Origin of the sequence: Pseudomonas sp. QC2, from assembly GCF_002859085.1 — a bacterium.
Lineage (GTDB): Bacteria > Pseudomonadota > Gammaproteobacteria > Pseudomonadales > Pseudomonadaceae > Aquipseudomonas > Aquipseudomonas petroselini.
The window spans coordinates 168,747-284,089 of record NZ_PKKS01000018.1; the positions used below are offsets into that span (position 1 = coordinate 168,747).

A 115,343-nucleotide genomic window follows, 5' to 3' on the forward strand; every position below is an offset into this window, starting at 1 on the left:
CTTCCCGCGACCGTCTGCAACCGTCCCTGCTGGACCGGCTGACCGACGACGACCCAACCAATCCCAAGGAAAGCGCCGATAAACGCGTGCTGTCCCTGACCCAATTGAAAGCCTCGGTGCTGCGTGACCTGGCGTGGCTGCTCAACACCACGTCGTTGCTCGATGCCGATGCCACGCTGCACACCCCGGCCGGTACGTCGGTGGTCAATTACGGCCTGCCGGCGCTGGCGGGCAACAGTGTTTCCAGTGTCGACATCAAGGCCCTGGAAGCCCTGATCTACCAGGCCATCGCCACCTTTGAACCGCGCATCCTGCGCCATACCCTGCGGGTCAAAGCCCGTGTCGGCCATGGCGAGATGAATCACAACGCCCTGAGCTTCGAGATCGAAGGCGACCTGTGGGCGCAGCCGGTGCCGTTGCGCCTATTGCTGCAAACCGACCTCGACCTGGAATCCGGCCATGTGCGTGTGGTGAATGCCGACCAGCGGAGGCGCCCATGAACCCGCGCCTGCTGGAGCTGTACAACCAGGAACTGCACCACGTGCGCGAAAGCGCCGCCGAGTTCGCCAAGGAATACCCGAAGATCGCCAGTCGGCTGACCCTGTCCGGTATGGACTGCGCCGACCCGTACGTCGAACGCCTGCTTGAAGGGTTTGCCTACCTCACGGCCCGCGTGCAGCTCAAGCTCGATGCCGAGTACCCGACCTTCACCCATAACCTGCTGGAAATCGCCTACCCGCACTACCTGGCGCCGACGCCGTCGATGACCGTGGTGCAATTGCAGACCGACCCGGATGAAGGCTCCCTGGCCAGCGGTTTCCCGCTGCCCCGCGACACGGTATTGCGTGCCGCCCTCGGCCGTGAAACCCAGACCTGCTGCGAGTACCGCACCGCGCACCCGGTGACGTTGTGGCCGTTGCAGGTCAGCAGCGCCGAGTATTTCGGCAACCCCGCCGCCGTGCTGGGCCGCCTGGCCGCCAGTGAACCGAAAGCCAAGGCCGGCCTGCGCCTGACCCTGCGCACCGGCGCCGAATTGCCTTTCAACAGCCTCGACCTGGATAACTTGCCGCTGTACCTCAGCGGTGCCGACGAGCAACCGTTCCGCCTTTACGAGCAGTTGTTGGGCAACGCCTGCGCGGTGTTTGCGCGCAAGCCCGGCGGTGACTGGGTAGAACGCCTGCCGCAGGACGCATTGCGCTCCCGTGGTTTTGACGATGCCGACGCCGCCATGCCGGTTGTCGCGCGGGCCTTCCAGGGCTATCGCCTGTTGCAGGAATACTTCGCCCTGCCCCACCGCTACCTGTTCGTCGAGTTCGCCGAGCTGAGCCGTGCGGTCAAGCGTTGCGACGGTCAGGAGTTGGAACTGATCGTGTTGTTCGACCGCCACGAACCGAGCTTGGAAGGCAGCGTCGGCGCTGCGCAGTTCCTGCCGTTCTGCACGCCGGCGATCAACCTGTTTCCCAAGCGCGTAGACCGTATTCACCTGTCCGACCGGGTCAGCGAGCACCATGTGATCGCCGACCGCACGCGGCCGATGGATTTCGAGATTCATTCGTTGAGCGGCATCACGGGCCATGGCACCGGGCCGGAACAACCCTTTTTACCGTTTTATGCGGTGCGCGACCCGTCGCGCTATGGCCGCGACCAGGCCTATTACACCGTGCGTCGCGAGCCGCGCGTGCTATCCAGCGACCAGCGCCGCAACGGCCCGCGCTCCACGTACGTGGGCAGTGAAACCTTTGTCAGCCTGGTGGACAGCGGGCAAGCGCCCTACCGCCACGACCTGCGCCAGCTCGGCGTGACCGCGCTGTGCACCAACCGCGACCTGCCCTTGTTCATGAGCGTGGGCAACGGCAAGACCGACTTCACCCTGGCCGACAGCGCGCCGGTATTGGCCGTGCGCTGCGTCGCCGGCCCGAGTCGCCCGCGCCCCAGCCATGCCCATGACGCCAAGGCGTGGCGCTTGATCAGCCAACTGTCGCTCAACTACCTGTCGTTGAGCGAACAGGGCCAGGGCGCCGGCGCCTTGCGTGAATTGCTGCGCCTGTACGGCGACAGCAACGACGCTGCGCTGCAATTGCAGATCGAAGGCTTGCGCGAGGTCAGCAGCAAAGCGGTGACCCGCCGCCTGCCGATGCCCGGCCCGATCGTGTTTGGGCGCGGCCTGGAGATCACACTGGAATTCGATGAAAACGCGTTTCGCGGCACCGGCGTATTCCTGCTCGGTGCGGTGCTGGAACGCTTCCTGGCACGCTACGTGTCGATCAACAGTTTTACCGAGACGGTGATCCGTACCACCGAACGCGGCGAGATCATGCGATGGAAGGCCAAGCCCGGACGTCGTCCGACCCTGTGAGTACCCTGGATGCGATGCATCAGGCGCCCTGGGAATACGATTTCTTCCAGGCGTTGCGGCGTATCGAGTGCGAATCGCCGGAACTGCCGCGCCTGGGCCATTCCCTGCGCCTGGCGGATGACCCGCTGCGCCTGGGTCAGCAGGCGGATTGCACCTTTGCCCCGGCCACGTTGGCGTCGGTCGACCCCGGTGGCGACGGCAAGCCGGCGCGGCTGGAGCAGTTCTTCTTCGGCCTTGGCGGCCCCAACGGCCCGCTGCCGCTGCATATCACCGAATATGTACGCGAGCGCCAGCGCAACAATGCCGACAGCACCAGCAAACACTTCCTGGATGTGTTCCACCATCGCCTGCTGAGCCTGTTTTACCGAGCCTGGGCCGAGGCGCGGCCGACGGTCAGCCATGACCGCCCGGACGATGACTATTGGTCTGCGCGCCTCGCCGCACTGAGTGGTCGCGGCATGCCGAGCCTGCTGAATCAGGGGCTCATCCCGGATACCGCGAAGCTGCATTACAGCGGCCACCTCTCGGCGCAAACCCGCTACCCGGACGGCTTGAAAGCCATTCTCGGCGAGTACTTCGGCCTGCCGGTGGCGATCGAAGAGTACGTCGGCCAATGGCTCGAGCTGCCCGAACGCAGCCGCGTGGGCGTGAGCGCCAACCGCCTCGGCGTGGACTTTTGCCTGGGCAGCTTCGTGTGGGATCGCCAGCACAAATTCCGTATCCGCCTGGGCCCCCTCACGCTGGATGACTACATGGGCATGCTGCCCGGCCACCAACCGTTCAACGAGCTGGTGGCGTGGGTAGCCGAGTACCTGGGCCATGAACTGGACTGGGACTTGAACCTGGTTCTGCAACAAGCCGAAGTGCCAGCGCTGCAACTCAACGGCCAGTTCCGCCTGGGCTTCAACACCTGGCTCGGTAAACCCGAGCATGACGCCAACGACCTAATCCTGGCCCGGCACTACGCCGACCACGCCACCACCTCAAGGAATCCAGAGCATGGGTGAAATCAGTCGCGCCGCACTGTTCGGCAAACTCAACAGCGTGGCCTACAAGGCCATCGAAGCCGCCACGGTGTTCTGCAAACTGCGGGGCAACCCGTATGTGGAGCTTGCCCACTGGTTTCACCAGTTGCTGCAACTGCAGGACTCGGACCTGCACCGCATCATCCGTCAGTTCAACGTCGAGCCGGCGCGCCTGGCCCGCGACCTGACCGAAGCCCTGGACCGCCTGCCACGCGGCTCGACCTCGATCACCGACCTGTCGTCCCATGTGGAAGAAGCGGTGGAGCGCGGCTGGGTCTACGGCAGCCTGATGTTCGGCGAAAGCCAGGTACGCACCGGTTATCTGGTGCTCGGCATTCTCAAGACCCCGAGCCTGCGCCATGCGCTGCTGGGCTTGTCTTCCGAGTTCGACAAGATCAAGGCCGAGGCCCTGAGCGAGCGCTTTGATGAATACGTGGGCGACTCGCCGGAAAACGCGCTGAGCGCCAGCGACGGTTTCAACGCCGGCGCCGTGCCGGGCGAAGCCAGCGGTGCCATGGCGCCCAGTGCGATGGGCAAACAGGAAGCGCTCAAGCGCTTTACCGTTGACCTGACCGAACAGGCCCGCAGCGGCAAGCTCGACCCGATCGTGGGTCGTGATGAGGAGATCCGCCAACTGGTCGACATCCTCATGCGCCGCCGCCAGAACAACCCGATCCTCACCGGTGAAGCCGGGGTGGGCAAGACCGCCGTGGTCGAAGGTTTCGCCCTGCGTATCGTCGCCGGTGACGTGCCACCCGCGCTCAAAGATGTGGAACTGCGCAGCCTCGACGTGGGCCTGCTGCAAGCCGGCGCCAGCATGAAAGGCGAATTCGAACAGCGCCTGCGCCAGGTCATCGAAGACGTCCAGGCCTCGCCCAAGCCGATCATCCTGTTTATCGACGAAGCCCACACCCTGGTGGGTGCCGGTGGCGCCGCCGGCACCGGTGACGCAGCCAACCTGCTCAAGCCTGCATTGGCGCGTGGCACCCTGCGTACTGTGGCCGCCACCACCTGGGCCGAGTACAAGAAGCACATCGAGAAAGACCCGGCCCTGACGCGCCGTTTCCAGGTGGTGCAAGTCGCCGAACCGTCGGAAGACAAAGCGCTGCTGATGATGCGTGGCGTGGCGTCGACCATGGAAAAACACCACCAGGTGCAGATCCTCGACGAAGCCCTGGAAGCCTCGGTGAAGCTGTCCCACCGCTACATCCCGGCGCGCCAGTTGCCGGACAAATCCGTGAGCTTGCTGGACACCGCCTGCGCCCGCGTCGCCATCAGCCTGCACGCGGTGCCGGCCGAAGTGGACGATAGCCGCCGCCGCATCGAAGCCCTGGAAACCGAGCTGCAGATCATCGCTCGCGAGCATGCCATTGGTATCGCGATTGGCGCGCGTCAAACCAATAGCGAAGCACTGTTGAGCGCTGAACGTGAGCGCCTGGCGACGCTGGAAAGCCGCTGGGCCGAAGAGAAAGCGCTGGTGGACGAACTGCTCGCTACCCGCGCGACCTTGCGCGAAAAAGCCGGCGCCGTAGACAGTGGCGACGACGCTTTGCGCGAGCAACTGGTCGACCTGCAACAACGCCTCAGCGCGCTGCAAGGTGAAACCCCGCTGATCCTGCCGACGGTGGACTACCAGGCCGTGGCCTCGGTGGTCGCCGACTGGACCGGCATCCCGGTGGGCCGCATGGCGCGCAATGAGCTGGAGACGGTGCTCAACCTCGACCAGCACCTGAAGAAACGCATCATCGGCCAGGACCATGCCCTGCAGATGATCGCCAAGCGCATCCAGACGTCCCGCGCCGGTCTCGACAACCCGAGCAAGCCGATTGGCGTGTTCATGCTGGCCGGTACCTCGGGCGTGGGCAAGACCGAAACCGCCCTGGCCCTGGCCGAAGCCATGTACGGCGGCGAGCAGAACGTCATCACCATCAACATGAGCGAATTCCAGGAAGCCCACACAGTGTCGACCCTCAAGGGCGCGCCTCCGGGCTATATCGGCTACGGCGAAGGCGGCGTGCTGACCGAAGCCGTGCGGCGCAAACCCTACAGCGTGGTACTGCTGGACGAGGTGGAGAAGGCCCACCCGGACGTGCATGAAATCTTCTTCCAGGTGTTCGACAAGGGCGTGATGGAGGACGGCGAAGGCCGGGTGATCGACTTCAAGAACACCCTGATCCTGCTGACCACCAACGCCGGTACCGAGCTGATTTCCCAGGTGTGCAAAGACCCGGCGAACATCCCTGAGCCGGAAGAAATCGCCAAGGCCCTGCGCCAGCCGCTGCTGGAGATCTTTCCGCCGGCACTGCTCGGCCGCCTAGTGACCATTCCGTACTACCCGCTGAGCGATGAGATGCTCAAGGCGATCACCCGCCTGCAACTGGGCCGCATCAAGAAGCGCGTGGAGACGACCCACAAGGTTGCCTTCGACTACGACGACGCGGTGGTCGACCTGATCGTCTCGCGTTGCACCGAAACCGAAAGCGGCGGGCGCATGATCGACACCATTCTTACCAACAGCCTGCTGCCGGACATGAGCCGTGAGTTCCTCACGCGCATGCTCGAAGGCAAGGCGATGGCGGGTGTACGCATCAGCAGCCGGGATAATGAATTGCACTACGACTTCAGCGACGCAGATTGACCTGACGGAACACAATCAAAATGTGGGAGGGGGCTTGCCGCCGATAGCAGTGTGTCAGTTGATGCATTCGGTGACTGGTTCACCGCCATCGGGGGCAAGCCCCCTCCCACACTTGAACCGGTTCCTTCAGTTACTTAGTCATTTACGGGACAACCGATGCTTTTTAACCAAGCCTCACGCCTGGCCAAGATCACCAGCCCCCTGGGGCCGGATGTGCTGCTGCTCAATGAAATGGGCGGCGGCGAAGAGCTGGGGCGGCTGTTCAACTATGAGCTGCAACTGACGTCCCTGGACGCCAACATCGACCTCAACCAGTTGCTCGGCAAACCCATGAGCGTGGGCCTGCAACTGGCGGACGGCGGTGAGCGGCACTTCCACGGTATCGTCGCGCGCTGCAGCCAGAACATCGACCAGGGCCAGTTCGCCAGTTACCAGGTGACGTTGCGCCCGTGGCTGTGGCTGCTCAGCCGTACCTCGGACTGCCGGATTTTCCAGAACCTGAGCATCCCGCAGATCATCAAGCAGGTGTTCCGCGACCTGGGGTTTTCCGACTTCGAAGACGCCCTGAGCCGGCCGTACCGCGAGTGGGAATACTGCGTGCAGTACCGCGAGACCAGTTTCGACTTCGTCAGCCGCTTGATGGAACAGGAAGGCATCTACTACTTCTTCCGCCATGAACAGGACCGCCATGTGCTGGTGCTGGCTGACGCCTACGGTGCCCACACCACCGTGCCGGGCTACGCATCAATCCCGTATTACCCCAAGGACGAGCAGCAGCGCGAACGCGACCACATGCACAACTGGCACCTGGCGCAAGAGGTGCAGCCCGGCTCGCTGGAGCTCAACGACTACGACTTCCAGCGCCCCAGCGCGAGCATCGACGTGCGCTCGGCCATGCCGCGCCCGCACACCGCCGGCGACTACCCGCTGTACGACTACCCCGGCACCTACGTGCAAAGCGCCGACGGCGAACACTACGCCCGCACCCGCATCGAAGCCCTGCAGACCCTGCATGAACAGATCGAGTTCAGCGGTAACGCGCGTGGCCTGGGTTCGGGGCATTTGTTCAGCCTCACCGGCTTCAGCCGCCAGGACCAGAACCGCGAATACCTGATCGTCGGCATTCGCTATTACATCGTCCAGGAAAGCCTGGAAAGCGGCGGAGGTTCGGGCGGCGCGCAGTTCGAAAGCAGCCTGACCTGCATCGACGCCCAGCAGAGCTTCCGCCCGTTGGCCAGCACCCACCGCCCTATCGTCAAAGGCCCGCAGACCGCGCTGGTGGTCGGGCCCAAGGGCGAGGAAATCTGGACCGACCAGTATGGCCGCGTGAAGGTGCACTTCTACTGGGACCGCCACGACCAATCCAACGAAAACAGCTCGTGCTGGATTCGTGTGTCGCAATCCTGGGCCGGTAAGAACTGGGGCTCGATGCAGATTCCCCGGATCGGCCAGGAAGTGATTGTGAGCTTCCTTGAAGGTGACCCCGACCGGCCGATCATCACCGGGCGGGTCTACAACGCCGAGCAGACCGTGCCTTACGACCTGCCGGAAAACGCGACCCAGAGCGGTATGAAAAGCCGCTCCAGCAAAGGCGGCACGCCGGCGAACTTCAATGAAATCCGCATGGAGGACAAGAAGGGGCTGGAGCAGTTGTATATCCATGCTGAGCGCAATCAGGACATTGTCGTCGAAGTCGACGAAAGCCATTCCGTGGGGCATGACCGGAATAAGAGCATTGGGCATGACGAGGTAGTAACGGTCGGCAACGACCGCGTGCGTGCGGTCAAGCATGACGACATGCTCATGGTGGGGTTCAGCAAGACCGATGCCATCAGTAAGAGCTACCTGATTGAAGTGGGTGAAAACCTGCGTCTGGTCTGTGGCAAGAGCGTGCTGGAGCTCAACGCCAGCGGGCAGATCAACCTCACCGGCGTGCAGATTAACGTGTACTCCGAAGGCAGCTCCGAGATCAACACCGGGGGCAACTTGCACCTGAACATTGGCGGCAAGGGCGGCACTACGCCCATGGGCCAAGGGGTCAAAGGCGAAATCGACGCTGCCGTCAATTCCATGTTTCCCAAGCCGCCTTCCGGCCAATAACGAGATCCGAGTTTCATGACCTATCGACTCAATGAACTGCAATTCACACTGCCCAGCGAAGAGGTGCAGGATGCGTCCATCAATATCCTGAAGTTCGCCGCGCTAGGCACATCGTTGATCGTCAGCCGTAGCCTGCTCGGCGATGATGAAACACTGCAAAGCAACTTCGAAGGCCAACTGGCCAAACTCGAGAAACAGGTGCAAGACTTGCGCTACCAACCGGCGCAGGTAGTTCGCGTGGGCGCGGCGCAGGATGTCGACGCCATCGAAGTACATAACCAGTTCAGCAAGGGCGCCGAGCGTATCTATCAATACCAGTTGGCGCTGGTTGTACCGGGCACCCAGCAGATGCTTGCCCTGAGCTATGTCAAAGCCCAGCCTCTGGGCGACGCTGAAAATGTCCACTGGGCAACGATCAAAAACACCCTGCTGCTGAATCCGAAGCCTTGAAGCCCTTCCACCATGTCTGACGCACTTTGGGCGGCACGCCTCGGCGACGGCCTGCTACACACCTCGGTTATGGCCGACATCCTGGGCGGCGTGCTGGAAATCGCAGCCAATATCGCTATTACAGCGGTAGCCACTGCTGCGATCGTGGCCGCGGCCGGTATTACCGTCGTTACCGGCGGCCTGGGCTGTTTTGTGCTCGGCGCGGTGGTGGGAATCATCGTCGGTATCGGCATGAGCAAGACGGGGGCGGACAAGGGACTGACAAAGGTTTGCGACTGGATAGGCAACGCGTTATTTCCGCCGGTGGTGATGGCGACGATCGCCACCGGCTCACACAACACTTTCACCAACGGCACACCCTCTGCACGTGCCGCAGGTGCTATCGGTCCGGTCAGCTCGCAACTCGCCGAAGGTGGCAGTCCCGAAGAAGCCAGCTACCTGGACATGGCCAAGGGTTTTTTCTCGCAGATGTGGCGCCCCACAGTAGCGGTTCCTGCGCCAGGCGCAGTACCCAAGCCGCTGGATATCGTGATCTGCACCAAGCATCCGCCGATGCCGCCGCAGTTTATTGCCGAAGGCTCCAGCAAGGTCACTATCAACGGTCAGCCAGCCGCCCGTAGCGGTGACCGCAGCACCTGCGACGCCTCGATTGTCGAGTCGGGGATGATCTCCAGCAACGTGCGCATTGGCGGTAGTCCGGTGGTGGTCCGCGAGATTCGCAGCGGCAAGACGCCGGGTGTCGGGCTGGCGGTAACCGCGCTGTTGATGCTGCGCGGCGGTGGTTCGAAGTTCTTCAGCAAGCTGCCGTGCATGGTGGTGGGCGGACTGGTGTCGTGGGGCACCAGCCAGGTTACCAACGCCATTTCCTCTGCCGTGGTCGGCTCGCCCAACCCGGTGCATAGCTCGACGGGCGCGAAAATACTTGATGGCGAGGACGACCTGGACTTCGCCTTGCCCGGCCTTCTCCCTATCGAATGGCAGCGCTACTACAGCAGCCGAGACGAACGTCGAAATGGCCTGTTCGGCGCCAGCTGGAGCGTGATCTACGAAGTGTTTGTCGAGATTGGCGCACACCCCGAAGGTGGCGAGCGACTGGTCTATACCGATGAGCAAGCGCGCCAGATCGACATGGGCGTGATCCCGCTGGGTGGAGCTGTATTCAGCGCCGGTGAAGGCTTGAGCGTGCGGCGCAATACCAATGGCCAACTACTGATCGAAAGCGTTGATGGACTCTATCGACTGTTCGAGCCAACGCCGGACACCCCTTCGCAACTGCGCCTCAGCCAGTTAGGGGATCGCAATGACAACCGCATTTTTCTCGACTATGACGCCCAGGGTCGGCTGAGCCAATTACGAGATACTTTCGACCATGTGCGCGTCGAGTTGGGTTATAGCCAACAATGGCCGGCGCGGGTAGAGCGAGTCGATCGCGTGTACCCCGATCACAGTCGAGAAACGCTCGTCAGCTATGCCTACGACACTCGCGGCGACCTGGCCGAAGTTCGCGACGCCGCCGCAAACGTGCAACGTCGCTTCGCCTATAACGCTGGCCAGCGCATGGTCGAGCACCAACTGCCCACCGGTCTACGTTGCTACTACCACTGGGAATGCGTGGAAGATAGCGAGTGGCGTGTGGTGCGGCACTGGACCGATGAAGGTGACGAGTACCGGTTCGACTATGACCTGTCGGCCGGTGTGACCCAGATTACGGACGGCTTGCAACGCGTCAGCACGCGCCGCTGGAACCCGCAGTACCAGATCACCGAGTACACCGACAATCTGAGGAAGACTTGGCAATTCGAGTGGAACGACGAACGTCAGTTGCTCGGTGCAATTGATCCTCAAGGCGGTAAATGGCAGTTCGGCTACGATGAATCCGGCAACCTGTGCAGCACTCAAGATCCGTTGGGGCGTATCGAGTCCACATTGTGGCTGGAGCATTGGTCGCTTCCATTAGTGGAGACCGATGCGGCAGGCCAAGCGTGGCAATATCAGTACGACCAACGAGGTAATTGCGTCAGTGAAATCGACCCCTTGGGGCATGTCACACGGTATCGCTACGATACGTTTGGTCAGGTGGTGGAGATCATCGATGCCACGGGCAAAAGCAAAACCCTGCGTTGGAATGAAACCGGACAGTTAATTCAGCATGTCGATTGTTCGGGGTACCCCACAGCGTTTGAGTACGACCGCCAGGGCCACTTGCAGGTAGTCATCGACGCCTTGGGCGAACGGCAGCGTTATCAACACGACCGCCAAGGCCGCTTGCTGCAAACCGAAATGCCGGACGGTCGCACCGAGCAGTACCTGCGCGACACCAGCGGTCTGTTGATCGGCTATACCGACGCTGCGGGTCACACCACTCGCTACCAATACGGCCGTCGCGGGCAAGTGCGCCAACGAATAGATGCCCACGGCAGGCAAATTGAGTTCCGCTACGACGCCTATGGTCGGTTACAAACCCTGACCAATGAAAACGCGGAAAGCTACCGCTTTGCCTGGGACGAGGGAGACCGCCTCACGGAACAGCAAGACTTGGACGGCAGTGCTCGACGTTATGACTATGATGCGTTGGATAATCTGGCTACCTTAGAGTACGTTCCCTCGAATGAAGGACTGGCAGTGCCGTCCCCTATCGTGCATCGCCTGGAACGCGATGCGGTTGGTCGCTTGCTGGTGAAAGTTACCGATGATGGCCGTACCGAATACGCCTACGATCCGGTGGACCAGCTCACCGCCGTCACTTTCACAGGCAATGATGAAACCACCCAGGCTTTGGCCTTTGCCTACGATCCGCTTGGTCAACTGATTACCGAACAAAGCGCCGCCGGCAGCCTGAACCATCACTACGATGAACTCGGCAACCTGATCCAGACCCAACTGCCCGATGGCCGCTGGCTCAATCGCCTGTACTACGGCAGCGGTCACCTCCACCAGATCAACCTCGACGGCCGTGTCATCAGCGACTTCGAGCGCGACCGCCTGCACCGCGAAGTGCTGCGTACCCAAGGCCAGATCACCACGCGCAGCGAATACGATCGCAGCGGCCGCCTGCGCTCACGGATACGCCGCCCCAATGGCCAGCCCACGCAACTGCCGGCCGCCCAGCAAAAACACTTCGACTACGACCCGGCCGATAACCTGATCGGTCGCCTGGAACGCGACCGCGACAAGCATCGGGACCAGCGTCAACTGCTGCACTACGACGCGACCGGTCGCATCATCGCCAGCCAGGACAACGCTCAAGGCCAGCAGGAAACCTTCGCCTACGACGCCGCCGCCAACTTGCTGGACGGGCCGCCGGCCGGTGCAGGGCTAGTGGTGCATAACAAACTGCTGACCTATCAGGACAAGCGCTACCGCTACGACGGTTTCGGTCGGATGATCGAAAAGCGCAGCGCTCTACGCGGCGCACAGCACTTTGCCTACGACGCAGAGCATCGCCTGATCGAGGTCCGCAGCCAGAAAGACGGGCGAGAAACGGTCGTGAAGATGACCTACGATCCGCTCGGCCGACGTATCGTCAAAACCGAACACGACAGCCACGGGTATCCCTTGGGCGAAACCCGCTTCGGCTGGGAAGGCTTGCGCCTGCTGCAGGAACACCGACACAGCCAGACCAGCCTCTATATCTACGAAGAGGACAGCTATATACCACTGGCCCGGGTGGATGGAACGGGTGCACACCAGAGCGTGCGTTACTACCACAACGACCTGAACGGGCTACCGGAGCAACTGACCGAGGCCGACGGCCACACCGTGTGGCGGGCGCAGTATCAGGTGTGGGGGAACACGGCTGAAGAGGTGCGCGAAGCGTACTTTATCGAAGAGCAGAATTTACGCTTCCAGGGGCAGTATCTGGATCGAGAGACAGGGCTGCACTACAACACGTTTCGGTTTTATGATCCGGATGTGGGGCGGTTTACGACGCCAGATCCGATTGGGTTGGCGGGTGGCGGCAATCTTTACCAATACGCTCCTAACCCGGTGGGTTGGATAGACCCCTGGGGCTGGGCCTGTTCCTCAGCACAACGGCGGCAGAATAAAGCCAATGGTAAAGCCGCTGAAAACCTGGTGCATCAGAAGTTATTAAATAACCCCAAAGTGACGGTGCTCGGTACACAGGTTTACGTCAAAACTCCAGGTGCAGGGAGAGGACGCTACGTAGACATTCTGATAAAAAATAACAAAACAGGGAAAGTCGTCGCAATTGAGGTCAAGTCAGGTGGTGCTATACGGTCTAAAGCCCAGCTTGCAAAAGACAAAATCATCGCCGATGGGAAAGGCATATTTGGTAGTTCTGGAAAAAGTACAAAAGGCGTAACCGTTAGCGAAGCCAGAGTCCCACTATGGAGGTTGCCGTAATGACTGAGACTGTAAAAGATATATTGAATTTACTAACTTCCTTCCTAGCAGAACCCTTTGCGAAACATGGGTACACGCTAAAAAAAGACAGATTTTTTGAGACGAATGGCGAGCGTGGCCGGACTCGTCGCTACACGATAAATCTATCTAAGAATAAGGGATGGTTTTCTCTTCACTTGACACTCCAGATCGTCGACCCAGCGTTGATGACGTGCGTAAATGAGGTGCTTAACAAAGCACTCCGAGACGAACGGTTTGAATATCCGGAAAACTGGTCTCCGTCTGTCATCGAGAAGACCATTAAAATCCGCACGTCTAACTCTATTGTCGCCGAACTGACGGACTGGCGGATACTGAAAAACACCGACGAAACACTTGAAAACTTTAATGAACGCTTTTCAATATGGTTGTGTTCATTTGACAGCCTGGATGAAAAACCTGACTGGAAAGAGCAGTTGCTGGCCAGCATTGAATTGGCCCAGCGTTGGTTTGACGCAGCAGATTCGACAGACTGGATTCGCGCCAACACTGATTATCCATCTCTTTATTTGCTGTATAGCGAAGGTCAAAATCAGCAACTTGAAGACAAATACAAAGCTACGCTGAAATCCTCTGAAGACCCGCATGAGGTGGAACTTTTTTACCTGCATCTATCTTGATAGAAAGGGAGGAAGCTGGAGATTCGCCTCATGTCCCAAGCCATACACAACTCATTGGTCAAAACCGGCATCATCACGCAACAACAAGCCAGGACGGCGAGGCGTTCTGCCGCGTCATTCGCCAAACGAAAAGGTTGTTTCTAAAGGATCACGGGCTATGGGTATCAATCAAATTATTCTCTCAGAGCAAGACCATAACCTTGGACAAATAGGCGGAGGTGCGTGGCTTACAGGCCTTGATCTGTGGCCTAAAGACCCGCAAACCGGTCAGCTTATGCTGCCGGTGATTACGATGACCTCAACGTTCTTGGGCGTTCCATTCATACCCTCCGGGATGGCGCTTACGGTGTTCGTCTCCGTTGAGCCAACTGACAAAACGTACACACGGTCATCTATACGCAAGTTGACTGTCCATCAACAAAGCGAGATGGAGAAACTTCAACTTGGCCATAGCAAAGTTCTGCTTCACGCACTGGCGACTTCCGAACTCACACCCGCTACGTTGGTTGATCCGATTCCACGAACGTACATTGCCCAGCAGCCATTGACTTCCAAACAAATGGAGGAGGAACTGGAAGACTTGGACTGTGGCGCGGGTATCAGCAAGGCTCTCGGGCGCCCCGCGTGGTTGCAAGACCCTTTGTATGAAAGCCCTCGCTACTATTTTTTGGCTCAGCTAATCGACGCTGACATCGCTAAAATAAGTCCTAACCACGAAGGGATATTCGGTGGTGGTATCGGCTATATATTTGCCGATAATCGAGCGAAAAAGATGAAAGAGGGAGATGTGGGTGGCTATTTCCTCGTTCAATTTACTTGAGTACACAGCACATGAAACCATCAACAGCCCTCGGATGCTTCCTGTAGTCGTGTTCACTACGCTAGCAAAAAACGAGCACCGATCAAGGCTCGTTTACCGAAAGGCAAGATCATATTGTGCTCAATCCCAATCTTCAGTTAACGGGGCTGGCCCTAGCTTACGCCTGCGCCTAGCGTCCATCAGCTGGAACGTGATGCGGTTGGCCGGCTCGTCGCCAAGACCACCGACGATGGCCGCACCGACTACCACTACGACGCGGCGGACCAGCTCACGGCTGTCACCTTCACCGATTCGCAGGGCAATGCCCAAGCCCTGGGCTTTGCCTACGACGCCCTCGGCCAACTGCTTTGCGAGTAGAGTTCGGCGGGCAACCTGCAACACCACTACGACGAACTCGGCAACCTGATAGGCAAACTCGACCAACAACCCGCTGCGCAACACCGCCAGTTGCTGCACTACGACGCCACCGGCCGCATCATCGCCAGCCAGGACAGCCTGCACGGCCAGCAGGAAACCTTCGCCTACGACGCCGCCGCCAACTTGCTGGACGGGCCGCCAGCCAGTGCAGGGCTGGTCGTGCATAACAAAGGGTGTTGAGGAATCGATAAGCCCATTACGCCACTCAAATAAGTTCGAAGAACTTGTTGAACGTTTTCGATCGCAATGCCCTACCGCGTTCCTCGATACACTTTCATGCACCCTGCTGGACTCTATTTATCAAACTACTGTGTCCGGCGCAGACAACTTTCCAGTACAGGCCATGACCGACAATATATTGTTATTGGCCTGGTGCAAGAAGCGTGAAATGGCCCACGAACGCACCGAGTATTACAAGTCCATCCTTCAAGGATGGCCGGAAGGTGTGACGCAACGTGTAGGCGGATCAGCGGGCTGGGAGCGTGAAGTTAAAACGCTGATGGACCCGGAGCATCTTGAGAGCTCCGTTGCACAAGAATTAAAGAAGTTCAAGCTGAGCCAATTGCCGGATCACTCGCTGGTGTGTGATTAACCGGCAAGGCCCTCACAAAAAATGGGCACCCGACCCAGTCGGCGTGCCCATTTTTCCTACCTCCCCGCCCCCTTCGAGACGGTAACGCCATTACGCGTTGACAGTGTCTTTCAGCGATTTGCCTGGCTTGAACGCAACAGTGTTGCTGGCCTTGATTTTCACCGGCTCGCCGGTTTGCGGGTTTTTGCCGGTGCGGGCGCCGCGGTGGCGTTGCAGGAAGGTGCCGAAGCCGACCAGGGTGACGCTGTCCTTGCGGTGCAGGGCGCCGGTGATTTCTTCGAGAACGGCGTTGAGGACGCGGTTGGCCTGTTCTTTGGTGAGATCCGCTTTTTCAGCGATGGCGGCTGCGAGTTCTGGTTTACGCATAAGTGAAGCCTCTTTGACGGTTTTTTGTTGTTATGTCCGTGCTGCTCTCTTCTGGAGCAGCGCCCAAAGCGCCGCAGGCTCTACTCTGCGGCAGACGGGAGTGAGGATGGCATGCCCTCGCACGCTCCGCCAGTCTCGCGGCGACCTTTCTAAGGGGAAAAACGTGCTTATTCCGACAGAACGACCGGTATTTACGCCAGCAATGGCGGAAGTTCTTTATTGAGGGCCAGTTTTTCCATCACCGCAGTGCCGGTCAGTGCATACCCCAGCAGGCGGCCACTGGCGTCGCGGCACAAGGCCTTGATGTCGGCGCCCTCGCCTTCCACGCTCCACACGCCTTCGGTGCCGCGTGGCGGTGGCGAGACCACCAACGGGCAGACCGGCGTCTTGACGGTCACCGGCATCGGCCCGTAGCTGACCGCCGTGGCGTTGCCGGCCAGGGTCTGGGCCAGGGCGCGGGCGCAGCTCATCAGTGGCATCACGTACAGCAGGTTCAAGCCGTCGACCTCGGCGCAGTCGCCCAGGGCGTAGATGTTGGCGTGGGAGGTCTTGAGGTGGCGGTCCACCATGATCCCCCGGTTGGTCTGCAGGCCTGCAGCAGCGGCCAGGTCGACACGTGGGCGCAGGCCGATGGCGGAGACCACCAGGTCGCAGGCGATCACTTCACCGTCCGACAGATGCGCTTCCAGGCCATCATCGGTGCGCTGTAGCCGATTGAGCACCGGGCCCAGGTGGAAGCGCGCGCCGAGGCCTTCCAGACCGGCCTGTACTGCGGCGGCGGCCGCCGGGTGCAGCAGGGTCGGCATGACCTGCTCGCACGGTGCCACCAGATCGATTTCATAACCGCCAAGAATCAAGTCGTTGGCGAACTCGCAGCCGATCAGGCCGGCACCGAGCAGCAGCACGCGGCGCTTACCGGCAGCGGCGGCACGAAAGCGGGCGTAGTCTTCGAGGTCGTTGATCGGGAAAATCAGTTCAGCCGCATCGCCTTCAACCGGTACCCGCACGGTTTCTGCGCCCCAGGCCAGGATCAGGTCACGGTAAACCACCGCCTCCTCGCCGATCCACAGGCGCTTATGGCCGGGGTCGATGCCGCTGACGCGGGTGTGAGTACGCACTTCGGCCTTGAGTTGCTCGGCCATGGTGCCGGGTTCAGCCATGCTCAGGCCATCGGCTTCCTTGTTCTTGCCAAAGCCGGTGGAGAGCATGGGCTTGGAGTAGGAGCGCCCGTCATCCGCGGTGATCAGCAGCAATGGGGTCTCGCTGTCGAGCTTGCGAAACTCCCGGGCCACGTTGTAACCGGCCAATCCTGTGCCGATGATCACGACAGGTGCGTTCATTCCTTTCTCCTTGTAGTACTTATCTGAAAACCAAAATTAGCCGATTTCGATCATTTCGAAATCCATTTTGCCCACGCCGCAGTCCGGGCACAGCCAGTCTTCCGGGACGTCCTCCCAACGAGTACCAGGCAGAATTCCGTCATCCGGCCAGCCGTCTTTTTCGTCATAGATCAGGCCACAGACTACACATTGCCACTTCTTCATTACTTGCTTCCTCAGGGTCCAGGCATCTTGGCCGACGGTCGATAGACCCGCGTTGCCGTGCGGCTCAGGGCGTTTTGTACTGATCAGGGCCGGCAGATGCAAGCACGATCGACGCAAGCAGCCGGTTCAGTCCGGCAAACACCCAGGACGCCATGGTAAGCTCGCCGCCTCTTTTGCTGCCAATACTGACTCACCGTGCCGCACTCAATCGTCCCTCCCGATGCTTGCCAATGGCTGATCCAGAGCCTTCTGACCCCTGCGCCCGCGCCTTTGACCCTCAATTGGCTGTTCAACGAAGACTCGCTGACGCGGCGGCTGACGTGGCTGTCCAACGACGGTTTCAGCGTGACGCCACTGTTCGAAGGCTGGCAGCCGCTGCGCGATGACGAATGTGCTGCCCTGGCGCTGGCGCCGTCCAGCATCGGTTGGGTGCGCGAGGTGTATTTGCGCGGCAATGGCCAACCGTGGGTGTTCGCGCGCAGTGTCGCGGCGCGCAGCGCCTTGCAGGGCGACGGCTTGCATATGGATGAACTGGGCAGCCGCTCGCTGGGCGAGTTGCTGTTCTGCGACCAGGCCTTCACGCGCCAGGCCATCGAGGTGTGCCATTACCCACGGCACTGGTTGCCCACGGCCGATCAGGTCGACGGGCTGTGGGGGCGCCGCTCACGCTTCGATCGCGGGCCGCTGAGCGTGCTGGTCGCGGAGATCTTTTTGCCCAGCTTCTGGCACGCACTGCACGCCCATCCGGAGAACTGCTGATGTACCAACGTCTGCTCAAATCCCTTAACCACCTGAACCCCAGGGCCTGGGATTTCGTTCAGTTGACCCGCATGGACAAGCCCATCGGCATCTACCTGCTGCTGTGGCCGACGCTGTGGGCGCTGTGGATCGCGGGCAAGGGGTCGCCCTCTTTAATCAATATCGTGATTTTTGTGCTGGGCGTGGTGCTGACCCGGGCCGGCGGCTGCGTGATCAATGACTGGGCCGACCGTAAGGTCGACGGCCACGTAAAACGCACCGAACAGCGCCCGCTTGTGAGCGGCAAGATCAGTTCGAAAGAGGCGCTGGTGTTTTTCGCAGTGCTGATGGGCATCAGCTTCCTGCTGGTATTGTTGACCAACGCCACGACTATCCTGCTGTCCCTCGGTGGTCTGGCCCTGGCGGCAAGCTACCCGTTCATGAAGCGCTACACCTATTACCCGCAGGTGGTGTTAGGGGCGGCATTCTCGTGGGGCATGCCCATGGCGTTCACCGCCGAGACCGGTGATTTGCCCGCGACCGCATGGCTGCTATACATCGCCAACCTGCTGTGGACAGTGGGCTACGACACCTATTACGCCATGACCGACCGCGATGACGACTTGAAGATCGGCGTGAAGTCCACGGCCATTCTGTTTGGCGATGCCGATCGCGTGATCATTCTTACCCTGCAAGGCCTGTCGCTGGTGTGCCTGCTATTGGCGGGGGCGCGATTTGAGCTGGGCGGGTGGTTCCACCTGGGGTTGCTGGCGGCGGCGGGCTGTTTTGCCTGGGAATTCTGGTACACCCGGGACAAGGATCGGATGAAGTGCTTCAAGGCGTTTTTGCACAACCACTGGGCCGGGTTGGCGATATTTGTCGGGATTGTGGCGGATTACGCATTTCGCTAGGTGCCGTTATTTGGGGTGACTGGGCTGACGCCATCGGGGGCAAGCCCCCTCCCACATTTGGAATGCATTCAAATGTGGGCGCGGGCTTGCTCGCCAAGATCTCAGCGGCGCCGCAGGCTCAAGGCTTGATCACATGCCAAACGCCACCCTTGCCATCACCGGTCTTGTCACCGGCCTTTTTATCATCCTTGTAGGTGTAGACCGGCTTGCCGCCATAGGCCCACTGGCTGGTCTGGTCGTCGCGGGTGATAACCGTCCATTTGCCCATCGACTTGTCGGTGGACTCCGCCTTCAACGGCGGCCAGTTGGTCGCGCACTGGTCCTTGCACACTGACTTGCCGTCGGCATCCTTATCGAAGGTATAAAGGGTCATGCCCTTGTGGTCGACCAGCATCCCGTCTTGAGTCATCGCCGGCTCTGCCGCGAACGCCAGGGTCGGCAGCGTCAACGCCGCCGTTACCAGCAGGGCTTTCCAGGAAATTGTGCTGTACGTCATCGGAACCTTCCTTTTGTGGTTGTCAGGATTCGGACCCAAAGCGTAGCCCAGAGAGGCGCAAATTGCCCGAGCGACTAAATTACTGTCACACGACTGCAATAATTCCGTTATCTAATGCGGCGCAAGACAGTTAAATGACAAGAGGATTTTTGAGCATGGTTGGCAGGAGCATTCTGATTGTTGACGACGAAGCGCCCATCCGCGAGATGATCGCCGTTGCGTTGGAAATGGCCGGCTATGACTGCCTGGAGGCGGAGAACTCCCAGCAGGCCCATGCCATTATCGTCGACCGCAAGCCGGACCTGATCCTGCTGGACTGGATGCTGCCCGGCACCTCCGGCATCGAGCTGGCCCGCCGTCTCAAGCGGGACGAGCTGACCGGGGACATCCCGATCATCATGCTCACCGCCAAGGGCGAAGAGGACAACAAGATCCAGGGCCTGGAAGTCGGCGCGGATGACTACATCACCAAGCCGTTTTCCCCACGGGAGCTGGTTGCGCGTCTGAAGGCCGTACTGCGCCGTGCCGGGCCGACCGATGGCGAAGCCCCCATCGAAGTCGGCGGCCTGCTGCTGGACCCGATCAGCCACCGCGTGACCATCGACGGCAAGCCGGCCGAGATGGGCCCGACCGAATACCGCCTGCTGCAATTCTTCATGACCCACCAGGAGCGCGCCTATACCCGCGGCCAATTGCTGGACCAGGTGTGGGGCGGCAACGTGTATGTGGAAGAACGTACTGTCGACGTGCATATCCGCCGTCTGCGCAAAGCCTTGGGCGATGCCTACGAGAATCTGGTACAAACCGTGCGCGGCACTGGCTACCGCTTCTCCACCAAAGGCTGAGAGCCTGACTTAAACGCTGACAAGGACGCATGTTCAAGTGAATCAAAACTGGCATGGCACCCTGATCCGCCACATGCTTTTGCTGATCACCGGCTGCTTGTTGGTCGGCTTGGTCAGTGGTTACTACGGCTGGAGCCTGGCCGTCGGTATCGCCGTGTACCTGGGCTGGACCCTCAAGCAATTGCTGCGCCTGCATGAATGGCTGCGCCAGCACAAACCCGACGAAGCACCTCCCGACGGCTACGGCCTGTGGGGCGAGGTGTTCGACAGCATCTACCACCTGCAACGCCGCGACCAACGGGTGCGCGGGCGCCTGCAAGCGGTGATCGACCGGGTGCAGGAGTCGACCGCCGCGCTCAAGGACGCGGTGATCATGCTCGACAGCGACGGCAACCTGGAATGGTGGAACCGCGCCGCCGAGACCCTGCTGGGCCTCAAGACGCCCCAGGACAGCGGCCAGCCGGTGACCAACCTGGTGCGCCACCCACGCTTCAAGGAGTACTTCGAACAGGAGAACTACGAAGAGGCCCTGGAAATCCCCTCGCCCACCAATGACCGCGTACGCATCCAGCTGTACCTGACGCGCTACGGAAACAATGAACACCTGATGCTGGTACGCGACGTCACCCGCATTCACCAGCTGGAACAGATGCGCAAGGACTTCGTCGCCAACGTTTCCCACGAGCTGCGTACGCCATTGACGGTGATCTGCGGTTACCTGGAGACGCTGCTGGACAACGTCGACGAGATCAACCCGCGCTGGAGCCGCGCCCTGCAGCAAATGCAGCAGCAAGGCTCACGCATGCAGACACTGCTCAACGACCTGCTGTTGCTGGCCAAGCTGGAGGCCACCGACTACCCGTCGGATAACCACCCGGTGGCGGTGCAGAGCCTGTTGCAGACCATCAAGAACGACGCCCAGGCCCTCTCCGGCCAACGTGGGCAGCAGATCACCCTGGAAGCCGACCCGACCGTCCTGCTCAAAGGCAGCGAAGGTGAGTTGCGCAGCGCGTTTTCCAACCTGGTGTTCAACGCGGTCAAGTACACCCAGGACAAGGGCAATATCCGCATCCGCTGGTGGGCCGATGAACAGGGCGCACACTTGAGCGTGCAAGACTCCGGCATCGGCATCGACGCCAAGCACCTGCCGCGCCTGACCGAGCGGTTCTATCGCGTCGACTCCAGCCGCAATTCCAACACCGGCGGCACCGGGCTTGGCCTGGCGATCGTCAAGCATGTGCTGCTGCGCCACCGTGCACGCTTGGAAATCAGCAGTGTGCTGGGGCATGGCAGTACGTTCACCTGCCATTTTCCTCCGGGGCAGATGACGCGTTCGCGGGTGATCGGAAATGATGAATAACCCGACGTCGATACAAATCTAATGTGGGAGGGGGCCTGCCCCCTCCCACATTGGATTTGTATGGTTTTGAAGTAGGCATTCCAGGCCCCACCCGGCAGTGGGCACTAGGCAAGCGCCCCGTCAGCCGCTACATTGGCCGACTGCGCCTGTCTTTCAGGCCCTTTCGTCACCTCTTATTGAACACACGGAACCTGCAAAACCCCATCATGGACCCTTCCCCTGGCATCACCCTCGCTACACTCTTCGCCGACTTCGGCATGATTCTTTTTGCACTGGTCCTGGTACTGCTCAACGGTTTCTTCGTTGCGGCGGAATTTGCCATGGTCAAACTGCGTTCCACGCGGGTCGAGGCCATCGCCCATACCAACGGCTGGCGCGGGCAGATCCTGCGCACCGTGCACAGCCAGCTCGACGCTTACCTGTCGGCCTGCCAGCTGGGTATCACCCTCGCCTCCCTGGGCCTGGGCTGGGTCGGTGAGCCGGCGTTTGCGCACATCCTCGAGCCGCTGCTGGGCGCCGCGGGTGTCGAGTCGCCGGAAGTGATCAAGGGCGTGTCGTTCTTCGCCGCGTTCTTCGTGATTTCCTACCTGCACATCGTGGTCGGTGAACTGGCGCCCAAGTCCTGGGCCATTCGCAAGCCCGAACTGCTGTCGCTGTGGACGGCGGTGCCGCTGTACCTGTTCTACTGGGCCATGTACCCGGCGATCTACCTGCTCAACGCCAGCGCCAACGCCATCCTGCGCATCGCCGGCCAAGGCGAGCCTGGCCCGCACCACGAACACCATTACAGCCGCGAAGAACTCAAGCTGATCCTGCACTCCAGCCGGGGCCAGGACCCGAGCGACCAAGGCATGCGCGTACTCGCCTCCGCCGTGGAGATGGGCGAGCTGGAAGTGGTGGACTGGGCCAACTCCCGGGAAGACCTGGTCACCCTGGACTTCAACGCCCCGCTCAAGGAAATCCTCGCGCTGTTCCGTCGCCATAAATTCAGCCGTTACCCGGTGTATGACGCAGTACGCAACGAGTTCGTGGGCCTTTTGCACATCAAGGACCTGCTGCTGGAACTGGCGGCCCTGGACCATATTCCCGAGTCGTTCAACTTGGCCGAGCTGACTCGCCCGCTTGAGCGTGTGTCGCGGCACATGCCGTTGTCGCAATTGCTGGAGCAGTTCCGCAAAGGCGGCGCGCATTTCGCCCTGGTGGAAGAAGCCGACGGCAAGATCATCGGCTACCTCACCATGGAAGACGTGTTGGAAGTCCTGGTGGGCGATATCCAGGACGAACACCGCAAGGCCGAGCGCGGCATCCTGGCCTACCAGCCGGGCAAGCTGCTGGTGCGGGGCGACACCCCGCTGTTCAAGGTCGAACGCCTGCTGGGAGTGGACTTGGACCACATCGAGGCCGAAACCCTGGCCGGCCTGATCTACGACACCCTCAAGCGCGTGCCGGAAGAGGAAGAGGTGCTGGAGGTTGAAGGTTTGCGGATCATCATCAAAAAGATGAAAGGGCCGAAGATCGTATTGGCCAAGGTCCTGCTGCTGGATTGACCGTCAATTGCCCAATGCAAAATTGGGCAATGCACCGACGGGTTGGTTGAACTCGTACGGGATCGACACCAATCCCGCCTCAGTGGCGCGCTGCACCACAAAATGCAGATGCGGCCCGCTGCTGTTGCCGGTATTGCCCGACAACGCCAGCGGGCTTCCTACCGCAACACGCTGCCCAACCCTGACACTGACCGAGCCTTGCTTGAGGTGCAGGTACACGCCCTCGGTACCGTCATCGTGACGTACCCGCACAAAATTCCCTGACGCATCGTTGCCCCGCCCGGCTTGCTCGTTTTCGGTTTTCACCACCATGCCGCTGCGTGCGGCGATGATCGGCGTGCCTTCGGGCATGGCGATGTCCATGGCGTAGCGGCTTTTGGCGTCGGTATGGCTGAAGGTGCCGTTGGGGCCCTGTGTCATGCGGAACGGGCCGCCGCGCCAGGGCAAGGGGTAGCGGTAGGCCTGGGGTACGTAACGGGATTTCGGCCTATCGAGTATCGGCCGTTCGACCTTGCGCTCCTGGATCACGAACGCCTGGGCGCCAGGGGTTTGCCGGTCGCTGAAAAACACCACGCCATTGGCATCGGTGGATTTGTAGAGGGTCATGGCCTGGGTCGAAGTGGCGACCGTTGCCAGCCCGCAACACAGCAATAAGCGCATGAGCATGGCGTAAACCTGCCGATATGACTGGACGGAAGATTAGCAAGCGATCGTTACAGTCTGTAGTGAGCGGGCTTGCCCCGCGCGGGGCAAGCCCGCTCACTACAAATCAGGCACCCGGCACAAAATGCTTCTGCGCCGTACCCCGCGCGATCAGGCGGGAGATGTAATCGAGCTTCTGCGCATCCTGGTCGATAAACCGGAAGGTCAGTTGCAGCCAATCGCTGTCAGGCTTGGGTTCGAAGGCAACGATGGCGTGCAGGTAGCCGTTGAGACGGGCCACTTCGGCGTTATCGCCTTGTTCCAGGTCGAGCACGGCGCTTTCCAGTACCTGAGGCAGGACTTCGCCGCGACGCACCACCAGCAGCGCTTCCTTGATGCTCAGCGCCTTGATCACGCATTGCTGGGTACCGCTGGACAGGCGCAATTGGCCTTGGCCACGCCCTCCTGCCGGCGCCGCCGTCGTCGCCGCTTGCACCGGCGGGCTGTTGAGCAAGCCTTTGTTGAGCGCAGGCGCGGCTGCCGCAACCGGTGCTGCACGTGCCACTTCGGGCTTGCCGCCGGTCAGGGCGCTGAGGGAATCGTTACCAAAGGCCGAATTCATTTTGGTCGGTGCGCTGGCGACCAGGGCGTCGAGGCGGCCGATCTTGTGCAGGGCCTGCTTGACCTTGTTCAGCAACTGCTCGTTGGTGAACGGTTTACTGACGTAGCCGGAAACCCCGGCCTGGATGGCCTGGACCACGTTTTCCTTGTCGCCACGGCTGGTCACCATCACGAACGGCATGGCTTTGAGGTGAGGTTGCTCGCGGCACCAGGTCAACAGCTCAAGCCCGGACATCTCCGGCATTTCCCAGTCGCACAGCACCAGGTCGAAGGTCTCGCGCATCAGGATGGCCTGGGCCTTTTTGCCGTTCACCGCGTCTTCAAGCTTGATCCCTGGGAAGTAGTTGCGCAGGCACTTCTTCACCAGGTCGCGGATAAACGAGGCGTCATCCACCACCAATACACTGACTTTACTCATCGACCCTTCATCCTATAAAAACTTCGGCACGCAAAACGCCTGACTGATGGCATTTTGCCAAAAACTCTGCAGTCACGTTCGGACTTTCTTTTACCCGACCTGAAAAAGTCAGGCGCCACAAACGAAAACGCCCGGCCAGAGGCCGGGCGTTAATTTCTCGGGCAACTTACTTATCGTCAGATTCGCCCGGAACATTAGGGATTTGATCAACCGAACCTTCAACTTCAGCCTTCATGCGCTTGAGGCCCATGTGCCGTACGTCGGTGCCGCGCACCAGGTAGATCACCAGTTCCGAGATATTACGCGCGTGGTCGCCGATCCGCTCCAGGGAGCGCAGCACCCAGATGATGCTCAAGACCCGCGAGATAGAGCGCGGGTCTTCCATCATGTAGGTTGCCAGCTCACGCAGGGCGGTCTTGTATTCGCGGTCGATGACCTTGTCGTACTGGGCCACCGACAACGCCAGTTCGGCGTCAAAACGCGCGAATGCATCGAGGGCATCGCGCACCATGTTGCGCACCTGATCGCCGATATGGCGCACTTCCACGTAACCGCGCGGCGCTTCGCCTTCTTCGCACAGCTGAATGGCACGGCGGGCGATCTTGGTGGCTTCGTCGCCGATGCGCTCCAGGTCAATCACCGACTTGGAGATGCTGATGATCAACCGCAGGTCGGACGCCGCCGGCTGGCGACGCGCAAGAATGCGCAGGCATTCTTCGTCGATGTTGCGTTCCATCTGGTTGATCTGGTCGTCGATCTCACGCACTTGCTGGGCCAGGCCCGAGTCGGCCTCGATCAGCGCAGTCACAGCGTCGTTGACTTGCTTCTCCACCAGCCCGCCCATCGCCAGGAGGTGGCTGCGCACTTCCTCGAGCTCGGCGTTGAACTGCGCGGAGATGTGGTGGGTAAGGCCTTCTTTGCTAATCATGTTGGCGTCCTTGGAGCGTCCGGTAAGGTGCGGAGAACCGCAGCGTCAGTGCAATCAGAACCACAGCTTCCTAGCCGTAGCGACCGGTGATGTAGTCTTCGGTCTGCTTCTTCGCCGGATTGGTGAACAGGGTATCGGTGTCGCCGAATTCCACCAGCTTGCCCATGTACATGAACGCGGTGTAGTCGGAAACCCGCGCCGCCTGTTGCATGTTGTGGGTCACGATGACGATGGTGAACTTGGACTTGAGCTCGTAGATCAGCTCTTCGACTTTCAGCGTCGAGATCGGATCGAGGGCCGAGCAGGGCTCGTCGAGCAACAGCACTTCCGGTTCCACCGCGATGGTACGGGCGATCACCAGACGCTGCTGCTGGCCGCCGGACAGGCCGAGCGCCGATTCGTGCAGGCGGTCCTTGACCTCGTCCCACAGGGCCGCGCCCTTGAGGGCCCACTCCACCGCTTCGTCGAGGATGCGTTTTTTGTTGATGCCCTGGATACGCAGGCCATAGACCACGTTTTCGTAGATGGTCTTGGGGAACGGGTTGGGCTTCTGGAACACCATGCCCACCCGGCGACGCAGCTCAGCCACGTCTTCGCCCTTGCGGTAGATGTTGGTGCCGTAGAGGTTGATGGCACCGTCGACGCGGCAACCGTCCACCAGGTCGTTCATGCGGTTGAAGGTGCGCAACAGCGTGGACTTGCCGCAGCCCGACGGGCCGATAAAGGCGGTCACGCGCTGCTTGGGGATGTTCATGCTGACGTCGAACAGCGCCTGCTTTTCACCGTAGTACAGGCTCAGGCCCGGCACTTCGATGGCCACGGTTTCCTGGGCCAGGCTCAGGCTCTGCTTGTCGCGACCCAGGGCAGACATGTTGATGCCGTGGGAATGGGTGTCATGTTGCATGGGAGGCTCCCTGTGCTACCAATTTTGTGTGTGGGAGGGGGCAAGCCCCCTCCCACATTGAAAAGCTTTAGCTGTCTAGCGCTTTGTATTTTTCGCGCAGGTGGTTACGGATCCACACCGCCGACAAGTTGAGCGTGGCGATCACCAGCACCAGCAGCAAGGCAGTGGCGTACACCAGCGGCCGTGCGGCTTCGACGTTGGGGCTCTGGAAGCCGACGTCATAAATATGGAAGCCCAGGTGCATGATCTTCTGGTCCAGGTGCAGGTACGGGTAGTTACCGTCCAGCGGCAGCGACGGCGCCAGTTTCACCACGCCCACCAACATCAGCGGCGCCACTTCACCGGCGGCGCGGGCCACGGCGAGGATCATGCCGGTCATCATCGCCGGGCTGGCCATCGGCAGCACGATCTTCCACAGCGTTTCGGCCTTGGTCGCGCCGAGTGCCAAGGAACCTTCACGCACGGTGCGGGGAATCCGCGCCAGGCCTTCTTCGGTGGCCACGATCACCACCGGCACCGCCAGCAGCGCCAGGGTCAGCGAGGCCCACAGCAGGCCCGGGGTACCGAAGGTCGGGGCCGGCAGGGCCTCGGCGAAGAACAGGCGGTCAACCGAGCCACCCAATACATACACGAAGAAACCCAGGCCGAACACGCCGTAGACGATGGCCGGTACGCCGGCCAGGTTGTTCACGGCGATACGGATGATGCGTGTCAGGGTGTTCTGCTTGGCGTATTCACGCAGGTAAACCGCTGCCAGCACGCCGAACGGGGTCACGATCATCGCCATGATCAGGGTCATCATCACGGTGCCAAAGATGGCCGGGAAGATTCCGCCTTCAGTGTTGGCTTCGCGTGGGTCGTCGCTGAGGAATTCCCAGACCTTGCTGACGTAGAAACCAATCTTGGTCATCGTGCTCATGGCGTTAGGCTGGTAGGCGTGCACCACTTTGCCGATGCCGATTTCAATTTCCTTGCCGTTGCCATCGCGAGCGGTCAAAGCGTCACGGTTGAACTGGGCGTGCAGGTCGGCCAGGCGCGCTTCGATGTCCTGGTAACGGGCATTCAATTCGGCGCGGTCAGCGTCCATGTCGGCCTGGGCGGCGGCGTCGAGCTTGCCTTCCAGTTCCAGTTTGCGGCCATGCAGGCGGATACGCTCCAGGCCGGCGTTGATCGCGCCGATGTCGGATTTTTCCAGGGTCTTGAGCTGGGCGGCCAGCTTGTTCACACGGTCGACACGGGCCTGCAGCTCCGGCCACGCGGCCTCACCTTCAGCGATCACCTTGCCGTCCTGCTTCACGTTGACCAGGGTGCCGTAGAAATTGCCCCACTCACGCCGCTCGATGGTCATCAGGTTCGCAGGCGTGGTCTGGTCCTTGAGCCACTCGCCGACGATCCAGGTGAAGTCGTTGCCGTTCAGGTCGCGGTTACCGACCTTGATCAGCTCGCGCGTCATGAACTCCGGGCCTTGGTCCGGCACCGGCAGGCCAGCGCTTTTCAGGCGCTCGCGCGGCACTTCTTCTTTCTGCACCACTTCGCCGATGACGATATGGTTTTCCTGGCCCGGTACGTTGTAGTTGGCCTGGATCAGGTCGGCCGGCCAGAAGTGGCCCAGGCCACGTACCGCAATCACGGCCAGCAAACCAATGGTCATGATGACCGCGATGGACACCGCGCCACCGCTGATCCAGACGCCGGGGGCGCCGCTCTTGAACCATCCATTCAGGGAGTTCTGTTTCACAGACTTCTACCTTTCTTAAAGCGACGAGTATTTCTTGCGCAGACGCTGACGGATCAGCTCGGCGAGGGTGTTCATGATGAAGGTGAACAGCAGCAGCACCAGCGCCGAAAGGAACAGCACACGATAGTGGCTGCCACCGACTTCCGATTCCGGCATTTCCACCGCGACGTTCGCCGCCAGCGTGCGCAGGCCCTCGAACAGGTTCATCTCCATCACCGGGGTGTTACCGGTGGCCATCAACACGATCATGGTCTCGCCGACGGCGCGGCCCATGCCGATCATCAGCGCCGAGAAAATCCCCGGGCTGGCGGTGAGGATGACCACGCGGGTCATGGTCTGCCACGGCGTGGCGCCGAGGGCCAGGGAGCCCAGGGTCAGGCCACGCGGCACGCTGAACACGGCGTCTTCGGCGATGGAGTAGATGTTCGGGATCACCGCAAAACCCATGGCCAAACCGACCACCAGAGCATTGCGCTGGTCGTAGGTGATGCCGAGGTCGTGGGAGATCCACATGCGCATGTCGCCGCCGAAGAACCAGGTTTCCAGGTACGGGCTCATGTACAGCGAGAGCCAACCCACGAACAGGATCACCGGGATCAGGATCGCGCTTTCCCAGCCATCCGGCACCCGCAAGCGGATCGACTCAGGCAAACGGCTGAACACAAAGCCGGCCACCAGGATGCCAATCGGCAACAGCATCAGCAGGCTGAAAATGCCCGGTAGATGCCCCTCGACATACGGCGCCAGGAACAGCCCGGCGAAGAAGCCGAGGATGACCGTCGGCATCGCTTCCATCAATTCGATCACCGGCTTGACCTTGCGGCGCAGGCTCGGGGCCATGAAGTAGGCGGTGTAGATCGCGGCGGCAACGGCCAGTGGCGCAGCCAGCAGCATGGCGTAGAACGCGGCCTTCAGGGTGCCGAAGGTCAGCGGGGCCAGGCTCATCTTGGGTTCGAAGTCGGTGTTGGCGGCGGTCGATTGCCAGACGTACTTGGGCTCGTCGTAGTTTTCGTACCAGACCTTGCTCCACAGCGCGCTCCAGGACACTTCCGGGTGCGGGTTGTCGAGCAGCAACGGTTGCAGCTTGCCGCCGGCTTCCACAATCACACGGTTGGCCCGCGGCGACATGCCGTACACGCCCTGGCCGTCGACCACCGGGTCCACGAGCAGGGTGCGGTGGGCGGTGCTGTGGAACACGCCGAACTTGCCGGAAGCGTCGAGGGCGGTGAAGCCTTTGCGGCGCTCTTCGGCGGAGATTTCAATGATGGGCGTAGTGCCCATCTGGAAAGTACGGATCTGTTTGAAGCGCTGCTCGCCATCCGGATCACGGGCCATGAACCACTGGGCCAGGCCGCCTTTGGAGTTACCAATGATCAACGAGATACCGCCCACCAATTGCGTACTGGCGGTGACTTCGGCGTTACCGTCTTCCAGCAGTTTGTAGCGACCGTTGAGGCTCTTGTCGCGCAGGCTGAACACATCGGCGAGGGCGCGGCCGTTGATCACATACAGCCATTGCTGGCGCGGGTCGATAAAGATCGCCTTCACCGGCTCGGTCATTTGCGGCAGTTCGACACGCTTCTGCTCGCTGGTGACTTCGCCGGTCATCATGTTTTCTTCGCGGCTCAGGGTCAGCACGTTCAGGTACGAACCGGCCGAGCCTGCAATCACCAGCGAGGTGTCAGTGGCGTTGAGGGCGACGTGCTCCAGCGGGCGGCCAGCGTCATCCAGCACGATCGGTGTTTCACCGTAGGGGTATTCGATCGCCGGAGAGATGGTTTTCTTGCCGTCCGGGTAGGACACCTTATAGGTATGGCGGAACACTAGGGACTGGCCGTTGGACAAGCCGAGGATCACCAGCGGGCTGCCCGGCTGGTCTTCACCTATGGAGACGACAGTCACGCCAGCCGGGAGCGGCAGGTCGACACGCTTGAGTTCGGCACCGGTCGTCACATCAAAGAACAACGCCTGGCCCTTGTCGGAAACCCGCATGGCGACTTGGTTCTGTTCTTCAAGCGAGATCAATAGCGGCTTGCCGGCGTCCTGCATCCAGGCGGGCGTCAGCGCATCTTCCTTGGTCAGCGAGGCGCCTTGGAACAACGGCGCGACGACATAGGCCAGGAAGAAGAAAATCAGAGTGATGGCGCCGAGGACGGCGAGGCCGCCGACCAGCACATACCAACGGGTGAGGCGATCCTTGAGCGCGCGAATGCGGCGCTTGCGTTGCAGCTCAGGCGTATTGAAGTCAATGCGCTTGGGGGGAGAAGTCGTCGTCATGGTGGAATTGGCCAGATCATTCATGCGCACACCCTAGCGATCCTGTATGACAGAAAGATGACAGTGCAGTGACGCAACAAATCCGCCGCGAAGCAGGGCTGGCAGCGGACTAGAAAATTCGGGTGCGGAGCCGGCAGGCCGGCTCCGCAAAGGCAATCAGTTGCCTTCTTTCAGGCCCAGGTCAGCCAGCGCCTTGGCGGCGACTTTGGCTGGCAGTGGGATGTAGCCGTCTTTCACCACAACTTCTTGGCCCTGCTTCGACAGCACAAGCTTCACGAACTCAGCTTCCAGTGGGGCCAGCGGCTTGTTCGGGGCTTTGTTGACGTACACGTAGAGGAAACGCGACAGCGGGTATTTGCCGTTCAGGGCGTTTTCTTCGGTGTCTTCGATGAAGTCAGTGCTGCCTTTTTTGGCAAGGGCCACGGTCTTCACGCTGGCGGTCTTGTAGCCGATGCCCGAGTAACCGATGCCGTTCAGCGAGGAGCTGATCGACTGCACGACCGAAGCCGAGCCTGGTTGTTCGTTCACGTTTGGCTTGTAGTCGCCTTTGCACAGGGCTTCTTCTTTGAAGTAGCCGTAGGTGCCGGATACCGAGTTACGACCGAACAACTGCACCGGCTTGTTGGCCAGGTCGCCGGTCACACCCAGGTCGCCCCAGGTTTTCACGTCGGCTTTAGCGCCGCACAGACGAGTCGAAGAGAAGATCGCGTCGACTTGTTCCATGGTCAGGTGCTGGATCGGGTTGTCCTTGTGCACGAATACCGCCAGAGCATCCACGGCGACCGGGATAGCGGTTGGCTTGTAGCCGTACTTCTGCTCGAAGGCCGCCAGTTCGGTGTCCTTCATCTTGCGGCTCATCGGGCCCAGGTTGGAGGTGCCTTCAGTCAGCGCAGGTGGCGCGGTAGCGGAGCCGGCAGCTTGAATCTGAATGTTGACGTTCGGGTATTCCTTTTTGTAACCCTCGGCCCACAGGGTCATCAGGTTAGCCAAGGTATCGGAACCGACGCTGGACAAGTTGCCCGACACACCAGTGGTCTTAACGTAAGCCGGGATTGCCGGATCAACACCAGCGGCCACCGCGTTGGCGGTCGCAACGCCAGCAGCGACAAAAGTCATTGCCGCCATCAAACGTTTCAGTTTCATGCCTTGCTCCTAGCAGATAGGGATAGTTGGATCGGGGCCAAGTATCGGGAGGCCGTGTGAACACTCTATGTCCGCAATGTGACAATTAGATGAAAGGCCACTACTGAGAAGCGCAGGCTTATGAGGCGCAAAATATTGAATGAACACCGTCACTGTGGCGAGGGAGCTTGCTCCCTCGCCACAGGGGATCGGGTTGGTGTCAGCGTCCGCGCTTCCACAGATACCCGCCCACTGCCATCCCCATCACACACAGGGCAGCTACGTAGTAGGCCGGGCCCATCGGGCTTTCCTTCATCAGCAGCGACACCGCCAACGGCGTCAGGCCGCCGAACACGGCGTAGGCCACGTTGTAGGAGAACGACAAGCCACTGAAACGCACTACCGGCGGGAAGGCCTTGACCATTACATACGGCACCACGCCGATGGTGCCCACGAACAAGCCGGTCAAGGTGTACAGCGGGAACAACCAGTCAGGATGCGCAAAGAGGCTGTGGTAAAGCGTCCAGGAAGTCGCGAGCAACAGTGCGCAACCGGCCACCAGCACGCGGCCAGCACCAAAGCGGTCGGCCAATGCGCCGGAGGCGATGCAGCCCAGGCTCAAGGTGACGATGGCCAGGCTGTTGGCCTGCAGCGCAACGGTCGGGCTGAAGTGATAAACCGTCTGCAGCACGGTCGGGGTCATCAGGATGACCACGACGACGCCGGCCGACAGCAGCCAGGTCAGCAGCATCGACAACACGATGGCGCCGCGGTGATCACGCAGCACGGCGCGCAATGGCAGCTCGGCGGCCAGGGTCTTGCGCTGCTGCATCTCGGCGAAGATCGGGGTTTCATGCAGCCAGCGGCGCAGGTACACCGACAGCAGGCCGAACACACCACCCAGCAGGAACGGGATACGCCAGGCGTAATCCGAGACCTGCTCCGGGCTATAAAGCGTGTTGATCGCAGTGGCCACCAGCGATCCCAGCAGGATCCCGGCAGTCAGGCCGCTGGTCAGCGTGCCGCAGGCGTAGCCGATGTGGCGTGGCGGTACGTGCTCTGAAACAAACACCCAGGCGCCCGGGACTTCACCACCGATGGCCGCGCCCTGGATGATGCGCATCAGCAGCAACAGGACTGGCGCCCACAGGCCGATCTGCGCGTAGGTTGGCAGCAGGCCCATGATCAGGGTCGGCACGGCCATCATGAAGATGCTCAGGGTGAACATCTTCTTGCGGCCCAGCAGGTCACCGAAGTGCGCCATGATGATGCCACCCAGCGGGCGTGCCAGGTAACCGGCGGCGAAGATGCCAAAGGTCTGCATCATGCGCAGCCATTCGGGCATGTCGACGGGGAAGAAGAGTTTTCCGACCACGGTGGCGAAAAACACGAAAATGATGAAATCATAAAACTCCAGCGCCCCGCCCAAGGCAGACAGCGACAGGGTTTTGTAGTCGTTGCGGGTCAGCGGGCGCGACGGTTGCGCACTGCTTGCGGGCACGGAGGACATGGCAAGGCTTCTCTTATAGTAGTCAGCTTGATAAGGACGGCACGCCCGGGACTTGCGGCGGTCTGGCAAGATAGCAAATCGCTTGTAAAAGCACAGCGCCAGGAGAACAGTTGCGCGCAAAAGCCGCGATACAGCGCCTATTTACCGACCAAATGAGCGCCGGGAGGTCGTCGTGGCGCCAGGGTCTCGATATACTCGGCCCTTGCAAGCGCAAGACCCGCAGTCTTGAGGGGCTGCTGTGCCAAAACGTCGTTGGGTGCCGTCCAGCCGATTTGGCAGAGTTTCCCTTTAGTACGCCTTACGAGAAACGCATCACGCGGTGTATGTTGGTGCTGAAACGTTTTTTTCGAAGACGGCTATCCACTTGAAATACCCATGAAGCGTCACGGGTCAGAGGCCCCTCGGCATGATCGAACTCGAACAAGAAGATCCTATCCCGCAAGGCGACCTCGCCCTGCAAATCACCGCACTGCCGCGTGAAACCAACGGTTTCGGCGATATCTTCGGCGGCTGGCTGGTCGCCCAGATGGACTTGGCCGGCACCGCCATGGCCAGCAAGGTGGCAGGTGGTCGCGTGGCCACCGTGGCTATTGATCGAATGGCGTTCCTGGTACCGGTCGCGGTCGGTGCGCAGCTGTCCTTCTATACCCAGGCCCTGGAAATCGGCCGCAGCTCGATCCAGATGATGGTCGAAGTGTGGAGCGACGACCCGCTGTCCAGCGAATGGCGCAAGGTGACAGAGGCGGTGTTTGTATTCGTCGCTATCGATGGCAGCGGCCGCACGCGTTCCGTGCCTTCACGCGCGCGTTAAACCTCGCGGGTTTTTGACGGTCAATTGCCCCATTGCCTGCCATTAAGAGTGTCTGTTATGCCTACGCCCCACGTTGAGACCGTAAAGATCGACGAACTGGACTGCTGGCGCATCCGCCACAACGGCGCCGAGCTGATGATTGCCCAGCAGGGCGCACATATATTCAGTTACGGGCGCGAGGGCGAGCAGCCGCTGATTTGGCCGAACCCTGAGGCAATGTTCAAGAAAGGCAAAGGCATTCGTACCGGCGTACCGGTGTGCTGGCCGTGGTTTGGCGTGTTTGACCGTAACCCGCAGAGCGTTAAGGCCATGCGCCAGAGCGATCAGCCGGCCGGTGCTCACGGCTTTGTGCGTACAGCACTGTGGGAATTAGCCGACACCACACTCGAAGGCGAAGCGCTGCGGGTGGACCTGCAACTACCGGTTCCCGCAGGCGGCTTCCCCGGCTGGCCTCATCAGGTCGACCTGACCCTGAGCCTGCTGCTGGACGACCAACTGCATATCCGTCTGACCAGCCATAACCGTGGTACCGAGACAGTGACACTCAGCCAGGCGCTGCACACTTACTTCGCCGTCAGCGATGTACGTAACGTGCAGGTCGAAGGGCTGGACGGTGGGGCCTATATCGACACCGCCGACGGTTGGACCGAGAAGACGCAATCCGGTCTGCTGCACTTCACCGCCGAAACCGACCGCATCTACCTCGACACGCCGTCCCAGCTGAATATTGTCGATAAAGACTGGCAGCGCCGCATTCAGCTCACTGCCGAGGGCTCGAAATCGACCGTGATCTGGAACCCCTGGACCGAACGCGCCAAGGCGTTCGACGACATGGCCGACGATGGCTGGCAGGGCATGCTGTGCATCGAGACGGCGAATGTGCTGGATGATGTGGTGAGCCTGGCCCCAGGTGAAAGCCACACCTTGGGCGTGAGCATCACCGCTGTCGCCCTGTAGGAACGCCGATCAAAATGTGGGAGGGGGCTTGCCCCCGATCGCTGTCTATCAGTAGCAAATGTGCTGACTGATCCACTGCTATCGGGGGCAAGCCCCCTCCCACATTGGTTATATGTTGCCCTTTAAAGATCGGATTCCTTTACCACCCGCACTTTCCCCGCATCCAGCGCATACGCCGCATCCGCCAGGTCGTTATTCACCTTCTCCACCTTCAACGTGCCCGTGACCCACAGCGGCGTGTAGATGTCGTCCAGCTTCAACCCCTTGGGATAGCGCACCAGCACCAACTGGTTAGGTGGCGGAGGCGGCACGTGGATGCAGGCGCCTGGGTACGGCACCAGGAAAAACAGGGTGCTGCGACCCTTGGCGTCGGTCTCCAACGGTACTGGATAGCCGCCAATTCGGATGTTCTTGCCATTCATGGCGGCCACGGTCTTGGTGGAGTACATCACCGCCGGCAAGCCTTTGCTCTGCTTCAGGCCACCTTTGTCGGTGAACGTGCCTTGGGCTTCGGGGGAGTTGTGGTCGATCTCGGGCATGGCTTCGAGGGCTTTTTGATCCGACAGCGGCATCAGGTCAAGCCAATCGGTTTCCGGCAGTTCGCCGGCGTGGGCCAGGCCAGAGCCTAGTAATAGGAGCGTAAACAGAAGACGGCGCATGGAGAGGCTCGACAAGGTTAACAGTGTCGGCATTCTAGCCCCCTGCGCCAGCGCAGCGCAGAGGGCCGTGACGCTAAATCATTTTTTTCGCAGCAGGCCGTAGATCACCAGCAGCACGATGGCGCCGATCAGCGCACCGAGGAAACCTGCGCCTTGACCTGCCTGGTAGATGCCCAGGGCCTGCCCACCGTAGGTGGCGACCAAGGAACCTGCGATACCCAGCAGGATGGTCATGATCCAGCCCATGCTGTCGTCGCCTGGCTTCAGGAAACGCGCCAGCAGGCCGACGATCAAGCCGATAAAGATGGTTCCGATGATACCCATGGCATTTCCCTCTGATTGAATTGAGCTATGCCAAAGCCTAGTCAGGCTTTGGCATCCTGCAATCAGAGGATGGCGGTCACCGAATGGTTCCCGCCGAGTCCAGGCTTATTGCTCGGCGATCAGCGCCTCGACCTTGAGGATCTGCGCTTGCAGGGTCGCGCGGTCCTTGCAACGCAGGTTGGCGTGGCCGACCTTGCGCCCGGCCTTGAAGGCCTTGCCGTAGTGATGCAGATGGCAGTCGTCGATGGCGATGACTTTTTCCACTGGCGGTACCACACCGATGAAATTGAGCATGGCGCTCTCGCCGACCTTGGCCGTGGAGCCCAATGGCAAGCCCGCCACCGCCCGCAGGTGGTTTTCGAACTGGCTGCACTCGGCGCCTTCGGTGGTCCAATGCCCGGAGTTGTGCACGCGCGGGGCGATTTCGTTGGCCTTGAGGCCACCGTCGACTTCAAAGAACTCGAACGCCATCACGCCGACGTAATCCAGTTGCTTGAGCACACGGCTGGAATAGTCTTCGGCCAAGGCCTGCAGCGGGTGGTCGGTGCTGGCCACGGACAGCTTGAGGATGCCGCTGTCGTGGGTGTTGTGCACCAACGGGTAGAAGCGGGTTTCGCCATCACGGGCACGCACGGCGATCAGCGAGACTTCGCCGGTGAACGGCACGAAGCCTTCCAACAGGCAGGCGACGCTGCCCAGCTCGGCGAAGGTGCCGACCACATCGGCAGCCGTGCGCAGGACTTTCTGGCCCTTGCCGTCATAACCCAAGGTGCGGGTTTTCAGCACGGCCGGCAGGCCGATGCTGGCGACTGCAGCATCCAGGTCTGCCTGGGACTGGATATCGGCGAAGGCCGGGGTCGGGATGCCCAGGTCCTTGAACATGCTCTTTTCGAACCAGCGGTCGCGGGCGATGCGCAAGGCTTCGGCGCTTGGGTACACCGGTACGAACTGCGACAAGAACGCAACGGTTTCGGCCGGGACGCTTTCGAACTCGAAGGTGACCAGGTCGACTTCGTCGGCCAGTTGGCGCAGGTGGTCCGGGTCACTGTAGTCAGCGCGCAGATGCTCACCCAGCGCGGCCGCGCAGGCGTCCGGCGCCGGGTCCAGGAAAGCGAAGTTCATTCCCAGCGGGGTTCCGGCCAGGGCCAGCATGCGACCCAGTTGGCCGCCACCGATTACACCGATTTTCATCGTCAACAACCTCAGGCGATACGTGGGTCTGGATTGTCCAGCACGCTGTCTGTCTGTTCAGCACGGAATTTTTTCAGCACCGCGTGGAACTGCGGGTGCTTGGCGCCCAGGATGCTGGCGGACAGCAAGGCTGCGTTAATCGCACCGGCCTTGCCGATCGCCAGGGTCGCCACCGGAATGCCCGCAGGCATCTGCACAATGGACAACAGCGAGTCCACGCCCGAGAGCATCGCCGACTGCACCGGCACGCCGAGCACCGGGAGGTGGGTCTTGGCCGCACACATGCCTGGCAGGTGCGCTGCACCACCGGCACCGGCGATGATCACCTCGATGCCACGGGATTCTGCTTCATCGGCATACTGGAACAGCAAATCCGGAGTGCGGTGGGCGGAGACCACTTTCACTTCGTAGGGAATGCCGAGTTTTTCCAGCATATCGGCGGTGTGGCTAAGGGTGGACCAATCGGACTTGGAGCCCATGATCACGCCAACCAATGCACTCATCGTCGTGCCTCTTCTCTCTGGGCGCCCACAGGCGCGTCAAAAAACAACAAGCCACGCGGGAAATCCGGCGTGGCTTGGTGTACGAATTAAGGCCGGTTGGACCGGCCGAAGGCCGCGCAGTATACCGTAATAATGCAGATAAACAGCCCCTGGAATGACCATCTGTCCAGTGGCGCAAAGCGGCGGTTTTATTGACTTAAGAGTCAGCCAAATCACCACAAAACCCTGTGGGAGGTGGCTTGCTCCCGATGACGGTGTGTCAGGCACTTATCTGTCACTGATACACCGCTATCGGGGGCAAACCCCCTCCCACATTTGCCCGGTGTCAGGTTCAAGTATTCTGCGCCGCGCCACCTTCCAGTTTTCGCCACAACAACCGCACATTCGCCTTGCGCACCAACGCGCAGCGATACAAGCGGATCTCCAATGGCACATGCCATTGCGGACCGCCGCAGACAACCAGTTCTCCGCGAGCGAGTTCGGCGCGCACGCTCAACTGTGGCACCCAGGCAATGCCCAGGCCTTCCAACGCCATGCTCTTGAGGCTATCGGCCATGGCAGTTTCGTAAACCGTCGTAAAACGCAGGGCGCGTTGGCGCAACAGTAAATGCACCGAGCGGCCGAGGAACGCGCCAGCGCTGTACGCCAGCAGCGGCACACTGCCCTCGCCTTCCAGGTCAAACAACGGTTTACCGTCGGCATCAGCGGCGCACACCGGGAGCATCTCGGTGTTGCCCAGGTGCAGGGACGGGAAGATTTCGGCGTCCATCTGCATGGCGGCGTCCGGGTCGTAGAACGCCAGCATCAGGTCACACCCCCCTTCGCGCAGGGCGTGCACGGCGTCACCGACGTTGGTGGCGACCAAGCGGGTGGCAATGTTCAGGCCTTCGTTGCGCAGCTGTGCGATCCAGCGGGGGAAGAAGCCCAGCGCCAACGAGTGAGCCGCCGCCACTTGCATGACTTCGCCCTGCCCACCTTCCAAGTGGTGCAAATGGCGCAGCACTTCACCGAGCTGTTCCACCACGGTGCGCGCCGTGACTAAAAACAACTGCCCCGCCGCCGTCAGCTCTACCGGCGTACGCGAGCGGTTGACCAGGGTCAGGCCCAACGCGGCTTCCAGGCTGCGGATACGTCGACTGAACGCCGGCTGGGTGACGAAGCGTCGCTCGGCGGCCTGGGAAAAGCTGCGGGTCGCTGCCAGGGCACTGAAGTCTTCCAGCCATTTGCTCTCAAGGTTCATCACGTCCTCCCACGGGTACGCACCATTTTGGCACACACGCCCGCCATCATAGCTGGGTCACACTCACATTATGCCGTTTGTGCATAGGCCAGTGTTTAACAGCATTGGCCCAAAAACTTCCACAAGCCTAGCATTCGCAGCGTTCCGGCCAGTTCCGGGTCCATATCGAGATGATTTCCGTCATGTCCTCCGCTGCATCATTCCGCACAGAAAAAGACCTGCTTGGCGTACTCGAAGTACCTGCCCAAGCGTATTACGGCATCCAGACCCTGCGAGCGGTGAATAACTTCCGCCTCTCGGGCGTTCCGATTTCGCATTACCCGAAATTGGTGGTCGGCCTGGCAATGGTCAAGCAAGCGGCGGCAGATGCCAACCGCGAGCTCGGTCAGCTCAGCGAAGCCAAGCACGCTGCCATCAGCGAAGCCTGTGCCCGCTTGATCCGCGGCGACTTCCACGAAGAGTTCGTGGTGGACATGATTCAAGGCGGCGCCGGCACTTCAACCAACATGAATGCCAACGAAGTCATCGCCAACATCGCGTTGGAGGCCATGGGCCACAACAAGGGCGAGTACCAGTACCTGCACCCCAACAACGACGTGAACATGGCGCAGTCGACCAACGACGCCTACCCGACCGCGATCCGCTTGGGTCTGCTGCTGGGCCATGACGCGCTGCTGGCCAGCCTCGACAGCCTGATCCAGGCATTCGCCGCCAAGGGCGTCGAGTTCAGCCACGTGCTGAAAATGGGCCGCACCCAATTGCAAGACGCCGTGCCGATGACCCTCGGCCAGGAATTCCGCGCCTTCGCCACCACCCTCGGTGAAGACCTGGCGCGCTTGAAAACCCTGGCGCCAGAGCTGCTGACCGAAGTGAACCTGGGCGGCACCGCCATCGGTACCGGCATCAACGCCGACCCGCGTTACCAAGCCCTGGCGGTACAACGCCTGGCGGTGATCAGCGGCCAGCCGGTTGTGCCTGCCGCCGACCTGATCGAAGCCACCTCCGACATGGGCGCCTTCGTGCTGTTCTCCGGCATGCTCAAGCGCACCGCAGTGAAACTGTCGAAGATCTGCAACGACCTGCGCCTGCTGTCCAGCGGCCCACGCACCGGCATCAATGAGATCAACCTGCCGGCGCGCCAGCCAGGCAGCTCGATCATGCCCGGCAAGGTCAACCCGGTAATCCCGGAAGCGGTTAACCAAGTCGCGTTCCAAGTGATCGGTAACGACCTGGCCCTGACCATGGCAGCCGAAGGCGGCCAACTGCAGCTGAACGTGATGGAGCCGCTGATCGCCTTCAAGATCTTCGACTCGATCCGTCTGCTGCAACGCGCCATGGACATGCTGCGCGAACACTGCATCGTCGGCATCACCGCCAACGAAGCGCGCTGCCGCGAACTGGTGGAGCATTCCATCGGCCTGGTCACCGCGCTGAACCCGTACATCGGCTATGAAAACGCCACCCGCATCGCCCGCATCGCCCTCGAAAGCGGCCGCGGCGTGCTGGAACTGGTGCGCGAAGAAGGCTTGCTCGACGACGCCATGCTCGACGACATCCTGCGCCCCGAAAACATGATCGCTCCACGCTTGGTCCCGTTGAAGGCCTAAGCGTCTGTTGCACTGCTCACCAGGCTGAGGGACTAGACACCTCTCACCTTTTGAGGGCCTGAAGGCTCGTTCTTCAGGCCCTTTTTTTTGCCCCAAGGTTGTGAAATGACGCCCATAAAAACTCCAATATCGCCCTGCAAATCCACCGCCCCCTCAGTCGCATGGCTGAAACCTTTAATCAGCCCGAGCAGACGGATCTCGTTCGCCTAGGTATAGTGCCGCCCCTCTTCGCGTGTGCGGCCGTCGGTAACGAGGCCCAGGTACAACGCGAAACCGCATGAATAACAACCCGCAAAAGGATTGGGGTCGAACTGTCGCGCACTGCCTGGTGCGATGCGATGGCGTCGAACCGTCCTGCGTTTGCCATTAGAAAAATCAGCGAGGAACACTCCATGCTCGAAGTCATCAACGACTTCCTCTCAGGGAAAGTACTGATCGTGCTCATTGTCGGGCTCGGCGGTTATTTCACGATTCGCTCGCGTTTCGTACAGTTGCGCCACTTTTTCCACATGTTCTCAGTGTTCAAAGACAGCCTGAAGAGCAGCTCCGGCCAGCTCAGTTCGTTCCAGGCGCTGATGCTCAGCCTGGCCGGCCGCGTCGGTGCCGGTAACATCGCCGGTGTCGGCATTGCCGTGACATTGGGTGGCCCAGGTGCCGTGTTCTGGATGTGGGTCACCGCGCTGGTGGGCATGTCTTCGAGCTTTATCGAGTGCTCCCTCGGCCAGCTGTACAAACGCACTGACGCCGAAGGCACCTACCGTGGCGGCCCCGCGTATTACATCCAGCACGGCCTGCACAAGCGCTGGCTGGGTATGGTCATGGCGTTCCTGCTGCTGGTGACCTTCGGCTTTGCCTTCAACGGCCTGCAAGCCCATGCCGTGACGCACTCGCTGAACAACGCTTTCGGCCTGGACACCACCTACACCGGCCTGGCCCTCGCAGTATTGCTGGGCTTGGTGTTCATCGGCGGGATCAAGCGCATCGCTTCGATCGCCGACCTGCTGGTGCCGGTCAAGACCCTGGTCTACATCGCCGTGACCCTGTACGTGATCGTGCTGCAGTTCGACCACGTACCCGCCATGCTCGCAACCATCGTCAAGAGCGCGTTCGGCCTCGACCAGGCCTTCGGCGGCCTGGTGGGCAGCGCGATCATCATGGGTGTTAAGCGCGGCGTGTTCGCCAACGAAGCGGGTTTGGGCAGTGCGCCTAACGTGGCGGCGGTGGCCTCGGTAGAACACCCGATCGCCCAAGGCGTGGTGCAAGCGTTCAGCGTGTTCCTCGACACGTTCGTGATCTGTACCTGCACCGCCTTGCTGATCCTGCTCTCCGGTTTCTACACCCCAGGCTTCGAAGGCGACGGCATTGCCCTGACCCAGAACTCCCTGGCGGCCGTGGTCGGTGATTGGGGCCGCATGTTCATCTCGGTGGCCCTGGCGTTGTTCGTGTTCACCTCGATCATGTACAACTACTACCTCGGTGAGAGCAACCTGCGCTTCCTGGTGGGTAACAACCGCAAAGTGCTGATGGGCTATCGCGCACTGGTGCTGGTGCTGATTTTCTGGGGTTCCATCGAGAACCTGGGCACCGTGTTCGCCTTCGCCGACATCACCATGACGATGCTGGCGTTCGTTAACCTGTTCGCCCTGGCGTTCCTGTTCAAGATCGCCATGCGCATCCTGAACGACTACGACAACCAGCGCGCCGCCGGCATCAAGACCCCGGTGTTCGACTCCAGCCAGTTCCCAGACCTGGACCTGGACCGCAAGGCCTGGCCGGCCAATCCGGCAAAACCGGACGTTGCCGTCTCGGCTGAACTGAACGCTCAAGCGCAACGCTGAGCGTAGATAGATGACACGCCGCCTGGCCTTGGGCATGCTCTGGGCCCGGCGGCGTTTTTCGTTCAGGAGAGTGTTCAGATGACCCAACCAGCCCAAAACGTCATGGTGCTCTACACCGGCGGCACCATCGGCATGCAGGCCAGCGCCAACGGCCTGGCACCCGCATCCGGTTTCGAAGCGCGCATGCGCGAGCAACTGGCCCATCAGCCAGTGCCTGCGTGGCGATTCCGCGAAATGGCCCCGCTGATCGACAGCGCCAACATGACCCCGGCCTACTGGCAACAATTGCGCATCGCGGTCGTCGAGGCCGTGGAAGGCGGCTGCGACGCAGTACTGATCCTGCACGGCACCGACACCTTGGCCTACAGCGCGGCAGCCATGAGCTTTCAATTGCTGGGCTTGCCGGCGCCGGTGGTGTTCACCGGTTCCATGCTGCCCGCCGGCGTGCCCGACAGCGACGCCTGGGAAAACGTCAGCGGTGCCCTGGCAGCATTGGGCCAAGGCCTGGCGCCCGGTGTGCAGTTGTACTTCCATGGCGCACTGATGGCGCCGACCCGTTGCGCGAAGATCCGCAGCTTTGGTCGCCATCCGTTTGCAGCCTTGCAGCGCAACGGCGGCGTGGCCAAGGCCGAGGCCATTCCTGCAGCGCTGGATTATCGCCAAGCCAAAGCCCTGGCCAACGTCGGCGTGCTGCCGTTGGTGCCGGGCATCGGCGCCGGGCAACTGGATGCGCTGATCGACAGCGGCCTCCAGGCGCTGGTCCTCGAATGCTTCGGCAGCGGCACCGGGCCAAGCGATAACCCGGCGTTCCTGGCCAGCCTCCAGCGTGCCCACGACCAAGGTGTGGTGGTGGTCGCGATCACCCAATGCCATGAAGGCGGCGTGGAGCTGGACGTGTACGAAGCTGGCAGCCGGTTACGCGGCGTCGGCGTACTGTCCGGTGGTGGCATGACCCGCGAAGCGGTGTTCGGCAAGCTGCAGGCCCTGCTCGGTGCGAGTCTTGCGACGCCTGAGGTCCGCCGCCTGGTGGAACTGGACCTGTGCGGCGAACTGAGCTGAGCGGCATATAACTTGCTCCCCTTCCAGCCATCTCCTGGCTGGAAGCCCCCCATGCTGCACTCCCACCTCACGACCCTCAACGCGGTCTCGCTGGTGCTCAGTACCTTCAAGGCCGAAGGCTGGCCCGCCGAGACGCTGCTGGCCGGCAGCGGTATCTGCGCGGCGGACTTGAGCCGCGCCGACACGCGCATCGCCACGCATCAGGAGATGCAGGTGTGCGCCAATGCCGTGGCTCTGCAGCGCGATATCGGCCTGATCGTGGGGCGCCGCATGCATGTATCGTCCTACGGCATGCTCGGCTATGCCCTGCTCACGAGTGCCACTTTCGGTGACGCTTTGCGCCTGGCCCTGCGTTATCCGGCGCTGTTGGGAACACTGTTCGAGCTGAGCCTGGAGGAGGACGGCGGACGTATCTGGTTCACCGCGGGCGATTATCGCGATAACCCGGCCCTGACCGCCTTCAATGTCGAGCTGTGTCTCGGGTCGCTGAAGGTCATTTGCGACGACCTGCTCGGCCATCCACTGCCCTTGCTGGGCGCGCGCTTCGAGCACGATGCACCGGATTATCAAGCGCGCTACGCCGAGAGTTTCGACTGCCCGTTGCAGTTCCAGGCCACCGCCAATGCGTTCGCCTTTGACACACGCTGGCTCGCCCAGCCTTTGCCGCTGGCCGACAGCGTGACCCACCAGGCCATGGCCGAGCGCTGCCGTAAACAGAACACCGAATTCACCGGGCGCGAAGCCTGGCTGGGGCGAATCCGCCAATTGCTCGCGGCGCAACTGCACGCCGCACCCGGGCTGGATGGCCTGGCCCAACAGATGAACTGTTCGCCACGCACCCTACGCCGACACCTGCATGACCTGGGCTGCAGCTATCAGGAACTGCTGGATGAGCTGCGTTTCGAACGCGCCAAGCAATTGCTGGCGCAAGACCAATGCCCCATCTACCGGATTGCCGAGCAGTTGGGCTTCAGCGAGACCGCCAGCTTCCGGCATGCCTTCGTGCGCTGGAGCGGCGTGGCACCGAGCCAATTTCGCGCATGACGCGCTATTGAGGGGCGAATTACGGACAGAAAATCTGGCCATATTTATCCCCTTTTGGCCGCTCTTGCCGTTCTCATAACCTCCGCCGCCAGCAAGACTGCAGGCACCGATACCGCCTGCGGAGAACAACAATATGCTGACGATCTACTCAGACGATCACCACCTGCACCACGGCCGTTGTGAACTGATGGACGGGCAACTGATGCCCTGCTTTGAAATGCCCTCGCGCGCCGACCATGTGCTGCAGCGGGTCAAGGACCGTGAGCTGGGCGCCGTCCAAGCCCCGCAGGACTTTGGCCTGGCGCCGCTGCAACGCATCCACAGCCGTGACTACCTCGACTTCTTCAAAGGTGCATGGCAACGCTGGACCGAGTTCGGCCAGGACGGCGACCTGCTGCCCTACACCTGGCCGGCCCGCACCTTGCGCCGCGTATTGCCCACCAGCCTGCACGGCCAACTCGGTTATTACAGCTTCGACGGCGGCGCCCCGATTACCGCCGGCACCTGGCAAGCCGCCTATAGCGCGGCCCAAGTGGCGCTGACGGCGCAACAGGCAATCCAGCAAGGCGCCCGCAGTGCCTTCGCCCTTTGCCGGCCACCGGGCCACCACGCCGCCAGTGACTTGATGGGCGGCTATTGCTACCTCAACAACGCCGCCATTGCAGCCCAGGCGTTTCTCGACCAGGGCCACCGAAAGGTCGCGATCCTGGACGTGGACTACCACCACGGCAACGGCACCCAATCGATCTTTTATGCGCGCAACGACGTGCTGTTCACCTCGATCCACGGTGACCCGGCGGCGGAGTTTCCGTTTTTTCTCGGCTATGCCGACGAACTGGGCGAGGGCGCGGGGGCAGGCTTCAATGTCAACTACCCGTTGCCCGCCGGTTCCGGCTGGGAGCGCTGGAGCGCAGCGCTGGAACAGGCCTGCAACGAGATTGAACGTTATGGGGCCGACATCATTGTGGTGTCCCTGGGGGTGGACACCTTCAAGGACGACCCTATCTCGCAATTCAAACTCGACAGCCCGGATTACCTGGCAATGGGCGCACGCATCGCCCACTTGGGCAGACCCACGCTGTTTGTGATGGAAGGCGGCTACGCGGTGGAAGAAATCGGCATCAATGCCGTCAATGTTCTCGAAGGTTTTGAAGGGGCTGCCCAATGAACATGCTCAAGTCACTTATCCTCTGCGCCACCGTTATCAGCGGCGTGGCCCACGCCGAAGAAAAAACCCTGCGCGTCTATAACTGGTTCGACTACATCACGCCCAAGGCGCTGGAGGACTTCAAGGCGCAGAACCCCGCCATCAAATTGGTGTACGACATTTTCGACACCAACGAGGCGCTGGAAGCCAAGCTGCTCACCGGCAACTCCGGGTATGACGTGGTGGTGCCGTCCAACGTGTTCCTGGCCAAGCAGATCGAGGCCGGCGTATTCCAGCCGTTGGACCGCAGCCAGTTACCGAACTGGAACCACCTCGACCCCAAGCTGATGAAGCTGATCGAAGCCAACGACCCCGGTAACAAATTCGCCGTGCCCTACATGTACGGCACTATCCTGATCGGCTTTAACCCGGACAAGGTCAAGGCCGCGCTGGGCGCCGATGCGCCGGTGGACAGCTGGGACCTGATCTTCAAGGAAGAAAACATCAGCAAGCTCAAGCAATGTGGCGTCGCGCTGCTGGACTCCCCCTCGGAAATCCTGCCCCTGGCCTTGCAGCACCTGGGGCTGGACCCCAACAGCAGCAACCCCAAGGATTATGAAAAAGCCGAAGCGTTGCTGCTGAAGATCCGCCCCTCTGTCACCTACTTCCATTCCTCCAAGTACATGGCCGACATCGCCAACGGCGACATCTGCGTAGCCGTCGGTTACTCAGGCAGCTTCTCCCAGGCCGCCAACCGCGCCAAAGAGGCCAAGAACGGTGTCACCGTGGACATGCGCCTGCCCAAGGAAGGGGCACCGATCTGGTTCGACATGCTCGCCATTCCCAAAGGCGCAAAAAACCCGCAGGACGCCTACACCTTCATCAACTACTTACTGCAACCGGCCGTGATCGCGCCCATCAGCGACTTTGTCGGTTACCCCAACCCGAACAAGGACGCCACCGAGCAGGTCGACCCGTCGATTCGCAACAACCCCAACCTGTACCCGACCGAGGCGGCCATGGCCACGCTGTACACCTTGAAACCGCTGACCCGGGATGCCGAGCGCGCCAGGACCAGGGCCTGGACCAAAATCAAGTCGGGTACCTGATCGCCGATTCCACCGCAGGGCCTGAGGGGTTGACCTTGACTTAACTACCGCTCGCCGAGTGGGCAACATCCTTACTGTGAGAAAAACGCCGCTACGCACCCTAGCGGCCCCTTTCTTGCGGCCAGGATGCCCTTATGAATGACACTGCACTGTCCCCCAGCGCCAACGATCTGCTGACTCAACTGGCCACCGGCCCCTCCCTGCGGGAGGTCGCGGCGGCGACTTTACGATCGGCGCTGGCCGAGCTGTACCCGGACCTTGATATCGACCCCAACCTGGCCATCCTGGTCACACCTCGCTGGCAAAGCGTCAGCGGTGAGGTGGTGCCCGACCTTCCGCACCTTCAATCGCTGGCCGGCGCACTGGCGCGCAGTGCGTTGACCAACGTCGCGCTGACCTGGATCGACGGTGAGCACTATCTGATCAATCAAACTCAGGAGCAGGCAAACACCCACGTTTCCGTCCAGGTTGACCGTATCGCGCAGTTGATCAACGAGTTGGCCCCCTTGCTGTTTGTCTCCTACCAGGAACAACAGCTCGATTTCTGGAACCAAAGCGGCGGCCAGAACGGGCCACGCTGGAAGACCTTGGCCCGCACACTGCGCAACCTCTGGAATGTACACACCGTCGATGACTGGGACGACGATGAGTGCGCCATGGCCAGGAACGTTTTTCATTACCCCGAATACGCACAGCGCCAGCCCCATGACAACTATGACGCCCACGTCTACCTGATTGATATGGATGAGCAAGCGGGTAGCGTCAGCAAACACCTCAATGTGACCTCTATGGCGCTGGTGGTCGGGCAGTTGGGCACACGGGAGCTCATCCTCGGTTACTCGATTGCCACCGGCTATAAAAAATTCAGCTCGATGAAGGCGTTTGGTGAATACCTGGCGCCCCATCCCCATTTATTCGCGGGGCGCGAAATCCATTGGCGACTGTTCGAGCCATCGGGCAATTTCTTTGAGTATCAGGCCAGTAGCCTGATCAGCCTGCAAATCGAAGCGCTGCGGCACATTGCCTTTGACGATGAGGACATCAAGCCACTTTCCCCGGCGGACAGTGCGAAGAAGGAACTCCACGCGTTCACGCAACAGGATCAATCCCGGCTTGGCTGGGCTCGCGACTCCCTGCCAGGATGGTTGCAGCAGGCCTCGTCACCCGACCAGTCGGCCTATGGTCGTTACATGATGGACTTGGCGGCCTTGAACCTGCAGGAGAACGGCAAAACCTATATGGATGACATTCCCGCCGTGGGTGATTTTGCCCGCGACGCATTGCGCACACAGATGATCAAGGACCACCCGGAGGCTGCCAACGTCAACCTGGAAAACGTGCAAATCGCCGTGACCAGCGCAGTGATCTGGGGCACGCTGGCCGTACCCGGCCAAACCCAGACGCAAACCTTCACGCTGACCGAGTTGGCCCTGGAAAACCTGATTGCCCTGCCGTTGGGTAACAAGGTCGTGATTTACCGTAACGGGACGGTGACGCCCATCTGGATGACGGCGCAATACTTGGAAAAACTGATTACCCAGGTCGATATCGGCAAACATTATCCCGCCCTGATCAAAAGCAAATTGCTGGAGGACCCTGCGCAGTCCTTGCGCCGGCAAAAACTCTACACCGAACAATTGCGCCTGCAACTGCCCTTGCTGGCCTTGCAGTACAAGATTCGCGGTCTTCACGGCCTGACCGAACAGGGTTATCGCTACGTGTGTGCCGTGATGAACACGGAGACTGAAAAGCAGCGGGTAGACGGTTACCCGGTGGTGATCCGCCCCCTGGCCCTGTACCCCAAGCGGCGCTTGACGACAGCCGTGGATACGGTCGACAACATGTTCATCATTGGCCCCCAAGCCCCGAAAAACGGCCCTTGCCTGCTCTATCGACCACTGAGCAATGAGCCGTTGATGGAGTTCGCCTCTGAAGCCAACCTGCTCTATGAAATCAAGCAATCAGCGACCTTGCGCCAGTCGATCCTCGCCTGGTTGCCCGACAAGGAGCGCACCGCTTACGGCCAGTTCGTATTCACCGGCACCCTGCCGTCCCCCTGGGTCTTTACCAGCCTGCTCAATGACCCACTCGATGCGCTGGTGATGACAGGGCCGATCCGTTTCGGCAATGAGGTGTTGCGCAATGACTATTTCGCGACGCTGTTCAAAACTCACGCGACGGCATTGGCAAACCTGGCCGACCGCCAGTCTGTCTCCAATGCCGAGGGCCGCTGGGAAAGCTTGAAGCACATGGGCTGGCAGATTTTTACCGCGGCACTGCCATTCATGGGGAAAACCGTCGGCGCAGCGTCCTGGATCTGGCAATTGATGGATGATCTGCAACATGTAGTGGATGCCAGAGAAATAAACGAGCGACCTGCCGAGCTCTCCGCCTGGGTGGATATATTGCTGACGCTGGGCATGGTGTTGACGATGCACATCAGTACACAACGACGCCCCAGCGCGGCGATCGAAAAAGAAACCCGCGCCTCTTCCGAGCCGGGCGAGTCGTCCGAGCCCTCCAAGCATCCCAAGCCGTCAGAACCCGCCGAACCGTCCAAGCCCCCACCCGCCATGGTCCTGATACAAAAACCGACGATCACGGCAGGTGAGCTGCCGGCGGACCATCAAGGTACGCTGCATGCCAGCGGCGCGCTGACTCAGTCCCGGCGCAATCTCGGAGCGATCCTGGATGCCCTCATGGTCGAGAAGCCATCATCCCTGAGCGAACAGTACAAGGAGGACACCGCCTACAAGCACCTCTACAGCGCAGGGGAACACTGGTATGCGCCGGCTGGGACTCGATGGTTTGAGGTTGATGTGGACGAAAACGATTCAGTCCTGATTGTTGATCCAAAACAGTCACAGCGAACGGGCTTTCCGCTGACCAGCAACCGTGCTGGCCAGTGGTTTATCGACATCCGGTTCCGATTGAAAGCCAGCGGGCTGCGACGCCTGCGGCAAAAGGGCCAGCGCCTGAAACCGCCGAAAATAAAAGACCTGCGCGAGCAGTTAAATAGCTTTGACAAGCAATTGATGCAACGGCACAGCGAGCTTGAGGCACTGCGCGAGGCCATCGCCGCAACGCCGGAGGACGCCCAGGAAGCGGCTCGAACCACCTACCTTGCCCAGGCGGACAATCACATCAAGGAACTCGACGTAACGATCTCCCAACTCAAATCGCTGAAGATCATCGACACCGTTCCCAATTACCTGGACGGGATGTACGAATACCTGACCAACCAGATTTTCGTGGCCCGCTCAGCCATCAACGAACAGTTGGACGGGTTCCAACAACAGCTACGTTCTGTCGAAGGGCAAATGGACCCCGATGACGATACGCTGGCGACACTCCCCCTCAGTACCTATCAAAAAGTCTATGAGGTCACCCAGGATATGATTGAACGCCTGACGTTCATCGAGACCCCTTTAAGGGAGATGCGGGAGCTCGGTGAAAGGGGTGTCAGGTTCGCCACTACTCATGGGCTCGGCCTGGCGAATGTGAGCCTCACTGACCTCAAAGCGTTCAAGATCAGCCTGAGTACCTTCCTATGCCTCAATGAGACCAAAACCGAGAGCTTGCCGGCGGCCAGGGAAGCGGTTGCGCGCATTATCGAAACCGCCGAGCTGGCAGTGCAAAGCCTGCGAGTCGCCCTGGACCCGGAGAATGAAGCCACTCAAGACCAGTTGATCGAAACCCTCGACAGCCTGGTAGACCAGTTTGCAAGCGTGGATCAGAACCTGGTGGAGTTGCCGGCCGACTTCCCCGACGACCTGCAAAAAAACCCATTGGCCAATCTGCGCAAACAAATCGATGAGTTCGCCCAAAACGCCACGCGAGAACTGACCGGCCTGCTGCGCGAACGCAAAGCCCAAACCCTGGAACCCATGCCTGGACCTTCCCGCCCCTCGTCCAGGGTCACGAAGAGAGTCATCAAGACGCATCTCAAGGGGATTGTCATCGGCGAAGAACGCCTGCCGGACGCCGAAGGCAGCACAGCGCTGGTGGAGGTAAAGGAGCCGCTGACCGGCAAGGTAATCGCCACGTTCCATGAAAAAGAGCCGGGCGTGTGGGTTGAACAACTACCCGCGGCGCGATCAACCAGCCGCACCCAGGCCCGCAACCTTAAACAGAGCACGACCCACGGCCAGGCCCTGCTGGACACGCTTGATGCCTTTATCACTCGCACGGAAGTGCTGTCCAACGAGGCGGGATGGCTGCCAGTAACCATTGAAGAGCGTATCAGCAACCGGATCGAACAGCTGATGCACGCCAGCCAGGAGATCGAAGAAGCACTGACCCTGAGCAATCTGACAGAAAGCACCACACACCCCTCAGCAATGCTCAACAAACGACTGTCCGCCGCGATCAGCAAGCTCCAGGGCGAACGCAAGCGCCTCCACATTCATATGCTCAAGACACGGCCACCCACCGCGGCTCATGTCGAGCTATTGCTCAAGGAAGGGGTGGTTACCATCAAACCGCCCACCGGTGCGCGCATCAAGCTCACCGGACGTCACTCAGGTTTCCTGCAGGAGTATCCCGTGGTGGATATCCAAACCAAGAAAACGTTGTGGTATGCCCACTTTCACTACACCGCGCTGACAGGATCAGAGGAGAACTTCACCGCTGCCCACCTGAAAACCCCAGACCAACGCGGCCTGGGCGGAAAATACGAGCGCAGGAACGACGCCAGCCGCAACAATATCAGTATCTACCGCAGTGAGATCAGCCCCCAACTGGCGCGCATGCTGTTCCTTAAAAGCAAGCCACCTCAGCCGGCGGTGGAAGAGCCCCAGGCCTGACGCAAGCGCGCCAGGGCCTGGCCGATGGCAACCTCTGGCACCGCGGCAAACCCCAGCACGAGGCCCGCACGCTGGTCCGGCGGTGTGCTGGAGCCTGCCAGCCAGTAACTGCTCAGGCCGTTGATTTCGACACCAGCAGCCTTGGCCTGCTCGAGCAATTGTTGCTCACGGGCCAGGCTGGCCACGCGTACCGTAAGGTGCAGCCCTGCGGCAACGCTGGGCAGGCTGGCGACCCCGTCGAGGTCACCCGGCCACCCGGCCAGGAGTGCGTTGCGTCGGCTCAACGCCGCGCGGCGCATGCGCCGGATATGTCGCTGGAAGTGCCCGGCGGCCATGAATTCGGCCATCACGGCCTGGGTGCTGACTTCTGAATGGCGCATATCCACCGCGCGCCGCCGGGAAAAGGCGTCGACCAGGCCCGGCGGTAATACCAGGTAACCCAGGCGCAAGGCCGGAAAAGCCACCTTGCCGAACGTGCCGACGTACAGCACGCGCCCGCTGCGGTCCAGTGCCGCCAATGGCGACAGCGGCGCGCCGCTGTAGCGGTATTCACCGTCGTAATCGTCCTCGATGATCCAACCGCCCGTGCGCTCGGCCCAGGCCAGCAGTTCGAGGCGCCGCGCCAGGCTCATCACCACACCCAACGGGTACTGATGAGAGGGCGTGACATACGCCACTCGGCAATCGCCCAGGCTGTTGAGCACCTGGCAATCGATGCCTTCACTGTCCACCGGTACACCGTGCAACCGTCCGCCTGCCAAAGCGAACGCATGCCCAGCCGCACGGTAGCCAGGGTTTTCCACCGCTACCCCATCTCCCGGCTCTACCAGCAACTGTGCACAAAGGCTGATTGCCTGCTGCGCCCCACTGGTGATCACTATTTGTTCAGCGGTGCATTGCATGCCCCGTGAGCTGCGCAAGTAAGCGGCGATCAGACCGCGCAGGCGACCGTCACCCGCCGGGTCGCCATAGCACAGCAGTTCCAGGTCCGGCTTGCGCCAGAATGCCCCATTCAGCTTGGCCCATACCTCAAAGGGGAACAGATCAAAGGCCGGCACGCCCACGCGGAATGCCCGAGGCGGACCCGAGGGAGGTAAGGCCAGGTGGTTGTTTTTGACCCTGGCCAAGCCCGCGCTGTGGATAACTTCATCGTCCAGATCTTCCGGCAAATCAGCCCATTTTGTGGATAAGGCTGGGGATAAGCCTGTTGACAACCCTGTGGATACTTTTGTGGATAGTTTTTTTGCCGTAGGCAATTGAGCGACATAAGTGCCATCGCCGACCCGGCTTTCAATAAACCCCTCCGCATACAGCTGATCGTAGGCGCGTACCACACTGTTGCGGGAAATCGACAACGCCGCCGCCAGGTCACGGGTGGCGGGCAGGCGCGTGCCACTGACCAGTCGTCCGTCCAGCACCCGCTGGCGCAAGGCGTCATACAGTTGGCGAGTCAGACCCTGACGGCGATCCAGCTCAATACCGGCGGGGTTGAATGACAGCGGCGCAGAGATGGGCGACATATTGGACCTATGAAATTGGTGCCAGATGGCTCTTACAACGAGCCATTAGCCTGCCTAGGATGCAGGCATTCGCCAAGGAATATTTCCATGTACACACCTCGCGCCTTCGCCCTCGACGATTTGCCCGAACTGCACCAATTGATCCAGCACACCCGCCTGGCGCAGTTAGTGACCGTGGGTGAACAAGGCCTGCAAGCCAGCCACTTGCCACTGCTGCTCAACCCCGATGAAGGTGCCAATGGCACGCTCTACGGACACCTGGCCAGAGCCAATCCTCAGTGGCGGGACCTGCAGAACGGCAGCGAAGCGCTGGTGATCTTTGCAGGCGCCGAGGCCTACATCAGCCCGGCCTTTTACCCAGCCAAAGCCGAGCACGGCAAAGTGGTGCCCACCTGGAATTACCTGGCGGTGCACGCCTATGGCAAGGCCGAGGTGTTTACCGACGCCGAGCGTTTGCTCAACGTGGTCAGCGCTCTCACTGATCGCCATGAAGGCAACCGCTCCCAGCCCTGGAAAGTCAGCGATGCCCCGGCCGATTACATTGAAAGCATGCTCAACGCCATCGTCGGCTTTGCCCTGCCGATCGAACGCCTGATCGGCAAACGCAAACTCAGCCAGAACCGCAGCCCGGCCGATATCGCCGGCGTGCGCGAAGGCCTGGCCGCCAGTAGCGACGTGCGTGACCAGACCCTCGCCCGCTTTATGCCCCAAGGAGCCTCAGAATGAGCCAGATCGACATCCGCCCAGTCACCGCCGCCGACCACGCCGCCTGGCTGCCGCTGTGGCAAGCGTATCTGACGTTCTACAACACCGAGTTGCCCGACGCCGTCACCCAAAGCACCTGGCAGCGCCTGGTCGACGCCACCGAGCCCACCCATTCGGCCCTGGCCTGGCAGGACGACAAGGCGGTGGGCATGGTCAACTTCATCTACCACCGCTCCAACTGGAGCATCGAGAACTCGTGCTACCTGCAGGACTTGCTGGTCGTCCCGACCCAACGTGGCACCGGCGTGGGCCGCAAGCTGATCGAATTCGTCTACACCACCGCCAAGGCTGACGGTTGCTGCAAGGTCCATTGGCTGACCCACGAGACCAACGCCACAGCGATCCAACTCTACGAACGCATTGCCGAACGTCCAGGCTTTATCCAATTTCGCAAAGGTCTTTAAGGAGCGCAGCATGACGACTTCTCTCGCCGACTGGAAAGGCGTTCCGGCGCCCACCGTTCAACGGCTGGAAGGACGGTTTATCCGTCTGGAAAAACTCGACCCCGCCCGCCATGGCGATGAGCTGTTCAACGCCCTGCAAGGCCCCGGTGCCGACCCCAAGCTGTGGGACTACCTACCTTACGGCCCATTCCCCGAACGCAGCGTCTTCAATGATTGGCTGAAGAATCACGCCGCGCACAGCGACCCGTATCTTTTCAGCGTCATCGACCGCGCAACCGGCCAGGTACAGGGCATCCTCAGCCTGATGTCGATCGTCCCGGACCACGGTCGCATCGAAATCGGCCACGTCACCTTCGGCGCCGCCATGCAGCGCTCGCCAAAAAGCACCGAAGCGGTCTACCTGCTGGCCAAGCACGCGTTCGACCAGGGTTACCGTCGCCTGGAATGGAAGTGCAACAACGCCAACGGCCGCTCCAAATACGCAGCCGAGCGGTTGGGTTTCAGTTTTGAAGGCGTGTTCCGCCAGCACACCGTGGTCAAAGGCAAGAACCGGGATACCGCGTGGTACTCGATCATCGACGCCGAATGGCCACAGGTTGCAGCGGGCTTTGAGGCGTGGTTATCGGAAGCGAACCAGCAGGGTGATGGGCAGGTGAAGTCACTGGCGCAGTGCCGGTCCCAACACCTCTGATCAATGAGGGAGCCACGCGTTGATCGCCCGCTGGCCGATGCGTTTTTAATCGCGCCGCACTAGAGAAAACTCCCGCAAACTGGGGGTCGATGACCTGACAGTTATCGCCCCGTCATCTCGCTAAATTCCCGGCCTCATTCATCAGAGGTTGGGATTTCATGCCTTTTACACCCCACAGATTCGCACTCGTCATTGCCCTTGCTCTCAGCACTGCCAGCCTTCAACCCGCGCATGCGCGTGGCGATATCGAATACAAGCCGTACCCGCATCCGTACTACGATGCGCAGCCCGATCCGTGGCCTCCTGTAGAACCCGAGATCGAATCAACGCCCCTCGACGGTTATCTCACCCAGAAAGCGACCTCGCGCAATGGCTTGCAAGTGGCCAAGGTGCTGGAGCCGGGATTGATTCGGTTACTGGAGTCCGGGGAACTGACGTCCGAGCAAATCAAAGCCCTTGAAAAACTCGGTGATGGCCTCGAGAAACAACCCGGCGGCATCGGTGCCAGCCTTGAGCAACTGGCCGGCAGCCAGAACGCCAACCTCGCCGGCGCAACGCAAAACACCACACAGCACCTCAGCAACCAATTGCTCTCGACCCTGCGCACACTGCCCGCTGACGACGAAGGCCACTTCTGGATTCAAGGTGTGGGCAACGACGGCAGCCTCGACAAGCAAGGCGGCAGCGCCGGTCTGAAATATGGCATCGACGGCCTGTTGCTGGGCGCCGACTGGGCACTGGATCACGCCTGGCGCGTTGGCATCATGGGTGCAAAATCCACCAGCCATTTGAATACCCAACGCTTCTCTGGCGACCTCGACAGCTGGCACCTGGGGGGTTACGCCGTACGCCAGGACGGCCCGATAGGCCTGCGCCTGGGGGCGATCTACAGCGACCACGCGGGGCAGAACAAACGCGACGTCAACCTGCTGGACTACAAGGAGCAACTCAAGGGCAAATACAACGCCCAAAGCCAAACCCTGTTTTCCGAACTGGGCTATCAACTGGGCAGCGCGGACCTCAGCGTCGAACCCTTCGCCGGCCTCGGTTTCCAGCGCTACCACCGCGACAGTTTCAAGGAAACGGGTGGCTTGACCGCGCTGAACGTCGGCGCACAAACCCAACAAAACCTCAGCACCACCTTGGGCCTGCGCCTGGCAACGGTGTATCGGTTCGATAACCAGATCAGCCTCACACCCCACCTCAGCACCGGCTGGAAACACCTCTACGGCGGAGTCGACAGCCAGGTCCGCCAATCCTACCGCGCCCTGCCGGGGCTGGTTGACGGCTTCACCGTCACCGGCACCTCGCTGGACCGCAATAGCCTGGACCTTCAAGCCGGGCTCGACCTCGCCTTGTCGGCACAACACACCGTCGGCCTGACCTACAGCGCGCAGGCCGGCACAAACAGTCGCAACCAGGGCTTGATGGGGCAGTGGAAGATCAGCTTCTAACCCCACCAAATTGCGCACGAAAAAAAAGGGGGGCACCTGCCCCCCCGAGGATTAAACGGTCGTGTCGAAGGCTGGATCAGCCTTCGATTTCAATCAGGATTTCGCCAGGGTTGACCCGGTCGCCCTTGGCCACATGAACGGCAGTCACCTTGCCGGCAATCGCTGCCTGCACTTCGGTTTCCATTTTCATGGCTTCGGTAATCAGCACGGCCTGGCCGGCCTTGACCACGTCACCTTCCTTGACCAGCACGTCGACGATATTGCCCGGCATCGCGGTGCTGACATGGCCAGGCTCGGTGGCGTGCTTGCGCTTGCTGCCGCCACTGCTGACGAATTCGTTGAGCGGTTCGAACACCACTTCTTCCGGCATGCCGTCGATGGACAGGTAGAAGTGGCGCTTGCCTTCGGCCTTCACGCCGACACCGGTGATGTCCACGCGGTAGCTTTCGCCGTGTACGTCGATGACGAACTCGGTCGGTACGCCTTCGCCACCGGCACGCGCCACGCCGCCGGCTTCTGGGATCGGCAACAGCACTTCAGGGGCCAGGGTGCCGGCGTCGCGCTCTTCGAGGAACTTGCGCCCGATGTCCGGGAACATGGCGTAGGTCAGCACGTCTTCTTCGGACTTGGCCAACGCGCCGATTTCGCCGCGCAGTTTGGTCATTTCCGGCTTGAGCAGGTCGGCCGGGCGTACGTCGATCACTTCTTCGCTGCCGATAGCCTGGCGACGCAATTTCTCGTTCACGGTGCCCGGCGCCTTGCCGTAGCCGCCTTGCAGGTACAGCTTCACTTCGTTGGTGATGGTCTTGTAGCGCTCGCCGGCCAACACGTTGAAAAACGCCTGGGTGCCAACGATCTGCGAGGTCGGGGTGACCAGCGGCGGGAAGCCGAGGTCTTCGCGTACTCGCGGGATTTCGGCCAGCACTTCGCCCATGCGGTTGAGCGCGCCTTGCTCTTTCAATTGGTTGGCCAGGTTGGAAATCATCCCGCCCGGTACCTGGTTGACTTGCACGCGGGTGTCGACGGCGGTGAATTCGCTTTCGAACTGGTGGTACTTCTTGCGCACGGCGTAGAAGTACAGGCCAATCTCTTGCAGCAGTTCCAGGCTCAGGCCGGTATCGAACTCGCTGCCTTTAAGGGCGGCGACCATCGACTCGGTACCGGGGTGGCTGGTGCCCCAGGCGAAGCTGGAGATCGCCGTGTCGATGTGGTCGGCACCGTTCTCGATGGCCTTGAGTTGGCACATCGCGGCCAAGCCCGCCGTGTCGTGCGAGTGGATAAAGATCGGCAGGTTTTGCTCGGCTTTGAGTGCCTTGACCAGCTCGCCGGTGGCGTACGGAGTCAGCAGGCCGGCCATGTCCTTGATCGCAATCGAGTCGCAACCCATGGATTCCAACTGCTTGGCCTGGGCCACGAACGCCTCGACGGTGTGCACCGGACTGGTGGTGTAGGCGATGGTGCCTTGGGCATGTTTGCCGGCAGCCTTCACCGCTTCGATGGCCACGCGTAGGTTACGCACGTCGTTCATGGCGTCGAAGATGCGGAATACGTCGATACCGTTGACGGCAGCCTTGGCCACGAACGCCTTGACCACGTCATCGCTGTAATGGCGATAGCCCAGCAGGTTCTGGCCACGCAGCAGCATCTGCAAGCGGGTGTTGGGCAACGCGGCGCGCAGTTTGCGCAGACGCTCCCACGGGTCCTCCTTGAGGAAGCGCACGCAGGCGTCGAAGGTCGCGCCGCCCCAGACTTCCAAGGACCAGTAGCCGACTTTGTCGAGCTTGTCGCAGATCGGCAGCATGTCGTCGGTGCGCATGCGAGTGGCCAGCAACGATTGGTGGGCGTCGCGCAGGATGGTGTCGGTTACGAAGATTTTTTTAGACATTGGAATGTTCCTCACAGGCCTGCGTGGGCGGCGATGGCGGCGGCGATGGCCAGGGCCAGCTCTTCGGGTTTGCGCTTGATCGAGTAGTTGGTCAGCTCAGGGTGGCTTTCCACGAAACTGGTGTTGAACTGGCCGCTGCGGAATTCCGGATTGCGCAGGATTTCCTGGTAGTAGGCGGCGGTGGTCTTCACGCCTTGCAGGCGCATGTCGTCCAGGGCACGCAGGCCGCGGTCCATGGCCTCTTCCCAGGTCAACGCCCACACCACCAGTTTCAGGCACATGGAGTCGTAGAACGGCGGGATGGTGTAGCCGGTATAGATCGCCGTGTCGGTACGCACGCCGGGGCCGCCGGGTGCGTAGTAACGGGTGATCTTGCCGAAGCTGGGCAGGAAGTTGTTCTTCGGGTCTTCGGCGTTGATACGGAACTGCAACGCGAAGCCACGATGCTGGATATCTTCCTGTTTCACCGACAGCGGCAGGCCCGAGGCGATGCGGATCTGTTCGCGGACAATGTCGATCCCGGTGATTTCTTCAGTGATGGTGTGTTCCACCTGCACCCGGGTGTTCATCTCCATGAAGTACACCTCGCCCTCGGCGAGCAGGAACTCCACGGTACCGGCGTTCTCGTAGCCCACGGCCTTGGCGGCTCGCACCGACAGGTCGCCGATGTAGGCGCGCTGTTCCGGGGTCAGTTGCGGGCTTGGGGCGATTTCGATGAGCTTCTGGTTACGGCGCTGGATCGAGCAATCGCGCTCGAACAGGTGCACCACGTTGCCGAAGCTGTCACCGAGGATCTGCGCCTCGATGTGCTTGGGATTGACGATGCATTTTTCCAGGAACACTTCCGCCGAACCGAACGCCTTGGTGGCCTCGGAAATCACACGGGGGAAGGCTTGTTCAAGTTCTTCACGGCTGTTGCAACGACGAATGCCGCGACCGCCACCACCGGAGGTGGCCTTGAGCATCACCGGGTAACCAATACGGTCGCCTTCGGTGAGGGCCTCAGCGATGTCGGCGACGTTGCCTTCGGTGCCCGGCGTGACCGGCACACCGGCCTTGATCATGCTGCGGCGCGCTTCGGTCTTGTCGCCCATGCGGCGGATGACTTCGGCCGAGGGACCGATGAATTTGATCCCGCGTTCGGCGCAGATGTCCGCCAGTTCGGCGTTTTCCGACAGGAACCCGTAACCGGGGTGCAGTGCATCACAGCCGGTTTCCACGGCGAGGTTCACCAGCTTGCGCGGGTTCAAGTAACCGGCCAGGGGCTCGGCACCGATGCTGTGGGCTTCGTCGGCACGCTTGACGTGCAACGCGTGGCGGTCGGCGTCGGAGTAGACCGCGACCGAGCGAATGCCCATCTCGGCGCAGGCACGCACGATTCGTACGGCAATTTCACCACGGTTGGCGATCAGGATCTTTTTTATCACTTGGAAATTCCCTTGAGCCGATTGCTGCGTTCTTCGACCCTATGAATCCGGGTCGGCGCGTGACCAAATGTTTCATGACAGTCGCGAGACACACACTAAGCCCGCCAAGGGATTAACAAAAATCAATAATTATTGGGTCGTGCATAAGTAAAGACTTATAGTTGGCCGCACAGCCTGGGGCGAGAGGATTAAAAAATGCGTAAGTCATTGATGCGACTGACATTGCGTCAATTGCAGATCTTCCATGAGGTGTGTGACTTGCGCTCCTACAGCCGCGCGGCCGAGGAAATGTCTCTCACACAACCGGCCGTTAGCCTGCAAATTCGCCAGCTGGAAGAGCTGATCGGCCAGCCGTTGTTCGATTACGTCGGCAAAAAGCTCTACATGACCGAGGCCGCCGAAGCCCTGCAACGGGCCAGCCGGGATATTTTCGGGCGCCTGGAAAACCTCGATATGCAGCTCTCGGACATGCAGGGCTCGTTGCAAGGCCAACTGAAACTGGCGATTGAGTCCAGCGCCAAGTATTTCGTGCCGCACCTGTTTGCCGCCTTCAAGCGCCAGCATCCGGAAGTGCAATTGCACCTCACGGTGGTTAACCGTGCCCAGGTGATCCGCCGGCTTTCGGACAATCGCGACGACCTGGTGATCATGTCGATGGTGCCCCAGGACATGGGCTTGGAGTTCCTGCCGTTCCTTAACAACCCAATCGTTGCCGTGGCACCGCCCGACCACCCGCTCAGCCTTCAGGGACCGCTGCGCCTGCAGGACCTGGAACCTTACACACTGCTGCTGCGCGAACCGGGTTCCGGCACGCGGCTGGCTTGTGAGGAATATTTCAAGGAAAAACGCGTGCACTTCACCCAGACGGTTGAAGTCGCCTCAGCCGAGGCGCAGCGCGAATGCGTATGCGCCGGGCTGGGCGTGGCCTTGTTGACGCGTCACGCGGTCAACATGGAATTGGCCACCGGCGGGCTCAAGGAGCTGCCGGTGGAAGAGCTGCCGCTGTACCGCAGCTGGTGCCTGGTGCAGGCCAAGGCCAAGCGCCTGTCACCAGTGGCCCATGCGTTCCTGGGCTTTATCCGCAGCGAGCGGGTGCAGATCAGCGCGCTGGCTGAGCGCTTCGCTGGGCAGCCGCGGGTGCCTGCCAGTGGAGTTCCGGGTAGTCCGTGATGCTCTGGAGCAGTTGGCGCTGATCACAGCGGTCTTCGATTGCGCGACGGAACGCCATGCGGCGCTGGTCTTCCTGTTGACGACGGGTCTTGACGGAGCTGTTGCTGTCTTCGTAGGGCCGGGCCATTTGGAGTCTCCCAATGCGAGTACGGGGAGTACAGGATGGCCTTGGGGAGTTACGGTTTGGCGGCATAGGCATGACAAAAGGGTGAACATTGATCCGTGTTGAGCGGGCTTGCCCCGCGCTGGGCTGCGAAGCGGCGCCAATCCGGCCACCGCGTTCCTTCAGATAAAACGCGGTGGCCTGTTTTAGGGCCGCTTCGCGCCCCAGCGCGGGGCAAGCCCGCTCACCACGACAGCCCGCCACACGCAAAACTGCAATCAGTCGTCGAGGGCTTTGACGGATTTGGGCGACAGACGCAGGCTGCGCAAGCTGCGCTTGACGCTCTTGAGGTGGTTGACCAGGCTTGGCCCGCGCGCCATGGCCACGCCCATGGCCAGCACGTCGATCACCACCAGGTGGGCGATGCGCGAGGTCAGTGGCGTGTAGATCTCGGTGTCTTCATGCACATCGATGGCCAGGTTGACCGTGGACAGTTCCGCCAAGGGCGTCTGGCTGGGGCACAGGGTGATCAACGAAGCGCCGCTCTCACGCACCAGGTTGGCGGTGATCAGCAGGTCTTTGGAGCGGCCGGACTGCGAGATGCAGATGGCGACATCGGTGGGCTTCAAGGTCACCGCCGACATGGCCTGCATGTGCGGGTCACTGTAGGCCGCTGCGGTCAGCAGCAGGCGGAAGAATTTGTGCTGGGCGTCGGCCGCCACTGCGCCGGATGCACCGAAGCCATAGAACTCAACGCGCTGGGCCTGGGACATGGCCGTCACGGCCTTCTGCAGCTCCACCGGGTCGAGCTTCTCGCGCACTTCCATCAGGGTGTGCAGGGTGGTGTCGAAGATTTTCAGGCTGTAATCGGCAACGGAATCGTCTTCATGGATCGCAAATTGCCCGAAGCTCGCACCGGCGGCCAGGCTTTGGGCCAGCTTGAGTTTCAAGTCCTGGAACCCGGAGCAACCGATGGCGCGGCAGAAACGCACGATGGTCGGCTCGCTGATGCCCACGCTGTGGGCCAAATCGGCCATGGAACTGTGCATCACAGCCGCAGGGTCAAGCAGCACGTGATCGGCAACCTTGAGTTCCGATTTGCGTAACAGGTGGCGCGACTGGGCGATATGTTGCAACAGGTTCAAAGGACAGGACTCTTGTTATGGGCAGGGCCAAGGATGTAGCAAGCTTGTAGTTATACTACAAGAATTGCCGTTTTGCCCGTCCGACGCGTCACTAAATCGCCCTGCCCGCCTTTGAATTTAAGGGCAGCCAAGTTGTAGCCACAGGGGCGACCTTGGCATCACTCAGGAAAATCTGCATTTTTCCGTAACAAATCTGCCAACCCTTCGGCCTGCATTGGCCGGCTGATCAAATAGCCCTGCACTTCATCACACCGCTCACCGCGCAGGAAATCCAGCTGCTGCTGGTCTTCCACACCTTCTGCCACCACCTTGAGTGCCAGCCCATGGGCCATGGCGATAATTGCGCGGGTGATGGCCGCGTCTTCACGCCCCTGCCCGAGTCCACGAATAAAGGTCTGGTCGATCTTCACGTAGTCCACGGGGATACGCTTGAGGTAGCTGAGGGACGAATAACCGGTGCCGAAATCGTCGATGGCCAGCTTCACGCCCAGGTCGCGCAGTTGCTGGAAGGTGGCGATGATGTGTTCGACGCTGTCGAGTAACTGGCTTTCGGTCAGCTCCAGCTCGAGGTATTGCGGGTCCAGGCCGGTTTCCTCAAGCACTTGGCGCACCAGGCTGACCAACTTGCCTTGACGCAGTTGGTGCACCGAGAGGTTCACCGACACGCGAATCGGCGCCAGCCCCTGACGCTGCCATTCACACGCCTGCCAGCACGCCTCGCGCAGCACGAATTCGCCCAGCGGCACAATGAGGCCAGTCTCTTCGGCCAGGCCGATAAAATCCCCCGGCGGCACCATGCCCCATTGCGGATGCTCCCAGCGGATCAACGCCTCGGCCGCATTCAGCTTGCCGGTGGCCAGGCATAGCTTCGGTTGGTAGAACACTGAGAGCTGACGTTCTTCGATGGCCTTGCGCAGGTGGTTTTCCAGCTGCAAGCGCTCCAGGGTGCTGGCTTGCAAGCTGTCGGTGTAGAACTGAAAGTTATTGCCGCCCAAGTGCTTGGCGTGCTGCATGGCCATGTTCGATTGACTGACCAGCGCGGAAATCTCCCGCGCATTGTCCGGTAACAGGCTGACACCCATTGAGGCACTGACCACCAACTCATGCCCTTCCACCGTCACCGGCACCCGCAGTTTGGCCAGCAGCCGCGTGGCCACGCGCGCCAGGCTCGACAGGTTGCCATAGGCGTCGAACAACACAGCGAATTCATCCCCGGACAAACGCGCAATGGTGTCGGCCTCGGGCAAAGCGTTAATCAGGCGACGCGCCATTTTTTGCAGCAATTGGTCGGCAACTTCATGGCCGAGGCTGTCATTGAGTAACTTGAAGCGGTCGAGATTGATGTGCAGCAGCGCCAGGCTGCGCCCGCCTTGGCGTACACGCTGGTGAGCCTCGCGCAGCCGTTCGCGGAACAGCGAGCGGTTGGCCAGCCCGGTCAACTCGTCGTAATGAGTGAGGTAACGCATACGTTCTTCGGACTCACGCCGCGCCGAGAGATCGGCGAAGAACCCCACGATATGACTGACTTTTCCTCGAACATCGCGCACCACATTCAATTGCAGCCACTGCGGGTACAGCTCGCCGTTCTTGCGCGTCTCCACCAACTCGCCCTGCCACGTACCGTGGCTTAGCAACGCCTGGCGGATCACCGGAAAGTGGCGGCGGGCATCGCGGCTGCTGGGCAGCTCCACCACATTGCGGCCAATCATGTCGTCGGTTTCAAAGCCCGTGACACGGCTGAAGGCCTGGTTGACGGCAATCAGCACGTAGTCCGGGTCGAGGATCACAATGCCCTCGCTGGCGGCTTCAAAGACGGTCGACGCCAAACGCTGCTGTTCCTCCAGGGCCTTGCTGGCGCTGATATCACGGCGTGTACCGAGCATGCGCGTGACGCGGCCGCTGGGCGCACGCTCCACGGCACGGCCACGGTCTTCGATCCACACCCAGTGCCCATCGCCATGACGCACGCGGTATTCCACTTGGTAGTCCTCGCTGCGACCCTTGAGGTGCTCCACCAGGGCACGCTTGAGCAGCGGCAGGTCTTCGGGGTGCAGGCGTGGCTTGAGGTGACCGAGCATCGCCGTGACGTACTCAGGCTCCAGGCCGAACAGCTCCTTGAGCTGGGTGTGGTGGACTTCGTCGGTTTGCAGGTTCCAGTCCCACAGGCCCAGCTCGCTGGCTTGCAGGGCCATGGCCAGGCGCGCCTCGCTTTTATTCAGGGCCTGGCTGGCAGCGTCCAGCTCCTGGCTACGCTGTGCCACGCGGTCCTGCAGGCCGACCTGGGCTTCGCGCAGTTCCTGCTCGACCTGGCGGCGTTGTTCGACTTCGCGCACCAACTCCTGATTGAGTTGCTCGCTGCGCTGCTGTGCCTGTTGCAGATGCTCGATCAACGCCTGGTTCTGGAAGCGTCGCAGCAGCCCGCGCTGGATCAGGCGATTGACCTGCCACGCCACCAGGCTCAAGGACGCCAGCAGGATCAGGCCGAGTACGCCCCAGCCACGCTGCTGCGGGTCACCGCTCCAGAACAGGTAAATGATGGACGGCACCAGGCACGGCAAGGCGAACGACAAAAAGGCCGGCACGCTCACGGCGTAGGCCACGCTGGCCGACAGTGTCGCGGCGCCGATCAGGCCGAACACCCAGGCCTGCTGCATAAAGCTGCCCGCCGGCACCAGGGCGATGGCGGCGGTGGCCAGGGTCAGGCCGCTGACCGCCGAACCGAGCATGAACATGCGCCGCCACACCGGCTGGGCCTGGCGACTGGGCATGGCCGAATCAAACGCGGCCACTTGGATCACGCGCATCGCCACCAGGGCCAGCAGCCAGACCAACCAGATGCTGTCCAACAGGTATTGCTTGGGGTTCCAGAGCAGCCAGGCGCAGACCAGGCCATTGACCAACATCAACAGGGTCGGCAGCAGCGAGCCCTGATACAGCAGGCGTGTGCGCTCGACCGCCATCTCGGTGGCGTAGTGTTTGCGAAGAACCTGCGCGGGCGCCGCCGAGGGGCCAAACAGGTCGGTGCTGAGGGTCATAGGCAGTGTTCTTATAATGGTGAGCCCGAAACGTCGACGGAGCATACACAAGCAAACGCTTGGGCCAAACTGCTCTACGTCATAAAAACGGCATGCTCATGCGCCGCAAACTTCGGGACCAGACGGCTTGAGCGAGACGCTGCGCGGGCTGTGGCCATTGACCAACCGGTCATCACCCTGATTGTTTTCCGTCGACCACCCGGCATTGGTATTTGCCCCACTCCCCCGTGGGCCATAGAATGCGCCGATGCGCGATGATCTCTCTCTTTTGCTGAACTCCCTCAACGATGCCCAACGCCAGGCCGTAGCCGCCCCCGTTGGCCGTCAGTTGGTCCTGGCCGGTGCTGGCTCCGGTAAAACCCGAGTGCTGGTGCACCGTATCGCCTGGTTGATCCAGGTCGAGAACGCGTCCCCGCATTCCATCCTGTCGGTGACCTTCACCAACAAGGCCGCTGCCGAGATGCGCCACCGCATCGAGCAGTTGATGGGCATCAGCCCGGCCGGCATGTGGGTAGGCACCTTCCACGGCCTGGCGCACCGCCTGTTGCGGGCGCACTGGCAGGAAGCGGGCCTGAGCCAGACCTTCCAGATTCTCGACAGCGATGACCAGCAACGCTTGGTCAAGCGGGTGATCCGCGAACTGGGGCTCGACGAACAGCGCTGGCCAGCGCGCCAGGCCCAATGGTTTATCAACGGCCAGAAAGACGAAGGCCTGCGCCCGCAACATATCCAGGCCAGCGGCGACTTGTTCCTGGCCACCATGCGCAGCATCTATGAAGCCTACGAGGCCGCGTGCGTACGCGCCGGGGTGATCGACTTCTCCGAGCTGCTGCTGCGCGCCCTCGACCTGTGGCGCGACAACCCGGGTTTGCTGGCCCATTACCAGAAACGCTTCCGCCACATTCTGGTGGACGAGTTCCAGGACACCAACGCCGTGCAGTACGCCTGGTTGCGCCTGCTGGCCAAAGGTGGCGACAGCCTGATGGTGGTGGGCGACGACGATCAGTCGATCTACGGCTGGCGTGGCGCGAAAATCGAGAACATCTACCAGTATTCCGAAGACTTCCCGGACGCCGTCACCATCCGCCTGGAGCAGAACTACCGCTCCACCGCCGGTATCCTCAAGGCGGCCAACGCCTTGATCGCCAACAACACCGGGCGCCTGGGCAAAGAGCTGTGGACCGACGGCGGCGAAGGCGAAGCCATCAACTTGTACGCCGCGTTCAACGAGCACGATGAAGCGCGCTACGTGGTGGAAACCATCGAAAGTGCATTGAAGACCGGCCTGGCGCGCAGCGATATCGCCATCCTGTATCGCTCCAACGCCCAATCGCGGGTCTTGGAAGAAGCCTTGCTGCGCGAACGCATCCCGTACCGCATCTACGGTGGCCAGCGCTTCTTCGAGCGTGCCGAGATCAAGAACGCCATGGCCTACCTGCGCTTGCTGGAAGGCCGCGGCAACGATGCGGCGCTGGAGCGGGTGATCAACATCCCGGCCCGTGGCATTGGCGAAAAGACTGTCGAAGCCATTCGCGACCACGCGCGCCATGCCGATGTGTCGATGTGGGAAGCCATGCGCTTGCTGATCGCCAATAAAGGCCTGACCGGCCGCGCCGCCGGGGCGCTGGGTGTGTTTGTCGAACTGATCGAGAACCTCGCCGCCAAGTGCGCGGAAATGCCTCTGCACTTGATGACCCAGACCGTGATCGAGCAGTCCGGGCTGATTGCCTACCACGAAGCGGAAAAGGGCGAGAAAGGCCAGGCCCGGGTAGAAAACCTTGAGGAACTGGTCAGCGCCGCCCGTGCGTTCGAAAACACCGAGGAAGACGAAGAGCTGACCCCGCTCGCCGCTTTCCTCGGCCATGCGTCGCTGGAAGCCGGCGATACCCAGGCCGATGAGCATGAAGACAGCATCCAGTTGATGACCTTGCACAGCGCCAAGGGCCTGGAGTTCCCGTACGTGTTCCTGGTGGGCATGGAAGAAGGCCTGTTCCCGCACAAGATGAGCCTGGAAGAGCCGGGCCGTCTTGAGGAGGAGCGCCGCCTGGCCTACGTGGGCATCACCCGCGCGATGCAGAACCTGGTGATGACCTACGCCGAGACCCGACGCCTGTACGGCAGCGAGACCTACAACAAGGTGTCGCGTTTCGTACGTGAAGTGCCGAAGGGGCTGATCCAGGAAGTGCGCTTGTCCAACAGCGTCAGCCGCCCGTTCGGCGGAGGTCAGCAGCAGAACTCCAGCAGTATGTTCGCCGGTTCCGAGATTCCGGAAACCCAGTTCAGCCTTGGCCAGCAGGTCAGGCATTCGGTGTTCGGCGAAGGCGTGATCCTCAACTTCGAAGGCGCCGGTGCCCAGGCGCGGGTGCAGGTGAATTTCGCCGAAGGCAGCAAGTGGCTGATGATGGGTTACGCGAAGCTCGAAGCCATCTGACTGTGGCGAGGGAGCTTGCTCCCTCACCCCAACCAGCCCCTCTCATGAAACACTGCGTTACATGAAGATCATGGGCCCGCCCTTGTTTTAGACGAGCGCGGGCCAATATCTGTAATAAGTCCTACAGACCATTCTGAATCGGTCCTACGCAAAAGCCCGAAACATTATGTCGCTAGCCACTGTCACTACACCTGTGCAACATGGCGCGCGTGCAATCCACAAATGGGAATTCCCTTTATGAAACGTTTTCTTAGCATCGCCATGGCGTTGTGCATCGGCCTGACGATGAGCATCGACGCCAACGCCAAGCGCTTTGGTGGCGGCAAAAGCATGGGCTCGGCACCGACTCACCAGACCAGCCAAATGGCCCCATCCGCCGGTGCCGGCGGTGCTGCGGCTACCGCAGGCGCAGCCGGTGCTGCAGGCGCCGCTGCCAAGGCTGGCGGTGCTTCGCGCTGGTTGGGCCCTCTGGCCGGTATCGCCGCCGGTGGCCTGCTCGCTTCCATGTTCATGGGCGGCGGCTTCCAGGGCATGCAGATCTTCGACATCCTGATCATGGCGGTCATCGCCTTCCTGATCTTCCGCTTCATCGCTGCCCGTCGCCGCAAGCAGCAGGAGCATCTGGCTCCCGCTGGCGCGCCAATGCAGCGTGAAGTGTTCGAGCAAAAACCAGCCATGGGTTCGATCTTCGGTGGTTCGGCAGCACCTGCTGCGGCCCGTCCGGTGATCAACGCACCGGCCTGGTTCAACGAAGAGCGTTTCGTCGAAGCGGCCCGCAGCCACTTCCAGTCCCTGCAACAGCATTGGGACGCCAACGAAATGGACAAGATCTCCGAGTTCGTGACCCCGCAACTGCTGGAGTTCCTCAAGCGCGAACGTGCCGACCTGGGCGACGCGTTCCAGTCGACCTACATCGACGACCTGCGCGTACAGCTGGAAGGTGTGGATGATCGCGCTGACAAGACCATCGCCACCCTGACCTTCAGCGGTGTATCGAAGACTTCGCGCTTCGACCAGGGCGAAGTGTTCAGCGAAAGCTGGAACATGGAACGTGCCCAGGGCGACAACCAGCCTTGGCTGGTCGCCGGTATCCGCCAGAACGGCTGATCCCTGCGCGCTTAGCAAGCAGATACAAAAAACCCCGGACCTGTCCGGGGTTTTCTATTTCACGGTTGCACTTATAGCGAGCTACTGTATAAAACGCCCCTATAAACCGCGCCATCTAGCAAGAGGATCCCGGCCGTGGAAGAAATCATCGAACAATTGCGTGAAGCCAACGAACCGGTTCCGGTTCCGCTGGAACTGCCTGACGAAGACCAACTGGTGGAAATCGAGGAACAACTGTTCATCGACATCCCGTTTGTCTTCCGTGAATTTTTGCTGACCGTCAGCGATGTGGTGTACGGCAGCCTGGAGCCAGTGACCGTCACCGACCCGCAATCCCATACCTACCTGCCGGACGTGGCCGCCAACGCCTGGGATGCCGGTGTTGATCGCAGCCTGATCCCTATCTGCCAGGACGGCGACGACTACTATTGCGTCGAAGAAGACGGCACCGTGGTGCTGTGGTCCGGCGAAGAAGAAATCGTCACCGAGGAAACCTGGGAATCCGTGTGGCACTGGGCGCGGGACGTCTGGCTGGAAAGCTGACCGGGCTTGCTGTAGTGAGCGGGCTTTGTGGTGAGCGGGCTTGCCCCGCGCTGGGCTGCGAAGCAGCCCCATAGCCTCACATCGCCAAACCTGAAAGAACGCGTCGCCTGGACCGGGCCTGCTACGCAGCCCAGCGCGAGCAAGCTCGCTCACCACAAAAAGCCCGCTCACCACCGTAAGTGGCCCGCCTACTTTAGTGCTCCGGCGTATCCTTGTGGTTATCCAGGGTCTCCAGCAAAGCGACCTGCATCCGCGTATGCACGCGGATGAACCACCGCCAGAGCACGGCCGCCACCGCTGCCGTGACGACGGCGATCAGCACCAGCAACTTGTTGGTCGGCAGGATACTGGCCGACAAGGCGGCCAATAGCAGGAAGATCACCAGCAGCGAGAGGATCGGGATCAGTTCCGCGATCACCCTTCGTACACGCTGGGTGTGTCGCCCAGCCATTTCCGGTTTCACGCTCATCTCCGCCAGCAGCATCGACAGCGCCTTGAGCTTGCGGTACGCCGCGATCAGGAATGGCAGCGACAACAGCAACGCCCCGCCCCAGATCAGCGCCTTCTGCCAGCTTGGATCGCTGATCCAGCCCTCCAGATACCCACCGATGCGCGCCGCAAAAAAGCTGCCGGCAAAGAAGATCGCGATCACCAGCGCCAGGTTTACCCCCACTTGCAGGATGATCTTGCGGATCATCGACGCCAACATGGCGCCCTCGCCCTGAGGCTGGATGCTGCGCAACCATTCGCCGTACATGCCGAACACCCGGCTCATGCGCTTGGGCATGATTGCCGCAATCTTCAGCGACAGCGGGTCAGCGCCGCGAATCAAGTACGGCGTGAGCAGCGTGGTAATCGCTGAAACCGCCACGGCGACGGGATAAAGGAAATCACTGGTCACCTGCAGCGTCATCCCCAGCGCCGCGATGATGAAGGAAAACTCACCAATTTGTGACAGCCCCATCCCCACGCGCAATGAGGTCCGGCCATCATTGCCGGCGATAAATGCCCCCAAGCCGCAGGACAGCATCTTGCCGAGCACCACCGCCACGGTGATCACCGCAATCGGCCAGGCGTATTGCAGCAGGATCTGGGGGTCGATCATCAAGCCAATGGCCACAAAGAAGATGGCGCTGAACATGTCGCGAACCGGCTCGATCAGGCGCTCGATCTTAATCAACTGTCGGGATTCGGCCATGATTGCGCCGATCAGGAACGCTCCCAGCACCATGCTGTATTCCAGCTTGACCACCAGCAGGCAGAAACCGAAACACAAGCCCAGTACGGTGATCAGCAACATCTCGTTGCTTTCGAACTTGGCCACGTAAGCCAACAGCCTCGGCACCAGCAAAATACCGATGACCAGCGCAACGATCATGAACAGCGAGAGCTTGCCGACCGTGGAAAACACCTCGCCGGAGCTGACCGTACCGCTGACGGCGATGCTCGACAGCAAGGCGATGATGCCGATGCCGAGGATGTCTTCCACAATCAGTACGCCAAAAATCAGCTGGGCGAAGCGCTGGTTTTTCATCTTCAGGTCGTTGAGCGCCTTGACGATGATGGTGGTGGAGGAAATCGCCAGGATTGCGCCGAGGAACAGCGAGTCCATGGTGTTCCAGTCAAACCAGCGGCCAATCTCGTAGCCGATCCAAATCATCAGGATGATTTCCAGGAAGGCTGCGATAAACGCCGTGGCGCCGACCTTGAACAGCTTGCGCAGGCTGAACTCCAGGCCCAGGCAGAACATCAGGAAGATCACCCCCAGCTCGGCGAGGGTCTTGATGGTGTCTTCGTCGTGAATCAGGCCGAAAGGTGGGGTGTGGGGGCCAATGATGAACCCGGCGACGATGTAGCCCAGCACCACTGGCTGCTTGAGGCGGTGAAACAGGATGGTGACAACCCCTGCCACCAGCATGATCACGGCCAAGTCCTGGATAAAGCTGATGGCGTGCATGGCGAGGGGCTCCTTGAGGGTACTGGCGCTTTTCCCACTTCCGCCCGCGCCTTTGAAATATCGCAAAGTGCGGAAGGAAAAGTCTGCCTTGATCGTAAGAAATGCCCTGAGACGGGCTTTTGAAGGTTAACACCGCGACTTCCGCCGGAAAGCCGGTGCAATATATGGAAACAGATCGGAGAGCGCGTGACGGCAAGGCGCCTACCGGCGTCCCGTTATGGATGGCGCTGTAAAGATTCCAGCACCCGCAGAGGTGCGCCCCCAACCAATGCCTACAACCCGTGAGTGTGCTATGGAACCCGGAAACGCCCAGCTGTCGATGACGGTATTGATGACCCCTGATATGGCCAACTTCTCAGGCAATGTCCACGGCGGCACACTGCTCAAGTACCTCGACGAAGTGGCCTACGCCTGCGCGAGCCGTTATGCCGGCCGCTATGTCGTCACCTTGTCGGTAGACCAGGTGATCTTTCGCGAGCCGATCCATGTCGGTGAGCTGGTGACGTTCCTCGCATCGGTCAACTACACCGGCAACACGTCGATGGAAGTGGGCATCAAGGTGGTGACCGAGAACATTCGCGAACGCTCGGTGCGCCATACCAACAGTTGCTTCTTCACCATGGTGGCCGTGGACGACCAGCGCAAACCGGCCGCCGTGCCACCGCTGCAACCTCACAATAGCGAAGACAAGCGCCGGTTCGTGCAGGCCCAGCAGCGCCGGCAGATCCGTCAGGAGCTGGAAAAGCGATATCAGGAAATCAAGGCAGACGCGCTATAGCGCCATGCCCCCCCGTGTAGGAGCGAGCAAGCCCGCTCCTACAACCGCCAGCACCCATCGTAGTGGGCACACACATCAAAGCGCTGATCCAACTGGCTCATGCGCTCCATGTGATGGTTCACGATGTCCACCATCACGGCTTTGCTGGTGTTCGTGTAGTACTGCGCCATCAACTTGTCGTTAGCCTTGACGCGCTCGACAACGGCGGCGTCCGTCGGGTTCTGCCATTGCTCCAGAATCGCATCTTCGGTGCCGCTCAGGCGCATGCGGTAAACCCGCTCATAAAGCTCCAGCGTACGCGCCTTGCGGCCAGCCATTTCCTGATTCACCCGTGCATAGTTCTGACGGAACTGAACCCAATAGGCCTCAGGTGGCGTGAATGTGCCTAATTTCGCCTTGCGCTCGGCGATCGCCTCTTCGGTAGCTTGCGGGCGCTGCGCGGTGTCAGGCTCCATCAACGTGATGAGCTGCATATGGGTTTCAACGATTGCGTTGATCAACGCGGTACGGTGTGGCGTAGCCGGGATCACCTTACCGAATATCGGGCTCTTGCCCGCGCACGACGGCATACCGTTCTCGAATATCGGCTGGGGGATGCGCACATCCTTGCCATCCGAGCGCGTCAGGCGCTGAAACGAGGTCGTGCACATGCCCCGTTCCATGTCGAAGGTCACTTCATACTCTTCCCCGGCCTTTGGCGTGATGCTCATTGATTTGCCGCAGACATAGCTGCCGCCATTAGTGTTGATCATCAGCATGGTTTCTTTGCCGGGTGCCAGCTTGAACTCCAGCAAGCCTCTGGCCTTGACCGGTGGGGGCACAGACATGCCGACACGCCGCCGGGTATCGACCAAGAAAATATTGTTGAGCATGCCAGTGGTCTGGCCCATACAGTGCTCAGCGTCGTAGACGTCGATGGTGGTATTGGACGTATTAGAGATGAAGCGCAGCTTGGCGGCATCAGCCTCGGTGGCATCAGGGTAAGTGCCGTTCACACTGCAACCGGCCAGCAACGACGTCAGCACCAGGGCGGTCAGCGCCCGCGGCGAAGGGAATACGAGGGACATGGATCTTCCTTGAAAGCACTGTGGACTAGAAGGCGCCCGATAGTACCGGACGCCCTTTGCCTGGCTCAATCAGGAATATTCCTACAACTCGATGGGTGTCGCTTCGAAACGTACGCGAGGGTGGGCGATGCGATCCTGGGCCCGCACCAACTCCAGCTCGTAACTGGCGCAAGCCTGGGTTTCCAGCAGCACTTCGTGTACGGCGGCAGCGGTGAATTCGAAGGCGGCCAACAGGCTGTCGCCCAACAGAACGCGCGCCAGGAACAGGCCCGAGGTCAAATCGCCGACGCCCACCGGCTGACGCGGAAACGCCAACAGCGGCCGGCGCAGGTGCCAGCTGCCTTCGGCGGTCACCAGCAGCATTTCGAAACCATCCGGCAACTTGCCGGGGTAATCCAAATGCTTGACCAATACAGCCTTCGGCCCGCGCGCCAGCAACGCCTTGGCCATGGCCAGGCAATCGAACAGCGATTGCGGCTTGCGCCCGGCAAAACTGTCCAGTTCCAACTGGTTGGGGCACAGGAAGTCGGCCATTGCCGCGGCTTCGTCCAGCAGGAAATCGCTGACTTCCTGGGGCACGATGCAGCCCTTTTCCGGATGGCCCATCACCGGGTCGCACAGATACAAAGCCTTAGGGTTGATGGCCTTGATGCGCGCCACGCCGGTCAGGATCGCCCGGCCCTGATCCGCACTGCCCAGGTAGCCGGACAAAATCGCGTCGCAGTTGCCCAACTCGCCGATCGCGGCGATGCCTTCCACCAACGCCGGAATCTGCTGCGGCGCCAACACTTCACCCGCCCACTGGCCATACTGGGTGTGGTTGGAGAACTGCACGGTGTTCAGCGGCCACACGTTCACCCCGACGCGCTGCATGGGGAACACGGCGGCGCTGTTTCCGGCGTGGCCGAAGACCACATGAGACTGGATCGCAAGCAAATGAGGTGTGCGTTTCATGCGGGGGATTTCCGTAAAGCCGTTGAAATTCTGGCCGCGCAGTATGCGACTAAAAGCAGCCTATACGACAGACCGGCGACACAGTTAAGCTGCTCTCACTTTGTTGGAGTCTTTCGCATGCTGACCCTGGGAAACATCTTCGTGTTGATGCTGCTGGCGACCGGTGCCGCCTGGGTGTGGCACAACCACGGCCTGCGCGAGCGTGCGCTGGAGCGGGTCAAGCAGCATTGCGCCAAGCTCGACATTGAACTGCTCGACGGTGCGGTGGCGCTCAAGCGGATCGGGTTTGTGAAGGATGCCAATGGCCGGCGGCGCCTGGCACGTATCTACAACTTTGAATTCACCGTCACCGGCGAAACCCGCCACCCAGGGACCATCACCCAATTCGGCGCCCACAGTGCGCAGATCGAACTGGCGCCCTACCCGTTCGAGATCAAGACACCACTGCCCAGCGCCGAAGTGATCGAGCTGAGCCAGTGGCGACAGGACCACGGCACCAAGAACCGTCAGTAACGACAGGCCGCCAGTGCGGTCTGCAATGCCGCCACGTCCTGTGGGTCGCTGAAAATCAATTCGATACGCGAATCGCGCCGCCATTCGCTGGTTTGCCAGGCGAGCGGGCTGTTATCCACAGCGTTGGCCGACAACCAGCCTTCGGCGCTGTGGATAACCAGCTTGGCGCGGTGCCACTCAAGGCTTGCCAGCCAATGATGCAGGCGCTGGGCATCGAATTGCTGGCTCGGGTGCCAGCGCCAACCGATGCTCCAGCCGCCCTCTTGTTCCTGGCTCAGGCAGATCGGTTGCGCGGGATCGCTCCAAATGGCCGGCATCTGCGCCAGCCCCTTGGGTACTTCGAAGTTATCCACAGCCGCAGCCGCCTGTGCGTTCAGCCCTGGCAACTGGGCCAGCGGCAAATGCGCCTGCCGGGTCCAGTAAAACGGGCAATCCGGTAACTGCTGTTCAATGGCGTGGCGCTGCGCGGCGTCCAGCGCTTCCTCCTTGTTCAATACCAGCAGCCCGGCACTCGCCAAGGCTTCCTGCTGCGCCGACGGCAAGGGTTTACCCGCCGCCAGCGCCTGGGCATCCAACACCAGCACACAGGGCTGCACTGCCAACACGTTCTGCCACGGCGCCTCTCGCAACTGCTTGAGCAATTGCGCCGGATGGCCCAGGCCTGACGGTTCGATAAACAGCCGATCGGGTTTGGCCTTACGCAACAAACGCCCAAGTCCTACCTGGAACGGCGCGCCATTCACACAGCACAGGCAGCCGCCAGCGACTTCGCCCAAGGCAATGCCGTCGTCATCCTGAGTGAGCAAGGCGGCGTCCAGGCCTATTTGCCCGAACTCGTTGATCAGCACAGCCCAGCGCTCGTTGGCTGGGCGCTGGGCGAGCAGGTGCTTGATGAGGCTGGTCTTGCCAGCGCCCAACGGCCCGGCAATCACATGAGTGGGAATGTTCTGCAGCATGAGGAGCATCGTTCAGACCGTGTAGAGCGTTTGATCCTACGCGGTTATGCGAGCCAATCCAGTGTCAGGATCAAGCGGCGTTCGTCAGCCTTGAGTGCGGGCGAACGGTGAATCAGGCCATGGCCTTCATTGCCATGCCACTTGGTGCCCTTGAGCAGGGCGACTTCCCCGCACTGGAGCTGCTCGATTCGGTCGCTGGGTTCGGCGTCCGGCTGGCTCAACTGGCGACGGTCCATCACGCCTTCACGCAACCACTGGCTGCCGATCCCGGCATAGGTGGTGATCAGCCGCACCGGCACATGGTCGACGTGAAAACGCGGGCACATGGCTTTATCCAACAGGCGCAAGCGCACGCCGATACGCTTGGCACCCAGCAAACAGGCAAAAGCGCTGACCAGCCAAGACACATCGGCGATAAAGCCTTCGTAGCCTTCCAGGTCGCGGCAACTGGACGCCAGCCCCTGCAAGTCGGGCGCGGCGTCTTCGTTATTGAGCTCAATCACCCTGGAATCGGCCAACGGCTCATTGAGCGCTACCAGCAAGGCGCCGAACTCGGCGATGTGCAGGGGCAACTGGCGCTGCCACACCGCCAGGTTGACGCCGTCTTCAAGGATGTCGGACAGCGCCAGCGGAGTTTCACCACGGGTCTGGCGAATCACGGGACGCAGGGGAATCACCGGGGCCAGCATCAGGCGGCTGCCTCCTCATACCAAGGGCCAAAGGGATCGGCCAGCAGGCGCCAGCCTTCGACGCCCAGGGCCATTTCTTCATCGTCGAGCAAGCAGGCGTCCAGCTCGGCGCGCAGCTGGGTAAAGTCGATGTTCTGCCCGATAAACACCAGTTCCTGGCGACAGTCACCGGTGCTCAGTTGCCAGTTGCCCATGATCGCCGCGACGCTTTCCTCATCCTGGGGCCACTGGCTTTTTGGCACAAAGCGCCACCAGCGACCGGCAAACCCATGGCGCATCAAGCCGCCCGCCTGAGACCAACTGCCTGCATCCTGGTGCTTGCTGGCCAGCCAGAAAAAGCCCTTGGAGCGCAGCAGTTTGCCGTTGACCCACGGACGGTCGATAAAGTCGAAAAAGCGCTGGGGATGAAAGGGGCGGCGCGCACGGTAAGCGGTGGAGGCGATGCCGTACTCTTCGGTTTCCGGCACATGTTCACCCCGCAACGCCTGCAACCAGCCCGGGGCCTGCGCGGCGCGTTCAAAGTCGAATCGGCCAGTGTTGAGGATCTTGTTCAGCGGTACTTCGCCCATCACCATCGGGATGATTTCCGCCTGGGCGTTGAGGCGCTCAAGGATTGCCATCAACTCTTCACGCTCGCGGCTGCTGATAAGGTCGATCTTGCTGATAAGGATCACGTCGGCGAATTCGATCTGCTCGATCAGCAGGTCGGTGATGGAGCGTTCGTCTTCTTCACCCAGGGTTTCACCCCGGGAGGCGAGGCTTTCGGCGGCCTGGTAGTCGAGCAGGAAGTTCATGCCGTCGACCACCGTGACCATGGTATCCAGACGTGCGATGTCGGCCAGGCTTTGCTCGTTTTCGTCGCGGAAGGTGAAGGTTTCAGCCACCGGCAAGGGCTCGGAGATGCCGGTGGACTCGATCAGCAGGTAATCGAACCGACCTTCCTTGGCGAGTTTTCCGACTTCCTCCAGCAAGTCTTCCCGCAAGGTGCAGCAGATGCAGCCGTTGCTCATCTCCACCAGTTTTTCTTCAGCGCGGTTGAGGGTGACGTCGCGCTGGACTTCGCTGCCGTCGATGTTGATTTCGCTCATGTCGTTGACGATCACCGCCACCCGCAGGTTTTCGCGGTTGCGCAGGACGTAATTGAGCAGCGTGCTTTTACCGGCGCCGAGAAAGCCGGACAACACAGTAACGGGGAGACGGTTGGGCATCAGGTATTCCTCATCAAGGGTGGCCGGTCAAACTGCCCGTTTGTGGCGTTCGCGCAGCTCTTCACGTTCTTTGGCTTCGATACAGAGTGTCGCGGTGGGACGTAGCAGCAGGCGTTGCAGGCCGATGGGCTCACCCGTATCGCGACACCAGCCGTATTCGCCGCGAGCCAGTAATTCGAGGGCATCGTCGATCTTGTCCAACAGCTTCTTTTCCCGTTCCAGCAGACGCAGCTGCCACTGGCGCTGCTCTTCGGCGCTGCCGACATCGGCCGGGTCGCTGTTGGTTTCCTGCTCGCGCAGTGCCAGGAACTCGGCGTCGATACGCACTTGCAGCTCATGGCGCTGGGTCAGCAGCAACTCACGGAAGAACCCTTGTTGGGCTTCGTTCATGTAGTCGGCGGGCGGCTGGGCCAGCAGGTCTTGTTTGGTCATGGGGAGCGGGTCACGGGTCAGGCTATGCTTTGATGTTATAGTATAACAGTGCAAATAAGCCAATCCCCTCTTGCTCACCACGACGAAGGGCGCAATGCTTGAATACTTCCCTGCCTCGAGAAGCCCGATGAAATATTTGCTGTGCGCCCTGTTATTGGCTGCGGCAGGACCTGCCTGTGCCCAAGCGCCGAGCCTGCTGGCCAACTGCACGCGCAGCGCCAACCTGCTCGCGTGCGTCGACCCACTGGGCAATGCCTACAGCGTGGCGACGATCGGCAGCACCACGTATTTGCGTGGGTATGAGGTAATCGGCAAACGCTACTGGGCACAGACCAACAGCCGCTATGGGCAGCTGACGTTCTTTACTGGGTTGGCGTCGGACGGTGAGGCGTGGGTCGGCTATACACGGCGCGTGGGCTGGACCACCCTTAACCGGTTTTCCAGTTCGGGGGGCGCCAGCGCCAAATTCACCTGCAGCCGCATCACCGGCTGTTAGACCTGGGCGCTCTTCTGTTCCTGCATCCACGCCATGTAGCTGTTCATGGGCGGGTTCTTCTGGAAATATTTTTTCAGGCCTTCGAACAGGCCATCGGCAACCGCCTGTTGATGCCGCGCGGTGACCAGGCGCGCACTGTCACGCGCATTGGAGATAAACCCGGTTTCTACCAGGATCGACGGCACGTCCGGTGACTTCAGCACCGCGAAACCCGCTTGCTCCACGCGCTTCTGATGCAAGCTGGTGATGCCCTCCAGGCTGCCCAGGATCGAGCTGCCGAGTTGCAGGCTGGAGGCGATGGTGGCGTTCATCGACATATCCAGAATCACCCCGGCCAACATCGGGTCCTTGTCCTTCAGATTGAGCAGACGGGTGGCGCCGAGCAGATCGGCACCGTTTTCTCGTTGCGCCATGAAGCGTGCGGTGGCTGACGTCGCACCGCCTTCGGACAACGCATACACCGAAGCACCCGACGCGGTGATGCGCGGTGCCGCATCCGCATGCACCGAGATAAACATGTCGGCATTGTGCTTGTGGGCGATCTCCACCCGTTTGCGCAGCGGTACGAAGAAGTCGTCGTTGCGCACCAACTTCACGTCAAAACCCTTCTCGCGCTTCAGGCGTTTGGCCAACAGCTGAGCGATGGACAACACCACGTCTTTTTCTCGCTGGCCCTTGGAGCCGACTGCGCCGGGGTCCTTGCCGCCGTGGCCGGGATCGACCACCACGATGATGTCGCGCTTGGGGTGCGCCTTATCCACCAGGGGCGTGGGCTCTGACGCTATTTGACGAGGCGCCTGGGTGGCGCTGGTCAGATCCAGCACCAGACGATGACCCTGCCCATCCTGGGGCGGCAACACGAAGCTGTTGAGCTGCATCGGCGCAGCCAGGTCGAGCACGATGCGCGTGTCGCCCTTGCCAAAATGCCCCGAGCGGATCGAGGTGATCCCGCTGTTCGTCAACGCCAGCTGAGAGAAATCACCACTGAGCCCGGCGCCGCTCAGGTCGATGATCAAGCGCTCCGGCGCGCTCAGGGTGAAGGTCTTGTACTGCACCGGGCCGCTGAGGTCGAACACCAGCCGCAGCTTGTCGTCAGAGCGCCACAGGCGGGCGTTGCGTATCTGTGTGGCGTGGGCCGCAAACGGCAAGGTGAAAAGAGGGCTGGCCAGAAGCAAGTTAAGGAGCTGACGTCTGTGCATACAAATACCGCAAATAAAGGAGCGTCCCTACTCGACATGACTGAAAAAAGACAGGAGCAGAATATTCATCGTCGACTCTATTGTTATACTATAACATGTCAAATCATTTCCAACGATGGACCTGCTCATGAATGCGCTGACTCTGCCGGATATCGCCGCGCAGGCTTCACGCCAAGCCTTGCCACTCGACTGGGTGGGGATGTGCGGCATCGCCCTGCCGATCCTTATCGACGGCCAGCGCCTCACCGCCACCGCCGATGCCGGCGTGAGCCTGGACGACGGCGCCGCCCGTGGCATTCATATGTCACGCCTGTACCTGGCGCTGGAGATGCTCGACCAGCAGCCGCTTACGCCTGCACTTCTGCGTAATGTACTGCAGCGTTTTCTCGACAGTCATGAAGGTTTATCTAATAACGCCTACCTGCGTATCCACACCGATCTGCTCCTCAAACGCCCGGCGCTGGTCAGCCCACTGGGCGGTTGGAAACGCTATCCGGTGAGCATCGAAGCGCGTCTGGAAAACCAGATGTTCCACGTGGAACTAAAAATTGACGTTACTTATTCCTCAACCTGCCCTTGCTCTGCTGCACTCGCCAGGCAGTTGATTCAGCAGCAATTTCTTGATGACTTCGGCGACACACCGTTGCGGCATGAGGACGTGTTGACCTGGCTCGGCAGCGCCAACGGCATCGTCGCCACGCCCCACAGTCAGCGCAGCAGCGCGCAACTGTTGATCACATTGGACGGTGACCAAGCCGGCCTGCCCATCAATGACCTGATCGACAACGTCGAAGCCGCTCTCGGCACCGCCGTACAAACCGCCGTAAAACGTGCGGACGAACAAGCCTTCGCCCTGGCCAACGGGCAGAACTTGATGTTCTGCGAAGACGCCGCCCGCCGCCTGAACCTCGCCTTGAAACGCTCGGATGCCGTCAAAGCCTTCCACCTGAAAGTGATCCATGCCGAAAGCCTGCACGCGCACGATGCCGTGGCTGAAAGCCGCTGGACGAGAAACCCTGCATGATCACCTGCACCGCTTTGCGCTGGGGCGCCCCCGGCCAACCGCTGACGCCAGCCATAGATCTCACCCTGGAACAAGGCAGCCTCACCGGCATCATCGGCGCCAACGGCACCGGTAAAAGCAGCCTGCTCAAAGTCATTGCCGGCCTGCAAAAGCCCTTGGCAGGTAAAGTCTCGGTGGATGTTCCACGCCGTGGCGGCCTGTCGTTTCTGCCTCAGCAACAGCACCTGGACCGTCAGTTCCCCATCAGCCTGCAAGAACTGGTCGCCGCCGGATTCTGGGGTACCCAACTCACCCCGCAACAACGCAGCCAGCGCCTTGAAGCGGTGCTTGAAGACTGGTGCCTCAGCGGCCTGGAGCACCGCCCGTTGATGGCCTTGTCCGGTGGCGAATTGCAACGCGCCCTGCTCGCCCGCATGAGCCTGGCCGAAGCGCCGGTGTTGTTGCTCGACGAACCCCACGCCGCGTTGGATGAAGAAGGCCAAGCGCTGTGCTGGAAACACATCCATGCCTGGCACGACCAAGGCCGCACGTTGATTGTCGTCTGCCATGACCTCGCATCCGTTCGCCATCACACCCAGCAAGTGGTGCAGATCAAAAACACCGGCTGCGTCTTCGGGCCCAGTAAAGAACTGATCCGCCCGCAACCCCACATGCAGGTGGCCTGATGCACTTTGCCGCCCACCTGTGGATGCCCTTCGTCGACTTCGTCTTTATGCGCCGCGCGCTGATCGGCGGCCTGGTGCTCGCCTGCAGCACTGCGCCGCTGGGGGTGTTTCTGATCCTGCGGCGCATGAGCCTGATCGGTGACGCCGTGGCCCACGGCATCCTGCCCGGCGCTGCGCTTGGCTTCTGGTTCGCCGGCCTGAACCTGCCGGCCCTGACCATCGGCGGCCTCGGCGCCGGTCTGAGCATGGCCGGCCTGTCCGCCTGGATCACCCGCCGCACCGGTCTGCGTGAAGACGCCAGCCTCGCCGCCATCTACCCCATCTCCCTCGCCGCCGGTGTACTGATCCTCGGCATCGCCGGCAAGCGCCTGGACCTGTTGCACCTGCTTTTCGGCTCCGCCCTGGCCGTCGACGAAACCACCCTCACCGGCATGCTCTGGGTCTCCGGTTTCAGCCTGATCGCGATGGCCGCGATCTATAAACCGTTGCTGCTGGACACCCTCGATCCGTTGTTCCTGCAAACCGTCAGCCGCCTCGGCCCGCTCGCCCATGGGTTGTTCCTGACCTTGGTGGTGCTGAACCTGGTGATCGGTTTCCAGGCGATCGGCGCCTTGATGGTGGTGGGCTTGATGATGTTGCCCGCCATCGCTTCACGCTTCTGGAGCCGGCGCCTGCCGGTATTGATCGCAATATCGGCAGTGCTGGGATGCCTGTCGGTATGGCTGGGTTTGTTGCTGTCGTTCTACTACTCGTTGCCCAGCGGCCCGGCCATCGTGCTGGTGGCGGGCGCCGGGTATCTGCTGTCCGTGGTCTTCGGTCCGGTGCACGGCTTGCTGCGCCGCCCGCCTTTGCTGTCATCCCAATGAGGTGTTTCCCGATGCGCGCTCTACTCGTGCTGTTCAGTCTAATCCTGTCGTTATCGACGGCTCAGGCCGCAGACAAGCTCCAGGTGGTTACCAGCTTCAGCATCCTGGATGACATCACCCACCAGATCGGTGGCGATCACATCCAGATCAGCAACATGGTCGGCCCCGATGCCGATGCCCATACCTACGAACCGACACCCGACGACGCCAAGGCGCTGCTCAAGGCCAAGGTCATCATCAAGAACGGCCTGGGCTTCGAACCCTGGCTGGACCGCCTGGTGACCAGCACCGAAACCAAGGCCACGGTCGTCACCGCCAGCAAAGGCGTGATCTCCCACACCATGGAAGAGGACGGCGAAACCATCCCCGACCCACACGCCTGGCACAACCTGGCCAACGCCGAAATCTACGTGAACAACATCACCAAGGCGCTGGTGGCCGCCGACCCGGCCAACAAGGCTGACTACCTGCGCAACAGCCAGGCCTACCTCAAGGAAATCTACCGCCTGCTCGCTGAGGCCAAGACCAAGTTCGGCGCGTTGCCACCAGGCAACCGCCGCATCGTCACCTCCCATGACGCCTTCGGCTACCTGGGCCAGGCATATGGCATCGAGTTCCTCGCGCCTCAAGGCCTGTCCACCGAACGTGAGCCGTCCGCTGCCGAAGTCGCCGCGCTGATCACTCAGATTCGCAAAGATAAAGTCAAAGCCGTGTTCATGGAAAACATCAAGGATTCGCGCCTGCTCAAGCAGATCGCTGACGAAAGCGGCGCGCAGATCGGCGGCACGCTGTATTCCGACGCCCTCGCCGCTGAAGGCCCGGCCAGCACCTTTACCGGCCTGTTCGAATACAACCTCAACACGCTGTGCGCGGCGTTGAGCAAGCCATGAACTTGAGCATGCTCGACCTGGAAGGGGCTGCCGTCGGCAGTCGCTTTCCACTCGAACAGGTGCTGGATGCCCTGCCGTGGAACAGCGATGGCTTGGTGGCCGCCATCGCTCAGCAACATGGCAGCGGCGAAGTATTGATGCTGGCCTGGATGAACCGCCGGGCCCTCAACGAAACCCTGCTCACCGGGCAAGTCTGCTACTGGTCGCGCTCGCGCCAGCAGTTATGGCGCAAGGGCGAAAGCTCGGGCAACTGGCAGCAGTTGGTGGAAGCGCGCCTGGATTGCGACGGCGATGCGGTACTGCTGATCGTCAACCAACTGGGCCCGGCGTGTCACACCGGCCGCCCCACCTGTTTCTATAACGCCATCGACGGCGACCACGTCTACATCATTACGGAGCCCGCTGCATGATCCGCAAAAACCCTTCCGGCGATCTGCCGGTCATTGCCGAATCGGCCTACGTCGACAAAACTGCGATCATCTGCGGCAAGGTCATCATCGGCGAGAACGTCTTCGTCGGCCCCTACGCCGTCATCCGTGCCGATGAAGTCGATGCCAGCGGCGCCATGGACCCGATCACCATCGGCGCCAACTCCAATATCCAGGACGGCGTGGTCATCCACTCCAAGTCCGGCGCGGCGGTCACCATCGGCGAATTCACCTCCATTGCCCACCGTTCCATCGTGCACGGCCCCTGCACCGTCGGCGACCGTGTGTTCATCGGTTTCAACAGCGTGCTGTTCAACTGCGCCGTGGGCGACGGCTGTGTGGTGCGCCACAACTCGGTGGTCGACGGTCGCGATTTGCCCGCCGCCTTCTACGTGCCCTCCACCACCCGTATCGGCCCCAACACCGACTTGTCGCAATACCCGCCGGTGAGTGTGAGCGCCTCGGAGTTTTCTGAAGACGTGGCACGCACCAATGTCGATCTGGTGCGCGGCTACAAAGCCCTGCAAAACGAGTTCTGAACCATGAGCCGCCTGCTGATTCGCAATGCCCGCTTGGTGAACGAAGGCCAGGAATTCGACGCCGATGTGCTGGTCGCCAACGGCCGTATCGAGAAGATCGCCGGCAGCATCGAGGGCTGCGAAGCGCCCTTGGCCATCGACGCCCAGGGCCAATGGCTGCTGCCGGGCATGATCGATGACCAGGTGCACTTTCGCGACCCCGGCGCGCCGGACAAAGGCAGCTTTTACAGCGAATCCCGGGCGGCCGTGGCCGGCGGTATCACCAGCGTCATGGATATGCCCAACACCCAACCCGCTACGCTGACCTTGCAAGCCCTGGCCGATAAAAAGCGTCGCGCGGGCCTGCATTCGGTGGCCAACTATGGCTTTCACTTTGGCGTGAGCAACGACAACCTCGACCTCGTCGCAGCGCTGGACCCGCGGGAAGTGGCCGGCGTCAAAGTGTTCATGGGGGCCTCGACCGGCAATATGCTGGTGGATGATCCACGGGTTCTGGAGCGGTTATTCGCTGAAGTGCCGACCCTCCTGCTGGCCCACTGCGAACATACGCCGAGTATCCAGGCCAATGAACAACGCCTGCGTGAGCGCTTTGGCGACAATATTCCTGCCGTGGCCCATCCGCTGATTCGCGATGCCGAAGCGTGCTATCGCTCGTCCTCTCTGGCCGTGGAGTTGGCCCAGCGCCACGGCACACGCCTGCATGTGCTGCACCTGACCAGCGCCCGCGAGCTGGTGTTGTTCGAAGACAAGCCTCTGGCGCAAAAGCGCATCACGGCCGAGGTCTGCGTGCACCATTTGCTGTTCGATGACCGCGATTATCATCGGCTCGGTCATCAGATCAAATGCAACCCGGCAATCAAGACACGCGCCGACCGCGACGCGCTGCGCCAAGCCTTGTTGAGTGATCGTCTGGATGTGATTGGCACTGACCACGCGCCGCATACCTGGGCGCAAAAACAGTTGGGCTATCGCGAAGCGCCGTCGGGTTTACCCCTGGTGCAGCACGCGCTGCCGGCGTTGTTGGAGCTGGTCGCCGATGGGCTGCTACCGCTGACGACCCTCGTGGCGAAAACCAGTCACCGCGTGGCCGACCTGTTCGCCATCCCGGATCGGGGTTATCTACGCGAAGGGTATTGGGCCGACCTGGTGTTGATCAACCCGGAGCCCGAAGGCAAACCCGTCAGCAGCGAGCCGATCCTGGCCCGCTGCGGCTGGACGCCTTTTGCCGAGCGCAGCTTTCGCCACAGCGTCAGCACCACGCTGGTCTCAGGCCACCTGGCTTGGCACAACGGCCAGGTGGTCGACAGTTGCCAGGGCTTGCCCCTGCATTTCCTGCGTTAAGCGCGAGGCTTGACCGTCCCGCAATCGTTACCCAGCCACTGGGCATGGCTGTCCAGGCTGCCCTTCTGCTGAATACCGGTGGCATTGAAGGTGCCGTTGACGGTGGTGGTGAATTCTTTCTGGCTCTGGAAAGTAGCGACGCCGGTGCCCTGGGCTTTCGGGCAACTGAAGCGGAATTTCCACTGGTTACCGGTCTTGTCGGTGACTTCCTGTTTACAGCCCGATTGCGGGTCGGTCAGGGGGATCGAATCGGACGCGACCTGCGCCGGTGTCAGGCACACCTGCACGCCTTTGCCGGCCATGGTGATGCCTTGTTTTTCCAGCATGGCGCGCTGTTCAGGGGTCATCTGTTGCTTGAGTTGACCGAGGATCAGCGACAAGTCCGGCAGGTCCTGGTTATCGACCTTCATATTGCTGGTGGTCAATTCCCACAAGCCCGGCGCCAGCATCTGCGCCTGTGCTGCCACGGGCAGCGACAAACCAATAACCATGGCTAAACCAAGCAGACGAGCATTCATCGGGTAACTCCTGGGCAATTGTTGGCGTTAGACGCCGCGAAGGCGCCAGTGTTGCACGGCAAATAAAATAGCGACATTCGTCAGCGAACATGGTCTGTTAGGCACTCGATTGCCTGGAGTACCGTCGTCCATGGATTTTTTTGGCCCGCACCTGCTCGCCTACTTCATCGCCACGCTGCACTTTCTCGGGACACTCGCCGCGATCCACGCGGTGCTGACCGTCAGGACCGCCCAAGGCTCCATCGCCTGGGCCTTGTCGCTGATGTTCATGCCGTACCTCACGTTGATCCCCTACCTGATTTTCGGCCGCAGCACGTTCGACGCCTACATCCAGGCCCGTCGCCAGGCGAATCAGGAAATGCACACCGCCATCACCGCGCTGAACTGGCGGCCTTGGGTCGAGGAAGCCCTGGCCGCACGTAACTCCAGCGCCTACGCCTCCCTGCGCGCCATGCCCAAGCTGGGCCGCATGCCGTGCCTGGCCAACAATGAAGTGCATTTATTGATCAATGGCGATGCCACGTTCAGCGCGATCTTCGAGGCGATTCGCAACGCCAGGACAGCCGTGCTTTTCCAGTTCTTCATCATTCATGACGACGAGCTTGGCAGACAGTTACATGCCTTGTTGAAGGAAAAGTCCGCCGAAGGCGTAGCCATTTACGTGTTGTATGACCGCATCGGCAGCCATGCCCTGCCCCATCGCTACGTGCAATCCCTGCGCGACGCCGGTGTACAGGTCAAGGCGTTCGCCACCCGCAGCGGCTGGCTCAATCGCTTCCAGGTCAACTTCCGTAACCACCGCAAAATCGTGGTGGTGGACGGCATTACCGGGTTTGTCGGCGGGCATAACGTCGGCGATGAATACCTGGGCAAGAAGCCCCCGCTGGCGCCGTGGCGCGATACCCATGTGCAGGTCACCGGCCCGGTAGTGGCGTGCTTGCAGGAGTCGTTTGCCGAAGACTGGTTCTGGGCCGCGCGCGAGTTGCCACCGTTGATCCTGCCGGACGCCTACCCCGAGGATGGCGTGCTCTGCCAATTACTCGCCAGCGGCCCGGCCGACCCGTATGAAACCTGCTCACTGTTCTTCGTCGAAGCCATCCACGCGGCGACCGAGCGCGTGTGGATCACCAGCCCGTATTTCATCCCCGACGAAGCCGTGTTTGCCGCGCTGCGCCTGGCGGTGTTGCGTGGAGTGGACGTGCGCCTGCTGCTGCCCTCGCGACCCGACCACCGCATCGTCTACGCCGCCTCCAGCCTTTACGCGATCGAAGCGGTGCGCGCCGGCGTGCGGGTGTTCCGCTATACGCCGGGCTTTCTGCATCAGAAGGTGGTGTTGGTGGACAGTGAAATCAGCGCCATCGGCAGTGCCAACATGGACAACCGTTCATTCCGGCTGAATTTCGAAGTGATGTTGCTGACGGTGGACGAAGCCTTCGCCAAAGAAGTTGAGCACATGCTGCTCGACGACTTTGCCCTGGCCCATGAGGTCAGCCAGGAAGAAAGCCGCGAAACCCGCCGCCTGCAGCAATTGGGCATGCGGGTCGCGCGTTTGATATCACCGATTCTCTAACAAACAACGCGGTGAACTATGTGGGAGGGGGCTTGCCCCGATAGCGGAGGATCAGTGCCTGATGAGCTAGCTGACACACCGTCATCGGGGGCAAGCCCCCTCCCACATTTGGATCTCCAACAGTGTTGAAATTCAGCGGTAGATATCTTCCCGCGTCCACGGCAGTTCATGGCTGCCATCGGCATGGGGTTTCACCGCCAGTATCTGGTGCAGGTTGATCCAGCCCCGTGCAAACGCGTACGCGCAACCGGCCAGGTACAGCCGCCAAATACGCAACGCTTGCTCCGGCACCATCGTCGCTGCCGCTTCCAGGTTGTCTTCCAGGCGCTCGCTCCAGTGGTCCAGCGTGCGCGCGTAGTGCAGGCGCAGGCTTTCGACGTCGACCACTTCCAGCCCGACTTCACTGATCTCGGCGGTCATCATCGCCAAGTGCGGCAGCTCGCCGTTGGGGAACACATAACGCTCGATAAACTCCCCGGCGCCACGGCCTACCGGGCGGCCATCGGTGTGCTTGGCGGTAATGCCATGGTTCATCACCAGGCCGCCTTCGCGCACGGCGCCGTACAATGTCTTGCAGTACTCCGCCAGGTTGGCGTGGCCGACGTGTTCGAACATGCCCACGCTCACGACTTTGTCGAAACGACCGTCTTGCGGCAGGTCACGGTAGTCGAGCAGTTGCAGGTCCACCTGGTCTTCCAGGCCTTCGGCTTTCACCCGTTCCCGGGCCAGCGCCAACTGCTCCTTGCTCAGGGTGATGCCAAACACTCTGACTCCAAACTCTCGTGCCGCAAACCGTGCCAGCCCGCCCCAGCCACAGCCGACGTCGAGCAGATACTCGCCCGGCTGCAGCCGCAGTTTGCGGCACAGGTGGCGAAATTTGTCTTGTTGGGCCTGGTCGATGCATTCGCTGCCGGTTTCGAAGTAACCGCAGGAGTACGCCATGTCCTGATCCAGCCATAGCTGGTAGAACTCGTTGGACAGGTCGTAATGGTAGGAAATGGCTGCTGCGTCAGTGGCCTTGTCGTGGATCGAGCGCACCGGACGACTCACCTCGTCATCCTCGATCAGGGCGTGGCTCAATTCGTCACAGACCCGGATGACCTCGGAAATGGAGCCTTCCAGCTCCAATTTTCCCTCCACGAAGGCTTCGCCCAGTGAATCGAGCGTTGGATGTGTCAGCTGGGACACGACCGTGGGGTCCTTCACCACGATGGTCACACTGGGCTCGGGGCCCAAGTTGAATTCATGGCCGTCCCAGAGTCGAAGACGCAGCGGTAGCTGAAGATTCTGTAAGGCCGGTGGAAGTTGCGCGAGCATGAGTAATCCCCCCTTGTTTCAGACGTCTGCTGTGAGGGTAGACCATCCCAAGACAAAGTAGGAGGCTATCGATTTGATAGCGCTCTCCTATGGGGCTCGGCGCTCGAGCAAACCGTCCTGGACCCACTGTTTCAGCCACGTAACGGCCTGCAGTGGCGCACCCTCTGCGTAACTGACTGCCAACGCTGCGCACAGTTCGGCAAAGTTCCAGCCGGTCGTCACCATCCCCGCCAGGGCGCAGGCCTCTTCAGGCTCAAGGCTACGGTAATGGCACACATTCTGATGACGCCATACCAGGCAGACTTCGGTCGGAGCCAATGCCTGGCTGGCGGGAAAGGCTGACGCGTCCTTACTCGCACGCCAGATCGCTACGGTATTGAAATGGCACAGCAGCAGCTGCACCGACGGCGCCAGGGTCACCTGCAACAGCGGCCACGCTTCGGGCGGCAACACCGCCATCTCATTCAGCGTCAGCGGTTCGCCCTGCGGCGCATCAAACGCCAGGGTAAACGCCCATTCCAAACGCGCCAGTTCCGCCAGCGGCGCACTTTGCTCCGCCACCAGATGCTCAAGGATAAACGCCGGGAAACGCTCCCCCAGCCAACGCAGACTGTAGTGGGCCGAGGGATAACGGCGCACAAAGGCCTCGCTCAGCGTTGCAAACTCATCATCACCCAACCAATAGCGGATGGCATTGAAGTCATGCCGCAAAACCTCCTGCAACCGCGAGATATAGGCGTTGTGGTAAATCGCCAGGCCCGCGTCCACATCCAGCGTCGGCCCGCCCAGCAGGGTGGCCGCGAAGTCACTGTTGGCCACTGGCGTTTCGGACAACAGGTGCTGCTCGAAGGCCAACTGCCAATCGGTCAGGCGCATAACGTTCTCCTGGCCAACGCCATGGCCCCCAGTTCACGGGCCTTGCTCAGTTCGGTGAGCAGATCTTCAAAGGGTGGATAATGGTCGTCGCGCTCCAGTAGCGTCGATACGGGCCCCAGGTGCTCAAGCGTCTGCTGATAGAGCGCCCACACCGGATCGCATACCGGGTGGTCATGGGTGTCGACCACGTAGTCGCCATAGTCCATATGCCCCGCCAGGTGCAGTTGGCGGATGCTCTGCGGTGGCAGGTTGCGGATAAACGTCCAGGCATCGAAGCCATGGTTGCGCGAGCTGACATACACGTTGTTGACGTCAAGTAACAACTGGCACCCTGTCAGATGCGCCAGGGCGTTGAGGAATTCCCACTCAGTGAATTCGTCCGCCTTGGAGCGCACATAACTGGAGACGTTTTCCAGTACCAGCGGGCGCTGCAACGCGTCCTGCACTTGGCGCACGCGGGCGGCCACGTGGTAGAGACTTTCTTCGGTGTAAGGCAGCGGCAGCAGGTCGTGCAATTGGTGCGCGCTGCCGCGACTCCAGCACAGGTGATCAGACACCCACGCCGGGCGGATTCGCTCGGCGAGCTGTTTGATTTGCTTCAGGTAATCGGTATCGAGGGCATGGGGACCACCGATGGACAGGGACACGCCGTGCATCACCAGGGGATAGCGCTCGGCGATCGCGTCCAGGTAGTACAAGGCTTTACCGCCCTGGACCAGGTAATTCTCAGAGATCACCTCGAACCAATCCACAGCCGGCGATTGTTCAAGGATCTGTTCGTAGTATTCGTTGCGTAAACCCAGGCCGTAACCCAGGAAGGGAAGAAACGTGGCCATCATGGACTCCTGCAAACGTGTCCGCAGCAGCGGTGAGCGCCGCTGCGGTTGCACTCGGCTTCTACTTACTCGCCGACTTTACCGCCGGCGGCGTCGCAGGCAGCCTGGGTCATGGCCTTGAAACCGTGGCCCTTGCAGACAGCCTGGCCTTTGCAGGCGTTTTCAGCGGTCTTGCAGTCGTTCATGCCTTTGCAGGAAGTCACGCCGTAGCAATGAACGGTAGCGCCGGCGGCCTGTGCCTGGGTAGCGACACCGGCGAACAGAGTGGCGGCAGCGATAGCCAGGGCAGCACCGGACATAGCATTCTTGATGTTCATTGTGTAGTCCTCATCGATCAGTAGGTGGGTCGGTCTGAACGGATTGCTCAGTCTCGACACACCACTAGAGTGAGGTCCCCCAACGGCGTTACAGCGTTCCCCAAAAATTTCTGAACATTAATCTTCTAGCTTTAACAGTGGCTCCTGAAAGCGCAGCAAACGCCCGGCATTCCCCAGTACCAGCAAGGTGCTGAGGTTGTGCAGCACCGCCGCGATCATGGCGCCGGCCGCACCCAACCAGCCAAACGCGGCAAACACGACAATTGCCAAGGTCCAGCCCAGGCCGATGATCACGTTGACCTGCAACGTCTGCCGACACTGACGGCTCAAGCGCACACAGGTACCCAGGCGCCGCAGGTCGCTGCCGATCAACACCACATCCGCCGACGCCAAGGCAATATCCGCCCCGCCCGCGCCCATGGCCACACCAACCACGCCAGCCTTGAGCGCGAGCGAATCGTTGATGCCATCCCCTACCACCATCGGCCGGAAGCCGCTGCCGATCTCGCCCAGCACGCGGTTGAGCTTGTCTTCCGGCAAGGCCTGGGCTTCGACATCGCTGATGCCCACCTCCAGCGCCAGGCTGTCAGCCACGCTCTGGCGGTCGCCGGTGAGCAACAGTTGGCGGCCGAGGCCAAGGTCACGCAGCTCTTGCAGCGCTTGGCGCGCTTCCGGCTTGACGCTATCGGCCAGCAACAGCCAAGCGAGAAACACCCCGTTCAGCGCCAACCCGGCGATGGGGCCATCGTGATTAGGGACAGCGGTGGTGAGGATACCCAGTTGCTCGAACAACTCCGGCCGACCCAAGGCTGCTTCACCCTGCTCGGTCTGCGCCACGACGCCCAGGCCCTGGCGCTCGCGAATATCCGTCAACGCCAGCATCTGTTCCTGCGTCGCCAGCCCCGCCAACGCCCGGCTGACCGGGTGGCTGCTGGCCGAGCCCAAGCTGGCCGCCAGGTTCAGCAACACCTGCCGGTCCGGCGCCGTGGTGTCGATGGCGTGCAGGCGCAAGGTGCCGAAGGTCAGGGTGCCCGTCTTGTCGACCACCAACGAGGTCAGGTCCGCCAGCTCTTCGAGGAACGCCGAGCTGCGAATCAGGATGCCATGCCGCGCCGCCACGGCGATCCCGGCAATCGCCGTGGCCGGCGCCGACAGCACCAACGCACACGGACACGCCGCCACCAGCACCGCGAGCATCGCCTGGGCGTCGTTGGTCACAAACCAGGTGACCGCCGCCAGCAGCAACACCAGCACCATATAGCTGCCGGCATACCGCTCCAGCAGCCGCGTGATCGGCGGCTTGGAGCGCTCGGCGTTCTGCATCAGCGCGATGACTTTGCCCAGGGTCGACTCATTGCCGGTGCGGGTCACCTCAAGACGCAGCAGGCCGTCGAGGTTGATCGCCCCGCCAAACACCTGCACGCCCACACTCGCTTCCAGCGGCACCGACTCGCCGGTGATCGGCGCGGTGTCCAGGCTCGCCTGCCCCGATAGCACCACACCGTCGGCGGGCACGCGGTCACCGGCGCGCACTTCGACGATATCGCCAGTATTCAGCGTGCTGTTATCCACTTCGATAATGCTGCCGTCAGCCTGCACCAGCCGCGCATGGCTGCGGGTCAGTTTGCCCAGGGCATGGATCGCCTCCTGGGAACCGATCACGCTGCGCTCTTCCAGCACATGGCCAAAGATCATGATGATCGGCAGCAGCGCGGCGGTCAGCAGATCACCCGTGGCCCAGGCGCCGAGCATGGCCAGGGCGATCAGTTGGTCAGTGATCCCGTGCAGGCTGGGGAACCGCAGGCTGTACCAGGCCGAACGCATCACCGGCACGGCCACCAAGAGCGACGCGACGCCCAGCAGCAATTGGCTCACGCCGGTCTGGTCAGGCGCCAGCCAGCGCCATATCAGGCCCAACACCAGCAAGCCCAAGGCGAGCATGGCCAGGGTCAATTGCCGGGCAGCGCTGCGCTGCTCGGCGGAGGTCAGCATAGGTGCGCTCATTGTTCGGCTCCCTGGATGATCAAGCGGGAGTCGTCTTTAGGATCGACCGTGGTCACGGAGCCGGCCTGGCCGAGAATCTTCGGCAGGCGCTCGCGGTACAGGCGCAACATCAGGCCCGGGTCTTTTACCTGGGCCAGGCTGGCGACCGTGGCGGTTTGCGCCTGGGCATTGGCCAGGCGTTCGCTGGCCTGGGCGTGGGCGACTTGCACCAGGCGATCGGCCTGCTGAGTGGCGGTCTGGGTGAGTTTTTCCGCGTCGTTACGGGCATTGGCCACGGCTTTATCGGCCTGCTGGCTGGCGGTCAACACCGCATTGAACGCGTTCACCGCCGGGCCTGGCAGGCTAGATTGCACATCCACGCGGGTGACCTGGATACCCAATCCCAACCCGGTGGACGTCAACTCCGCCAAGCGTTTATTGATGCCTTGCACCAAGTCGCCGCGCAGCCGTTCGCGGCGTTCAGCAGCGCCGTTATCAGTACCGATCAATTCCGGCCTTGCCACCAAAATCGTGTCCAGGTCCCGCGCCGCCGTGAGGGCAACCGCGCTGCGGGTCACGAGTCGATCCAAGGCAGGCAACACATGCTCGCCCTGCAGCACAAACGCATAAGGTTCGGTGACTTTGTAAAACACCCGCACATCCAGCTGCACCACGCCGGCATCGCCGGTCAGCAGGTAACCGGAACCGGCCAGTGCATCACTCAACGGCGTGGCAAACGTGGCCACGCGGTCGGCCTGGACCGCCGCGTCAGAACGCAGCAGGTTCTGCACCCTGCGCTCGATCACGCGGTCAGCGGCCGGCAACAGCACCACCTGCTCGAACGGCTGCGGCCAGGCCAGCAACAGCCCGGCATTCTGGATACGGTCGAGGGCGCCGAAATGCAGGACCACCGCACGGTTCTGCGGGTCGATCTGGCGCACATTGGAAAATGCCCAGGCCAACGCGGCCAGCACGGTCACCGCGTATAACGCCAGGAATGTCAGGCGTCCGGCCTGGATCCATGGGCTGTCCGGGCTGTCACGCTCGGTCATGGCTGGACATCCTTCGGCCCGTCCACCAAGGCGCGGAATGGCGCAGCGTCGGTGCGCAGGATGATCTTGGTGCCCGGCGTGACCACGGTGCCCAGGGTATCCAGGGAGCGCAGCAGGTTATACAGCTGCGGGTTGCCGGCGTAGGCACGGCCATAGATCTGCGCGGCCTCGACCCGCGATTGCGCTTCGATATCGGCGGCTTTCACCGTGGCATCCGCCTGCACGATGCGTGCATCGCGCTCGGCAGCGGAGCGGATCTGCGCCGCCTCACGCTTGCCCACGGCGGTGCGCTCGGTGGCGATGGTTTCCCGCTCGGCGCGCATGCGGTCGACGGTGGCGGTGAGGGTCACCGACGGCAAGGTCAGCCGTTCGATACCGATTTGGGCCACGCGCACGCCGTAGGTCGTGAGCAATTGTTGATCAATCTGCTGGCGCAACTGCGCTTCGAAATCAGCGATGCGCACTTGGCTGGCATCGGTGTTGATCAGGCTCGACAGGTCGAAGCTGGCCGCCGTGGTTTCCAGCGCCGAACCCACGAAGGTACGAATCTGCCGCGCCGCTTCGTCCGGCTGGTTCTGCACGGCGCGCATGAAGCGCTGCACATTGTCCGCATCGCCTTGTACCTGCCACGCCACGTACGCCTGCACGATGATGCGCAGGCCATCACGGGTGCCCACATCCTGCAAACCGCTGGAAGTGGTGCGCAGGCGCAGATCCACCGGGATCGCCGCCTCGAACGGCGCCGGCCAACGCCAGCCCAGGCCCGGTTCCAGCAGCACCCGCGAGGGGTTGCCGAAGCGGGTAATCACCGTGGCCTCGCCGGACCGCACTTGCACCAGGCTGGCGGCGGCGACCGCAAACAGCACCAGCAACAGCGCCCAGGCCATGCGGCGCCACGGGAATGGGCCGGCGGCTTGTTCGTCACCGTGATGATGGTGGTGGCCATGGTGATGACCGTGATCATGAGAATGAGCGCTCAACAGACCGACTCCTTATTGAACGGCTTTACGCGGCACCGAGGGATCGGCCGGCAAGGTAAAAGAACGCAGATCGATCGTCGGCGCGCTATCGGCGCCCAGGCGATGATCCAGAATGAGCAGCTTGGCGTGGGCCAGGCCTTGGCTGAGTTGGCCGAGGTATTGCTCCAGCACGAACGCCTGCCCGGCCGTGGCGTAGGCCTTTTGTTCGGCGGCGAAACGCAGGTCGGCGGCTTGGGCACCGGCATTCACTTCCCGCGCGGTGGCCTGGGCCTGATCACGCGCGGTGCTGGCTTGCAGCAGCGCCTGGTTGGTTTGCTCACTGGCTGCACCGCGCTCGCGGGAGATCAGGGCCTGGGCGCCGATCTGCGCGGCTTGCACGCCGTGATAAGCATTGGCGGCACCGGCCGGTGGGTGGATCGCCTCGACCACGGTCGCGAGGATTTCCACGCCGCTGTCGAGTGTTTGCAGGTCCGCCTGCACGGCGCGGCCGATCTCGTCGGCCAGGCGGGTGCGTTGTTCGCCGAGCAACTCATCAAGGGTGCGCGAGGCAAAGTCGTGCACCAGGATGCGACTGGCGGTGCTGCGGATCAGGGTCGGCACATCCGCGCTGTTGTAGGTGGCGGCCAGCGCGGCCTGATCGGTGAGGCCGATGCGGTAGACGAAGCGCACATCCATATTGACGATCTGGAAGCTCTGCTTGTCGCCGCTGCTGCTGGCGATCACTTGGGATTTGTCATTCACATGGCTGGCGTCCCACAACCGGTTGGCAATCAACGGCGGCGGGCCTTCGGCGGGGGCGAGTTCCGGGGCGGCGGCGTCGCTGACACTGGTGGCCAACTCATGCACCACGCCGTTTTCCACGCTGATGACACGCCCCAACGGCCACGGTAAGCCCGCATGCAGACCGGGGCCGAACACCTCGACGGGTTTACCGAAGCGCTCATAAATCCCACGGCCTTGCAGGGGCACTTCGTGCACACCGGTGAGCGCCCAGCCTACCGCGAGAACCACCAGCAACACCGGCAGAAACGCCCGGCGCATGTAGGTAAACGCCCAGATCTGGCGCAGGTCGATGCCGAAGCGGTTGTGCAATTCATGCTGCAACGCGAGCAAAGGTTGCGGCGGCCAACGCAGCAGTCCGGCGATAAAACTTTGCGCCATCAGGCGGGGCTCGAGCCGTGGCTGGCGCGGGCTGAACAGCGACAGCACGGCCCTTAATAGAAACTCCAGCGCGACCAATGCCGGCAGCAGGCCGATCAGTGCCGCCAGGCGCAACGGCCACACCGACGCCGCACCCGCAAACAGCAGGCACACCGCACTGACCACCAGGCAGATGATCGCCACCCGGCTCAACTGCGCCAGTTGCGAGGCTTCCGGCCATTGCGCGGCGGTTTCCTGAGCGAGGCGACGCTCGAACACCAACAGGCCAAACGCCAAGGCCAGCGCCAGCGCGGCACCGATGCTTGCCGATTGACCGATCGGTGCGGCGGGTAACGCCAGGTTCCAGAATTCGATAATGCTGACCAGCGCCAACAGCGACCAACCGCCAAGCCACAACACCGGCGCGCCGATCTGTTGGCCAAAACGCTCAACCAGGCGTGCGTAGCGGCCCGTGTCTTCGACCTGCACTTCAACCGCCGGTGCCTCCAACGCCTGGGCGCGCCAATCGTCCACCCACCACGCCGATTGCAACCCGGCCACCAGCAGCAGCAAAGCCGACGCACAGTTGATCAGTACCACCGGCCAGATCGACAGCGGCGCAAACAGCGCGACAAACAGCGCCAACACCCAACCGGCAACGCCCAGCACCGTCAGGCTGATACCGGCCTGGCGCAATCGACGGGCATGGAACAGCCCCTGTTGAAAACGCGGAAGGCCTTCCACCGAAGCGCCGTCAGCTTCCAGATCCACTTGCATCCACTCAACGCCTGCTTGTACATAATTCGTTACGATATAACACGATGCGTGAAATTTTTGTTCGAAAAACATCGCTTTAAGCGGCACACCGTTACCCTGTGGGAGGGGGCTTGCCCCCGATAGCAGTGTGTCAGCCAACACCGGTTTCAACTGGCCCATCGCCATCGGGGGCAAGCCCCTCCCACATTTGATCTACCGCACCGTCAAGATCGTGACTAAACCCCCATAAACACGCGCCATCACTGGTGCAAGCCACATTTAATCGGCACACTCCAAAACAGTTTTTCGCGGGCCCACGGACAAGGAAGCGTCACCCCCATGATTTCGATCTATCAGCTCAAGCCGCGCTTTCAAAACCTGCTGCGTCCTCTTGTGCAGCGCCTCTACGACAACGGCACCACCGCCAACCAGATCACCGTGCTGGCCGGCGTGGTTTCCCTGCTGGTCGGCCTGTTGATCGCCAGCTTCGCCGAACACCTCTGGCTGTTTGCGCTGATTCCGCTGTGGATGATCCTGCGCATGGCCCTCAACGCCATCGACGGCATGCTCGCCCGCGAATTCGGCCAGCAGTCACGCCTGGGTGCCTACCTCAATGAACTCTGCGATGTGATCGCCGACAGCGCGCTGATCCTGCCGTTTGCGCTGATCCCCGGTGTGAGCCTGGCGCCCGTGCTGCTGGTGGCGTTGCTGGCGGTGTTCAGTGAATACGCCGGGGTGCTGGGACCGATGGTGGGTGCATCGCGCCGCTACGACGGGCCGATGGGCAAAAGTGATCGCGCCTTCGTACTCGGCGTACTGGCCACCGGCGTGGCGCTGGGCTGGCTGGGCGCCGGTTGGGTCGACGGGGTGATGTGGCTGGTCGCCGCCCTGCTCGCCTACACCCTGTTCAATCGGGTGCGCCAAGGCCTCAACGAACAACAAGATACTTCCCCTTCTGCATAAGGATTTTGCGATGCGCGAACAGCAAGAGCACACCTTCAGTACCCATGATGGCGTCGAGCTTTTCTACCGGCACTGGCCGGCTGCCGCTCCAGCAGACGGCGAGCCACGCAAGGCGATTGTGTTGTTCCATCGCGGCCATGAGCATTCGGGGCGTATCGCCCATCTGGTCGATGAACTGAACCTGCCGCAGTTCGACTTTTTCGCCTGGGACGCCCGTGGTCACGGCCAGTCCCCCGGCGAGCGTGGTGACAGCCCCAGCTTCGCCACCAGCGCCCGTGATGTGCAGACCTTTTGCGACCACATCGGCACCACCTATGGCATCGAGGAAGAGCACTTAGCTGTCATCGCCCAAAGCGTCGGTGCGGTGATTGCTGCGACCTGGGTGCACGATTACGCGCCGAAAATCCGCGCGTTGGTGCTTGCCTCCCCCGCCTTCAAGGTCAAGCTGTACGTGCCGTTCGCGCGGCCGGGCCTGGCGCTGATGCGCAAGTTTCGCGGCAACTTTTTCGTCAACAGCTACGTCAAGGCCAAGTTCCTCAGCCATGACCCGGAACGCGTAGCCTCCTACGACAGTGACCCGCTGATCACCAAGGCGATCTCGGTGAATGTGCTGCTTGGCCTGTACGAAGCGGCTGACCGGGTAGTAGCCGATGCCCAGGCGATCCAGGTGCCGACTCAACTGCTGGTTTCGGGCTCGGACTTTGTGGTGCATCGCAAACCCCAACAGCAATTTTTCGACCGCCTTGGCAGCCTGAAAAAAGAGCTGCATATCCTCCCCGGTTTCTTTCACGACACCCTCGGCGAACGCGACCGCGCCACCGCCGTGAACAGCGCCCGGCGCTTTATCCTGCAGAATTTCGAACACCCGCTGGACCGCGCCTCGCTGTTGGATGCGGACAAACTGGGCGCCACCTGCGCCGAATCCGAAGCCCTCGCCGCGCCACTGCCGCGCAATTCCCTGCGCGACCTGTACTGGCGCCTGACCCGCGCCAGCATGGGCCTGGGCAAGAACCTGTCGGACGGGGTGAAGCTGGGCTTCGATACCGGTTTCGACTCCGGCAGCACCCTGGACTACGTGTACCGCAACACCCCCACCGGCAAGGGCGGGCTGGGGCGGATGATCGACACCAACTACCTCAACTCCATCGGCTGGCGCGGCATCCGCCAACGCAAGCTGAACGTCGAGGAACTGCTGCGCCTGGCCATGGCCACATTGCGGGATGAACAGCGTGAAGTGCGCATCGTCGACATCGCTGCCGGCCACGGTCGCTACATTCTTGAAGCCTTGCAGGGCGTGTCACCGCTGCCGGAATCGATCCTGCTACGCGACTACAGCGACATCAACGTGCGCGACGGTGGTGCACTGATCCGTGAGAAAGGCCTTGGGGATATCGCGCAGTTCGTCAAAGGTGATGCGTTCGACCGCCTGGATCTGGCGGCGCTGGACCCAAAACCGACGCTGGCGGTGGTGTCCGGGTTGTATGAATTGTTCGCCGATAACGCCATGGTCGGCGGCTCATTGGCCGGACTGGCCGAAGCCGTGGAGCCGGGTGGCTACCTCGTCTACACCGGCCAACCGTGGCACCCGCAGTTGGAACTGATCGCCCGGGCGCTGACCAGCCATCGCCAGGGCCAGGCCTGGGTGATGCGCCGGCGCAGCCAGGCGGAAATGGACCAACTGGTGGAAGCCGCCGGTTTCCGCAAGATCACCCAGCGTGTGGATGAGTGGGGCATTTTCACCGTGTCCCTGGCACAGAAGATCTGAACATGCGCGAACCCGGCTTGTTGAAACCAGCGGTCCTCTGGCTGCTGCTGTTGGCGCCGCTGTTTTTCAGCACTTACGGCTTTGCCACGTGGGTGACCAGCCAGCGCAGCGACGTCGGCACGCTGGTGTTCGGCTGGGAAACCCATATGCCGTTCTGGGCATGGACCATCGTGCCCTACTGGTCCATCGACCTGCTCTACGGGTTTTCCCTGCTACTGCCCAATAGTCGGCATGAGTTGAGACAGCATGCGCTGCGGCTGCTGTCAGCCCAGGTCATTGCGGTCAGCTGCTTCCTGATCTGGCCGTTGCGCTTCACCTTCGAACGGCCGGAACTGGACGGCGTATTCGGCTGGCTGTTCGCCGTGCTGGCGGGCTTCGATAAACCGTTCAACCAGGCGCCATCGCTGCATATCGCGCTGCTGGTGATCCTGTGGGTCATGTACCAGCGCCATACCCAAGGCGTGTGGCGTTGGCTGGTGCATGGCTGGTTCGCCTTGATCGGTATTTCGGTGCTGACCACTTATCAACATCACTTTATCGACTTACCCACAGGCGCCCTCGCCGGGTGGATATGTGTGTGGCTGTGGCCGGTGGAGCATCCGAGCCCACTGTTGAACGCGCGGCTGACACGGGACCCCAAGCGCAGGCGGTTGGGCATACGCTACGGGCTGGCTGCTTTGGTACTGGGCATTCTTGCCTTGGTGTTGGGCGGTGGTTGGCTGTGGATACTGTGGCCGGCGGTGTCTCTGGCGTTGATCAAGGCCAATTACGGGGCGCTGGGCGCTTCGGGTTTCCAGAAACGCGCCGATGGCCAACTGACGCCCGCCGCGCGCTGGCTGTATGCGCCGTATCTGGCGGCCGCATGGATCAACTCGCGCCTGTGGACGCGCAAACATCCACAACCCGACCTGATTGTGGATAACGTCTGGCTTGGTCGAATTCCTACGACAAGCGAGCAGTCGCCCTTCAAGGCCATCGTCGATCTCTGTGCTGAATTGCCGATGAATCCACAGGGCCGCGCCTATCAATGCATCCCCGTGCTGGACCTGATCGCCCCCACGCCCGACGAATGCCTGCAAGCTGCGCACGCTATCGAGCGGCTGCGCGCCAATGGGCCCTTGCTGGTGTGCTGCGCCCTCGGCTACTCACGCAGCGCAACGGCCGTCGCCGCCTGGTTACTGCACTCAGGGCGCGCCGCGACGGTAGAGCATGCGCTGACTATCATTCGTACAGCGCGGGCCGATGTGGTCCTGCACCCCGCACACCGTCAAGCGTTGGAGGGTTTGCCCCATGCCGGCTGATATGGAACTCCAGGTGGTCGCCAGCCTATTGCGACGTGGCCGTTCGCTGGATCAGTTATCCACAGGCCTGACCTTGGTCGGCGTGTTGTTCGGCTTGGCGCAACTGCTGATGGCGAGTGTCGCGCCGATCTGCCTGCTGCTGAGCCTGTGGATGATTATCCTCGGGCTGCTGCAAAAGTACTGGGCGCTGCGCGTGGCCTTCGATGCTGACCTGTTCGCCCTGCTGGCCCGTGACATCGAGCGCACCGCAGACCTCGACCAGGCCCTGCAAACCCTCGGCCTGCAGTCGCCCAAGCGTGCCGGCCGGCCTTGGACCGAGCGTCGTCGCGGCGCGCTCAAACTGTTGCGCAAACAAGCCTGGCTACTCGGCGCGCAAGCGCTGCTGACCCTGGGCGTGATCCTCGCCAGCCCTTGGCTGCCTTTCGCCGGATAAGGAACCCCCATGTTCGAACCCGTGGTCGCCACGCTGATTACCTCTATGGCCCGCACCGTCACAGGAGCGCGCAGCCTGTGGCTGGGGTGCGCGCCGGTGCCGGTGCAACGCATCTATTTTGCCAACCACAGCAGCCACGGCGACTTTGTGTTGCTGTGGGCGTCACTGCCGCAGAACCTGCGCAAATTCACGCGCCCGGTGGCCGGCAGCGATTACTGGAATAAAAGCGCCTTGCGCCGCTACATCATCAACCGCGTGTTCAACGGCGTGTTGATCGACCGCGAACGCAAGGACCCTGGGGATAACCCGTTGCAGCCGATGCTTAACGCCCTGGAAAGCGGCGACTCGCTGATCATCTTCCCCGAAGGCACGCGCAATCTCGAAGACGGCCTGCTGCCGTTCAAAAGCGGCTTGTATCACCTGGCCAACAGTTACCCACAGGCCGAATTGATCCCGGTGTGGATCGCCAACCTCAACCGGGTCATGCCCAAGGGCCGCGTGTTGCCGTTACCTCTGCTGTGCACCACCAGCTTCGGCGCGCCGCTGCAATTGGAAGACGGCGAAGACAAAGCCGCCTTCCTCGCCCGCACCCGCGATGCCCTGCTCGCCCTTGCCCCGGAGCATGTCTGACATGGATAGCCAAACCCTGATGTTGTTCGGCGGCATCGGCGCGATCCTGGTGCTCGCCTCGTTGATCGGCCTGATCCTCAAGCTGCGCACCCGTGGCACGCCCAACGCGGTGGTCGAAAACCTCAATGCCCGCATCAACGCCTGGTGGGTGATGGTGGTGGTGATCGGCATCGCCTTCTGGCTCGGCACCGCCGCAGTGATCCTGCTGTTCTACGCGGTGTCGTTCTACGCCCTGCGCGAATTCCTCACCCTCACGCCCACCCGCCGCAGCGACTACCCGGCACTGGTGGCCGCGTTCTACCTGGCCTTGCCGCTGCAATACCTGCTCATCTACGCCGACTGGTACGGGCTGTTCTCGATCTTCATCCCGGTGTACGTGTTCCTGCTGCTGCCAATCCTTGCCTCACTCGGCGGCGACAGCACCCACTTCCTGGAGCGCGCCTCGAAGGTGCAGTGGGGCCTGATGATCGCGGTGTTCTGCGTGTCCTTCGTGCCCGCCCTGCTGACCCTCGACATCCCCGGCTACGAGGGCCGCAACCTGCTGCTGATCGCCTACCTGGTAATCGTGGTGCAACTGTCCGACGTGCTGCAGTACGTGTGCGGCAAGCTGTTCGGCAAACACAAAATCGCACCCAACCTGTCACCCTCGAAGACGGTGGAAGGGTTCGTCGGCGGGATTCTGCTCTCGTCCCTGATCGGCGCGGCACTGTGGTGGACCACACCGTTCAACCCGTGGCAGTCGTTCTTGATTGCGCTGCTGATCAACCTGCTCGGGTTTGCCGGCGGCATCGTGATGTCGGCGATCAAGCGCGATCGCGGCGTCAAAGACTGGGGGCATATGATCGAAGGGCACGGCGGGATGCTGGATCGGCTGGATTCGGTGTGCTTCGCAGCGCCCATCTTCTTCCACCTCGTGCGCTACTGGTGGACCTGAGGTCACCGCTCTAAAGCCAAATAACGATCAACATGTGGGAGGGGGCTTGCCCCCGATGACGGTGTGTCAGACAACATAGTGGTAGCTGACTCGCTCTTACATGCAACACGCCTAGCGGGGCGGCGAATCGCGTCATCTTTTGTATCAAAGACGCGTGTAAGATACGCCGCACTTAGCCAGGGATGCTCACCATGTTCGATTCGTTCAAAGCGATCAGCCGCCGCATTGTCGGTGCGTTATTGACTGTGGTGGGGGCCGTCTTTGGCCAATGGCATCCGCCGGCCTGGCTGCGTGCCATCGGCCGTGGGCTGGCGAACCTGGGCAGCAAAGCCCGCGCTTATCCACGTCAAACCGGTGCCGGTTTATTAGGGCTGGTCTTGCTGGCCGCCGCCGGCTTCTATGGCTGGCACTGGTATTCCAACATGCCGCAGCCGCATACCGCGAGCTATTCGCTGCACAAACCGAACCTCACCGATTACACCCAGCAAACACCGGTTGTGGATAACTTGCAGGTGCGTTTCGGCGAGTCCGTGGCCCCGCTGGCGGCCATCGGCAAGCCGGTCACCGAGGGCATCACCCTCAAACCCGCGGTCGCGGGCACCTGGCGCTGGGCGGATGACCGCAGCCTGTTGTTCGTACCGGAAAAAGACTGGCCCATCGACGCTCATTACACCGTCGACCTGGCAAAGAAAAACCTGCTGGCCGACGGCGTGTTGCTGGACCAATACAGCACGCAGTTTTCCACCCAACCGTTCCGCGCCACCCTGGCGCAAAACGAGCTGTATCAGGACCCGTCCAATCCGACACTGAAACAGCTGGTGGCGACCTTCCATTTTTCCCACCCGGTGGATGAAGACAGCCTACGCAAGCGCGTCACAGTAACCCTCGGCAAAGGCCTGGCCTACCGCGACGCCCAGTTGCCCAACCGCCCGGAAATCACCTTCGACGAGAAAAAACTCAACGCCTACGTACGCTCCGCCGCCCTGGCTACCCCACTGGAAAGCACGCCGGTCAGCGCCAAACTCGACGACGGCATCAAGGCCCGCGACGGCGGCAACGCCAGCGCCGCCCCACTGGTGGCGGAAGTCACCGTGCCCGGTCGCTATCGCCTGACCTTCACCGGGGCCGAAGTCAGCTTTGTCGACAACGCACGTGGCGAGCCGGAGCCGGTCCTGATGTTCAGCAGCTCCAGCGCCGTAGCCGACGAAACCATCGCTGGTAAGGTCCAGGCCTGGTTGCTGCCGGAAAAAGCCCAGGACGACACGCGTCCCTACAACAGCAACGACATAGATGACGCCCTGCTCGCCCGCAGCACCAAGGTCAACCTGACCCACGTGCCCAGCGTCGAACCGCTGAATACCTTGCACGCCTTCAAGTTCAAGGCCCCGGCAGGCCGTGCGGTGTATGTACGCGTGCCCGCCAACCTGGAAGCCATCGGCGGCTATCTGGCGAAGAATCCTACGGCGTCGCTGATCAGCATGCCGGCGTACCCGCGCACCCTTCAGTTCCTGTCTGACGGCGCCTTGCTCAGCCTCAACGGTGAAAAACGCCTGGGCTTTATGGCCCGTGGTGTACCCGGCGCCCATGTAGAAATCGCCCGCTTGCTGCCCAACCAGCTGCAACACCTGGTGGACCAGAGCAGCGGCAGCTTTGCCCGGCCGAATTTCGGCAATGAGTATTTCGATCGCATGGTCGAGCGTCAGTCGTTGGATATCCCGCTGTCATCCAATGACCCGGCGAAAACCGTCTACGACAATGTCGACCTCAGCCGCTACCTCACCGCCAATGGCGGCCGGCGCGGCATTTTCGTGCTCAAGCTCAGCCCGCAGGATGACCCGGCCCCGCGCACGTTCGAGTACGACCGCAGCAGCACCAGCGACCTGCGTTTTATCGTGGTGACGGACTTGGGCATCATCGCCAAGCGTTCCAGCGATGGCAGCCACGATGTGTATGTGCAGTCCATCGGCAATGGTTCGCCAGTCGCCGACGCGCAAGTCGACATCATCGGCCGCAACGGTTTGCCGGTGAGCAGCGGCCACACTGACGGCGAAGGCCACGCGCATTTCGCCAAGCTCGATGAACTGCGCCGTGAGAAAACGCCGCTGATGTATGTGGTCACTCGCGGCAATGACCAGTCGTTCCTGCCGATCGCCCGCCAGTCCCAGCAGTTGGATTTGTCGCGTTTCGACGTAGGCGGTTTGGAAGAGGACGGCGCGATTGATCGCCTCAGCGCCTACCTGTTTACCGACCGTGGCCTGTACCGGCCGGGCGAAACGGCACATCTGGGCATGATCGTGCGCAGCGGCAACTGGAAGGGCGCACTGCAAGGCTTGCCGGTGGAGCTGCAAATCACCGACCCGCGCGGGCTGGAGGTGATTCGCCAGCCGCTGAAGCTGTCCGCCAGCGGTTTTGAGACCTTTGATTTCCCCAGCAGCGAAGTCGCCCCCGCCGGGGAGTACACCGCGACCCTGCAGTTGATTGGCGAAAAGCAAACCCGCACCGACCTGGGCAGCGTCAACTTCAAGGTCCGCGACTTCGAGCCGGACCGCATGAAGGTCAGCCTGAGCCTGCATGACACGCCTGTTCAGGGTTGGATTCCACCGGACCAGGTGGTGGCCAAGGTCACCGCCATGCACCTATTCGGCGCTCCGGCATCAGGGCGTCGTGTCACCGCGAAGATGTCCCTGAGCCCGACGCTCGCAGCGTTTGACCGTTACCCGGATTACCGTTTCCGCCTCAACGATGCCCTGGAAGAGGCCAGCACCGAAGACCTGGCCGAAACCACCGTCGACGACAACGGCCAGGCCGTGCTCGACCTCAACCTGCAACGCTTCGCCAACAGCACCTACCGCCTGCAGGTGATGACCCAGGTGTTCGAGGCCGAAGGCGGCCGTAATGTCGCGGCGCAAAGTGCCTTGCTGGTGTCGTCCGCACCTTATCTGGTCGGTGTGAAAAGTCAGGATTCGCTGTCGTACGTCGCCAAGGATGCGCCGCGCCAGGTGCAATGGCTGGCCGTCGCGCCGGACCTTACGCCGGTGGCGGTGGACGGCCTGACCAGCGAAGTGGTCGAACACCGTTATGTGTCGGTGCTGGTGAAACAGTCCAACGGCACCTACAAGTACGAGTCGCGCATCAAAAACATCAGCCAGCCCGCCTCGCCGCTGGCGATGACGAAAGAAGGCGCCAAGCAGACGTTGAACACGTCAGCGCCGGGCGATTTCACCCTGCAACTGAAAGACGCCAACGGCAACCTGCTCAACCAAATCGACTACAGCGTGGCCGGACGTGGCAACACGTCGCGCTCGCTGGAACGCAATGCCGAACTGCAATTGCGCCTGGATAAACGCAGTTACGCCACCGGTGATGAGATCGCCATCAGCATTCGTGCCCCGTATACCGGTGCCGGCTTGATCACCATCGAACGCGACAAGGTCTACACCCAGCAATGGTTCAAAGCCGACAGCACCAACAGCGTGCAGCACATCCGCGTACCTGCGGGGCTTGAGGGCAATGCCTACGTCAACGTGCAGTTTGTGCGCGATATGGGTTCGGCCGAGGTGTACATGAGCCCGCTGTCATACGGCGTGGTGCCGTTCAGCATCAACCTGGATGCCCGACGCATGGCATTGAAGGTTGAAGGCCCGGCGAAGATTGAGCCGGGGCAGACGCTGGATATCAAGGTCAACGCTGACCGTCCGGGCCGCGCGGTGGTGTACGCGGTAGACGAAGGCATCCTGCAAGTGGCGCGCTACCAGACGCCGGACCCGCTGGGCTTCTTCTTCCAGAAGCGTGCGCTGGAGGTCGGCACCAGTCAGATCCTTGACCTGATCCTGCCGGAATTCAGCCGCCTGCTCAGTGGGGCAGCGCCCGGTGGCGATACGGAAGGCGCCCTGGCCAATCATCTCAACCCGTTCAAGCGTAAACATCAGCCGCCGGTGGCTTGGTGGTCCGGGCTGGTGGACTTACCGGCCGGTGAAACCGTGCTGCATTACCAGGTGCCGGACAGTTTCAACGGCAAGCTGCACCTGTTCGCGGTGGCAGTGGACAGCGACAGTGTCGGCGTCAGCGAAGCCAATACCGAGGTGCGCGGGCCGATCGTGATCACGCCAAACGTGCCGGCCTTTGTGGCGCCGGGGGATGTGTTCAACGTCAGCGCCGGGGTGTTCAGTAACCTCGACGCGGCGGCGGACGTGAAGTTTGAAGTGCAGACCAGCGCTGGCCTGGTTGTGCAGGGCGACAAGGGCAATACCTTGTCGCTGCAACCGCGCAAGGAAGGCACAGCCGAGTTCAAGATCAAGGTCGGCGACACCCTCGGCTCGGCAGACCTGCGTTTTGTCGCAGTGCTGCCGGACGGCAAACGTATCCAGGTGGCGGAAACCACCTCGATCCGCCCTCTGAGCGAACATCGCGTTGCCCTGAGCCTGGGCCGCTTCGACAGCGCCAGCAAGGAGCTCAAACCCACTCGCGAGCTGTTCAGCCAACTGCGCGACGTGCAACTGGGCGTGGCCGCCTCGCCGCTGGTATGGGCCAACGGCCTCAAGCATTACCTGGATGACTACGGCTACGCCTGCACCGAGCAACTGGTGTCCAAAGCCATGCCGGCATTGATCTGGGGCGGCAATGCACCCGAGGCCGAACAAGCCTTCGGCAGCGCGGTACGCATGCTGCGCCAACGCCAGAACCAGGCCGGCGGCTTTGGTTTGTGGGCGGCCAACCCGGACGTGGCACCGTACGCCAGCCTCTACGCCACCGACTTCCTCATCGAAGCCAAGGAACGCGGGTTGCCAGTGCCGGAGGACCTGCTGGTGCGCTCGAATGCGTATCTGACAGACCTGGCCAATGGTCCTAGCGAAGGCCTGTCGGAATTGCGCAACCGTGCCTACGCCAGTTACCTGTTGAGCCGTCAGGGGATTCTGGTAAGTGGTGCGTTGAGCGATATCCGCGAACGCTACGAAAGCTACTTCAAGGACAGCTGGCAGAACGACTTGGGCGCCGCTTACCTGGCGGCCAGTTACAAGCTGCTCAAGCAGGATCGCCAGGCCGATACGCTGTTCCGCAAAATCCCATGGCGTTCGCTTGTGGATAAGTGGGACAGCGATGGCCTGTATTATGACCCGCTGGTGCACGACGCCGAACACCTGCACCTGCTGGCGCGCCACTTCCCTGAGCTGATGGACGATGTGCCCACGGCGTTGCTGGATAAACTCGGCAAGCGCCTCAACGAACAGCGTTACAACTCGCTGTCGGCGGCCCTGTTGCTGCGCGCGCTGGACAACTACGGCCAGCGTGCGCAAAACGAAATGACCCTCAAGGCCACCGCTTGGCTGGGTGACAAGCAACAGCAATTGCTGGAGATGGCCGGTCAGCCGCCGCGCGCCGCCGTGCCGGGCAACACGCAAAAACTGTTGATGGAAAAATCCGACGGTCCGGCTGCGTTCTACATGCTCAGCGAAGCCGGTTTCGACAAGGGCGCCAAGCTCAAGCCGATCAATAACGGGCTGGAAATCATCCACGAATACCTCGACCTCAAGGGCGAGCCGGTGAGCAAGGTCGCCGTGGGTGATGAGTTCCTGGTGCGCCTGCGCCTGCGGGCTACCGACCGCGATCAGGTGCAGCAAGTGGCCGTGGTCGACCTGCTGCCCGGTGGCGTCGAGCCTGTGTATAACTTGCCGCCGGAGCCGGAAGCCGCCAGCAGCGAGGAAAGTGAGGGTGAAGAGTCCGAGTACGTCGAAGAAGACAGCCAGGAAGAACAAAGCTGGCAAGCGCCCATCGGTGAAACCGAACTGAGCAACTGGCAGCCGGAGTATGTGGACGTGCGTGATGATCGGGTGGTGTTGTACGGCACCGCACTGCGTGATGTCGGCACGTTCGTGTACCGCGTGCGCGCCACCAACGCCGGTACCTTCAACACGCCACCGGCCTACGCCGAAGGCATGTACGAAACCACCCTGCAAGGGCGCGGCAAAGTAGGCCAGCTTGAAATTACCAAGCCTTAAACGCCTGACGCCGCCGCTGCTCGCAGCGGTGGTGGTGCTGGCGGGTTTGCGGCTGTGGCCCCATGCCCCGCTCGAGCAGACTGTGACCTCATCGCGGGTGGTACTGGCCGACGACGGTTCGCTGCTGCGCATGACGTTGGCGGATGACGGGCAATACCGCTTATGGCTACCGCTGGAGCGGATCTCTCCTTCACTGGTCGAAGCCTTGTTGCTCAAGGAAGACCGCAATTTCTACTGGCACCCGGGGATCAATCCCCCGGCATTGCTGCGCGCCGCCATGGCCACCTACAGCGGTGGCCAGCGCCAGGGCGGCTCGACCTTGAGCATGCAATTGGCACGGCGCTTGTGGGACCTGAACACACGCCAGGTGCCAGGCAAATTGCAGCAGATGGCGTTGGCGCTGTGGCTGGAAGCACGCTACAGCAAGCACGACATCCTGGAGGCCTACCTGAACCTGGCGCCCATGGGCGGCAATATCGAAGGGGCCGAGGCGGCGAGTCGTATCTATTTCGGCAAGTCGGCGGCGCAGCTGTCGTTGTCCGAGGCGCTGGCGCTGGCGGTGATTCCCCAGCAGCCAGGCCGGCGCGCACGCTTCGGGCCGTCGCTGCAAAACGCCCGCCTGCGCTTGATGAACGACTGGCGCGAGACTTATTCACAAGACCCGCGTAACGACAGTCTGCTGCAATTGCCCCTCGAAGCGCGCAACCGCCAGCAGATCCCGTTCCTGGCACCGCACCTGAGTGAACAGCTGCTGGCCTCCCAGGTCGGTAATGAACTGAACAGCACCCTCAACCTGCCGTTGCAACAATTGCTCGAACGCCTGATCACCGGCTTTATCGCCGAGCGACGCAGTACGGGTGTGGAAAACGCCACGGCGATCCTGATCGACAGCCGCGACCAGAGCGTCAAAGCGCTGGTGGGTTCGGCGGATTACTTATCCACAGGCATCCACGGGCAGGTCAACGGCGTGCTGTCGCGACGCTCGCCCGGTTCCACGCTCAAACCGTTTCTGTATGGGCTTGCGCTCGATCAAGGGGTGATCCACCCCATGAGCATCCTCAAAGACCTGCCGAGTAACTTCGGCTACTTCCAGCCAGAAAACTTCGACGGCAGTTTTGTCGGCCCGCTGACAGCGCGAGATGCCCTGATCCGTAGTCGCAACATCCCGGCAGTGTGGCTGGCCAGCCAAGTCAAGTCGCCGTCCTTGTACGGGCTGCTGCAACGCGCTGGAATCAAAGGCCTGCGCGACGAAAGCCATTACGGCCTGGCCTTGGCCCTGGGTGGCGGTGAGATGACCCCGGAAGAACTGGCGCAGCTGTATGTAATGCTGGCTGGCGATGGGCACCTGCGCCCGTTGCGCTATGTGCAGGAACAGCCCCAGACCACGGGCGCCCCACTGCTCACGCCCCAGGCGGCCTTTATGGTGCGCGACATGCTGCGGCGCAACCCACGCCCGGATGGCCTGCCGGGCCGTCACTGGCGCACCGCGTGGAAAACCGGCACCTCCTGGGGCTTTCACGATGCGTGGAGCGCCGGCCTGGTCGGCCCCTATGTGTTGGTGGTGTGGGTGGGTAACTTCGACGGCCGACCGAACCCGGCGTTTATCGGTGCCAAGACCGCTGCGCCGCTGTTCTTCCGCATCGCCGACGCCCTGCCCCTGGCCTTACCCACGGTGGTGATCAAGCCTGACAAGCCGCCCGCTGGACTGGTGCGCATCGACGTCTGCGCCGCCTCCGGTGAACTGCCCAACCGCTGGTGCCCGCAAACCCGCAAGACCTGGTACATCCCGGGCGTGTCGCCGATTCGCGTGTCCAACCTGCACCGCCCGGTGCTGATCGACACCCGCACCGGCAAGGCCGCATGCCCGCCGTTCGAGGCGCAATACACCCGCGAAGAAGTCTTCGAATTCTGGCCCAGCGACGTGCAACGCCTGTACCGCGCCGCCGGACTGCCAAGGCGCACACCGCCCAACGTGATGAAAAACTGCCAGCCCAACCGCCTCAGTGATTCAAGCGAAGCACCGCAGATCCGTTCGCCGTTGACCCAGGTGAGCTATCAGTTGCGCCTGTCCCAGCCGCAGGAAAGCATCCCGCTGAATGCCAACGCCGCCAGCGATGCGGCGATGCTGTATTGGTTTGCTGATCAAACCTTGATCGGCCAAGGCCCGCCGCAAACCACGCTGAACTGGCGGCCGGGCAAGTCGGGGGAATATAGGTTGCGGGTTACGGATGATCAGGGGCGCAGTGCGGGTCGGGGGTTGAAGGTGGAGTTTGTGCCTTAGGAATAACTCACACGCTCGACAAGCTCGACATAGTTTGACTCTCCGCCTCCCGACGCGCCCGACAACCAGCCCCATACAAAACTCAGGGTAGGCCGCCCGGCTTGATCCAGGCCGACCCTGCCACGTGACCAACCGGACAGCAGCTCACCTTCCAGCGTCAGGCACTGATACAGCAGTTCAATGGTATCCACACCGGTCACTCGCCCCACTTGCGTACCCAGCCGAATCCGCCCGCCCTGGTAAGTGCCGGAAATGGCATCACCTTCAACAAGGTAATGAAACACCGTACCCGCGCCAGATAGTCCTTGGGCGTTGTTGGCGACGGTGAATCGGCGGTTGTTCAGACGTTGGTGGATCAGGGAGGGGGTTTGCATCGAGGTCGCGTCCTTTCGCGGTAGCCTGGAGACCCGGGCGGGTCTCCAGGGCGTAGCGGGTTACTCCACCGTCACCGACTTCGCCAGGTTGCGCGGCTGGTCCACGTCGGTGCCCTTGAGCACGGCAACGTAGTACGACAGCAGTTGCAGCGGGATGGTGTAGAGGATCGGCGACAGGGTGTCATTGATGTGCGGCATGTTGATGACGTGGGTGCCTTCCCCGTTGGTCATGCCGGCTTTCTCATCGGCGAACACTACCAGTTGACCGCCACGGGCGCGGACTTCCTGCAGGTTGGATTTGAGTTTTTCCAACAGTTCGTTGTTCGGCGCCACGGTGACCACCGGCATGTCGTCATCCACCAGGGCCAATGGGCCGTGTTTGAGCTCACCGGCCGGGTAGGCTTCGGCGTGGATGTACGAAATTTCCTTGAGCTTGAGTGAGCCTTCCATCGCCACTGGGTATTGCGCGCCACGGCCAAGGAACAGGGTGTGGTTCTTGTCGGCGAACAGTTCTGCGACTTTTTCCACGGTGCTGTCCATTGCCAGGGCTTCACCCAGGCGGGTTGGCAGGCGGCGCAGTTCTTCGACCAGGGTCGCTTCAACGCCTTCGGCCAGGGTGCCGCGAACCTGGCCCAGGGACAGGGTGAGCAACAACAGGCCAACCAGTTGGGTGGTGAAGGCTTTGGTGGAGGCCACGCCGATTTCGCGACCGGCCTGGGTCAGCAAGGTCAGGTCGGATTCGCGCACCAGGGAGCTGATGCTGACGTTGCAGATGGCCAGGCTGGCCAGGAAGCCCAGCTCCTTGGCATTGCGCAGGGCCGCCAGGGTGTCGGCGGTTTCGCCGGACTGGGAGATGGTCACGAACAGGGTATCGGGTTGCACCACCACCTTGCGGTAGCGGAACTCACTGGCGACTTCCACCTGGCACGGGATGCCGGCCAGTTCTTCCAGCCAGTAACGGGCAACCATGCCGGCGTGGTAGCTGGTACCGCAAGCCACGATCTGCACGTTGCGCACTTTGGCAAACAGTTCGGCAGCTTGCGGACCGAAGGCGTTGACCAGTACCTGGTTCTGGCTCAGGCGACCTTCCAGGGTGCGTTGCACCACGGCTGGCTGCTCGTGGATTTCCTTGAGCATGAAGTGGCGGTATTCACCTTTGTCGGCGGCTTCGGCACCGTCGCGGTATTGCACGGCTTCGCGCTCGACGGATTGACCGTTAACGTCCCAGATCTGCACGCTTTCACGGCGGATGTCGGCGATATCGCCTTCTTCCAGGTACATGAAGCGGTCGGTGACTTGGCGCAGGGCCAGTTGGTCGGAGGCGAGGAAGTTTTCACCCAGGCCCAGGCCGATCACCAACGGGCTGCCACTGCGGGCGGCAACCACGCGGTCGGGCTGGCTGGCGCTGACCACGGCCAGGCCATAGGCACCGTGCAGTTCCTTGACCGTGGCCTTCAGGGCGACGGTCAGGTCGCCAAGGTCCTTGAGTTTATGGTTGAGCAGGTGAGCGATGACTTCGGTGTCGGTGTCCGAGGTGAACACATAACCCAAGCCTTTGAGTTGTTCACGCAGCACTTCGTGGTTTTCGATGATGCCGTTATGGACCACCGCCAGGTCACCGGAGAAGTGCGGGTGGGCATTGCGTTCGCACGGCGCACCGTGGGTCGCCCAACGGGTGTGGGCAATCCCCAGGCGACCGACCAGCGGCTCGCCAAGCAGGGCTTGCTCCAACTCGCTGACCTTGCCCGGGCGGCGCATGCGCTCGAGCTTGCCGGCATTGGTGAAGACGGCCACACCGGCGCTGTCATAGCCACGGTATTCCAGGCGCTTGAGGCCTTCGAGCAGGATGGCGGTTACGTTACGTTCAGCGACTGCGCCTACGATGCCACACATGGTGTTTCTCCTAGATGATTGCCGCGCATATCAGCGTAATGCCGCGGGCTTGGATCTGGTCGCGGGCCTCAAGCGGCAGGCGATCATCGGTGATAAGGGTATGGACGCTGCTCCAGGGCAGTTCCAGGTTGGGAATCTTGCGGCCGATCTTGTCCGATTCGACCATCACCACCACTTCACGGGCGACCTCGGCCATGACACGGCTCAGGCCCAGCAATTCGTTGAAGGTGGTGGTACCACGCTGCAAATCGATGCCGTCGGCGCCGATGAACAGTTGATCAAAGTCGTAGGATCGCAGCACTTGCTCGGCGACCTGGCCCTGGAACGAATCCGAATGCGGGTCCCAGGTGCCGCCGGTCATCAACAACACCGGCTCGTGTTCCAGTTCGCTCAAGGCGCTGGCCACGTGCAGGGAGTTGGTCATCACCACCAGGCCGGGCTGGTGGCCCAGCTCGGGGATCATCGCGGCGGTGGTGCTGCCGCTGTCGATAATGATGCGTGCGTGTTCGCGCAGGCGCATGACCGCAGCACGCGCAATCGCACGCTTGTAGACCGACACCGGTTGAGTGGCATCGCCCACCAGCTCCTGAGGCATGGTGATTGCGCCACCGTAGCGGCGCAGCAACAGGCCGTTGCTTTCCAGCGCCGCCAGGTCCTTGCGGATGGTAACTTCCGAGGTTTCGAAACGCTTGGCCAATTCGTCCACGCTGACTTCGCCCTGTTCATTGAGCAAGGTCAGGATGTTGTGGCGCCGTTGGGGTGTATTTCGTTTCGACATGGCGATGATAAGTTTCGTTTCGAAAGATAACGAAGGCAATCAAAACCTATCGGCGAAAGATCGTCAAGCAGCAAACCTCATTTTTTCAAGCTATACAAAACAAATGTGGGAGGGGGCTTGCTCCCGATCGCGGCAGATCAGTCAACTTTGCATCGACTGAACCACCGCCATCGGGAGCAAGCCCCCTCCCACATTGGCGTTATGCTGCCTGTGAAATTGTGGATAACTCAGGTCTTTTTGATTTTGACCGGGCGTTTCCAGCCGTCGATATTGCGTTGGCGGGCGCGGGCTACGGCCAGTTGGGACTTATCCACATCCTGGTTGATGGTTGAGCCCGCGGCAGTGTTCGAACCATCACCGATAGTCACTGGCGCAATCAACGAGTTATTCGAGCCGATAAATACGTCCTCACCAATAGTGGTCTGGTACTTGTTGGCACCGTCGTAGTTGCAGGTGATTGCGCCAGCGCCGATGTTGCTGCGAGCACCGATCACGGCATCACCGAGATAGGCCAAGTGGCCGGCCTTCGCATCGTCACCCATTTTCGCGTTTTTCAGCTCGACGAAATTGCCAACGTGCGCCCTGGCGCCCATCACTGTCCCCGGACGCAGCCGCGCAAACGGGCCGGCATCGCTGCCCTCCCCCATTACGGCGCCATCGATATGGCTGTTGGCCTTGATCACCGCCCCCTTGCGCAGGGTACTGTCCTTGATCACACAGTTAGGGCCGATCACCACGTCGTCTTCGATGATCACACGGCCTTCGAGGATCACGTTGATATCGATCAGCACATCGCGACCCACGCTGACTTCTCCGCGCACATCGAAGCGTGCCGGGTCGCGCAGGGTCACACCCTGGGCCATCAGGCGACGACCTTCGCGCAACTGGTAGTGGCGTTCAAGCTCTGCAAGCTGCTTACGGTCGTTGGCGCCCTGCACTTCCATCGGGTCGTGGGGTTGTTCGGTGGCGACCAGCAGGCCATCGCTCACGGCCATTTCGATGACGTCGGTGAGGTAGTACTCGCCTTGGGCGTTGTTGTTGGACAGACGGCTCATCCAGTCAGCGAGCTTATTGGCCGGTACTGCGAGAATGCCGGTGTTGCCTTCGGTGATCGCGCGTTGGGCCTCGCTTGCGTCCTTGTGCTCCACGATAGCCGCGACCTTGCCGTCGGCATTACGCACGATGCGCCCATAGCCGGTAGGGTCGTCCAGTTCGACGGTCAGCAGGCCCATCTGGCCAGGCACGACGTGCTTGAGGAGGCGTTGCAGGGTTTCCACTTCGATCA

General features: G+C 61.4%; 95 protein-coding genes and 1 pseudogene (2 of these 96 cut by a window edge). 52 read left to right on the plus strand and 44 right to left on the minus strand.

The features are described from left to right. The 11 genes and pseudogenes from tssE to QCBJ_RS16795 form a co-directional block, all read left to right on the plus strand. Positions 1-500, plus strand: the 3' portion of a protein-coding gene (tssE, locus tag QCBJ_RS16745; RefSeq protein ID WP_005792513.1) for a type VI secretion system baseplate subunit TssE. 16 nt of this gene lie to the left of the window's left edge; the window shows 500 of its 516 coding nt (coding positions 17-516); its start codon lies beyond the left edge, outside the window; its stop codon occupies positions 498-500. Continuing rightward, entirely contained in the window at positions 497-2,356 is a 1,860-nt protein-coding gene (gene tssF, locus QCBJ_RS16750; RefSeq protein ID WP_046034840.1) for a type VI secretion system baseplate subunit TssF, read from the plus strand. Before tssE ends, tssF begins: the two co-directional genes overlap by 4 nt. Then, complete coding sequence (gene tssG / locus QCBJ_RS16755; protein ID WP_102061215.1) at positions 2,320-3,363, plus strand: type VI secretion system baseplate subunit TssG; 1,044 nt, start codon at positions 2,320-2,322, stop codon at positions 3,361-3,363. Before tssF ends, tssG begins: the two co-directional genes overlap by 37 nt. Then, on the plus strand, positions 3,356-6,019 hold the full coding sequence (gene tssH, locus QCBJ_RS16760; RefSeq protein WP_015886561.1) for a type VI secretion system ATPase TssH: 2,664 nt from the start codon (positions 3,356-3,358) through the stop codon (positions 6,017-6,019). The genes tssG and tssH overlap by 8 nt, the downstream gene beginning before the upstream one ends. 156 nt (positions 6,020-6,175) lie before the next feature. Next, positions 6,176-8,119 carry a type VI secretion system Vgr family protein gene (locus QCBJ_RS16765; RefSeq protein ID WP_102061216.1) on the plus strand — a complete coding sequence of 648 codons (1,944 nt, stop codon included), beginning with the start codon at positions 6,176-6,178 and terminating at the stop codon, positions 8,117-8,119. Positions 8,120-8,134: 15 nt separating this feature from the next. Further along, positions 8,135-8,569 (plus strand): DcrB-related protein, encoded by a 435-nt coding sequence (locus QCBJ_RS16770; protein WP_093542691.1) that lies wholly within the window; start codon positions 8,135-8,137, stop codon positions 8,567-8,569. Positions 8,570-8,581: 12 nt separating this feature from the next. Beyond that, complete coding sequence (locus tag QCBJ_RS16775) at positions 8,582-12,934, plus strand: RHS repeat-associated core domain-containing protein (protein ID WP_102061217.1); 4,353 nt, start codon at positions 8,582-8,584, stop codon at positions 12,932-12,934. After that, complete coding sequence (locus QCBJ_RS16780; RefSeq protein ID WP_102061218.1) at positions 12,934-13,593, plus strand: hypothetical protein; 660 nt, start codon at positions 12,934-12,936, stop codon at positions 13,591-13,593. Before QCBJ_RS16775 ends, QCBJ_RS16780 begins: the two co-directional genes overlap by 1 nt. Positions 13,594-13,750: 157 nt before the next feature. Further along, positions 13,751-14,413, plus strand: a complete 663-nt coding sequence (locus QCBJ_RS16785; RefSeq protein ID WP_102061219.1) for a hypothetical protein — start codon at positions 13,751-13,753, stop codon at positions 14,411-14,413. A gap of 162 nt (positions 14,414-14,575) precedes the next feature. Then, positions 14,576-15,001 (plus strand): annotated as a pseudogene (locus tag QCBJ_RS16790) (RHS repeat domain-containing protein); the annotation flags it as partial. Positions 15,002-15,173: 172 nt separating this feature from the next. After that, entirely contained in the window at positions 15,174-15,422 is a 249-nt protein-coding gene (locus tag QCBJ_RS16795) for a hypothetical protein (RefSeq protein ID WP_145994232.1), read from the plus strand. A 90-nt stretch (positions 15,423-15,512) separates the two neighbouring features. Here QCBJ_RS16795 and QCBJ_RS16800 read toward each other — a convergent pair whose 3' ends face one another. The 3 genes from QCBJ_RS16800 to QCBJ_RS16810 all read right to left on the minus strand — a co-directional run bounded on the left by QCBJ_RS16800 (position 15,513) and on the right by QCBJ_RS16810 (position 17,332). Then, positions 15,513-15,788: an HU family DNA-binding protein gene (locus QCBJ_RS16800; protein ID WP_003176958.1), complete on the minus strand. Its 276-nt coding sequence runs from the start codon at positions 15,786-15,788 to the stop codon at positions 15,513-15,515. A gap of 191 nt (positions 15,789-15,979) precedes the next feature. Continuing rightward, complete coding sequence (locus QCBJ_RS16805; protein WP_046034834.1) at positions 15,980-17,128, minus strand: NAD(P)/FAD-dependent oxidoreductase; 1,149 nt, start codon at positions 17,126-17,128, stop codon at positions 15,980-15,982. Positions 17,129-17,164: 36 nt separating this feature from the next. After that, complete coding sequence (locus tag QCBJ_RS16810; RefSeq protein ID WP_015886569.1) at positions 17,165-17,332, minus strand: rubredoxin; 168 nt, start codon at positions 17,330-17,332, stop codon at positions 17,165-17,167. A gap of 195 nt (positions 17,333-17,527) precedes the next feature. Here QCBJ_RS16810 and QCBJ_RS16815 point away from each other — a divergent pair, with 195 nt between their 5' ends. After that, positions 17,528-18,091, plus strand: a complete 564-nt coding sequence (locus tag QCBJ_RS16815) for a chorismate lyase (protein WP_015886570.1) — start codon at positions 17,528-17,530, stop codon at positions 18,089-18,091. Further along, positions 18,091-18,981: a 4-hydroxybenzoate octaprenyltransferase gene (gene ubiA / locus QCBJ_RS16820; protein ID WP_015886571.1), complete on the plus strand. Its 891-nt coding sequence runs from the start codon at positions 18,091-18,093 to the stop codon at positions 18,979-18,981. Before QCBJ_RS16815 ends, ubiA begins: the two co-directional genes overlap by 1 nt. A gap of 118 nt (positions 18,982-19,099) precedes the next feature. Here ubiA and QCBJ_RS16825 read toward each other — a convergent pair whose 3' ends face one another. Continuing rightward, entirely contained in the window at positions 19,100-19,477 is a 378-nt protein-coding gene (locus QCBJ_RS16825; protein ID WP_015886572.1) for a hypothetical protein, read from the minus strand. Between the two features lie 155 nt (positions 19,478-19,632). On the opposite strand from QCBJ_RS16825, the gene phoB reads away from it, so the two are divergent. The 3 genes from phoB (at position 19,633) to QCBJ_RS16840 (ending at position 23,229) form a co-directional block, all read left to right on the plus strand. After that, positions 19,633-20,322 (plus strand): phosphate regulon transcriptional regulator PhoB, encoded by a 690-nt coding sequence (phoB, locus tag QCBJ_RS16830; protein ID WP_003176964.1) that lies wholly within the window; start codon positions 19,633-19,635, stop codon positions 20,320-20,322. 73 nt (positions 20,323-20,395) lie between these two features. After that, positions 20,396-21,682: a phosphate regulon sensor histidine kinase PhoR gene (gene phoR / locus QCBJ_RS16835; protein WP_232504885.1), complete on the plus strand. Its 1,287-nt coding sequence runs from the start codon at positions 20,396-20,398 to the stop codon at positions 21,680-21,682. Between the two features lie 206 nt (positions 21,683-21,888). Continuing rightward, complete coding sequence (locus QCBJ_RS16840) at positions 21,889-23,229, plus strand: hemolysin family protein (RefSeq protein WP_015886574.1); 1,341 nt, start codon at positions 21,889-21,891, stop codon at positions 23,227-23,229. Between the two features lie 3 nt (positions 23,230-23,232). Here the strand turns inward: QCBJ_RS16840 and QCBJ_RS16845 are convergent, their stop codons facing one another. The 8 genes from QCBJ_RS16845 to QCBJ_RS16880 form a co-directional block, all read right to left on the minus strand. After that, positions 23,233-23,895, minus strand: a complete 663-nt coding sequence (locus QCBJ_RS16845; protein ID WP_015886575.1) for a M23 family metallopeptidase — start codon at positions 23,893-23,895, stop codon at positions 23,233-23,235. A gap of 103 nt (positions 23,896-23,998) precedes the next feature. Then, a complete protein-coding gene (locus QCBJ_RS16850) occupies positions 23,999-24,910 on the minus strand; it encodes a response regulator (RefSeq protein WP_064053223.1) in 912 nt (303 codons plus the stop codon). 166 nt (positions 24,911-25,076) lie between these two features. Then, on the minus strand, positions 25,077-25,838 hold the full coding sequence (gene phoU, locus QCBJ_RS16855) for a phosphate signaling complex protein PhoU (protein WP_015886577.1): 762 nt from the start codon (positions 25,836-25,838) through the stop codon (positions 25,077-25,079). Positions 25,839-25,908: 70 nt separating this feature from the next. Then, positions 25,909-26,742 carry a phosphate ABC transporter ATP-binding protein PstB gene (pstB, locus tag QCBJ_RS16860; protein WP_015886578.1) on the minus strand — a complete coding sequence of 278 codons (834 nt, stop codon included), beginning with the start codon at positions 26,740-26,742 and terminating at the stop codon, positions 25,909-25,911. 67 nt (positions 26,743-26,809) lie between these two features. Further along, the gene (pstA, locus tag QCBJ_RS16865) at positions 26,810-28,480 is read right to left on the minus strand and encodes a phosphate ABC transporter permease PstA (protein WP_102061221.1); all 1,671 of its coding nucleotides are present in this window, start codon (positions 28,478-28,480) and stop codon (positions 26,810-26,812) included. Positions 28,481-28,495: 15 nt separating this feature from the next. Then, positions 28,496-30,529: an ABC transporter permease subunit gene (locus QCBJ_RS16870; RefSeq protein WP_173390418.1), complete on the minus strand. Its 2,034-nt coding sequence runs from the start codon at positions 30,527-30,529 to the stop codon at positions 28,496-28,498. 384 nt (positions 30,530-30,913) lie between these two features. Further along, positions 30,914-31,900: a phosphate ABC transporter substrate-binding protein PstS gene (locus QCBJ_RS16875; protein WP_015886581.1), complete on the minus strand. Its 987-nt coding sequence runs from the start codon at positions 31,898-31,900 to the stop codon at positions 30,914-30,916. Between the two features lie 199 nt (positions 31,901-32,099). Next, positions 32,100-33,389: an MFS transporter gene (locus QCBJ_RS16880; RefSeq protein ID WP_015886582.1), complete on the minus strand. Its 1,290-nt coding sequence runs from the start codon at positions 33,387-33,389 to the stop codon at positions 32,100-32,102. A gap of 406 nt (positions 33,390-33,795) precedes the next feature. Here QCBJ_RS16880 and QCBJ_RS16885 point away from each other — a divergent pair, with 406 nt between their 5' ends. Together QCBJ_RS16885 and QCBJ_RS16890 are read left to right on the plus strand one after the other, a co-directional pair. After that, a complete protein-coding gene (locus QCBJ_RS16885; RefSeq protein ID WP_003176975.1) occupies positions 33,796-34,200 on the plus strand; it encodes an acyl-CoA thioesterase in 405 nt (134 codons plus the stop codon). Positions 34,201-34,257: 57 nt separating this feature from the next. Beyond that, positions 34,258-35,157, plus strand: a complete 900-nt coding sequence (locus QCBJ_RS16890; RefSeq protein WP_102061222.1) for a D-hexose-6-phosphate mutarotase — start codon at positions 34,258-34,260, stop codon at positions 35,155-35,157. Between the two features lie 122 nt (positions 35,158-35,279). Here QCBJ_RS16890 and QCBJ_RS16895 read toward each other — a convergent pair whose 3' ends face one another. The 5 genes from QCBJ_RS16895 to QCBJ_RS16915 form a co-directional block, all read right to left on the minus strand. Then, positions 35,280-35,816: a DUF3299 domain-containing protein gene (locus QCBJ_RS16895; RefSeq protein WP_017135795.1), complete on the minus strand. Its 537-nt coding sequence runs from the start codon at positions 35,814-35,816 to the stop codon at positions 35,280-35,282. Between the two features lie 78 nt (positions 35,817-35,894). Continuing rightward, on the minus strand, positions 35,895-36,140 hold the full coding sequence (locus QCBJ_RS16900) for a GlsB/YeaQ/YmgE family stress response membrane protein (RefSeq protein ID WP_015886585.1): 246 nt from the start codon (positions 36,138-36,140) through the stop codon (positions 35,895-35,897). A 105-nt stretch (positions 36,141-36,245) separates the two neighbouring features. After that, positions 36,246-37,331, minus strand: a complete 1,086-nt coding sequence (locus tag QCBJ_RS16905; protein WP_015886586.1) for a 5-(carboxyamino)imidazole ribonucleotide synthase — start codon at positions 37,329-37,331, stop codon at positions 36,246-36,248. Between the two features lie 11 nt (positions 37,332-37,342). Further along, positions 37,343-37,834, minus strand: a complete 492-nt coding sequence (purE, locus tag QCBJ_RS16910) for a 5-(carboxyamino)imidazole ribonucleotide mutase (RefSeq protein ID WP_003176980.1) — start codon at positions 37,832-37,834, stop codon at positions 37,343-37,345. A gap of 331 nt (positions 37,835-38,165) precedes the next feature. Further along, positions 38,166-39,074: a LysR substrate-binding domain-containing protein gene (locus tag QCBJ_RS16915; protein WP_010566930.1), complete on the minus strand. Its 909-nt coding sequence runs from the start codon at positions 39,072-39,074 to the stop codon at positions 38,166-38,168. Between the two features lie 182 nt (positions 39,075-39,256). Here QCBJ_RS16915 and aspA point away from each other — a divergent pair, with 182 nt between their 5' ends. From aspA to QCBJ_RS16950, 7 genes are all read left to right on the plus strand, one after another. Beyond that, a complete protein-coding gene (gene aspA / locus QCBJ_RS16920; protein ID WP_025854459.1) occupies positions 39,257-40,681 on the plus strand; it encodes an aspartate ammonia-lyase in 1,425 nt (474 codons plus the stop codon). Positions 40,682-41,073: 392 nt separating this feature from the next. Further along, positions 41,074-42,519: a sodium:alanine symporter family protein gene (locus tag QCBJ_RS16925; RefSeq protein WP_015886589.1), complete on the plus strand. Its 1,446-nt coding sequence runs from the start codon at positions 41,074-41,076 to the stop codon at positions 42,517-42,519. Positions 42,520-42,597: 78 nt separating this feature from the next. Continuing rightward, complete coding sequence (locus QCBJ_RS16930; protein ID WP_064053214.1) at positions 42,598-43,578, plus strand: asparaginase; 981 nt, start codon at positions 42,598-42,600, stop codon at positions 43,576-43,578. A 51-nt stretch (positions 43,579-43,629) separates the two neighbouring features. After that, the gene (locus QCBJ_RS16935) at positions 43,630-44,622 is read left to right on the plus strand and encodes an AraC family transcriptional regulator (protein ID WP_043206075.1); all 993 of its coding nucleotides are present in this window, start codon (positions 43,630-43,632) and stop codon (positions 44,620-44,622) included. 133 nt (positions 44,623-44,755) lie between these two features. Beyond that, positions 44,756-45,790: a histone deacetylase family protein gene (locus QCBJ_RS16940; RefSeq protein ID WP_015886592.1), complete on the plus strand. Its 1,035-nt coding sequence runs from the start codon at positions 44,756-44,758 to the stop codon at positions 45,788-45,790. Next, a complete protein-coding gene (locus tag QCBJ_RS16945; RefSeq protein ID WP_064053211.1) occupies positions 45,787-46,878 on the plus strand; it encodes a polyamine ABC transporter substrate-binding protein in 1,092 nt (363 codons plus the stop codon). Before QCBJ_RS16940 ends, QCBJ_RS16945 begins: the two co-directional genes overlap by 4 nt. A 134-nt stretch (positions 46,879-47,012) precedes the next feature. Continuing rightward, positions 47,013-51,683 (plus strand): dermonecrotic toxin domain-containing protein, encoded by a 4,671-nt coding sequence (locus QCBJ_RS16950; RefSeq protein WP_102061223.1) that lies wholly within the window; start codon positions 47,013-47,015, stop codon positions 51,681-51,683. On the opposite strand, the gene QCBJ_RS16955 is transcribed toward QCBJ_RS16950, so the two are convergent. Further along, complete coding sequence (locus tag QCBJ_RS16955; protein ID WP_093544711.1) at positions 51,653-53,203, minus strand: PLP-dependent aminotransferase family protein; 1,551 nt, start codon at positions 53,201-53,203, stop codon at positions 51,653-51,655. The genes QCBJ_RS16950 and QCBJ_RS16955 overlap by 31 nt on opposite strands. 87 nt (positions 53,204-53,290) lie before the next feature. Here QCBJ_RS16955 and QCBJ_RS16960 point away from each other — a divergent pair, with 87 nt between their 5' ends. From QCBJ_RS16960 to QCBJ_RS16975, 4 genes are all read left to right on the plus strand, one after another. Continuing rightward, the gene (locus tag QCBJ_RS16960) at positions 53,291-53,929 is read left to right on the plus strand and encodes an FMN-binding negative transcriptional regulator (RefSeq protein WP_015886596.1); all 639 of its coding nucleotides are present in this window, start codon (positions 53,291-53,293) and stop codon (positions 53,927-53,929) included. Beyond that, complete coding sequence (locus QCBJ_RS16965; protein WP_102061224.1) at positions 53,926-54,372, plus strand: GNAT family N-acetyltransferase; 447 nt, start codon at positions 53,926-53,928, stop codon at positions 54,370-54,372. Before QCBJ_RS16960 ends, QCBJ_RS16965 begins: the two co-directional genes overlap by 4 nt. A 10-nt stretch (positions 54,373-54,382) precedes the next feature. Next, a complete protein-coding gene (locus tag QCBJ_RS16970) occupies positions 54,383-55,063 on the plus strand; it encodes a GNAT family N-acetyltransferase (protein WP_102061225.1) in 681 nt (226 codons plus the stop codon). A 158-nt stretch (positions 55,064-55,221) separates the two neighbouring features. Continuing rightward, a complete protein-coding gene (locus QCBJ_RS16975) occupies positions 55,222-56,517 on the plus strand; it encodes an autotransporter domain-containing protein (protein WP_093544722.1) in 1,296 nt (431 codons plus the stop codon). A 76-nt stretch (positions 56,518-56,593) separates the two neighbouring features. Here QCBJ_RS16975 and oadA read toward each other — a convergent pair whose 3' ends face one another. Further along, positions 56,594-58,402 (minus strand): sodium-extruding oxaloacetate decarboxylase subunit alpha, encoded by a 1,809-nt coding sequence (gene oadA / locus QCBJ_RS16980; RefSeq protein WP_015886599.1) that lies wholly within the window; start codon positions 58,400-58,402, stop codon positions 56,594-56,596. 11 nt (positions 58,403-58,413) lie between these two features. Beyond that, complete coding sequence (locus tag QCBJ_RS16985; RefSeq protein WP_003213442.1) at positions 58,414-59,829, minus strand: acetyl-CoA carboxylase biotin carboxylase subunit; 1,416 nt, start codon at positions 59,827-59,829, stop codon at positions 58,414-58,416. A 195-nt stretch (positions 59,830-60,024) separates the two neighbouring features. On the opposite strand from QCBJ_RS16985, the gene QCBJ_RS16990 reads away from it, so the two are divergent. Next, positions 60,025-60,999 (plus strand): LysR family transcriptional regulator, encoded by a 975-nt coding sequence (locus QCBJ_RS16990; RefSeq protein ID WP_015886600.1) that lies wholly within the window; start codon positions 60,025-60,027, stop codon positions 60,997-60,999. Here QCBJ_RS16990 and QCBJ_RS30440 read toward each other — a convergent pair. The 3 genes from QCBJ_RS30440 to QCBJ_RS17005 form a co-directional block, all read right to left on the minus strand. Continuing rightward, entirely contained in the window at positions 60,929-61,126 is a 198-nt protein-coding gene (locus QCBJ_RS30440) for a PA3496 family putative envelope integrity protein (protein WP_079444958.1), read from the minus strand. The two genes, QCBJ_RS16990 and QCBJ_RS30440, sit on opposite strands and share 71 nt — an antisense overlap. 254 nt (positions 61,127-61,380) lie before the next feature. After that, a complete protein-coding gene (hexR, locus tag QCBJ_RS17000) occupies positions 61,381-62,247 on the minus strand; it encodes a transcriptional regulator HexR (RefSeq protein ID WP_003177007.1) in 867 nt (288 codons plus the stop codon). A 158-nt stretch (positions 62,248-62,405) separates the two neighbouring features. Beyond that, positions 62,406-65,282 carry an EAL domain-containing protein gene (locus tag QCBJ_RS17005; protein WP_046035797.1) on the minus strand — a complete coding sequence of 959 codons (2,877 nt, stop codon included), beginning with the start codon at positions 65,280-65,282 and terminating at the stop codon, positions 62,406-62,408. A 247-nt stretch (positions 65,283-65,529) separates the two neighbouring features. Between QCBJ_RS17005 and uvrD the strand changes: the two genes are divergently transcribed. The 3 genes from uvrD (at position 65,530) to QCBJ_RS17020 (ending at position 69,363) form a co-directional block, all read left to right on the plus strand. Beyond that, positions 65,530-67,713 (plus strand): DNA helicase II, encoded by a 2,184-nt coding sequence (gene uvrD, locus QCBJ_RS17010; protein ID WP_015886602.1) that lies wholly within the window; start codon positions 65,530-65,532, stop codon positions 67,711-67,713. Positions 67,714-67,950: 237 nt separating this feature from the next. Then, a complete protein-coding gene (locus QCBJ_RS17015) occupies positions 67,951-68,820 on the plus strand; it encodes a Tim44 domain-containing protein (protein ID WP_046035798.1) in 870 nt (289 codons plus the stop codon). A 135-nt stretch (positions 68,821-68,955) separates the two neighbouring features. Beyond that, positions 68,956-69,363, plus strand: coding sequence for an SMI1/KNR4 family protein (locus QCBJ_RS17020; protein ID WP_028618538.1), 408 nt, complete (start codon positions 68,956-68,958; stop codon positions 69,361-69,363). Between the two features lie 193 nt (positions 69,364-69,556). Here QCBJ_RS17020 and QCBJ_RS17025 read toward each other — a convergent pair whose 3' ends face one another. Next, the gene (locus QCBJ_RS17025; protein ID WP_046035799.1) at positions 69,557-71,320 is read right to left on the minus strand and encodes a cation:proton antiporter; all 1,764 of its coding nucleotides are present in this window, start codon (positions 71,318-71,320) and stop codon (positions 69,557-69,559) included. Positions 71,321-71,612: 292 nt separating this feature from the next. On the opposite strand from QCBJ_RS17025, the gene QCBJ_RS17030 reads away from it, so the two are divergent. Beyond that, positions 71,613-72,098: an acyl-CoA thioesterase gene (locus QCBJ_RS17030; RefSeq protein WP_003177014.1), complete on the plus strand. Its 486-nt coding sequence runs from the start codon at positions 71,613-71,615 to the stop codon at positions 72,096-72,098. A gap of 38 nt (positions 72,099-72,136) precedes the next feature. Here QCBJ_RS17030 and QCBJ_RS17035 read toward each other — a convergent pair whose 3' ends face one another. Together QCBJ_RS17035 and pdxY are read right to left on the minus strand one after the other, a co-directional pair. Continuing rightward, on the minus strand, positions 72,137-73,165 hold the full coding sequence (locus QCBJ_RS17035) for a hypothetical protein (protein ID WP_015886606.1): 1,029 nt from the start codon (positions 73,163-73,165) through the stop codon (positions 72,137-72,139). A gap of 81 nt (positions 73,166-73,246) precedes the next feature. Further along, complete coding sequence (gene pdxY, locus QCBJ_RS17040; protein ID WP_034110415.1) at positions 73,247-74,119, minus strand: pyridoxal kinase PdxY; 873 nt, start codon at positions 74,117-74,119, stop codon at positions 73,247-73,249. Between the two features lie 117 nt (positions 74,120-74,236). Between pdxY and QCBJ_RS17045 the strand changes: the two genes are divergently transcribed. Beyond that, positions 74,237-74,632 carry a DUF3301 domain-containing protein gene (locus QCBJ_RS17045; RefSeq protein WP_015886608.1) on the plus strand — a complete coding sequence of 132 codons (396 nt, stop codon included), beginning with the start codon at positions 74,237-74,239 and terminating at the stop codon, positions 74,630-74,632. Here QCBJ_RS17045 and QCBJ_RS17050 read toward each other — a convergent pair. From QCBJ_RS17050 to dksA, 4 genes are read right to left on the minus strand one after another with little or no spacing between them, the layout of a single operon-like run. Next, positions 74,626-75,588, minus strand: a complete 963-nt coding sequence (locus QCBJ_RS17050) for a GTP-binding protein (protein WP_015886609.1) — start codon at positions 75,586-75,588, stop codon at positions 74,626-74,628. The two genes, QCBJ_RS17045 and QCBJ_RS17050, sit on opposite strands and share 7 nt — an antisense overlap. A gap of 44 nt (positions 75,589-75,632) precedes the next feature. Further along, positions 75,633-76,277: a DUF1826 domain-containing protein gene (locus QCBJ_RS17055; RefSeq protein WP_015886610.1), complete on the minus strand. Its 645-nt coding sequence runs from the start codon at positions 76,275-76,277 to the stop codon at positions 75,633-75,635. Continuing rightward, on the minus strand, positions 76,277-77,485 hold the full coding sequence (zigA, locus tag QCBJ_RS17060; RefSeq protein WP_015886611.1) for a zinc metallochaperone GTPase ZigA: 1,209 nt from the start codon (positions 77,483-77,485) through the stop codon (positions 76,277-76,279). Before zigA ends, QCBJ_RS17055 begins: the two co-directional genes overlap by 1 nt. A gap of 27 nt (positions 77,486-77,512) precedes the next feature. Then, positions 77,513-77,917 carry an RNA polymerase-binding protein DksA gene (dksA, locus tag QCBJ_RS17065; protein WP_046035803.1) on the minus strand — a complete coding sequence of 135 codons (405 nt, stop codon included), beginning with the start codon at positions 77,915-77,917 and terminating at the stop codon, positions 77,513-77,515. 127 nt (positions 77,918-78,044) lie between these two features. Here dksA and QCBJ_RS17070 point away from each other — a divergent pair, with 127 nt between their 5' ends. Further along, positions 78,045-78,413, plus strand: a complete 369-nt coding sequence (locus QCBJ_RS17070; protein WP_046035804.1) for a hypothetical protein — start codon at positions 78,045-78,047, stop codon at positions 78,411-78,413. Here the strand turns inward: QCBJ_RS17070 and QCBJ_RS17075 are convergent. After that, positions 78,410-79,612 carry an N-acetylmuramoyl-L-alanine amidase gene (locus tag QCBJ_RS17075; protein ID WP_046035805.1) on the minus strand — a complete coding sequence of 401 codons (1,203 nt, stop codon included), beginning with the start codon at positions 79,610-79,612 and terminating at the stop codon, positions 78,410-78,412. The two genes, QCBJ_RS17070 and QCBJ_RS17075, sit on opposite strands and share 4 nt — an antisense overlap. Positions 79,613-79,739: 127 nt before the next feature. Between QCBJ_RS17075 and folE2 the strand changes: the two genes are divergently transcribed. The 7 genes from folE2 to QCBJ_RS17110 are packed head-to-tail and all read left to right on the plus strand — an operon-like array spanning position 79,740 to position 85,365. Next, positions 79,740-80,636, plus strand: coding sequence for a GTP cyclohydrolase FolE2 (gene folE2 / locus QCBJ_RS17080; RefSeq protein WP_102061226.1), 897 nt, complete (start codon positions 79,740-79,742; stop codon positions 80,634-80,636). After that, positions 80,633-81,301, plus strand: a complete 669-nt coding sequence (locus QCBJ_RS17085; RefSeq protein ID WP_015886616.1) for a metal ABC transporter ATP-binding protein — start codon at positions 80,633-80,635, stop codon at positions 81,299-81,301. The genes folE2 and QCBJ_RS17085 overlap by 4 nt, the downstream gene beginning before the upstream one ends. Further along, entirely contained in the window at positions 81,301-82,167 is an 867-nt protein-coding gene (locus QCBJ_RS17090; protein ID WP_102061227.1) for a metal ABC transporter permease, read from the plus strand. Before QCBJ_RS17085 ends, QCBJ_RS17090 begins: the two co-directional genes overlap by 1 nt. A gap of 11 nt (positions 82,168-82,178) precedes the next feature. Then, positions 82,179-83,057: a metal ABC transporter substrate-binding protein gene (locus QCBJ_RS17095; protein ID WP_015886618.1), complete on the plus strand. Its 879-nt coding sequence runs from the start codon at positions 82,179-82,181 to the stop codon at positions 83,055-83,057. Beyond that, entirely contained in the window at positions 83,054-83,467 is a 414-nt protein-coding gene (gene hisI / locus QCBJ_RS17100) for a phosphoribosyl-AMP cyclohydrolase (RefSeq protein WP_015886619.1), read from the plus strand. Before QCBJ_RS17095 ends, hisI begins: the two co-directional genes overlap by 4 nt. Next, entirely contained in the window at positions 83,464-84,024 is a 561-nt protein-coding gene (locus QCBJ_RS17105; protein ID WP_034110438.1) for a DapH/DapD/GlmU-related protein, read from the plus strand. Before hisI ends, QCBJ_RS17105 begins: the two co-directional genes overlap by 4 nt. Before the next feature lie 3 nt (positions 84,025-84,027). Continuing rightward, on the plus strand, positions 84,028-85,365 hold the full coding sequence (locus tag QCBJ_RS17110) for a dihydroorotase (protein WP_102061228.1): 1,338 nt from the start codon (positions 84,028-84,030) through the stop codon (positions 85,363-85,365). Here QCBJ_RS17110 and QCBJ_RS17115 read toward each other — a convergent pair. After that, on the minus strand, positions 85,362-85,883 hold the full coding sequence (locus QCBJ_RS17115) for a DUF3617 domain-containing protein (RefSeq protein ID WP_015886622.1): 522 nt from the start codon (positions 85,881-85,883) through the stop codon (positions 85,362-85,364). The two genes, QCBJ_RS17110 and QCBJ_RS17115, sit on opposite strands and share 4 nt — an antisense overlap. Before the next feature lie 130 nt (positions 85,884-86,013). Between QCBJ_RS17115 and cls the strand changes: the two genes are divergently transcribed. Further along, positions 86,014-87,453, plus strand: a complete 1,440-nt coding sequence (gene cls, locus QCBJ_RS17120; protein ID WP_015886623.1) for a cardiolipin synthase — start codon at positions 86,014-86,016, stop codon at positions 87,451-87,453. 132 nt (positions 87,454-87,585) lie between these two features. Here cls and cfaB read toward each other — a convergent pair whose 3' ends face one another. The 8 genes from cfaB to hflK (QCBJ_RS17160) all read right to left on the minus strand — a co-directional run bounded on the left by cfaB (position 87,586) and on the right by hflK (QCBJ_RS17160) (position 96,731). After that, positions 87,586-88,770 carry a C17 cyclopropane fatty acid synthase CfaB gene (gene cfaB / locus QCBJ_RS17125; protein ID WP_102061229.1) on the minus strand — a complete coding sequence of 395 codons (1,185 nt, stop codon included), beginning with the start codon at positions 88,768-88,770 and terminating at the stop codon, positions 87,586-87,588. An 87-nt stretch (positions 88,771-88,857) separates the two neighbouring features. Next, the gene (locus tag QCBJ_RS17130; RefSeq protein ID WP_102061230.1) at positions 88,858-89,646 is read right to left on the minus strand and encodes a DNA-binding domain-containing protein; all 789 of its coding nucleotides are present in this window, start codon (positions 89,644-89,646) and stop codon (positions 88,858-88,860) included. After that, entirely contained in the window at positions 89,637-90,482 is an 846-nt protein-coding gene (locus tag QCBJ_RS17135) for a DUF692 domain-containing protein (RefSeq protein WP_102061231.1), read from the minus strand. The genes QCBJ_RS17130 and QCBJ_RS17135 overlap by 10 nt, the downstream gene beginning before the upstream one ends. Positions 90,483-90,547: 65 nt before the next feature. Beyond that, positions 90,548-90,799 (minus strand): membrane protein, encoded by a 252-nt coding sequence (locus tag QCBJ_RS17140; RefSeq protein ID WP_015886627.1) that lies wholly within the window; start codon positions 90,797-90,799, stop codon positions 90,548-90,550. Between the two features lie 117 nt (positions 90,800-90,916). Beyond that, positions 90,917-92,803, minus strand: coding sequence for a cation-translocating P-type ATPase (locus tag QCBJ_RS17145; RefSeq protein ID WP_102061232.1), 1,887 nt, complete (start codon positions 92,801-92,803; stop codon positions 90,917-90,919). Then, positions 92,800-93,834, minus strand: coding sequence for a protease modulator HflK (gene hflK, locus QCBJ_RS17150; RefSeq protein WP_015886629.1), 1,035 nt, complete (start codon positions 93,832-93,834; stop codon positions 92,800-92,802). Before hflK (QCBJ_RS17150) ends, QCBJ_RS17145 begins: the two co-directional genes overlap by 4 nt. Then, complete coding sequence (hflC, locus tag QCBJ_RS17155; protein WP_046035812.1) at positions 93,831-94,814, minus strand: protease modulator HflC; 984 nt, start codon at positions 94,812-94,814, stop codon at positions 93,831-93,833. Before hflC ends, hflK (QCBJ_RS17150) begins: the two co-directional genes overlap by 4 nt. A gap of 12 nt (positions 94,815-94,826) precedes the next feature. After that, positions 94,827-96,731, minus strand: a complete 1,905-nt coding sequence (gene hflK / locus QCBJ_RS17160) for a protease modulator HflK (RefSeq protein ID WP_102061233.1) — start codon at positions 96,729-96,731, stop codon at positions 94,827-94,829. A gap of 318 nt (positions 96,732-97,049) precedes the next feature. Here hflK (QCBJ_RS17160) and QCBJ_RS17165 point away from each other — a divergent pair, with 318 nt between their 5' ends. From QCBJ_RS17165 to pbpC, 8 genes are all read left to right on the plus strand, one after another. Next, positions 97,050-97,673, plus strand: a complete 624-nt coding sequence (locus QCBJ_RS17165) for a CDP-alcohol phosphatidyltransferase family protein (RefSeq protein ID WP_102061234.1) — start codon at positions 97,050-97,052, stop codon at positions 97,671-97,673. A 10-nt stretch (positions 97,674-97,683) separates the two neighbouring features. After that, positions 97,684-99,438 carry a bifunctional alpha/beta hydrolase/class I SAM-dependent methyltransferase gene (locus tag QCBJ_RS17170; RefSeq protein WP_102061235.1) on the plus strand — a complete coding sequence of 585 codons (1,755 nt, stop codon included), beginning with the start codon at positions 97,684-97,686 and terminating at the stop codon, positions 99,436-99,438. A gap of 2 nt (positions 99,439-99,440) precedes the next feature. After that, a complete protein-coding gene (locus QCBJ_RS17175) occupies positions 99,441-100,739 on the plus strand; it encodes a phosphatase PAP2/dual specificity phosphatase family protein (RefSeq protein ID WP_102061236.1) in 1,299 nt (432 codons plus the stop codon). Next, on the plus strand, positions 100,729-101,172 hold the full coding sequence (locus QCBJ_RS17180) for a hypothetical protein (protein WP_046035817.1): 444 nt from the start codon (positions 100,729-100,731) through the stop codon (positions 101,170-101,172). Before QCBJ_RS17175 ends, QCBJ_RS17180 begins: the two co-directional genes overlap by 11 nt. Positions 101,173-101,181: 9 nt before the next feature. Then, positions 101,182-101,802 carry a 1-acyl-sn-glycerol-3-phosphate acyltransferase gene (locus QCBJ_RS17185; RefSeq protein ID WP_046035818.1) on the plus strand — a complete coding sequence of 207 codons (621 nt, stop codon included), beginning with the start codon at positions 101,182-101,184 and terminating at the stop codon, positions 101,800-101,802. 1 nt (position 101,803) lies between these two features. Beyond that, positions 101,804-102,736 (plus strand): phosphatidate cytidylyltransferase, encoded by a 933-nt coding sequence (locus QCBJ_RS17190; RefSeq protein ID WP_015886637.1) that lies wholly within the window; start codon positions 101,804-101,806, stop codon positions 102,734-102,736. 191 nt (positions 102,737-102,927) lie between these two features. Next, complete coding sequence (locus QCBJ_RS17195) at positions 102,928-108,732, plus strand: MG2 domain-containing protein (protein ID WP_102061270.1); 5,805 nt, start codon at positions 102,928-102,930, stop codon at positions 108,730-108,732. Beyond that, positions 108,713-111,013 carry a penicillin-binding protein 1C gene (pbpC, locus tag QCBJ_RS17200; RefSeq protein ID WP_102061237.1) on the plus strand — a complete coding sequence of 767 codons (2,301 nt, stop codon included), beginning with the start codon at positions 108,713-108,715 and terminating at the stop codon, positions 111,011-111,013. The genes QCBJ_RS17195 and pbpC overlap by 20 nt, the downstream gene beginning before the upstream one ends. On the opposite strand, the gene QCBJ_RS17205 is transcribed toward pbpC, so the two are convergent. From QCBJ_RS17205 to glmU, 4 genes are all read right to left on the minus strand, one after another. Beyond that, positions 111,010-111,387: a hypothetical protein gene (locus QCBJ_RS17205; protein ID WP_102061238.1), complete on the minus strand. Its 378-nt coding sequence runs from the start codon at positions 111,385-111,387 to the stop codon at positions 111,010-111,012. The two genes, pbpC and QCBJ_RS17205, sit on opposite strands and share 4 nt — an antisense overlap. A 60-nt stretch (positions 111,388-111,447) precedes the next feature. Next, entirely contained in the window at positions 111,448-113,280 is a 1,833-nt protein-coding gene (gene glmS, locus QCBJ_RS17210) for a glutamine--fructose-6-phosphate transaminase (isomerizing) (RefSeq protein ID WP_015886641.1), read from the minus strand. Between the two features lie 10 nt (positions 113,281-113,290). Continuing rightward, the gene (locus tag QCBJ_RS17215; RefSeq protein WP_015886642.1) at positions 113,291-114,058 is read right to left on the minus strand and encodes a DeoR/GlpR family DNA-binding transcription regulator; all 768 of its coding nucleotides are present in this window, start codon (positions 114,056-114,058) and stop codon (positions 113,291-113,293) included. Between the two features lie 227 nt (positions 114,059-114,285). Beyond that, positions 114,286-115,343, minus strand: partial view of a bifunctional UDP-N-acetylglucosamine diphosphorylase/glucosamine-1-phosphate N-acetyltransferase GlmU gene (gene glmU / locus QCBJ_RS17220; protein WP_015886643.1) — the 3' portion only. It continues 310 nt past the right edge of the window; 1,058 of the gene's 1,368 nt are visible here — the last part of the coding sequence; the start codon falls outside the window, past its right edge — the gene reads right to left on this strand; the stop codon is at positions 114,286-114,288.

Bases quoted from the DNA above. Each gene is read 5' to 3' on its own strand.
- tssH (WP_015886561.1), top strand. From the start codon at position 3,356: ATGGGTGAAATCAGTCGCGCCGCACTGTTCGGCAAACTCAACAGCGTG.
- QCBJ_RS17205 (WP_102061238.1), bottom strand. From the start codon at position 111,387: ATGCAAACCCCCTCCCTGATCCACCAACGTCTGAACAACCGCCGATTC.
- cfaB (WP_102061229.1), bottom strand. From the start codon at position 88,770: ATGCTCGCGCAACTTCCACCGGCCTTACAGAATCTTCAGCTACCGCTG.
- QCBJ_RS17045 (WP_015886608.1), top strand. From the start codon at position 74,237: ATGCTGACCCTGGGAAACATCTTCGTGTTGATGCTGCTGGCGACCGGT.
- QCBJ_RS16925 (WP_015886589.1), top strand. From the start codon at position 41,074: ATGCTCGAAGTCATCAACGACTTCCTCTCAGGGAAAGTACTGATCGTG.
- QCBJ_RS16850 (WP_064053223.1), bottom strand. From the start codon at position 24,910: ATGAGTAAAGTCAGTGTATTGGTGGTGGATGACGCCTCGTTTATCCGC.
- QCBJ_RS17015 (WP_046035798.1), top strand. From the start codon at position 67,951: ATGAAACGTTTTCTTAGCATCGCCATGGCGTTGTGCATCGGCCTGACG.
- QCBJ_RS16975 (WP_093544722.1), top strand. From the start codon at position 55,222: ATGCCTTTTACACCCCACAGATTCGCACTCGTCATTGCCCTTGCTCTC.
- dksA (WP_046035803.1), bottom strand. From the start codon at position 77,917: ATGACCAAACAAGACCTGCTGGCCCAGCCGCCCGCCGACTACATGAAC.
- QCBJ_RS16945 (WP_064053211.1), top strand. From the start codon at position 45,787: ATGAACATGCTCAAGTCACTTATCCTCTGCGCCACCGTTATCAGCGGC.
- QCBJ_RS16915 (WP_010566930.1), bottom strand. From the start codon at position 39,074: ATGAACCTTGAGAGCAAATGGCTGGAAGACTTCAGTGCCCTGGCAGCG.
- QCBJ_RS16800 (WP_003176958.1), bottom strand. From the start codon at position 15,788: ATGCGTAAACCAGAACTCGCAGCCGCCATCGCTGAAAAAGCGGATCTC.
- QCBJ_RS17110 (WP_102061228.1), top strand. From the start codon at position 84,028: ATGAGCCGCCTGCTGATTCGCAATGCCCGCTTGGTGAACGAAGGCCAG.
- hflK (WP_102061233.1), bottom strand. From the start codon at position 96,731: ATGCAAGTGGATCTGGAAGCTGACGGCGCTTCGGTGGAAGGCCTTCCG.
- QCBJ_RS16950 (WP_102061223.1), top strand. From the start codon at position 47,013: ATGAATGACACTGCACTGTCCCCCAGCGCCAACGATCTGCTGACTCAA.
- QCBJ_RS16905 (WP_015886586.1), bottom strand. From the start codon at position 37,331: ATGAAAATCGGTGTAATCGGTGGCGGCCAACTGGGTCGCATGCTGGCC.
- QCBJ_RS16795 (WP_145994232.1), top strand. From the start codon at position 15,174: ATGACCGACAATATATTGTTATTGGCCTGGTGCAAGAAGCGTGAAATG.
- QCBJ_RS16780 (WP_102061218.1), top strand. From the start codon at position 12,934: ATGACTGAGACTGTAAAAGATATATTGAATTTACTAACTTCCTTCCTA.
- QCBJ_RS16845 (WP_015886575.1), bottom strand. From the start codon at position 23,895: ATGCTCATGCGCTTATTGCTGTGTTGCGGGCTGGCAACGGTCGCCACT.
- QCBJ_RS16785 (WP_102061219.1), top strand. From the start codon at position 13,751: ATGGGTATCAATCAAATTATTCTCTCAGAGCAAGACCATAACCTTGGA.
- QCBJ_RS17095 (WP_015886618.1), top strand. From the start codon at position 82,179: ATGCGCGCTCTACTCGTGCTGTTCAGTCTAATCCTGTCGTTATCGACG.
- QCBJ_RS17105 (WP_034110438.1), top strand. From the start codon at position 83,464: ATGATCCGCAAAAACCCTTCCGGCGATCTGCCGGTCATTGCCGAATCG.
- QCBJ_RS16825 (WP_015886572.1), bottom strand. From the start codon at position 19,477: ATGACGTACAGCACAATTTCCTGGAAAGCCCTGCTGGTAACGGCGGCG.
- QCBJ_RS17145 (WP_102061232.1), bottom strand. From the start codon at position 92,803: ATGAGCGCACCTATGCTGACCTCCGCCGAGCAGCGCAGCGCTGCCCGG.
- QCBJ_RS16870 (WP_173390418.1), bottom strand. From the start codon at position 30,529: ATGCAGGACGCCGGCAAGCCGCTATTGATCTCGCTTGAAGAACAGAAC.
- QCBJ_RS17180 (WP_046035817.1), top strand. From the start codon at position 100,729: ATGCCGGCTGATATGGAACTCCAGGTGGTCGCCAGCCTATTGCGACGT.
- ubiA (WP_015886571.1), top strand. From the start codon at position 18,091: ATGTACCAACGTCTGCTCAAATCCCTTAACCACCTGAACCCCAGGGCC.
- QCBJ_RS17195 (WP_102061270.1), top strand. From the start codon at position 102,928: ATGTTCGATTCGTTCAAAGCGATCAGCCGCCGCATTGTCGGTGCGTTA.
- QCBJ_RS16880 (WP_015886582.1), bottom strand. From the start codon at position 33,389: ATGTCCTCCGTGCCCGCAAGCAGTGCGCAACCGTCGCGCCCGCTGACC.
- QCBJ_RS16960 (WP_015886596.1), top strand. From the start codon at position 53,291: ATGTACACACCTCGCGCCTTCGCCCTCGACGATTTGCCCGAACTGCAC.
- QCBJ_RS17215 (WP_015886642.1), bottom strand. From the start codon at position 114,058: ATGTCGAAACGAAATACACCCCAACGGCGCCACAACATCCTGACCTTG.
- uvrD (WP_015886602.1), top strand. From the start codon at position 65,530: ATGCGCGATGATCTCTCTCTTTTGCTGAACTCCCTCAACGATGCCCAA.
- QCBJ_RS16775 (WP_102061217.1), top strand. From the start codon at position 8,582: ATGTCTGACGCACTTTGGGCGGCACGCCTCGGCGACGGCCTGCTACAC.
- tssG (WP_102061215.1), top strand. From the start codon at position 2,320: ATGGAAGGCCAAGCCCGGACGTCGTCCGACCCTGTGAGTACCCTGGAT.
- cls (WP_015886623.1), top strand. From the start codon at position 86,014: ATGGATTTTTTTGGCCCGCACCTGCTCGCCTACTTCATCGCCACGCTG.
- QCBJ_RS17005 (WP_046035797.1), bottom strand. From the start codon at position 65,282: ATGACCCTCAGCACCGACCTGTTTGGCCCCTCGGCGGCGCCCGCGCAG.
- aspA (WP_025854459.1), top strand. From the start codon at position 39,257: ATGTCCTCCGCTGCATCATTCCGCACAGAAAAAGACCTGCTTGGCGTA.
- folE2 (WP_102061226.1), top strand. From the start codon at position 79,740: ATGAATGCGCTGACTCTGCCGGATATCGCCGCGCAGGCTTCACGCCAA.
- phoR (WP_232504885.1), top strand. From the start codon at position 20,396: ATGCTTTTGCTGATCACCGGCTGCTTGTTGGTCGGCTTGGTCAGTGGT.
- QCBJ_RS16930 (WP_064053214.1), top strand. From the start codon at position 42,598: ATGACCCAACCAGCCCAAAACGTCATGGTGCTCTACACCGGCGGCACC.
- QCBJ_RS17190 (WP_015886637.1), top strand. From the start codon at position 101,804: ATGGATAGCCAAACCCTGATGTTGTTCGGCGGCATCGGCGCGATCCTG.
- QCBJ_RS17185 (WP_046035818.1), top strand. From the start codon at position 101,182: ATGTTCGAACCCGTGGTCGCCACGCTGATTACCTCTATGGCCCGCACC.
- QCBJ_RS16990 (WP_015886600.1), top strand. From the start codon at position 60,025: ATGCGTAAGTCATTGATGCGACTGACATTGCGTCAATTGCAGATCTTC.
- hisI (WP_015886619.1), top strand. From the start codon at position 83,054: ATGAACTTGAGCATGCTCGACCTGGAAGGGGCTGCCGTCGGCAGTCGC.
- QCBJ_RS17025 (WP_046035799.1), bottom strand. From the start codon at position 71,320: ATGCACGCCATCAGCTTTATCCAGGACTTGGCCGTGATCATGCTGGTG.
- QCBJ_RS16900 (WP_015886585.1), bottom strand. From the start codon at position 36,140: ATGGGTATCATCGGAACCATCTTTATCGGCTTGATCGTCGGCCTGCTG.
- phoB (WP_003176964.1), top strand. From the start codon at position 19,633: ATGGTTGGCAGGAGCATTCTGATTGTTGACGACGAAGCGCCCATCCGC.
- QCBJ_RS16810 (WP_015886569.1), bottom strand. From the start codon at position 17,332: ATGAAGAAGTGGCAATGTGTAGTCTGTGGCCTGATCTATGACGAAAAA.
- QCBJ_RS17130 (WP_102061230.1), bottom strand. From the start codon at position 89,646: ATGCGCCTGACCGATTGGCAGTTGGCCTTCGAGCAGCACCTGTTGTCC.
- QCBJ_RS16940 (WP_015886592.1), top strand. From the start codon at position 44,756: ATGCTGACGATCTACTCAGACGATCACCACCTGCACCACGGCCGTTGT.
- QCBJ_RS16970 (WP_102061225.1), top strand. From the start codon at position 54,383: ATGACGACTTCTCTCGCCGACTGGAAAGGCGTTCCGGCGCCCACCGTT.
- QCBJ_RS16935 (WP_043206075.1), top strand. From the start codon at position 43,630: ATGCTGCACTCCCACCTCACGACCCTCAACGCGGTCTCGCTGGTGCTC.
- QCBJ_RS16965 (WP_102061224.1), top strand. From the start codon at position 53,926: ATGAGCCAGATCGACATCCGCCCAGTCACCGCCGCCGACCACGCCGCC.
- phoU (WP_015886577.1), bottom strand. From the start codon at position 25,838: ATGATTAGCAAAGAAGGCCTTACCCACCACATCTCCGCGCAGTTCAAC.
- QCBJ_RS17175 (WP_102061236.1), top strand. From the start codon at position 99,441: ATGCGCGAACCCGGCTTGTTGAAACCAGCGGTCCTCTGGCTGCTGCTG.
- QCBJ_RS16955 (WP_093544711.1), bottom strand. From the start codon at position 53,203: ATGTCGCCCATCTCTGCGCCGCTGTCATTCAACCCCGCCGGTATTGAG.
- QCBJ_RS16765 (WP_102061216.1), top strand. From the start codon at position 6,176: ATGCTTTTTAACCAAGCCTCACGCCTGGCCAAGATCACCAGCCCCCTG.
- purE (WP_003176980.1), bottom strand. From the start codon at position 37,834: ATGAGTGCATTGGTTGGCGTGATCATGGGCTCCAAGTCCGATTGGTCC.
- QCBJ_RS17085 (WP_015886616.1), top strand. From the start codon at position 80,633: ATGATCACCTGCACCGCTTTGCGCTGGGGCGCCCCCGGCCAACCGCTG.
- QCBJ_RS17030 (WP_003177014.1), top strand. From the start codon at position 71,613: ATGGAACCCGGAAACGCCCAGCTGTCGATGACGGTATTGATGACCCCT.
- QCBJ_RS17135 (WP_102061231.1), bottom strand. From the start codon at position 90,482: ATGGCCACGTTTCTTCCCTTCCTGGGTTACGGCCTGGGTTTACGCAAC.
- QCBJ_RS17115 (WP_015886622.1), bottom strand. From the start codon at position 85,883: ATGAATGCTCGTCTGCTTGGTTTAGCCATGGTTATTGGTTTGTCGCTG.
- QCBJ_RS16895 (WP_017135795.1), bottom strand. From the start codon at position 35,816: ATGCGCCGTCTTCTGTTTACGCTCCTATTACTAGGCTCTGGCCTGGCC.
- pdxY (WP_034110415.1), bottom strand. From the start codon at position 74,119: ATGAAACGCACACCTCATTTGCTTGCGATCCAGTCTCATGTGGTCTTC.
- QCBJ_RS17035 (WP_015886606.1), bottom strand. From the start codon at position 73,165: ATGTCCCTCGTATTCCCTTCGCCGCGGGCGCTGACCGCCCTGGTGCTG.
- QCBJ_RS16875 (WP_015886581.1), bottom strand. From the start codon at position 31,900: ATGAAACTGAAACGTTTGATGGCGGCAATGACTTTTGTCGCTGCTGGC.
- QCBJ_RS16805 (WP_046034834.1), bottom strand. From the start codon at position 17,128: ATGAACGCACCTGTCGTGATCATCGGCACAGGATTGGCCGGTTACAAC.
- QCBJ_RS17170 (WP_102061235.1), top strand. From the start codon at position 97,684: ATGCGCGAACAGCAAGAGCACACCTTCAGTACCCATGATGGCGTCGAG.
- oadA (WP_015886599.1), bottom strand. From the start codon at position 58,402: ATGTCTAAAAAAATCTTCGTAACCGACACCATCCTGCGCGACGCCCAC.
- QCBJ_RS16770 (WP_093542691.1), top strand. From the start codon at position 8,135: ATGACCTATCGACTCAATGAACTGCAATTCACACTGCCCAGCGAAGAG.
- hflK (WP_015886629.1), bottom strand. From the start codon at position 93,834: ATGACCGAGCGTGACAGCCCGGACAGCCCATGGATCCAGGCCGGACGC.
- QCBJ_RS17075 (WP_046035805.1), bottom strand. From the start codon at position 79,612: ATGCACAGACGTCAGCTCCTTAACTTGCTTCTGGCCAGCCCTCTTTTC.
- QCBJ_RS17070 (WP_046035804.1), top strand. From the start codon at position 78,045: ATGAAATATTTGCTGTGCGCCCTGTTATTGGCTGCGGCAGGACCTGCC.
- QCBJ_RS17055 (WP_015886610.1), bottom strand. From the start codon at position 76,277: ATGCTGGCCCCGGTGATTCCCCTGCGTCCCGTGATTCGCCAGACCCGT.
- pstB (WP_015886578.1), bottom strand. From the start codon at position 26,742: ATGCAACATGACACCCATTCCCACGGCATCAACATGTCTGCCCTGGGT.
- QCBJ_RS16840 (WP_015886574.1), top strand. From the start codon at position 21,889: ATGGACCCTTCCCCTGGCATCACCCTCGCTACACTCTTCGCCGACTTC.
- QCBJ_RS17165 (WP_102061234.1), top strand. From the start codon at position 97,050: ATGATTTCGATCTATCAGCTCAAGCCGCGCTTTCAAAACCTGCTGCGT.
- QCBJ_RS17090 (WP_102061227.1), top strand. From the start codon at position 81,301: ATGCACTTTGCCGCCCACCTGTGGATGCCCTTCGTCGACTTCGTCTTT.
- zigA (WP_015886611.1), bottom strand. From the start codon at position 77,485: ATGCCCAACCGTCTCCCCGTTACTGTGTTGTCCGGCTTTCTCGGCGCC.
- glmS (WP_015886641.1), bottom strand. From the start codon at position 113,280: ATGTGTGGCATCGTAGGCGCAGTCGCTGAACGTAACGTAACCGCCATC.
- QCBJ_RS16885 (WP_003176975.1), top strand. From the start codon at position 33,796: ATGATCGAACTCGAACAAGAAGATCCTATCCCGCAAGGCGACCTCGCC.
- QCBJ_RS30440 (WP_079444958.1), bottom strand. From the start codon at position 61,126: ATGGCCCGGCCCTACGAAGACAGCAACAGCTCCGTCAAGACCCGTCGT.
- QCBJ_RS17050 (WP_015886609.1), bottom strand. From the start codon at position 75,588: ATGCTGCAGAACATTCCCACTCATGTGATTGCCGGGCCGTTGGGCGCT.
- QCBJ_RS17140 (WP_015886627.1), bottom strand. From the start codon at position 90,799: ATGAACATCAAGAATGCTATGTCCGGTGCTGCCCTGGCTATCGCTGCC.
- QCBJ_RS16890 (WP_102061222.1), top strand. From the start codon at position 34,258: ATGCCTACGCCCCACGTTGAGACCGTAAAGATCGACGAACTGGACTGC.
- tssF (WP_046034840.1), top strand. From the start codon at position 497: ATGAACCCGCGCCTGCTGGAGCTGTACAACCAGGAACTGCACCACGTG.